The organism is Pseudoalteromonas aurantia 208 (genome assembly GCF_014858725.1).
Lineage (GTDB): Bacteria > Pseudomonadota > Gammaproteobacteria > Enterobacterales > Alteromonadaceae > Pseudoalteromonas > Pseudoalteromonas aurantia.
On the sequence record NZ_AQGV01000013.1, the window covers coordinates 346,029 to 459,170 of the forward strand.

The window sequence follows — 113,142 nt, forward strand, 5'->3', positions numbered from 1 at the left end:
TCACCTAAAATACAAAAAAGTAGAGTTGCACAAAATACCAGCAATACGTTTTAACAGTGAGAGTTTATGTATTCCTTTTCCAAGTATTGAATTTTTAACATACCCAGAAAAAGATGATGGTTGTATTACCAATTGCTATTGTGATTTATTTTATTATACAAAAGGTACTGTACAATATAGTCTATTCAAACATATAAGAGCATTGGAAATTGAAACACCTAACGAAAGGTCTTTCTCTACTCCTATTGAAAGTCAAATAAAGCCACCAATTATTCACTTACCATTCTTAATTTTGGATTCAGAGCAATCATTAAAGCACGTATGTAAACAACTAAAAAATGATTTTGATTCATTTATTAAAGAGAATGATGAAATGATTTCTGACGCAAAGACCAAAAATAAAACAATTAATCGTCACACATCTGAAAGACTTTTTTCAGAATGGGCTTATTGGGTTAATTATGGTGAGCGCGTTTAACAAATAAATATAAGTATCTAAATTCCAGGTGTTTACAGTTCTAATTCTTCTTTAAATATGACATTAGGGCAAAATGCTAAAATTAGTTTTTTATAAAAGTCTTTATCTTTAGCTCTACGGCCAAATATGACCTCTTTTATTTCTAATTCTACAAATTTTGAATATTGAACAAATACCCTGTGCTCCTCTTCATAATCCCATATTTCAAGCTTATGTGATAGAACCCTTTTGGCTGCTTCCGCAGGCTCATTTTCGAGCTTATTTGTTAAAGCGCTTAATCCGTCATACACTACCTTTTCTATTTCATATTTATTTGGGCAGACTTCAACTCCAATACAAATCCCAGTATGACCTCCAGCATAATGCGCCCACATTAAGTCATTATTAGCGATTTCTGAAAGAGAACAAATTCCATAACTTGACTTCTCCCCCTTCAGTGCTGACTTAAATTCTGGATTTAAACTGCCGGACCGATGAAAATAATGTCCTTCCATAGGATCGTTCATTTCTGTGTAATGAGCTGCATAAAGCCTCTGATTCATAAATATGTCTATTAAAAATCTCAAATTTTCCAAATTTCTATATTTGTATAAAATCACTCTAAATCCTTATAAATTTATGATGTAGCTTTACTATCAACACCTAATAACTCTTCGTATTTTTTAATCAGTCTTGATCTATATTCATGTGACCATTCTTCAGAATCATACATTCTTTCGTGGCTATGATTCTGGTTCATTGTCATCTCAGAAATAAATTGAATGTCCTCTTTGTCTATGTGATCTTCAAAGTGAGTGAGTTCTTCCGAATTTTGCACATCAATTGAACCACGTAAAATCTCGTTGAATACCTTGTCATTGCTGGCATATATACCTTCTTGTTGAGGTTCTCTTTCTGTCCACATTCTGAAATACCTATTTAGCGTATAAAGATCCCAAGTCATATTAAACAAGCTTTTCAATTTTCTTTCAGGTGAATCGTTTAGTTTAACCTTCATCATCCTTCTAAGCGGCTTATCACCAAAATATATAATCGCGAACACGATTACTACCAATGAAAGTCTAAACTCTTTTATCATCCATTCTATTAGTTTCTTCAGCTTGGATTTTTTATTAAGAGAATCTATTAAGGAAGTATTTGTGATGTAAAGAATCATTAAATACATCGAGTCCCATTCAATCAATCTACGATACTTAGTTAACACTTTCTGGACTTTCTCATGCTCAACATAGTGCCCCTCAGATGGGGTGAATTTTTCAATGAATCCCAGTGAATACTGAGCTAGAAGCTCATTATTAGTATTATTTATCCTTTGGAACAACTCTAGGTCGGTAGTTAATTCATCAAGGAGAACCTGGTCATTATTATAATTTAGCTTTTCATATACAGCATATGTTGGATCTAGCTCAATCTCTGCTATTTGGCAGAATGCAACTAGAGCTATAGCATCTTTAAACTCTTCTTTAGGTGAATTCTTTTTAATTGCATTTATAATAAACTGATAAATATTTACATCTAGGTAAACAGTGTAAGTTACATTGTTGACGAGCTTGTTTTGCCGATAGTTAGCGAAATTATATACATCAGTATTATCTACTTTTGGAAAGTTATGTACGAGCCAGTTTCTCTTTACTAGCCTTTCTACAAGTTCCTCCAGATACTTTGGGTAAGCAAATACCATATCCATATTTTCTTGCATTAAGTTGTCCTTGATTTAAAACAAAATTTTACAGGATTAATAAGAGAGTAACTTGTAAGAGTGGAAGAGTCTATTGAAGAGAGGGAGTTCTCTTGTATTAAAGTGTGAGGCTATTTATCTTATATGGATCACTACTTATAAGAGGGGACATTTTGAATTAATACAGATGCGATTTTAAAAATAAGCAAGGCCAATCTTAATATATCAACCGAAAGTAAAGCTTTTTAGCTCTATAGTGGCATGATCACACAATAAAGAAAAAGTACCACAGGTTATATTTATAACAGACTGATTGGTCGCATAGCCAGAATGATACTTTCACCTATCAAAATAGGGTTTTGTTTAACTTTATACTGCTATTTGTCTCTACATGATTCAAGGTTGTCTTCATTTAATTCGACTTGTCTTCATTTATAATCGAATAAAACACACTAACACACTTGCCCAGCGGCAAAACCACAGCTCCATGCGTATTGGAAATTATAGCCACCTAACCAACCCGTTACATCAGTCACTTCGCCAATAAAGTATAAGCCTTCGGCTTTTTTAGCTTCGAAGGTTTTTGACGAGAGCTCGTCGGTATCAACGCCGCCTAAGGTTACTTCAGCGGTACGATAGCCTTCGGTGCCATTGGGCTTGATTGTCCAGTTATGAATATAATTGGCCACTGCCTCAATTTCAGTATGGCTTAATTGATTAAGCGCTTTGTCTGGAATCGCTTGTTCGGTAATTAAAATTTCAATAAAACGTTTTGGTAATAGGGTGCTTAAGCTGTTTTTAAGCGACTTACTGCCCTGTTCTGCGCGCCATTGGTGTATGGTGTCTGACAAGTTAAGATCTGGCAATAAGTTAATCGTGACCGCTTGCCCTGCTCGCCAAAATGATGAGATCTGTAAAATCGCGGGGCCTGATAAGCCTCGATGGGTAAACAAGATATTCTCTTTAAATACTGTACCATCTTCACTGCTCACATCACACGCAATACTCACGCCTGACAGTCCTTCAAAGCGCGTTTTATCATGATCATGCAACGTAAATGGCACCAGTGCCGCCATCGTTGGTAACACGCTGAGCCCAAACTGTTCCGCAATTTTATATCCTATGGGTGTTGCACCAAGTTTCGGCATGGTTAATCCACCCGCAGCAACCACCAATGACGCACAGTTAAATTGCTGCTCTGAGGTTGTCACCACATAGCCACCTTCTGGCTGTGCCTCTACACTTAATACTTCACTACGTAAAAAATGTTCAACACCCGCCCATTCGCATTCCGTCATCAGAATATCAACAATATCTTGTGCACTGTTGTCGCAAAACAACTGGCCCAAAGTTTTATGGTGATAGGCCAAACCATGACGGTCAACCAATTCAATAAAGTCATGCTGTGTATATCGGCTTAAACACGATTTCACGAAGTGAGGGTTGCCACATAAATATTGACTTGGCGACGCCCCTTCATTGGTAAAATTGCAACGCCCCCCGCCACTTATCAATATTTTACGCCCTGGTTTTTTACCCATATCAACCACGGCGACTTTTCTACCACGGTAACCTGCCTGCGCGGCGCACATTAGTCCAGCAGCCCCAGCACCTATCACAACAACATCAAATTGCAGCACACTTTTACTCGTCAAAATAAATTTATGCACGCATTGTAACAAAACTGAACTCTGAGCAAAAATACTTGCTTAAACTCCAGTCAAAAAAGCATATTCTCACTAAAATGTGAATTTTATTCACTTTGTTTACATTCGTTTACAGACCTGTATCAGCAAATTTACGGAATAATTAATTTCAATAAAATGTAATAAAAACATAATACTAGAGTGTTTTTTGAGCGTTTTAGATGGCCGCTTATAACAAAAACAATAGTGCACATAACAAAACAACACTTTAAAAAAAATAACTTTAATTTTACCTTCATTAACCTTCTTGCAAATAAGAAGCATAAACAAAAACAAGTTAGGGGAAATTTATGACAACAAGAAATCTAAAATTAGGTGCACTTTCAATCGCTATGACAGCGGCTTTTACTGCTCAAACAGCTTTAGCAACAGAGATAAATAACAATATTAACTTTGCGCAAACAGCAGTAAAAATGCAAGATCAAGCGACTCTAGGCACACAGTTCATCATTAAGTATAAAGAAAACAACAGCCAAATGATGACAATGTCTGTGGAAGATATGTCTGACGCGAATGTTCAACAACGCGCAGAAAGCTTTGTACAGTCGTTCAAAAGTACAAAATCAGCAGTAGCAACTCAATATGTAAGACCCATGGCATTGGCGAATCACCATGTTATGCGTGTTAACAAAAAGCTTACAGCCATTGAAGCAAACGCGTTAATGCAAGAAATTGCAGCATCAGGCAATGTGGAATACATTGAAATTGACCAAATGCTAAAACCATTCGCAACGCCTAACGATCCTCGTTACTCAGATCAGTGGCACTATTTTGAAGCAAACGGTGGCTTAAACCTACCTACAGCATGGGATAGTGCAACCGGTGCGGGTGTAACCGTGGCTGTACTTGATACAGGTTACCGCCCGCATGCAGATTTAAATGCAAACATTTTACCTGGTTACGACATGATCTCTAACTTGCTCGTCGCAAATGATGGCGGTCTTCGTGACAACGATGCAAGCGATCCAGGCGATGCGGTTAAACGTGGTGAATGTGGTACTGACGCACAAGGTCAACCATCACCAAAAGCAGACAGTAACTCTAGCTGGCATGGTACACACGTAGCGGGTACTGTTGCTGCAGTGACCAACAACGGCGAAGGTGTTGCTGGGGTTGCCTATGATGCACGAGTTGTACCTGTTCGTGTACTTGGTAAATGTGGTGGCTTAACATCTGATATTGCAGATGGCATCATTTGGGCATCAGGCGGCTCAGTTACGGGTGTACCAGCGAATGCCAATGCGGCAGATGTTATCAACATGAGTTTAGGTGGCGGTGGCGCATGTAGCGCAACAACACAAAACGCCATCAACCAAGCACGTAATAACGGCACTGTGGTTGTTATTGCCGCAGGTAACGACAACGACAATGCAAATAACTATAACCCAGGTAACTGTAATGGGGTTGTAAACGTTGCATCTGTTGGTCGTAACGGTGGTCGAGCTTATTACTCAAACTTTGGTACATCAATTGATGTAGCAGCTCCAGGTGGCGCGCAAAGTTTTGCTAACGATTCTGAAGGTGTTTTATCAACACATAACTCAGGCAGCACAGGTCCGGTATCAGACAGCTACCATTACTCTCAAGGTACTTCAATGGCTGCACCGCATGTTGCAGGTGTTGCGGCACTCATCAAACAAGCTAAACCAAACGCCACTCCTGATGAAATTGAAACAATTTTAAGAAATACAACGCGTAGCTTCCCAGCAACATGTAACAACTGTGGTACTGGTATTGTAGATGCCGCAGCAGCCGTTGCTGAAGCAGCTGGTAATGGTAATAACGATAATGTGCTAACCGATGGCGTTGCTAAAACAGGCCTAAGTGCAGCAAAAAATAATGAAACTTTTTATACCCTTGAAGTACCAGCTGGCGCAACGAAGGTAAGCTTCACCACATCTGGTGGTTCAGGTGATGTTGATTTATATGTAAAAGCGGGTAGTAACCCAACAAAAACTGACAATGCATGTAAATCTGAACAGTCGTCTACTAGTGAAGTATGTGAAATCACTAACCCTGCAGCAGGTACCTATCACGTATTGCTAAGTGCATACTCTGCATACTCAGGTGTGAGCTTAAAAGGCGATGTAACATCAGGCGGAACTACACAGCCAGGCGGTGGTACTGAAACGAACCTAGGTGCAGCGAAAAACCAGTGGTTACATTATACACTTGACGTACCAGCAGGTATGAGCAGCTTTAAAGTAACAACATCTGGTGGTACTGGCGACGCTGATTTATATGTTAAAGCAGGCGCTCGCCCTACAGGTAGCAGCTACGATTGTCGTTCATGGAACAATGGTAACAGCGAAACCTGTACTTTCAGTTCTCCAGCAGCTGGCACTTATCACATCAGCATCAATGCTTACGCACGTTTCTCTGGCGTAACACTGAATGCTGAGTATAAGTAACCTAAACTAGAAACTCATCGTTTTCTAACACATTAAGTAATAATTCCCATTCCCTGGGGCAGGCCGACGCAGTAATGCTTCGGCCTTTTTATTTGGCCACGCTTGCGGATATGGGAATAGATTATGCCAGCCCTAAACTCGCTCTAATGCGCTGCATCTGTTCTTGTAACTGAGCTTGAATGTCACTCACCTGCTGCCCTGACCCATTCACTTGTTTTTTCATTTGTAACATAGCCACACTGAAGTTTTCTAACAAACCATTTTGCTGTTGTGCTAGTTCCATTGCGTGATCAGCCACTTGATTGGCACTTTGCGCACTCACTGCAACCCCTTCAGAATTACGCTTCAATTCCTGAGCATGAGAGGTTTGCAATTGTGCGTCTTCTGCCAATGCCGAGATTTGCGTCGACACCTTTTCAGAGTTGTCTCCCAAATCACTGAGCTGTTTATTAATATCCGACAGTGAGTCTTGCGTTTGCTGCGCTAACTTTCTCACTTCATCAGCTACCACAGCAAAACCACGGCCATGCTCCCCAGCCCGGGCTGACTCTATCGCGGCATTGAGTGCTAACAAGTTAGTTTGCTCAGCAATGGTGCGGATCATTTCAATCACTTTGCCCACATCCGATACGCCGTTAAGTAACTCATTTAAACTAGCAAGTCCTTGCTCAACACGGTGCTGAGTATCAGAGCTGGCACTTAACATCGCTTCAGCAAATTGCACACTTTGTGTCATGGCTTTATGTGTGTCACTGGCGTTATCAGATACCTGCGTGTTAATTTCATCCGCTTCAATCCCTAACGTTTTTATGGTCTCAAGCATGGCTTCGGTTTGCTCAACCTGATCATAGGTGGTGTCTGATTGCGTGCTGATCTGTGCGAGATTATTGCTCATTTGCTGCATAAAATCGTTGATGACCTCCAGCATGTGCGAGCGTGCTTGTGCTTCATCGCGCTGCCTATCAATCAATTGATTGAAATACGTGGCGATTTCACCGAGTTCAGTATTGTTATTGTTACTATGAATGTTCTTTAGTTCGTTACTTTCAATTAGATCGGCAAACGCATCTCGCAAGTGACGCAATGGTGCCAGTACGTGTTTAAACTGCATCACATACACACCTACAGCCAATAACACCAATAAGCCAATGGCAATACCAAATATCAACAGTACTTGCCCTTTGAGCTGCGCTTGCTCATCTTTTAATTGCTGCTCTGCACTGAGCATAATATCAGCGACCCGTTTAATATCATCACGCAATGCTTCAATGCCTTGTTGGCGTTGCTTAACGTGGCTCAATGTACTTTGTAAATCGCGGTCATAGCGTTTTGGCCAACTGACTAACTCCGCTTTTATTTCTTCGGCTAAATCTTCGGCCTCTGCGCCAAAAAACAACTCATCCTCATCCACTTCCGACATCACACCTAAATTATCAAGTCCTTCTAACCTGCGTGCAGTGGCATTCAAACTGGCTATGGTTTTTTGTAAACTCGCTTCTGTGCTTTTATCAAACCGCGCTGCTAACTGATACGTATAAATCCCTAAATTACTCACCTGCGCATAGTAATCTGACGCCAATTGATAGTATTGCGTACTGAGACCATTGGCATCGGCTTTTAATGTATAACTAATTAAGGAAGAAGCCGAACCCGACATTTGCCTTAGCGCATTATCTAACAATGCCATTTCATTACCCGACAACTTACCTAACGCTCGATACTTGCCATTTATATCAGTGTCTAATAGGTTTAACTGCTGTGTCATCAGCTCACTTAAGCTATTGGGTAACGCTGTCAAACTGCCTGACTTTATCGTGGTAATAATTTCAGAAGAGCGGCCTAAATATTGGCTATCACCCGCTTTTAGGTAATCTTCAATGCTGCCTTCTAAGTCAATTAAGATGGTATTTTTCAATTGGGTATATGCGGTATTTTGGGCATCTAAGGTGCTCAGAATATGCGATGCCCAAAACAGTACGCCCGCTAAAAATACACTCGCTAAAGCCAATAGTATTGCTAATAATCGAGTAAATGAAGATACACGCATGGTCACACCCTAATAATGAAAAGCGCGGGTAGACTATTAACCTTTTATGACAGTTTAATGTAACTTGCTTGTTTTATGAGCTTGCGTGAATAAAAGCATACTTTTGGCGTACCTTTTTTCGATTTTTTTTGGTACAAGCTATTTCATAGCCGACTTTACATAAACATCAAAACGGTTTTTCTTGGTGGTGATCTGCATGCTTGGCTTTTTATCGTTCAAAAAAGGTGCATAGTCCGGACGCTTCACAACCACGCGCTTACTTGCCAGCTCATAGGCAAAACCTAGCAATCCATCGGCATCATGATCGTCTCCAACCAATGTTTGAAACACTCGCATTTCTTTTTTAACTAACGCAGATTTTTCTCTATGGGGAAACATCGGGTCTAAATAAACCACATCAGGTTGGCATGCTGTTGAGGCTAACAAGTCATGACTCGAACCAAAAGCCATAGCCATATTACTTTGCATCCAAGTGCCAATATCATTATCTTGATAAGCTCGCTGTAAACCATCGTATAGTAAAGCAGCAACCACAGGGTGACGCTCATGTAACGTTACTTGGCAGCCCAAGGAAGCCAACACGAAAGCATCTCGACCTAACCCTGCAGTGGCGTCTAATACATGTGGGGTAGCGCCTTTGTTTAACCCAACCGCTTTAGCAATCGCTTGACCTTTTCCGCCACCGAACTTTCTTCGATGCGCACTGGCACCCGTTACAAAGTCAACATATATTGCACCCAACTTGGGCTCATCATTTTTAAAAAGCTGTAAACCGAGCTGATCATAAATCAGTTTAAATTCTTTGCCCTGCTGATGACTTTCCATCCATGCTGGCAATGCAAACTGTTGTTCGATTTGTTGTAAATACGGACGATTCTCTGGAAAAGGGGTGTGAATAACCAACTGCAAGCTCCTAAGTTCATAGCATACACAGTATATCTAATCGGTAATCTACACGACATAGAAAACTCACTTTAAATTGTAGCGCAATACCTAAAAACTCCTTTCATTACCTAATATTGACTAAAACAGTTCAATGTCAGTTTGCGCAGCAACCTCTTCCTCGCCCCAAGGTTTGGCTATTTTATTTAAACTTTCAATAAGCTGATGCCGCACTTCTGTAATTTCAGACAATTTAAACTTAATAATAGATAACTCATCATCAACAAATGAAAAGTGCTGGTGTAGCTTTTCTAATTCGCTCACTTGTTCAATCGTTAAGGCTTGCGCGTCTAACGCTTGAGCTTGCTTTACTAGCTCACCAAGCTCCGCCACTTTATTTGAGTGATGTCCACCGATTCCACCTAGCTGATCAGATAACTCTTCAAAGACCCTACCGATTTGATCCACTTTACTCAATGCATCTTCACTGACTTCCATATCTTTAATTTTGGCGTTTGTCGCCTCTAGAATATGCGGGAGTAAATCTTTATAGCGACCATACATAGCATTATCATCAACAGGCATATTTTTGATTAGCAACGACACCTTTGGGTAATTGATAATAGTACGACGGCCAAAATCAACAAACCGACTGCCATCACGGTGCTTACTTAATAACTCTTGCTCAATGGGCTGTAATGCCCCATTACCTGACAAAAAGACTTCACTATTGTGATACCAAAACGCCACCGCGACATCTAACTGAAGCGGCACAAAGAATTCAAAAAAGTATTCTGATAAAGTCGTCAAATCATGGGCATGATACGACTGCCCTACATAGCGCATAATTCGGCCCATATCGCCAGAATCGGTCATGGCTATCTCGGCGGTCATTTCTGCCCGGCGTATATCCTGAGTTAACTTACGCGACTGCTGACGATACGCATCAAGCACTTTAATGCGTGCAATTAATTCATCCCGATTGAATGGTTTAACAATATAATCAGAGGCGCCAGAGTTATAACCGCGCATACGCTCAGCCACATCGGCCTTTGATGACAAGAACATCACCGGAATATCAGCCAGTTTTTTAGACTTTTTGATTTTTTCACAGACTTCAAAGCCCGACATACCCGGCATTTCTACATCTAGTAAAATGATATCAGGATGGTATTTCAATGCCAGCCGTAAACCTTCATCACCATTTTTAGCATGTATTAACTTACAAAAGTGCGATATCGCCTCTTCTATAATATGGTGTACTAACTTGTCATCATCTATGGCCAACACCAATTTGGTCATTGTGCTTTCCCTATCAAATCATATCTTTAAAAAGCATAGACCGAGTTGGTAAATTTGCGAGCTAGTTTCAGATAAAATAAAAGCACCCGTAGGTGCTTTTATTTTATAACGCATGTTAAATTGGCGCTCGGTTATGCGCCAATAACCTCTATTCCACAATGACGTAGCAATGCATCTACTTGCGGTGCTCTACCACGAAAACGGGTAAACAATGTCATCGGTGACTCCGAACCACCTTTCTCTAATATATTTTCCATAAAGGCCTGACCGGTTTGTTTGTTAAATATGCCGTCTTCTTCAAATTTAGAAAATGCATCCGCTGAGAGCACTTCTGCCCACTTGTAAGAGTAGTAACCCGCACTGTAACCACCGGCGAAAATATGACTAAAGCCATGCTGGAAACGATTAAATTCAGGCGCTTTAACCACAGCTACCTTAGCCCTAACGGTATTGAGCACTTGCTGAATTTGGCATGATTCATCACGTTGGTAATCAGCATGAATATGAAAATCAAATAAACTAAACTCAATTTGACGCAACATTTGCATCGCAGACTGATAATTTTTAGCCGCCAATAACTTATCTAGGAGTACTTTAGGCAAAGCATCGTTGGTTTCATAATGCCCCGAAATAAAGCTCAGCGCTTCTTCATCGTAGCACCAGTTCTCTAAGAATTGGCTGGGCAACTCCACTGCATCCCATGCAACGCCATTAATGCCTGCCACAGGCGCAGCATCAACTTTGGTCAACATATGATGAATACCATGACCAAACTCATGAAATAAAGTGGTGACTTCATTGTGTGTAAACAACGCAGGCTTATCGCCCACCGCTTTGTTAAAATTACACACTAAATATGCAACAGGCGTTTGCAGTTCGCCATTGGCCCGCACTTTTCGACCCATGCAATCATCCATCCATGCACCACCACGCTTGTGCTCACGAGCATACAAATCCAAATAAAAATGACCACGCAACTGGCCTGATTTGTCATGTATCGCAAAAAAGCGCACATCTGAGTGGTACGTATCAAAGTCAGTAATTTCAGTGACTTTAATACCAAATAAGCGATTTACCGTTTCAAATAACCCTCCTAAAACCCTGTTAGCAGGAAAATATGGGCGTAATTGCTCATCAGAAATTGCATATTTCTCTTGCTTCAGTTTTTCGCCATAGTAACCATAATCCCACGCTTGCAATTCACTGACACCATGAGATTGTTTAGCAAACGCAAGCAATTCGGTTAATTCACCTTTGGCCTGAGATTGTGATTTTCCGGCTAAGTCATTTAAAAATTCAAATACTTGCTCTGGCGTGTCTGCCATTTTTGTCGCTAATGATTTATCTGCATAACTGTCAAAACCAAGTAACTGTGCTATTTCATGACGTAATGCTAAGGTTTCAGCCATAATCTCAGAGTTATCAAATTCATTGGCATTTGGCCCTTGATCTGATGCGCGCGTTGAAAATGCGCGATAGGCTTCTTCGCGTAACTCACGGTTATCGGCATAGGTCATAACCGGTAAATAGGAAGGAAAATCTAAGGTAAATACCCAGCCTTCTAATTCTTTACTCTGCGCTGTGTGCGCAGCCAGTGCCAAAGCTGACTCAGGTAATCCTGATAATAGGGCTTCGTCTGTAATGTGTTTCTGCCATGCTTGCGTAGCATCCATCACGTTATTACCAAACTTAGCCCCAAGCTCTGATAAACGCGCGCTAATTTCACCATAACGTGCTTGCTGCGCTTCATTCAAGGCGATGCCCGATAGTGCAAAGTCGCGCAACTGATTATCTATCGTCGTTTGTTGTGCAATGGTTAAAGTGGCAAAATCAGCAGAATCTTTCACTGCTTTGTACGCATTATAGAGCCCTTGATGTTGACCACAATACGTTGAATACTCAGATATCAATGGTAAACACTCGTCATACGCTTGGCGCAATGCATCTGAGTTAACCACTGAATGCATGTGAGAAACCGGTGACCACATACGTGATAATTTATCATCCGCTTCTTCCATTGGAATTACCAAGTTATCCCAATTGAAGTCTGAATTTTTCAATACATCATCTATCGTTTGACGACAGTGAGCAATCGCTTCTTTTAGGGCTGGTACTACATGTTCTGGCTGGATCTGCGAAAATGGAGGTAGGCCTTCTAGCCCAATTAATGGATTGCTCATGTCATCTCTCTATTATTTTTTCATATAGATGTTGAAATTGGGGCAAACATCGCTATTTCAAGAAGTAATAATGAATTGTAGCGCGCGCCCACAGCCCCTCTACACATATCAATCACAGCAAGGTGCAATTCAATCATTGCGTTTAAATCACTGCCATTACATAGAAATGTCAGATATTTGTGCAATTTGGTATTACACTGTTATTTTTTCATCAGCTTGATGGTCTTACTACTTTAAGCGTAGAACATATTATTTAATTTTAAGGGTAAATTATGGCTCAACATTTTGATTATATTGCTATTGGCGGAGGAAGTGGTGGTATCGCTTCTGCTAACCGTGCTGCAATGCGTGGCGCAAAAGTAGCCATCATTGAAGCCAAACATATGGGTGGAACCTGCGTCAATGTTGGCTGTGTGCCTAAAAAAGTAATGTGGCATGGTGCACAAGTGGCTGAAGCCATCAAGCTCTATGCACCAGATTATGGCTTTGATGTAGAACTGAAAAATTTCGACTGGGCGAAATTAGTTGAAAGTCGCCAAGCCTATATTGGCCGTATTCACCAAGGTTACAATGGTTACTTGGCAAAAAATGGCGTGACCGTGATCAATGGTTTTGCCAAATTTATCGATAATAAAACGGTAGAAGTGGATGGCGAGCAATATACCGCTGACCATATTTGTATTGCTGTAGGTGGTCGCCCTTCAGTACCAAATATCCCTGGTGCCGAGCACGGCATTGATTCTAATGGTTTCTTTGAACTCAACAAGCAGCCGCGCAGTGTCGCGGTGATTGGCGCAGGTTATATTGCCGTTGAGCTTGCCGGTGTACTGCACAGTTTAGGAACCGACACCCATTTATTTGTACGTAAGCATGCGCCGCTACGTAGTTTTGATCCGCTCATTGTTGAGACACTGACCGAAGTGATGGAGAAAGAAGGTCCAACACTCCACACCAATTCAACACCTAAAGAAATTACCAAAGAAGCAGATGGCTCAGTCACTTTACATTTAGAAAATGGTGAAAGTCACAATGTTGAGCAGCTTATTTGGGCCATCGGCCGAGAGCCTGTTACTGATTTGATTAATCTACAAGCAACCGATGTTGACACCAACCAACGTGGTTTTATCAAAGTTGATGAGTATCAAAACACATCTGTTTCTGGCATCTATGCCTTAGGCGACATTATGGAAGGGGGAATTGAACTCACCCCAGTTGCAGTTAAAGCAGGTCGTATGCTGGCCGAGCGTTTGTTTAACCCTGAGCTTCCAGACGCTAAAATGGATTACAGCCTAGTTCCTACTGTGGTATTCAGCCATCCGCCTATTGGCACTATTGGCTTAACTGAACCAGATGCAATTGCCCAATATGGTGAAGAGCAAGTCACCGTATATAGCTCCTCTTTTGCTGCTATGTACACAGCTGTGACAGCCCACCGCCAGCCATGCAAAATGAAATTAGTATGTGTCGGCCCTGAACAAAAAGTGGTTGGCTTACACGGTATTGGTTTTGCGGTAGACGAAATGATCCAAGGTTTCGCGGTAGCCATGAAGATGGGCGCAACGAAGGCTGATTTCGACGCGGTTGTTGCTATACACCCAACGGGTAGCGAAGAATTTGTCACCATGACAGGTTAGTGTAGAAAAAGCATCCTACACATGTAAGTAATTCTAGAAAACGGAACTCCCCTCATTAAAGAGCTTATTTTTTAATGAGGGGAGTTTGTAATGCGTACGTTTCCATTTCATCTTCAATTGGTGTTCCACATATACACCCTAAGCCTTCATTAAATAAACCTATTGAGTTGGATGGTTTCCCACAACACTTCTACAATGCAAACCATCAATACCTACTTCCAGTAAACCTATGGTTCAACGACCTAGTTAACCTCAGGTTTGGATAAGGGTTTTGGAATAGAAAATGTTTTGAAAACAAACTTAACTACAATCCAATGATGATATTTCGTTCAATATCAAGGAGCTTTTATGCAGTAATAGCGAGCTATGACAAATGAAAGCAACGCCGAGAGTGAAAAAATAGCTTTATTGGGCAAATTCGCTTATCCAGAGCTGAGGTTTATTAATTGGACTATCAGTACTAAACCTAATATTCGCCATTCAAAGTGACAACTATCGTCCGCTTTCCGCCTTGATTACGATGTTCGCAAAGATAAATTCCTTGCCAAGTTCCTAAATTGAGACTTCCATTTGATACAGGTATGGACTGACTTGTTCCGATGATAGTAGACTTAATATGTGCTGGCATATCATCGCTTCCTTCATAAGTATGCTGATAATATTGTGCGTTCTCTGGGACTATTACATTAAAGTGCGATTCTAAATCAGTACGAACAGTCGGGTCTGCATTTTCATTTATCGTCAGCGATGCTGATGTGTGTCTTATGAATAGGTGCAGTATTCCTACGTTAATTTTTCGCAGTTCTGGGATTTTCTGGATTAGCTCATCTGTAATTAAGTGGAAGCCGCGTGACTTCGATTGTAGGGTGATTTCTTTTTGAATCCACATGATAAAAACCTGCCTAAATGTCATGGCTTAAGTTAGCCATATTTATGACTTATTAATACTATGTTATTACAACCAGTTGTGTATTTACCTAGCTGAACAGAGAGATTATGTATCAAGTCGTCAGAGCATTACGACGTTGCAAGGTGACATAGACTAATACTGTAAAACCTGTCGTAACAAAGGGCTCATAGCTTATTCAATATATTCGTAACTGACTCTTGGTGTGATATTGCATAGCAGTTCATAAGGGATAGTATCGGCACATGCTGCAACTTCTTCAACTGGTAAGGCCCTTCCCCACATCTCAACGTCATCACCCACTTGGATCATGCCATCATTATCGCCAATATCGACCGTTATCATATCCATTGAAACGCTGCCTACTATGCCGTATCGTTCGCCCTTTATAACAACGGGTGTGCCGTGCTTCGCATGCCTTGGATAGCCATCACCATACCCCATAGCCACAATCGCAAGCTGGGTATTTTTCTCGCTTTGCCAACGACCACCATAACCGACGTATTCTCCAGATAAGATACTCCGAATTGCAATGACTTTAGTAGTGAGGCGCATCACCGCCTTCAAGCCATGATCTTTACCAATGCAGTGCAACATCGGAGATACGCCATAAATCATTAACCCGGGCCTTATCCAGTCACAGTGGCTATCACGCCAACCTAATATTCCCGCCGAATTTGCCAAACACAAGGGTTCATTATAATTTAGCGTCAGCTGCTTAAACTCACGGATCTGTTGTGCAGTACGATCATTTTTAACATCATCAGCACATGGGAAGTGGGTCATCAAATAGACAGCTGGTTTGGCATTTTCAGTTTTTTTCAAACGCTGATAAAATGCGCTGAGTTGCGCAGGCGCTATCCCTAAACGGTGCATTCCTGTGTCTACTTTTAGCCACGTTGCAATTGGGGCGTCTAACTGCGCTTGCTCTAGCATACCTAGCTGATTCTCATCATGGATGATAGTTTGAAAGTTATTAGCCAGTAAAATGGATACATCACTTTGGTTGAAAAACCCTTCTAGCAACACGATGGGTTTGGTAACCCCGCCAGCGCGCAATGCCAATGCCTCATCAATTCTCGCTACAGCAAACGCGTCCGCGTCATGTAAGTGCTGTGCAATAGTCACTAAACCATGGCCATAAGCATTGGCTTTCAGTACCGCCATAACTTTACTATTTGGCGCCAGTGCTTTGGTTCTCTTTAAATTATATGATAGCGCAGATAAATCTATTTCAGCAGTCGCTAATCTCATTACATCTCACTCAATAGCGCCGGGCCTACTTAATACTCATCATCAACAGCAGGACCTGTGTAGTTATCGAACCGAGAGTATTGCCCTTGGAATGTTAACCTAACCTTACCAATAGGCCCATTACGCTGCTTACCAATAATGATTTCAGCCACCCCTTTATCCATACTGTCCTCGTTATAAACTTCATCGCGATAAATGAACATGATTAAATCCGCATCCTGCTCTATGGACCCTGATTCACGTAAATCTGAGTTAATCGGTCGTTTATCTGCCCGTTGCTCTAGTGTACGGTTCAGCTGTGATAGCGCCACCACCGGACATTGTAGCTCTTTGGCTAACGCCTTTAAGGAGCGAGAGATTTCAGCAATTTCTAAAGTACGGTTATCTGATAGAGAAGGCACCCGCATCAGCTGTAAATAATCAACCATAATCATACTAATACCACCGTGGTCACGGGCAATACGTCGTGCTCGAGAACGTACGTCTGTCGGTGTCAAACCTGACGCATCATCCACATACATTTTGCCTTTCTCCATAAGTAACCCCATGGTAGACGATAATCTTGCCCAATCATCATCATCAAGCTGACCTGTACGTACTTTCGTTTGATTAATTCGTCCTAATGAAGCCAACATCCTCATCATGATCTGTTCTGACGGCATCTCGAGTGAATAAATCAACACAGGTTTATCTTGTGTCATTGCTGCATGTTCAGCCAAGTTCATGGCAAATGTCGTTTTACCCATAGATGGACGAGCTGCAACTATAATTAAATCTGATGGCTGCAGGCCGGTTGTCATTTTATCTAAATCGGTATAGCCGGAACTCACCCCTGTAATACCATCTTGCGGAGATTGGTAAAGCTCTTCAATTTTATCAACGGTTTTTTCAAGTATATTATGTAGGCTTTGTGGTCCTTCACTGCTTTTTGTTCTCTGCTCGGCTATTTTAAATACTTTGCTTTCAGCCAGGTCTAATAGTTCGTGACTATCTCGTCCTTCCGGATTAAAGCCCGCCTCAGCAATTTCATTTGCAACGCCAATCATCTCTCTAACTACCGCACGCTCACGAACAATATTGGCATACGCATCGATATTTGCAGCGCTGGGGGTATTTTTTGCAATCTCAGCCAAGTAAGCAAACCCGCCAACCATAGCTAGCTGATTATTTTTCTCTAAATTCTCAGAAATAGTAATTAAGTCAATGGGCTCACTTAATTCAACCAGCTTTTCCATCGCTTCAAAAATCAGCTTGTGTGTGCGGGTATAAAAGTCTTGTGCCACCACATGCTCAGCAACTCTATCAAATGCCTGATTATCGAGCATTAATCCCCCAAGCACAGACTGCTCAGCTTCAATAGAGTGAGGAGGAACTTTTAACGAATCGACTTGGAGATCTGGTTTGGCCATAGCACTACATCTTTTACAAATAAGAGGGCTATTTTATCTCTTAGCGTGATAACTGCAAAGGAATAATCACCAGATGTGATTAAGATTTAAGTGATGTGCCGCTATCCACCGCATAGCGGCACCATTGATCAGTTTTTCTTAAGTTCAATTCGCCCGCTAACAGTATCAACTTCTACGTCAGCACGACCACCATTAATTGAAAACTCGAGTTCTCTAGAGGGGCCATATTTGGCTCTCTTAACTTTGTCAGAACTTAATCCATTGACGATATGCCCACCTGAATGCGCATCTATGTCGAAACGTGCAGAAACATCTTGTGGGAAAAACAACCGAACATCTCCACTGACAGTGTCCATATTCATGCTGGCATTATCGCCCATTTTTGCAACACGAATATCTATTTCTCCATTGACGGTATTCAAACGTAATTCATTCAACTCTTTGATATTTAAATCAACTTCCCCATTCACATTTTCTAAGCGAATCTCTGTCGCGCTAGTGGTACTTTCGATGTCACCATTAACCGCATTAAAGCGTAGCTTGCCTTGCGAGTTTCTATCTTCAATTTCTCCGTTAACCGTTTCGTAGCGAATATTTCCAGATAGATCTGTCGCATCGACATCTCCATTGACGGTTTCCAAAGAAACTTTGCCCGTTAATTTATCCGCTTTGACACTGCCGTTAACTGTCTTTATTTGTGCACCTGCGATCAAATTGGATGCAGACACATCAACATTCACGCCTTCAAAGCTCAACTCACTGTTTTTTGGCATATAAATCTTTAAGTTAGAACCTTGTCCACTCCCGTGGTTCCAACCTCGGTTCAGCTTTGGCATTTTGACAATAAACTCAGTGACCGTACCCTGTGTTTCAAGTGAAAACCCAAGTGCCTTATCATCAAGTGTGCCCGTTACTTTAAATACATCTTGGTCCCATGAATTAATTGTCACATCACCTCGTTGATTTTCAATCAGTACCTTGCCGCCATTGGGTATATTAATTTGCTCATTAATTTTATCTCCAGCAAATACCGATAACGGCAACATTGCTAAACTTACTAATGTATATTTCATATTATTCTCCTAAATTTGTTGCCAACGTGGTGTATGCACCTTGTTTATTAAATCTAATTGCTGCTGATATACTTGAGCCAACATTTTTAATAATGCGGCATTTTGCGGGTCATTCTCCAAGGCTTGTTTAATCGCCAATTCCGCATTTTCTAACTCTTGTAACTGTATTTGCCAACCGGTTACCAATGCTGGTTGTTGCTCATATTGAACAAGCAAAGTTTGCTTTTGCTGATCAAAGAAGTGCGTCATTGATGCCATTGCATCATGTTTTGGTTGGACCATAACAGCCTGCCAAGTAACCAATGCCACAATAAAGCATGCCGCTACGCCGGATACTTTTGGCCAGATATTATGAGGTTTTTGATCTGTAATAGGTTTACCTATTGCATGCTCTATGCCTGGCCATAAATCTTTTTCAGGCTGAATCTCACTTGGTTGTGCGAGGGAGCGTTCAATAAAATGATCAAATTCTGGTTTACTCATTCTCATACCACTCCTGTAGTAATTTTCTCGCCCGATGATATTGTGATTTACTAGAACCTATCGCCATTCCTAACATGGTTGAAATCTCTTCATGTCGATATCCTTCAACTGCATGTAAAACAAATACCAGCCTTGCTCGCTCTGGCAGCCTTAGCACTAACTTATCAAGCCCATTGAGCCCCTTACACAGTGTGATACTAGTTTCATCCATACCTGATTTTTCAATACTCACTACTTTTTGTAGCCAGTGTTTGTGTTTTCTCAAATAGCTAATAGCAATGTTGCTGGTCACACTGTGCAACCAAGTTGTAAATTTTGACTGACCTTTAAATTGCGATATTTTATACCAAAGCTGCACAAATACTTCTTGCGTTACATCTTCGGCGTAATGTCGATCGGCTAATAACCGCAGACACAATGCATATACTCGTCGGTTGTGTTGGGCATACAGCTGAGCAAATGCAGCTTGATCACCTTGCTGCACTCGGCCTATTAACTCCTCGCAGGCACTTTCATCCGATGTTTTCGCAAATGCCTGATGGGCATCAATTAACATTCTCGTGTTCCTTTTTTATATTAAGCCTAGCTTGATATAAACCAATATAACTTTCAAGTTATAAAGTAAGACGCCAAATGGGTTAGAAAAGGTTTAAATGAAATGAATTTTTTTGAAAAAAACTGAATAAATAGAAATATAAAACGGTTAAAGCCTTCTAACTTTAAGGTTTGAGCTACTGATTTGGTAATGCTGCCGGGTGTCGATAAAACCAACCTTTAAACTCGAGTTTTCCTTCTCCTCCTGTTTGACCTGCGCCAATTTTAACGTGCTTTAATGCTTCATCAAAATGCACGCCACTGCCTCCTGATGAGTTGATCACGGCACCTCGTACCGAGCCATACAACTGACCACTACCAGATAACTTAATTGAAGTAAGAGGTGCATAAATAGACGCATACATATCTGAGGCGCCATTGACGATAATTCCATCAGCTCCGACAAATGAAGAGTACATACTAAACACCATATGCCCTGTCTTCGCCACGCCTTCTTGTTCCGTAATGACCTTTGCACTGGCGCCAAATTTTGCCTTACCCGTAACAAATACCGTTAAGGTTGTATCTTTTGCAATAGTGATGCTGGTATTCCCCGATAATGTAAAATCACCATCGACTAACCAAATTACATCACCTCCATTATTGCCCGCGTCGACAACAATTTTACCATTACTTCCAAGGCTAAAGTTTTTCATTCCAAAAACATATTCATTATCTACATCAGAATAACCATGACTTTGTTTCGTCATGTCAAAAATGTAAATATCATGCACTTTTGAACTCCAAAATCCTTTATCAGTTGCACTTTTAGTAAAATATCCACGCTGTGGTGTAAATGTATACTCTTCCTGTGGTCCCACTGAAAAATCTAAATACGTACTGGTATCACCCATTACATTGGGCATATTTAAAGGTAGGGCAAGTGGATCACATTCTTTATCAGGATTGTCAGGGTCATAATCTGGTGACGTTGGATCGTACACTTTAACCGGTTCAACAACGGTTTCTTGAGTTGGGTCAAATTGATAAATATCATCGGAGTAATGGACACTATTTTGCTCAAAAGCGCTGCCCGTTTGAAAGATGCCTGTGCCACCATAGCGAATATCAAGTTCTGTAGGCGTTATCGAGTTTAGAATATCACTTCCCCAGTTCATAGTGACATCACCATGTGCTCGAACATATCCGGATATACTGCCACCTCGATGCGTCACAAAGCCACGGGAAAGTACATTCCCCTCAACTCGCAGACCTCCACCAGATGAGATATCAACGCCAGTATTAGACTGAACATTCCCTATAACAGGTGAAGAACCTTTTAAATATACAATCCCTGAGGCTTTAACATCTCCTTTAATGGGAGAGTGACCATTAATAACAACATCAGAATCCCCTATAACCGTATTAACGTCACCATTATTTGTTTTTGTCTGCTCATAAGTGCCTTGTGATGAATCATAACTATCTACCGACCCACTACCAGATAGATTAACGCCTTTACACCCAGTCACTGCATTAGCAAATGGAGATTCATTTTCTGCGGGGATATAATCAAACTGTGCAACTAAATAACTGCTTGCGTCTTCATGATAGCGAAAGCCATGACTGCTAATTTCAACAATGCTGTCTTCAGGGTTAGTAATGAGTGCATTATATTGTGCATCACCCCCTTTGAGTCCACCGACTCCAGTTTGGGTGCCAAACTGAGTTAACAAATCTTCCATTGTCAGACTCGAGTCTTTTTTTATAGCCTCTTTAATCGCTGTCGCACTATCGAAAACGCCTTTCTCTGCAAGTAGCCGTGCATTTAAATCTTTTTGAAAGTTACCAGTGAGACGCTCTTGAACAATTGCTTCTTGTAAAGCGCCAAACACCACCACACTCGCCATGGTACTCAATAACATCACTTTGATGAGTGTAAACCCGTGCTGCTTATGATTTATGAAGCTCACTAAAAATCCGCCATTATCATGCGCGTCACCGCGATATCAATATCAATGCCATTAGCAAACTGTATTGGTACATTATCTGGTATTACAGTCACTTTGATTAATAACCCGCTATCTGAGCTCGTAAAATTGAGTGCTTGTACACCTCGTAACAAGTTAACCGGTACTGAAGCTGGGTTGCCAGTTAACGTTACCGAGCACACAAGATAACCCTCATTCAAGGTATATAGCTCAGTATACGCGCTAGCTGGAATAGTGCCTTGGCATGAGAGGATTTGCGCATCTTGATCTATGTGCAGCTCGGAACCATTATTTTCAATGCGAGGGAGAATATTTGTTTGCTTTATGCTTCTCGTAAACACTTGACTGGTATAACGGACGACCTCCTGTGCATGCGAAAGCTCTTGGGTCACTACGATGGTACTCTTAATAGCAGAGTATGACATACTTACCCCGGCTAATAAAAACATACCCGCAGCCATCGCGACCATTAATTCAAGTAAGGTATAGCCATGTACTTTCATCACAAAGGAGTACACCCTGGATCAAGGGTGATATAACTTGCATTGAGTGTGATCTGATCTTGTATATTATTATTTTCTTTAAACTCATTGTCAGTACGTTTATCTTGCCAACTCACTGTAACTTGCATTTCATTGGCATATGTATCAGGCAAAGTGATAGAGTAATGATAGGTCAATGAAGGATCTGGGCCCAACCAAGTTTGTAAATTTTCATCGCTTAATAACAAAGTGCCTAGCTGTAATCGACATGCCCTAACCCATAAACGTTCAATGGCATTTTGCCCTTGCACTAAAGACATGGTGTAATCAAAACTATTGTTTGCAAATTGCAAAGATTTAAGCTGTGTTGCAGCCAGTCCCAGCAAAGCAAGCCCAGCAACAAGCATGGACACCATAACTTCTAAAAGTGAAAAACCATTTTTTCTCATGCGCAATTATTAACAGCCTTACCAACCCAGCTTTGTCCACTTTGTAAAATACACAAACGAAAATCAGCCGTTGAGTCATCTTTGTCTGATACTAAGATATTACTCGCCAAATTAAGTTCCCCTGTAGAGCGCACAATACGATCTACTAAATCGATTTCAATGGTTGCATGCAGTGGATCAAAGCGCTTTAATGTGACCACCTGTCCATCTCGTGTCGCCTGTACCAGCCAGCTATTATCACTTCTAGATAAAGTGATTGTTTCGACGCTCTTAACCGCTTCACTTCGCGCAAACTTATAGACTACACTTAGCTGATTAACACTGTTAATCAACCTATCTTGCTTTACCTGTTTCGTAAAAGATGGCACAGCCAACACCGATAAAATTGCAATGATCCCAAGAGCAATAATGAGTTCAATCAATGTGAACCCTTTGTTTCCTCTCTTGTTACCAACAGTCATCTGATACTGCTCCTTTCATCCCTTGATGATTAAGTGTTAAAGTGCCACACCGATCTGTAATTTGCGGCCCTCCCACAATTGCGACTGCAGAAAGAGTAAATGCGCGGCTGCGAAAATTCCCTCCATCTTGCGGTTTATCCTGGTTAAGGTATTTAAAGTTGTAACCTTGCGTCGTCAAAGTAATGTTAAATTGTGATGAATCAGGGTACCCGCCATTTCTAGAGTATATACGCTCTAATAATGCAGCCACTTGCAACATCTTTTGTTGCGCTTCTGAGCGCCGACTTTCTTGCACATATTCAAAATAAGATGGCATAGCTAAACTACCAAGCACAGCCACTATCAATACTGAGATAAGTAACTCAGTTAAGGTAAACCCTTTTGATAAACGTAATTGCACAAAAACTCCAAAAACAAATGATAACGCTGTCATAAAACCAATTACAGGAACAGATAGTATAGACTGAGTTACAAATAGTTAATACTTATTTATTAACCAAATTATCACATACAGCGACTATTTAAAAATCAGATCTTGTTCAAATAGACATCAACATCGTGAACAAAAAATACGACTTTATGAACTTGGGTGGTTGGTTATGTACATCCTGTGTATTAATCTTATTGTTGTTATATCAACCGATTTTTACACTGAAAATATGAATTGTTTTTATTTTTCAGAGGGGTAGTCATTAAAAAGCCGTACACAGGCGTGCACGGCTTTGCTTAATAAGTATTAAGCTTCAGCAATAACGATTACTTTAATAGTAGCGGTTACGTCTGAGTGTACTGCGATTGCAACGTCAAATTCGCCAGTCTCACGGATAGTACCAAGAGGTAGACGAACTTCTGATTTAGCAACTTCAACACCAACAGCCGAAATCGCTTCAGCGATGTCGCGAGTACCGATAGAACCGAATAGCTTACCTTCGTCACCAGCTTTAGATACTAAAGTAACTTCTGCTAATGCTTCTAGTTTGTCAGCGCGTGCTTGAGCAGCCACTAACCCTTCAGCGATTTTCGCTTCTAATTCAGCACGACGTGCTTCGAAAGTTTCGATATTTGCTTTAGTCGCAGGAACTGCTCTACCTTTCGGGAATAAGAAGTTACGTGCGAAGCCAGATTTAACTGCAACCTGGTCACCTAGGCCACCTAGGTTAGCGATCTTGTCTAGTAGAATAACTTGCATGTCTCTACACCTTTTAAAAACTGTTAATCAGCTGCTTACTTATGTAAGTCAGTGTATGGAAGAAGGGCTAAGTAGCGAGCACGCTTGATAGCAGTTGCTAGCTGGCGCTGGTATTTAGCGCTTGTACCTGTAATACGGCTAGGTACGATTTTGCCACTTTCTGTTACATAGTTTCTAAGAGTAGCTAGATCTTTATAATCGATTTGTTGTACGCCTTCCGCTTTAAAACGGCAGAACTTACGACGTCTGAAATAACGTGCCATGAGTAATTCCTCAATTAATTCTTTCAATATGTTGTGCATGTAATACAAGTTGACTCAAACCGTTTCGGCTTTCGTGTCGGTTTAAAAAACCGCGTACCTGTATTGCTTGCCCAACGTATAAATGCTGAGTTTGATCCTGGAATGTTTCCCCACTTGCAACCACTTGAAGTCGAACATAACTATTACGGTTAAGCTCTGCTTCAACTTGCATTGATTTATGTTCAAGAACAAAAATGCAATGTGGAATACCAGCAGGACTTTGACTAAATTTGGGTGTTTTACAAATCATGCCCGAAAGCACATATTGATTTGTATACAGGTCAGCCTGTTGTTGCACCGCAAACCCTCAGTCAATATCCAGAGTCAATAACGATTAAGCAGTAGCTGCTTCTTTTTTCTCTTCTCTTACAAGAGGAGATGCTTCAGTTACAGCAGTTTTAGTACGCATAACTAAGTTACGAAGTACTGCATCGTTGTAGCGGAAAGAAGTTTCAAGCTCGCTGATTACTTCAGTTGTTGCTTCAACGTTCATAAGAACATAGTGTGCTTTATGAAGCTTTTCGATTGGGTATGCCAATTGACGACGGCCCCAGTCTTCAAGACGGTGAATAGTGCCACCAGCTTCAGTGATAGAACCAGTATAACGCTCGATCATACCAGGTACTTGCTCACTTTGATCTGGGTGAACCATGAATACGATTTCGTAATGACGCATGGATATTCCTTACGGTTAATATAGCCTTGTCCCGTTTCGGCCAGTCGGGGTAAGGCAAGGAACTAAATATGATAGCCGAAATGAGCGCGTATTCTACGCGTAGTTTGAAAAATACGCAATAGGGTTTTTTAGGGAATTAACAATTTAAAGAAAGATAATATAATACAAGGAAATTTGGAGCGGCACACGAGGCTCGAACTCGTGACCTCGACCTTGGCAAGGTCGCGCTCTACCAACTGAGCTAGTGCCGCATTGCAGATCTGAAAAAGTCAGATAAAATTTGAAATTGGAGCGGCACACGAGGCTCGAACTCGTGACCTCGACCTTGGCAAGGTCGCGCTCTACCAACTGAGCTAGTGCCGCATTGCAGATCTGAAAAAGTCAGATAAAATTTGAAATTGGAGCGGCACACGAGGCTCGAACTCGTGACCTCGACCTTGGCAAGGTCGCGCTCTACCAACTGAGCTAGTGCCGCATTGCAGATCTGAAAAAGTCAGATAAAATTTGAAATTGGAGCGGCACACGAGGCTCGAACTCGTGACCTCGACCTTGGCAAGGTCGCGCTCTACCAACTGAGCTAGTGCCGCATCACAATGAGTAAATTTTAATTTGGAGCGGCACACGAGGCTCGAACTCGTGACCTCGACCTTGGCAAGGTCGCGCTCTACCAACTGAGCTAGTGCCGCATTGCAGATCTGAAAAAGTCAGATAAAATTTGAAATTGGAGCGGCACACGAGGCTCGAACTCGTGACCTCGACCTTGGCAAGGTCGCGCTCTACCAACTGAGCTAGTGCCGCATTAAAACTTACAACTTAAGATTGGTAAGAAAAACCCCACTAGGCTTCTCGTCTTAAGCGGGGCAGGATTCTACAAGATAAAAAAAGCTTTGCAAGCGTTTTTTTACAGATTAAAGAATTTTTGCTGATACACCTTCAATTCCATAATAGAATCTTTGATGTCATCCAAAGCAAGATGTGAACTTTTTTTGGTCACATCTTTCAACAATTCAGGCTTCCAACGTCTTGCTAATTCTTTTACCGTACTCACATCCAAATTACGGTAATGGAAATAAGCCTCTAGTTCTGGCATATATTTATTCAAAAAACGACGATCTTGGCCTATGGAGTTCCCACACATAGGTGACTTCGCTGGTGGCACCCATGCTTTCAAAAAGTCTAATGTTTGTTTAATCGCATCTTCTTCAGAAAACTGACTCGCTTTACAACGCGCAGTTAACCCTGAACGGCCGTGCTGATTAGTACACCACTCATCCATACCATCAAGAAGTTCATCACTTTGATGAATGGCGATTACTGGCCCTTCGGCCAATATATTTAAATCACCATCAGTGATTACTGTGGCTATTTCTAGTATTTTATCTGTTTTTGGTTCTAACCCCGTCATTTCGAGATCAAGCCAAATCAAATTTGATTCATTCAAAGACATAAACTACCTTAGCGGTACTTTCCTTTAGATCCAGTGCAATAACATATATCATATTAGCTTCATCAGTTGACCTAAAGCTTTTTTTTAAAAAGCGGGGCATTTAATTGAGTTATAGACCAATTACATGCGGCTCACAAAACAAACAGTACATTAATAGGCAAATTTAAACAAATTTCCTTTTATTGAACGAAAGATCAAAGTGAACATGGCAAAACAAAAGAAACTCAGTAAAGGCCAATCCAGACGGATCAGTGCCAACCATCAAAAACGTTTGCACAAAGCTAAACAGCAAAAAGCAGACATAACAGAGACCGCATGGCAGGCCGACAACCTAGGCCCGACTGAAAATGCAGTGGTACTTAGCCGTTTTGGTCAACATGCCGATATTGAAACTATTAACGGGGAAGTATTGCGTTGTAATATTCGTCGTACAGTCTCGAACTTAGTGTGCGGCGACGAAGTGATATTCCGGCGCGCAAAAGTCAGTGAAGGTGATTTAGCTGGCGTGATTGAAGCAACAGAAGAACGCCGTAGCCAGCTCACTCGCCCCGACTTTTACGATGGGATCAAAGTTGTCGCAGCAAACATCGACCAAATACTCATGGTCTCTGCTGTCCTGCCTGAGTTTACACCACAAATTATCGATCGTTATTTGGTCGCCTGTGAAGATATGGGTATTGAACCAATTTTAGTGCTCAATAAAATTGACTTGCTAGATGACGAAGGGCTGCAACATATCGAAGAAGTACTCGATATTTATCGAGGTTTAGGATATAAAGTTTTGTTGGTAAGCAATAAGTCAAAGCAAGGTATTGATGAATTAAAACAGCAGCTTGTAGATAAAAACAGTATTTTTGTTGGCCAATCGGGTGTGGGTAAGTCGACTTTAGTGAACACGGTTTTACCCAATGCAGACATTCTGACGAAACAAGTCTCTGAAAATAGCGGGCTGGGCCAACACACCACGACCGTATCTCGACTTCACCACCTACCATCTGGCGGTAACCTCATTGATTCACCGGGTATTCGTGAATTTGGTTTATGGCACCTCGATGTTGAGCGTGTGACTTTTTGCTTTAAAGAGTTTAGAGAGTATATCGGCGGGTGCCGCTTTAGAGACTGTAAACATTTGAACGACCCAGGTTGCTTGTTAATTGAAGCGGTTGAGCAAGGAAAAATTAGCCAATTACGTTTTGATAGCTATCATCGCATACTTGAGTCCATGGCTGATGGCCGAGCAGGCGCGAGAGCACCGCGCGTCTAAGCGTAAACTAAAAGTATGTTAGACTAATTCAAATTTTTTAGGAATCGTAAAGTGAACTTGGATAAATTTAAAATTGCCATGCAATATGCCATGCCAAAGCATGCCATATCACGCCTTGTCGGTAAACTTGCAGCAGCACAAGCGGGCGCATTAACCACACAGTTAATTAAGCTTTTTATAAAACAATACAAAATTAATATGCGTGAAGCGTTATATGAAGATCCCGCTCATTATAAAACCTTCAATGAATTTTTTACTCGCCCATTAAAGCCGGGGATCCGTCCCCTTGCAGAAGATGAACATATCGTTGCTCATCCGGTTGATGGTGCCATTAGCCAATTAGGTGATGTCGTTGATGGACAAATTATTCAAGCCAAAGGACACGATTACAGCCTACAAACCTTGCTTGGTGGTAAAGAAGACGATGTCTCGCCTTTTTTAGGGGGTAAATTTGCTTGTATTTACCTTGCTCCAAAAGATTACCACCGCATTCACATGCCGGTTGATGGTGTACTTAAGCGCATGATTTATGTGCCAGGCGATCTGTTTTCAGTCAACCCACTCACCGCCCAAAATGTCCCAAATTTGTTTGCGCGCAATGAACGTGTTGTGGCCATTTTTGATACAGCCATGGGTCCACTGGCCATGGTGTTAGTTGGCGCAACAATAGTAGCCAGCATTGAAACCATTTGGGCGGGTACTGTCACACCACCAGCTGGTAAAGATGTATTTAGCTGGGATTACCCTGAAAGCGGCACCAATGCCGTTCATTTGAAAAAAGGCGAAGAAATGGGTCGCTTTAAATTAGGCTCAACGGTTATTTTAGCTTGGGGTGCAAATGAAGCTGACTTCTTAGAAGGTGAGTTACCTGAAACAACCACTCGTATGGGCACGCCATTTGCGCAAAAAGTGTAAATTCCGCGCGAAATTCGGCCTCAGCGAAAAGCCTGCATAACGCAGGCTTTTTTGTATTCTAGTATTATCGTTGATTATATATGCCTACAATGATGGCACTCAGGATCCGTATGCAGCTTAAACTCTCGTACAGAGAGGCTCATCCCATCCACTTGACGCATACTGCTACCTGAAACATGTCCCAACAACACATTCACGGCAGAAAGCGCTTGCATCGACCCTATCATACCCAGCAATGGCCCTAATACACCAAAATTATCACAATTAAGCGGTGCTTCCTCATCTCTTTGCGGAAATATACACGCGTAGCATGGCGATGGTTGCCTAAAATCAAAACACATGACTTGCCCATGCGTCCCAATTGCCGCCCCCGAGATTAATACGGCTTTTTGTGCTTGGCAAAAGTGATTCAACAAATAACGTGTTTGATAATTGTCACTACAATCAAGCACAATATCTGCTGAACTTAAATGTTGCATGATATTATGCCTATCAATGCGTACATGAACGGGCTGCAAATCAATTTGGTTATTCAAACTGGCCAACACTTTACTCGCGGCTGTTGCTTTTCTCTGCCCTAAGTGATTTATCTTGTATAAAATTTGCCGCTGTAAATTAGATAAATCCACTTCATCGTCATCAATAAAGGTTAATTTCCCAATCCCAGCTGCGGCCAAATACAATAGGGCTGGGCTACCTAACCCACCACAGCCGACAACACAGACATGTGCATTTTTTAATTTTAATTGCCCTTGCATCCCTACTTCACTGAGCAGTAAATGTCGGCTATAACGGATCTGCTCTTTCTCTGTTAATACCAGTGGTTCATCGCTCAAAGAAGAGGGAGCACCTTTGCTAGGTTCAACCATTGATCATAACTTGTAATTGCGAGATAGCCGTTTCATAGTCATCTGCTTCAGTAATGGCTCTTACCACAGCGACACTACCCACTCCAGTATCGGCAACTTGTGCAGCACGCGTTAAATCTATCCCCCCAATTGCAACCGTTGGATATGTAGCACGCATCAGTGGCACAAAGTGCTGTAACTTTTCTAAGCCTTGAATTTGGCCCGTCATATCTTTAGTCGTCGTCGGGTAAATAGCGCCAAACGCTAAATAGCTTGGCCTATAGTTATGCGCACGAACCATTTCATAAAAGCCGTGCGTTGATACACCTAAGCACAGCCCAGCGCCCTGAATGGCTGCTAAATTGGCTTTGCCTAAGTCCTCTTGACCTAAATGCACACCATATGCGCCGTGCTGAATAGCTAACTGCCAATGATCATTAATAAAGACACGCCCTTGATATTTTTTGCCTAAGGCAATCGCAGTTTCAATATCCTGTTCTAAGGTCGGCGACTGAGCGTCTTTAACGCGTAATTGCACTGTTGGTACACCCGCAGCCAGACACTTTTCAACCCAATCGAGCGTATCAACGACAGCATATAAGCCTAATTCTCCTCCGGTACTGGCAAACCCAGCTGAAAAGTTAAATTCAGAGGGTGTTTCCAACTCAAGTTCATCACCTAGCCAGCTTCCGGCTTCTATTACTTGCGGAAAGTACTGTAACTCTTCAGGAAAAGACGTATGAGCAACAGGCCCTATACCTTCACCATAGCGCCTACCAAAATGCAGCCCCTTGTTGATATAGGCTTTACCCAAAATAAACGCATCTTTAAGTGGGTAGCCTTTGGCTAAGCATGCTGCAAGAGAAGATGCAAGGCTACAACCAGTACCGTGAGTGTGTGGCGTCACAACTGCTTCATTACCTAGCCAATACTCTTCTTGTTCAGCTGACACAGCAAAATCGACACAGTACCCTTTAGGGAAGTCCCAATGCCCACCTTTAATAACAACCGATTTAACCCCAAAAGACTGTAACTTTTTTGCCGCTTCTTTTACCGCACTGGGGCCGATTAAGTACACGCCGGTAAGAAGCTGTGTTTCATGGGTATTCGGTGTGATCACATCAACCAAAGGCAATAAGTGGGTTTTCAGCGCATCAACCGTATCTTCTTCTGTTAATAAATCACCACTGGTGGCGATTGCTACCGGATCATAAACAACAATCGGCGGCTCTGACCATGTTTGCTTATAATGACTCAAATGCTCAGCAACCAATTGAATTTGTTGAACGTTTGCCAACATACCAATTTTAATCACTTTGGCTGGCATATCATGAATAAGTGCTTGTAGCTGGGATTCAATGACATCGGTTGACATGGCATTGAGCGCTTCAACCCCTAAACTATTTTGTGCCGTCAACGCCGTTATCACAGTACAAGCATGCACATTAAAACTTTGCATTGCCTTAATATCAGCTTGAATACCAGCGCCTCCGCCAGAATCAGATCCAGCTATACTCCATACAACATCAGCCACAAAGACTCCTTAAAATTATTCACATTCAGTATTTATAGTTACGAGTTTATACAATAACTACTGATGCCAAAATGGCATACCCATCGTGGGCGTAGAAGGCGCTGCCACTTCTTTTTCTGGCATCGCTTGTGCTAAATAAGCACTGCGTCCTGCACTAACGGCATGAGAAAAGGCCTTCGCCATCGATACCGGGCAACCAGCCCCAGCTATTGCTGAATTTAATAGCACAGCATCGTACCCCATTTCTAACGCTTGGCAAGCGTGAGAGGGCAGACCGAGTCCGGCATCCACAATCAAGGTCATATCTGGCAAGCGTTCGCGAATGGTTTTTAGGTTATAAGGATTTAACAACCCCTTGCCAGTCCCAATTGGCGCGCCCCACGGCATCAGCACCTCACAACCTAATGCTGCTAAACGTTGACACAGGACCAAATCATCGGTGCAATAAGGTAGTACTTTAAACCCATCGTTTAATAATATTTCAGTGGCCTCTAACAAAGCAATTGGATCAGGCTGTAGATTATATTCATCGCCAATCAATTCTAACTTTATCCAATCGGTTACAAACACTTCTCGACACATCTTCGCCAAGGTCACGACTTCTTTTACACTGTGGCACCCTGCGGTATTAGGCAACACAGTCAACCCTGTATCTTTGATCAACTGCCAAAAGTCCTCTCCAGCAGCAACCGAATTTTGTCGACGCAATGACACAGTCACTATTTCCGAACCAGCCGCGACAATTGACTCTTGCATAATTTTGGGTGATGGATACAGCGCAGAGCCTATCAGCAAACGATTAGAGAATGTTTCTCCATAAATAGTTAACGGGGTATTCTCACGCATAATCTACCCGCCTTGAATAGGGGACAGTAAATCAATGCTATCCCCTGCTTTAAGCACCATTTCAGCACAGTGGCTACGTGGCACAAATTCGCCATTAACCGCCACAGCAAAAGGTTCTTTCGCCCCTTTCCCCAAAATGAATTCACGTAAATTTGGCGTGTTCAACTGTGTCATTTCGCCATTAAAAACTACTTTCATAACAACCCTTTACTAAGTGCTTCAGACACCAAAGCCGGTGCAAGTAAATAACCATGGCGATACAACCCGTTAATACGTATCACATTACCACAGTGTTCAACACGCGGCCTATTATCACTAAACGCAGGCCTTAAACCAGCATTAATAGCTATCACTCGCGCTTCAGAAAAGCCACTGTGTACGGTATAGGCGGCTGACAACAACTCTAGCGTTGAACGTACAGTAATAGGGCCATTATCTTGCGATTCAATCTCGGTTGCCCCTATCACAAACTCATTATTTGGCTTAGGCGCAATATAAATTGGATAGCGGGGATGCATTAATCTCACCGGTCGATTGAGTTCAACCTCTGGTGCATGCACTCGTGCAACCTCCCCTCTAACACCGCGTAAATCTGCCGATTCATTTTGTGCACCAAGTCCTCGACAATCAATCACCCAATCAAACTGTTGCCCATCAATAAGCACGGGCTCACTTGGCGTTGTTAAAAGCTCAATCTGATGATTAAAATTAAATTGCACATCGCTTTTTTGCAAATAAGCAAAGCTCGACCGATAAAAAGCTAGGTTATCAAGTTGACCTTCACATGGTAAATACAATCCTTGATGAAACCGCCCTGCCAATTCAGGCTCAAGTTCATTAATATATGCGCTGTTTAATACTTGTGCTTCCTGACCTTTTAAGGGTTTTAAACGCTGGGAAAAGCTATTTAGATCGCCTTTATCTTGCGCATGAGCAACGATTAATGTGCCCATTTGCTGAAAAAATACCGGTTCAGGTAACTTCGCTAACAAACTTGGCCACATTGCCATTGATTTAAGACCTAGCTCTGCCAAATCAGTTTCACAAATGACTGACTCAGCCAATGGCGCCAACATCGCAGCAGCTAATGCACCAGCACTACTACTGGCATGTTCATCGCTGGCTTCGTAGACACTAACATGACACTTTTCATGTAACATTAGCGCAGCCACACGCCCTACCAGCCCAAACCCTAAAATCGCAACTTTTGGTTTGCCCATCATAACGCCCTATTCACACGTGACAGTGGTGTACCCAAGACAAGTTACATCACGTATTTCACACTATATAACTTGCCATTAGATAAAAGTGAGGAAAACGCCCTCAGATCAAGCGTGTTGCATTAGACAGCTTTGTGATAAATTTCAGAACCAGTGCTTTTAAATTCATCTGACTTTGCTTTCATTTCAGCTTCCACATCGACCATTTTTATTTCAATGGCATCACCTACATTATTCGGATCAATACCACGGGCTTCTAAGTCTTTTGCATAATCACGTACTTCTTGAGTGATTTTCATTGAGCAAAACTTAGGCCCACACATAGAACAGAAGTGTGCCACTTTTCCGGACTCTTGCGGCAAAGTTTCATCATGGTATTGGCGAGCTCGGTCAGGGTCTAACCCTAGGTTAAACTGATCGTGCCAGCGGAATTCAAAGCGCGCTTTTGACAGTGCATTATCACGTACCTGTGCGCCGGGGTGACCTTTGGCCAAATCAGCAGCATGTGCTGCAATTTTATAAGTGATCAAGCCTTCTTTTACGTCTTCTTTGTTCGGTAAGCCAAGGTGCTCTTTTGGCGTCACATAACACAACATCGCACAGCCATACCATGCGATTTGTGCAGCACCAATTCCTGAAGTAAAATGGTCATAGCCAGGGGCAATATCAGTCGTCAATGGACCTAAGGTATAAAAAGGGGCTTCATGGCAATGCTCTAACTGCTCCTTCATATTCTCTTCTATCATGTGCATTGGCACATGACCAGGCCCTTCAATGAACACCTGTACGTCATGTTTCCAAGCCAACTTAGTGAGCTCACCCAACGTACGTAGTTCAGAAAACTGTGCTTCATCATTAGCATCAGCAATAGAACCTGGACGCAAGCCATCACCTAAAGAGAAACACACATCGTACTGCTGCATAATTTCACAAATATCTTCAAAGTGCGTGTATAAGAAGTTTTCTTTATGGTGCGCTAAACACCACTTCGCCATGATTGAGCCACCACGCGATACAATTCCAGTCACACGCTTTGCCGTCATTGGCACATAACGTAACAATACACCCGCATGAATAGTGAAGTAATCTACGCCTTGCTCAGCTTGCTCTATTAAGGTATCGCGGAAAATTTCCCACGTCAGATCTTCAGCAACGCCATTCACTTTTTCCAACGCTTGGTAAATAGGTACAGTACCAATTGGTACTGGTGAGTTGCGTACCACCCATTCCCGAGTTTCATGAATGTAACGTCCAGTCGATAGATCCATAACGGTATCTGCCCCCCAGCGGGTAGACCAAACTAATTTCTCTACCTCTTCTTCAATTGATGAAGTCACCGAAGAATTACCTATGTTCGCATTAACTTTTACTAAAAAGTTACGGCCAACAATCATGGGTTCTGACTCAGGGTGATTGATGTTATTTGGCAAAATGGCACGGCCACGGGCAATTTCATCACGGACAAACTCTGGAGTAATAAATTCCGGAATAGAGGCACCAAAAGAGTTACCCTTATGCTGCTCAGCCAAAATCTCTTCTCGTAGTTTCGCACGGCCCATGTTTTCGCGTATTGCTACGTATTCCATTTCAGGTGTTACAATACCTTGGCGTGCATAATACATCTGCGTGACATTCTTACCCGGCTTTGCGCAACGGATTTTTGGTAAATGCTCAAAACGAAGGTGATCAAGTCCTTCATCAGCCATACGCTGTTGAGAAAACTGAGAAGTAACAGAGTCTAACCACTGTGTATCCTCACGCGCATCAATCCAAGTTTGCCTAAATTTAGGAAGACCTTCACGAACATTCAATTCAAAGTCAGGGTCGGTATACGGGCCCGATGTATCATAAACACGAATAGGTTCATTTTTCTCATAGATGGGATCTTCTTCTGTCCCTCCTACAAAGCTGTCTGATTGAATGATTTCACGCATACCAACACGTACACCAGCTGCGCTGCCATCAACATATACTTTATGAGAACTGGGGAAAGGTTGTCCGGTTAAGTTATAAATATACTCAGATGCTGCTGCTCGAGTTTCACGACGGGACGGTTTGCTACTATTATTTGACATGACTTGCCTCATTATTATTTAAGGTGTCTTGTCAGAACTCCAATAAAGGAGCGAGATGAGGTGGCCCTCAGAAGATCTAAATTATGTCACTTCAACAGTGTCATAATTTATGGCAGCCTACAAACTTTATGCTTGCAATACAGGCAGCTTGTTCCCTACGCAGGTGTTAGCCTGATCAGGTTCACGGATCCCGCACGAATGCGATCTCAGCCCAATGGGCACTCCGACAAGTAACGAATTAGAGACGAGTCTACTTAAGAACGGATTAACCTGCAACGATAGATTTAAATTTTAAGCGCGGCTGACCATTTAATATTAAATCTCCATTTTCTATTTTCGTCGGTACACCAATTTCAAGCATGTTCAGCAACATTTGTTCCGTTTCATTAATTGACCCTTCGCAAAACTTTCTAGTCATCCCTATATTACTTACAAACAATTGCTCACTTTCTATGCGACCAGCACCAAAAAATCGATTACACCCAGTAAAGCCGTTCACTTGCATTGCTTCTATAAACTGTAATGAAATAGCCGAGTCTGGGATCACTTCCTTACCTATATGAGTAAGTTGCCATTGTGTATATTTTAGTTGCTCATTGCTTACCTTCCCTGTTGACGAACAACCAACTAAAAAAGCGCCCAACGCGCATAAAAACATGCTGATTTTCATGGTAAACCAAATAAAACTGAATTAATGCTAGTATACACTGTTATTCATATTCAATTGTGAAAACCATACTTTTTATGGACAAAAAAACAAAAATCAACTGAAAACACATTCAATTTCCTTCTCTAGGTACGGCTTTCCTCGAGCATTGACTGATGTCCATGTAATCACCGCATCTAACATCACTTTGGCATCTGCCGTTCTCACTAGCCGCTGGATAAATTGCGATTTAAGTTTGCTTACTCTGACAGCCTCGACTTCGACAAAAAAAGCATCACCAGGTCTCAATGAACTTTTATAATCGACTTCAGATCGGATCACTACCAAGTTAATTTTCCGTTTTGCTAACTCGGCAAAGTCCAGCCCTTTAAACAATAAAAATTCATGCCTTGCATGCTCTAAATAGTTAAAATATACACTGTTGTTTACTATCCCTTGTAAGTCACATTCATAATCTCTTACTTTAAAATCTACTGAAAAAGGCACAAACACTTCCTGAAAACAAAAATTGGATGTTTTTATACCATATTTCTAGATGATAATGATTCTAAGTTGTCCTGCTTTTGCTAAAATGTTGCCAACTCAAATGGAACCATTCAAAAATATGATAAAGCTAAAACTCTCATGCCTTGCTGCTGCACTTTTACCCTTAATTTCACCTTCTGTTATCGCTGATGACAAGAACATTGAACAAATTGAAGTCATAGGAGACTTTCATAAAGAAAGTTTACTCACACTCAGTGCCAGTGCATCTGTATTTGACCAACAAGCGTATACAACCAGAGGCGCTTCATACTTAGATGAAATTTTAAACAGCGCTGCAAATGTTAATTTCACCGCAGGAGCATCTCGTGGCCGCTTTATCCAAATACGCGGCATCGGCTTACGCTCACAATTTGTTGACCCAATCCACCCAAGTGTAGGCATGCAAATTGATGGTATTAATTATTCAGGCTTAGGCGGTAGTGCCTTATTGTTTGATGTTGAACAAGTGGCGATTTACCGCGGACCACAAGGGACTCGATTTGGTGCTGATGCTATGGCTGGCATGATCGATATGCAGTCAACTGCCCCCACATCAAGTAATGCACTTAATTTAAAGCTTGGTATCAGTAATTATAGTGGTAAAGAAGCTGGTATCGCTGCTGGCACAGGCATTACCGAAGATACATCAGCCCGAGTGAGCTTTTTTAAAAAACGTTCTGATGGGTACGTAGATGGGCTCTATCTAAACAAACCAACCAATCAACAAGATGAACAAGTAGCACGATTAAAGCTACACACCGTGTGGAGCAATACACTAGAAACACACATTACTGCACATAACATAGATATTGATAATGGTTACGATGGTTTTACCTTAGACAACAGTCGCAATAGTGTTGCCGATGAACCAGGAAAAGATAACCAAAAAAGCAATGCCATCGCACTTAGTGCTAAATATAGCGGCAGCGAACTGTTTAATTTAGACATGACCACCACGCATTTAAACGCTGATACACTGTATAGCTATGACGAAGATTGGGTATGTAATGACTCGAAACAACCAGTATTATGCGCACCAGGCCTTCATCCATATAGCTATAAATCAAAAGACAGTTACGCTCGCGATCATCAACGCGGTACATTAGAATTCAGATTATCGGGTAAAGACAGTGATTGGGTAACTGGGTTGTTCGCACAGCGTCGTGACGTAGAGCTTACACGCGAGTACACCTATCATGACCCTGACTTCAATTCTAATAATAGTGTCAGCCAAATCGCGTTATACGGACAAAAAATAACACGCCTAGCAGAAAACCTTGATCTCATCACTGGTGTACGTGCTGAGCGATACAGCACGGACTACTTTGATAACAATCAGATCATAGATAAAACTGACGACACCATGTGGGGCACAAAACTCGCATTAGAGTATCAGGTTGTACCTCGCACAATGATTTACACCAGCCTATCTCGCAGTTACAAAATAGGCGGTATCAATGGCGAAGCTCTCGCTAAAGCAAATGACGAAGGCCTAAGTGTACCAACCGAAAATCATACGTTTGCACCTGAATACTTGTGGAATGCCGAGTTTGGCGTAAAAGGACAATCACAAGATCAACGTCACACGCTAAGTTTAAGTGCATTCTACATGCACCGAGAAGATATGCAGCTAAAAGTCTTCCAGGTACAAGATCAGCAGTTTGCGGGCTATATAGCTAACGCAAGTAAGGGCCGTAACTACGGCTTAGAATTAGAAGGCAACTTTCAATATACTGACCGATTGAGTTTTACCTATAGTGCCGGCTATCTTGATACAAAAATTGAAGACTTCATTACTCAAAGCGGCATAGACCAAGATGGTCGAGAGCAAGCACAAGCACCAAGGTATCAATATGCTATACGGGCCAACTACTTCCTAAGTGATAACTTAGAAGCACAAATTGGCATTGAAGGAAAAGATGATTATTACTATTCAAACAGCCATAACGCACAATCGGACAACCAAAACCTAATCAATGCAAGTATTAGTTACTATGGCGAAAACTGGACACTGACAGCATGGGGGCGTAATTTAGCAAACCGTGATGTGCCTGTGAGAGGGTTTAGGTTTGGTAATAATGCATTAAAAGATTATGACACTGAAACCTTTGTGCAGTATGGAGAACCACGAGTTGCCGGACTAACATTGAGCTATCAATTATAAATTAGACAGCTCATCTAACAAAAAAGCGCTCAATCATCGAGCGCTTTTTTGTATTACCCAGTAACCGTATTTACTCGACGTCAGGTAAATTACGCCCATAAAACACTTCTTGAATTTCACGATTCAAACGCGTGCGGATCTCTTCTTCCTCATCGCTACTCAAATCATCTGTCGTAATACCGAATAAGTACGTATTAAGGTCCGTTTCTTTTAGCATCATTTTCGTGTGAAATAAGTTCTCTTGATACACATTCACATCTAACATTTGATAGGCTTCTTTTGTATCTTCGCTCATGTAATTTTGAATCGAATGAATCGCATGATCAATGTAATGCTTTACCCCACTAATATCTCTCGTGAAGCCTCGTACACGGTAATCAATCGTAACCACATCAGACTCTAGCGAATGAATTAAGAAGTTAAGTGCTTTCAGTGGCGAAATTACACCACAGGTTGACACTTCAATATCCGCTCTAAAAGTACATATGCCGTCATTCGGGTGCGCTTCAGGATAAGTATGCACACAGATGTGGCTTTTATCTAAATGCGCCACCACAGATTCAGGCAATGGCCCTGGCGTTTCATTACTATCAAAAGTCTGCTGTTCAACAGGTTCTTCTGATACTAATATCGTCACACTTGCCCCTTGAGGATCGTAATCTTGACGCGCAATGTTCAATACATTAGCGCCAATAATATCCACTACGTCTTTTAAAATATCCGTTAGTCGATCAGCACTGTACTGCTCATCAATATATTCTAGATACTCTTTACGCTGTTGCTCTGTTTTAGCATAGCAAATATCGTAAATACTGAAGCTTAAACTCTTAGTTAAGTTGTTAAAGCCATGGAGTTTAATTTTATCAAAGGGCTTGTTCACGATAGACAACCTTTAAACTGTAAATCTGCGATGCAGAACGAAAAGTTCGCGGATTTTATACGAAAATTAGACTATGAAAAAGGGTTATTTTACACCACCAGCTACGACTTCATGACTATGCGTAATTTTTACTGATTTATCAAGCATTAACGCCACAGAACAATACTTTTCAGCTGACAATTGAACGGCTCTTGCTAAGTGCTTTTCTGACACATCAGTACCAGTCACAACAAAGTGTAGATTCATTTTGGTGAATACTCTAGGTGCTGACTTTGCGCGTTCGCTGGTAAGTTTTACTTCAACATTTTCAATTTGTTGTTTTGCTTTTTTTAAAATACTCACCACATCAACAGAAGAGCAGCAACCAGCAGACATCAGTACCATTTCCATCGGGCTTGGTGCTGTGCCATCTGCACCGGTATCAAATACTACTGCATGTCCTGACTCTGAACGACCAATAAACGTGTCGCCTTCTACCCATTTTACATTTGCTTGCATGCTACTACCTCTTTATAAACTATAACACCGCCTTAAGGCGGTGTTATAAAAATCATTGACTGCCTTTATCGCAGTGTCTACTTAGCTTAAACTGCTGAATCAAATAAGTTCTTAACCAAGCCAGCAAATTCTTCAATAAATGCGTTTTGCTCTACCGTGACATGTTGATCTGTCACACTTGAAAGCACTTCTTGTAAGTCATACACAATGCCATCGACCTCACGCACAATCAAGCTACGTTGTTCTGTTGTGAGCTCTGTATGTTGTTCGCAAATGCGAATGACATTTTCAGCTATCACATCTTCGATTAACTCCATCACTTTTGGCGCACCAGGCTTTATCTCACCTGGCTTTTCAAACAAGGTTAAATTTTGCGTTAAATACATGACTAACTCGTCATATCCTTGCTTATCTAACACCATACTTTGCCCACCTGATTGTATCAAAGATATCTCCTATTGATTTAAGCAGAAAGTAAACCCTATTGCTACTTTTGTAGCCTCGACAAATAGAAAAAAGCAGCCAGAGCTGCTTTTTATCATTCTAAAGACTTGGATAATACGGGAGTTTATCCCGAGAACCAAGCTTACCAGTACCTTTAATCGATATTTAGACCTGGACTTAATGCGCCTGGTAATGTCACTTTTTCAAGCTCCACTGAAGCGACTGGATACGCGCAGTAATCAGCGGCATAATAAGCACTTGCTCTATGATTACCCGATGCCCCAATCCCACCGAAAGGCGCAGCACTCGACGCGCCAGTAATTGGGCGGTTCCAATTCACAATACCAGCTCGTATACGGCGTAAGAAATAGTCATAATCGGCTTCGCTATCGCTCAATAGACCTGCTGATAAACCAAAGCTTGTATCGTTCGCTTTTTCAATTGCCGCATCGAAATCATCAAAACGGAACACTTTCAATAATGGACCAAAATGCTCATCATCAGGGAAATTAGCAACGTTTGAACACTCTAAAATACCCGGTGTTACAAAACCAGTTCCATCCGTATGCGTCAACTCAATCAAAGCCTCAGCACCCAAATCAAGGAGCTGTTGTTGTGCAGAAACCATACCCGCAGCAGCTTGTGAAGAGATCATTGATCCCATGAACGGCTGTTCGACATCATCAAAGTGACCCACTTTAATCGCTTTCGTTGCGCGAATAAGGTGTGCCAGAATTTCATCGCCTTGAGACCCCTTTGGTAAAAATAGCTTTCGCGCACAAGTACAGCGTTGGCCACTAGAGATAAATGCAGATTGAATAATGTCATGTACCACTGCTTTTGTATCAGTGGCACCTTTAACGATCAGTGGGTTATTCCCACCCATTTCCAACGCCAAAATCTTACCCGGCTGACCTGCGTACTGCTCATGTAAAATATGACCTGTACGTGAAGAGCCAGTAAAGAACAAACCATCAATCCCTTTATGAGACGCTAACGCTTTGCCGGTTTCAACTTCACCTTGTACTAGGTTAATCACACCTGCTGGCAAGCCTGCTTCTACCCAATACTTTAATGTTAGCTCTGCAACCTGTGGCGTTAATTCTGATGGTTTGAAGATAACCGTATTACCAGCCAATAGAGCTGGCACGATATGACCATTTGGTAAGTGACCTGGGAAGTTATAAGGACCAAATACAGCCACGACCCCATGTGCTTTATGACGAATCACCGCACGCCCTACCGGCATTGCATTTTCAACTGTCCCCGTTCTTTCTTGATACGCTTTTTCAGAAATTGCAATTTTCCCCACCATAGCACCCGCTTCAGTACGCGTCTCCCAAAGTGGTTTACCGGTTTCTTTTGCAATCGCAATGGCAAGCTCTTCACTATTGGCCTTTAGCACTTCAGCAAAACGTTTAACGATTGCTAAACGCTCAGAGAACTCCAAATCACTCCAGCTAAAGAATGCCTGACGAGCAGCGTTAACGGCTGAGTCTACTTGTTCAGCAGATGCCGCATTTGCACGCCAAATCACGTCATTATTCGCTGGATTAACTGAATTAAATTCAGTACCTTGGCCTATAGCCCATTCGCCATTTATCAATTGAGCAGGATGTGTTGTCATAATTAGTCCCTACAAATTAGAGTGTTGAGATGCTGACCGAGTCACCATCCACGATATTTAGTGCCGTCGCAATTTCACTGCCAATGATAACTTCATTGCTGTTGCTATCAAAATGAAGATCAGCAACTGTCGCGCGATACCCAACAAGTTTATCATTTGCAATCATCACAGGGAAACCACCGCTGTTATCACCAATTTTCACTGTTTTACTCTGTGCCCCGCGAACTGTACGAATATTGTCTACCTTCGCTTCTACAGTGGGTCCCGCGTCGAAAATATCGACATAGCCATTAAAAGTAAAACCTTCACTTTTCAACAACTCTATGGCAGGACGTGTATTATCGTGTACTTTTCCAATCACGTCTTGCGCTGCTTCTGTGAGCAAATTAACATAAATCGGGTACTTCGGCATTAACTCAGCAATAAAGACCTTTTGGCCAATACCTGTTAGGTAATCTGCCGTAGGAAAATCCATTGAAAAGAAATGCTCTTCTAGCCACTGCCAAAATGGACTCTGACCTGTGTCGTCTGATACACCACGCATTTCTGCAATAACGGTATCTGCAAAACGTTGCTGGTGTTGTTTAATAAACATAAAGCGTGATTTCGACAGTAATTTACCATTCAAGCCTTTGCGATAACCATCTTTGAGAAACAAAGTACACAGTTCAGTTGCACCTGTGTAGTCATTACATAGCGTAAGAATATCCACTGCTTTATAAACATCGAGTGTACGCGAAGAGTGTATCACTTTGCTCAAGTGATAATGATAAAATGCATCATCAAGACCAACCGCAGCTTCAATTGCGCTAGTCCCTACAACTTCACCCGTTTCACTGTCTTCAAGTACAAACAAATACCCTTCGTCAAACGGAACATCTGTTTCTTTTTTGAAAGACGCTTCTGAGCGTGCAATCTTGTTTTGTAAAAGCTCTTCGTTAATCGGTAACGAAGTAAAACCATGCCCAGATTCATGAGCAATGTTTAAAAGCGCTGGATAGTCGCTTTTTTGGATTGGGCGAAGGATCATCATGAGCCCGCTTACTCCTCAAATAAAAACACGTGATGGTAGATTAGGGCCAAGAAAGCTCGGCCCTAATAAGAATTAAGCGTTGTTAGCCACAACATTGGCTACCGCTTTTTCAAAGCGCGCCATACCTTCGCGAATATCCGCTTCAGGAATAACAAGTGATGGTGTGAAACGTACCACATCAGCACCGGCAACTAACGACATTACACCTTCTTGCGTTGCAGCGACTAAAAACTCTTTAGCACGACCTTTGTATTGCTCAGCAACAACACCACCTAACAATAGACCTTTACCACGGATTTCACTGAATACGCTATATTTATCATTAATTGCAGTTAGTAACTCACGGAACAACGCTTCTTTCGCCTTAACTCCGGTAAGTACCTCGTCAGTATTTACCGTGTCAAACGCGGCTTCTGCAACAGCACATGCTAGTGGGTTACCACCGTATGTTGAACCATGCGTACCAATCTTAAGGTGTTTTGCGATATCTGTTGTCGTGATCATTGCACCAATTGGAAAGCCACCGCCTAGCGCTTTAGCCGTTGTTAAAATATCAGGCGTAATATTTAACCCTTGATATGCGTACAAATCACCTGTACGGCCAACACCTGTTTGAACTTCATCGAAAATCAATAACGCATTGTGCTTAGTACATAACTCGCGTACGCCTTTCACAAAGTCAGCTTCAGGAGAAACAATACCACCTTCCCCCTGCAATGGCTCCATCATAACTGCACAAGTATTATCTGAAATAAGTGCTTCAAACGCAGCTAAATCATTGTAGTCACAATGGGCAATATCGCCTGGCTTCGGACCAAAACCATCTGAATATGCCGCTTGACCACCCACCGTAACAGTGAAGAATGTACGGCCATGGAAGCCTTTATTAAATGAGATAATTTGTGATTTTTGCTCGCCGTAGTTATCTAGCGCGAAACGGCGTGCTAACTTTAATGCCGCTTCATTTGCTTCTGCACCAGAGTTGGCAAAATATACTTTGTCTGCAAATGTGGCATCAACTAACTTTTTCGCTAAACGTAGTGACGGTTCATTTGTCATTACATTCGATAAGTGCCAAATCTTGTCGCCTTGTTCTTTAAGCGCACTAACCAAAGCGGGATGACAATGGCCTAAACAATTCACCGCAATACCGCCTGCGAAATCAATAAACTCTCGTCCATCTTGATCCCACACTCGAGAGCCTTCACCCTTCACTGGAATAATGGCTGAAGGTGCGTAGTTCGGTACCATTACTTGATCGAATAGTTCGCGATTAATAGTCATTTATTTTCCTCATTTGGTTGAGTACAGCACGTTATGATGTGGAATAAAAAGCAAGAACCTTTATAGACTCAGTGCACAAAAATTACCACATGGTGCAAAATTCATTCGGTTATTATTCCAGAAAAATAAGCAAAAGTCTCATATAAGACTTACTCACAGCCCTTACTAATCAAGGGATCGGGGTAAATTTTCATAGTGAGTGAATAACTATCTACAAGAAAGTAAGGAGATCCTATAAGCTATCAAGTCGCCATTCAAAATGAGTAAAAGCTCAACTTGAATGAATAGTCGTAAAAAAATTTATCTAATTTCTACTAAATTGTCAGCTGAAGGCTTTGGAACGCGCATTTTGCCAGTTTTTTTTGTTCGTCTTGCGACAATCCTAAATGCATAAACCACACCTGTGCTTCGTCTGGCTCGATCAGTTGACTGTCCTTTAATGATAAGTATTGCGAGTAACCATGTGCTTTCCTGACCACTTCAGTTAATGGCAAAGGGTCTGTGACATGTTGAGTCTCCGTCGGTAAATAGCCCGCGCTAAACTCTTCCATTACGGCATTAAAAGGCAAATACCGAAACGCCATTTTCTCTACTAAAGTACGAGACAAAGTTGCAGAACGCTCTAACAATAAATGTCTTAGAAAAAGTGGATCTGGCCCTAATTCTAACAATGCCGTGTGAAGATCTTTATGGCTCTTATCTCGAGCTATTTGAACTTTGTCTTGCCATACCTTTTCAAATGTATGTAAATACAAACGGGTCAACGCTATTTTTCCCACATCAACTAACATTCCAAGCGTAAAAGCATGCTGCTCTTTAACACCATATAATGGTGCCAACTCTTTAGCAGCAATCGCTGTCGACATACTCATATCCCTTAGTTTACGCTTTAGTAAGGAAAAAGGCTCTGTGGAATGTGGCATCCAATGCCGCATAGCAAATGTGGGGATCACCATTTGCAAATTTTCGAGCCCTAAATACCGTAAAGCCAAGGCGGGGGTATCCACCTTTATAGATGTCCCTTTTGTATTTTGTTTTCGATATTGCGGTAAGTTCACTAAAGAGACAAGATCACGACCCAACCAAGGTAAATCATTCACTAAGGGCTCTAAGCGACCAATTGATGCAGACTTAACCGCCAACAAGTCCAATATAGTGGGCACTGAGTCTTGAATACCTATTACTTCGTGATAAATGTTATCCAGATCTTCTAATTGAGTTTCTATTGAGGACTCTATTATTTGATGTAAGTGAATACTCGCTTTCGCAATATATTTATGGTGGCTGGTACTTGTTTGCTGTCGTTTGGCGGCTGCGGCTATTTCAACTTCCAGCATCGTACGTTGCGCAATTTTCTCACCATAGTTTATTTCAAGCGTATGAATGTACCCAATTTGTTGCTGAGCAAAATTGTGACTTATGAGTAAATCGTGAGCTCGTTCCGCCAAAGCTTGAGCTATCCTAATCTGCTTGGTGTTTTCAGTCATATCTAAATATTTTCGCCCTTTAGCATGATACAGTTATAGGTTAGAAGCGTCGGAGAAAGTTATCAAGTAATGCTAGACCTTGCTCGGTTAAAACCGCTTCAGGGTGAAATTGCACGCCTTCTAAAGCTAACTCATTGTGGCATAGCCCCATAATTTCATCTATTTGCTGGTGCTCATCGACAGTCCAAGCGGTAATATTCAATGCATCGGGAATTGAATGCTTGTCAACAACTAAAGAGTGGTACCTACATACGCTAAAACGCTCTGGCAGTCCTAAAAATGCCCCGCCATTATTGTGTCGAATAACGCTTGTTTTACCGTGCATAACCTGCCGCGCTCGAATTACTTTCGCCCCCAGTGCTTGTGCAATACTTTGATGGCCTAAGCATATCCCTAAAATAGGATAAATTCCTTGTAGCTGTTCAACTATTGATAATGAAATACCGGCTTCGTTAGGCGAACAGGGTCCAGGAGAAAGTACAATATGCTCTGGGTTTAATGCTCGGATCTGTGCGAGTGTTAGCTCATCATTTCTTTTAACTAGTACGTCTTGATTTAATCGCTGAAAATACTGTACTAAGTTGTAAGTAAATGAATCATAATTATCAATCATCAACAGCATTCAATCATCACTCTTTCATTTAAAATAATTTTTAACATACTCACTGATAGCAAAACGAAAAAGAAAACATGACTCATGATTAGTCCCTATCAAAGGTTTTCAATACCTTGTAAATAACAGACTACCTTTTTGTTAGTATCGTAATTCGAACTAACACCAGTTCACTGTATATTTATAAAACGTAACCATTGGAAAGTACTACTATTCACCCATCTGATATTCACCCATCTGAAATAACAGGCGTTTAAAGAGCCAGTATTTTAAAGCATTATTCTTGTGGATGTAACAACTTTTTATAAGCCTCTACCGATCTTCCATGCACATTCAAACACTGAGTACCTTTAATTTACAAGTTAAGGTGATACGTAAAAAGGCTTATAGCCCGTGCTCTGCAGCCCAGTACCAAGTAAAGAAACAGTTAAAATATACAATGAAATGTATATAAAATATCAATTTGGCCCAATTTTTGCTAAAACCATTTATTTCTAACAATCTATTTGATAAAGTGCGCGCGTCCTCATCCTGTAGGACATCCTGTTGATGATGTATCTCTCGTAAGAGGATACACCGTATTGATAGCTTCTCCCCAGATTGCTATAACGGCTCACTGCTTTAGTGGGCCGTGTTTTTCTTCCGAGCCTTTTTAATTACAACAAGCATAATGAGTACTTATTTTGTGGCGTTTCATACTCTCCCCACCTTCACATGATATTATGAGCCTTTACTGCTTAAAAAATAAGGCTCCATCGTGCTAAAACCTCTTATATTCGCTATAGCTTTCATGTCTACCAACGTATTCGCGGCATGGCAATTAGATAATCAAAATAGTGATTTAAGCTTTACATCTATCAAGAAAACACACATTGCTGAAAATCACCATTTTAAAAAACTACATGGACAAATTGATGCGCAAGGACAATTACAGCTTGAGATTGACTTGAGCAGTGTGGAGTCTATGATCCCCATTCGTAATCAACGTATGCAATCAATGTTGTTTAACGTTACCAATTTTCCAAGCGGAAAAATCTCAGCAAACGTATCAGAGCAACTTTCAAGCTTAAAAAACGGTACTCAAATAATAAAAGGTGTAAATGCTTCTCTAGAGCTGCATGGCCATAAGCAAAACATAAGAATGGATTTAGTCGTTAACAAGCACAATACCCAGCTACATATTGCCCCATTACGCGCCATTTTAATCAACTCAACCTCCTATGGTTTAACGTCTGGTATTGAAGCTTTAAGAAAAATAGCGGGTCTTGATACTATTGCGACCACGGTACCAGTTACATTCAGCCTTACATTCAATGAAAAGCCTTAATGAACTGATTGCGGTGTTAGTAACACCGCATGCCCCAACCCAACTATGGCGAACAGCCCCTTGTGGGTTAATTGATATGTCAATCGATAACCAAGGGCGCTGGTTCCATCAAGGCAGTGAAATTACTCGCCTAGAAATGATGAAGCTCTTTGCATCGGTATTAAATTACAGTCAAGGTATATATACACTCATTACCCCATCAGAAAAGTGTCAAATACAGGTCGCTGACGTACCTTTTTTAATCAAAACTTGGACCACTTATCAGCTAGGAACGCAATCGGTTATAGTATGTGAGGATAATCTCGGAAGACAATGGCCCATTTGTGAGCAGTTTCCATTAATCACAAAGTTATACTGTGGGCAAGTAGTCCCTTATCTCTGTCTGCCTAACGGACTGACCGCTCGCATACAGCGCTCTGTTTATTATCAATGGGCTGATATAGCTGAGCAAGATAGCAAAGGGGCTTATCTCAACTCAGCCAATAATCGCTATTATTTATGCTAATAACGATCTACTCTTGCGGCTCGGCTGTTTCTTCTTTTACAAACGGCCCCAAATACCAATCATCTAGTTTCCACCCTAACTCATTCAAACCTATCCCCTTCAAAGAAGAAAACGCATGAACAGTAATATCTGCATTCAATTCAGATAAAGTCCTACGTACTTGGAGCACTTCAGCTTTGCGTTTACCTTGTTTCAATTTATCTGCTTTAGTCAGCAAGGCCAAAATTGGAATTTTACTATCAACTGCCCAATTGATCAGATCCATGTCTAAATCTTTCAATGGGTGACGAATGTCCATTAGCACCACCAAGCCTTTCAAGCTCTTACGCTTTTGTAAATACTCACCTAATGAACGTTGCCATTTTTTCTTCATTTCAATAGGCACTTTAGCAAACCCATATCCTGGTAAATCTATGAGGCGCTTTTGTGCATCAAGTTCAAAAGTATTTATTAACTGCGTACGACCGGGCGTTTTACTTGTTCGCGCAAGTTTCTGGTCAGTTAATGCATTTAATGCACTGGATTTACCTGCATTCGAGCGGCCTGCAAACGCCACTTCGATCCCTTCGTCGGTGGGTAATTTAGAAATATCAGGGGCGCTGGTAATAAAACTAGCAGTGTTATACTTAATACGGGATTTGAGCACAAGCTCTCCTACAAAAAACTAATAGCAATGACCGCTATAGTTTATATCAGATACTCGCCGTGCAAAAGCAAACAATGACGATCAAATCTAGATAAAAAGGTGAATTTTGCACATTACAAACTTAATCTAAGTCAAAACCTCATAATTTATAGGTCTAATATGAGCAGAAAACGTGCCAGAGAATTCAATATCGTGTAGAATGTAAAAATTGCAATGTAAAGATAGAGTTTGTTCACTCAAGCAGCACGAAAAGTACCTTTTTCGCGTCGCCTGGGTTTTAGATTACAGGGTCGGAAACAGAGAATTTACCATGAAAAAAATAGCATTAACTTTAACAGTGTTGCTTGGTACGTTGTCAGCAAGCAACGCAACAGCATTTGATGGCGACGCCGAAGCGGGTAAAGCAAAGTCTGCAACGTGTGCAGCGTGTCACGGCCCAGATGGCAATGCGCCTGTTAATATTTATCCAAAAATTGCCGGACAGCATGCCGATTATATCTACAAGCAATTGAAGGAATTTAAGCTTGGTATGACATCAGGTGGTAGTGAAGGTCGTATGGATCCGGTCATGAGTGGTATGGCTATGCCATTATCAGATCAGGATATGAAAGACTTAGCAGCTTACTTCTCAACTTTAAATATGAATGCAGGAACTACGCCTGAAGATGTTGTAAACGTTGGGCAAAAATTATACCGCGCTGGTGACGCTGAACGAGGCATTCCGTCATGTGCCGCGTGTCATGGTCCTCGAGGTAATGGAACATCATTAGCAAAGTTCCCTAAAATATCATTCCAACATCCAGAATATATCAAAGCTCAACTTGAGAAATTCCGTGATGGTAGTCGTAACAATGACATGAATGGCATGATGGGTGATATTGCGAAAAAGCTAACTGACACAGACATTGAAGTATTATCCAAATATTTAAGTGGTTTACATTAATAGGTAACGACTAAAGTTGTATAGAAAATTATAAAGTACTGATAAAAAATTATCATACGTAAAAAAAAGGTAGCATCACGCTGCCTTTTTTTATATTCACTGATTGCGATATATCTCAAACCCACTGTAAGACATTGACCATATAACTTTGTGCGCTTTAACTTATTTTAATCTATAAAAAAACATTAAATACATGTAATAAAAGAACTTTAAATTTACTCACTCAACACTCCGTAAGAATTTTGTTATTAATTAGTTGTAACTAATTCAATAAAGCGTAGATTAATTGCTGTCGCCAAGGCAAAACAATAAAAGGGACAAGTCGATAGGGAAGCGTAGGTGACATGTTTGATATCGAATGGGTATCATCATAAAGGAAATAACAATAAAGAGTCAGAGAAGACCGATAATAATAAATGCATGGAAGTTTAATAATAAAAACAATATGGAAAGAAGCACGGAAGTAAAAATAAAAACAAAATGGATGACAACATAATAAAAATAACAAAGACTTAAAAAGTCGAAGGGAGAAGTGTCCGAATTGTGACGCTCAGATTAGCAGGCGGTAGAGAGTGATCTCTACCGTCTTTTTATTTATGCATTGTTTTATTGCTGTTATAATACCCGCCCTAATTTATTTCCTAAGAGTTTCTCGTGCAATCAGTCTCTCATTGCAACCTGTGTGGTTCTGCCGATATTAGCTTCTATCATAGCGATAAGCGCCGTGATTATTGGCAATGCCGACAGTGCGATTTAGTATTTGTTGGCAAACATCAACATCTCACCCCCACGCAAGAAAAGGCTATTTATGACAGTCATGAAAACTCACTTGAAGACTTAGGCTATAAACAATTTTTGTCGCGAGTGAGTGACCCTCTGCTTCTTAGGCTCAAAGTGCCTAGCAGTGGTCTGGACTTTGGCTGTGGCCCAGGCCCTCTGCTCGCTAAAGTGTTGTCAGATGCTGGACATAGCATGGCTATATATGACCTATACTATGCAAACGATATTACGGTACTTCGTGATAAATACGACTTTATTACATGTACAGAGGTTATTGAGCACCTTGCTCATCCCCAAACTGTACTAACGCAATTATTCAGCTTATTAAAGCCTGAGGCACCCCTTGTTATAATGACTAAACTGGTTATTAATGCTGAACGTTTCACTAACTGGCATTATAAAAATGATCAAACACATATTTCATTTTTTAGCCGTAACACATTTGAATATATCGCTTTGCAGTTTAACTGCAAACTCGAATTTATTGGCAATGACGTCATTATCCTTACCAAACCAATAACGCAACACGCGTTGAGTGAAGAACTATCATGACTAGAGAGAAAAAAAATCGAAAAGTAGCGCCTAGTAACGGCACACCACGATTAAGCAAAGATAAACTACGTGAGCTGCGTGCAATTAAAGAGCAGCGCACCAAAAAGCACAAAGGGGCTAAGCCTGGTTCGCGTAATGCCCAAGATGCAAAAATAGACACTCCCGTATCTGGCAACCAACAGAACAAAGATAAGCGCGTAGGAAGTAAAAAGCCGATTGCGTTGATCTCTGAACAAACAGTTCCAGTCGTAGAACCTAAACTGCAGCGTCATTTGTCGCCTCAAGTAGAGCTAAAGAAAGTAAAAGCAACCTTAACCCCAGAACAAGAGCTAAGCCAATTAGAAGATGACGAACGTTTAATGGCTTTATTAGACCGACATGAACGTGGTGAGCTGCTTACTGGTAAAGATGCAAAATATTTTAATCGTGCAATTGCTCGCCATCAAGAGCTATGCGAAATCTTAGGCATTGACGACGAATTCGAAGAGCAAGATGTCATAGCTGATGATCCTATGTCATCGTTCGTCAGTAATGATTTAGCTGATGAGTGGCTAGCTGATGATGAGGACAAGTAATGTCAATAACTTGGGTACTTCTAATCGCCCTTGGAGTAATTATTGTTGCGAGTTTATCATTTTACGCCGGTAAACTGCTTTGGCAATTGAAAGTCCAAAAAGCAAAAATTGCTTCAAAGCAAATAGAGCAGCAAGCCAAGCTACAAAAAGCTCGAGAAAAACGTAACGCAAATCTCGCGGATAGCATTAACCTTATTGCCCGTGCAATGAAAGAGAAACAATGTGAGTATTCCGAAGGCTGTTTGAGGATTTGGGTACTCATCTCTCAGTATAGTTTCGACAAAGAGATTGTATTGTCGGATATATATCCGGGAATATATCAAATGTATGAAGAAGTTAAGGATATGCCGACACACGAGAGTCGAAAAAAATACTCTAAAAAAGACATCTTCAAAATGGATAAACAAAGATGGCGCGCAGAAGAGCGTTTAGAAAGTGCCATTATCATAGATTGTGAAAAGCTTGCGACGGAATTCCAAGCGTTACCAAATAGTGAGAATGTTGTTTTCCAATAAGCGAAACAGGATATAACCTTATAAAAAACCCGATAAGTAACTTAGTTACTATCGGGTTTTTACATAACATGCTTGATTTAATGTGCTTGTTCCCAGTTTTCACCATAATCGGCTTCAACAATAAGTGGAACGTCTAACGATACCGCCTCAGACATCAAGGTGCAGATCACGGCACTAAACTCATCAACCTTATCTGTGGCAACTTCAAACACCAGTTCATCGTGTACTTGCATTAATAATTGAACATCATCTGTTGATTGTGTTTGTAGCCAATTATATACATCTAGCATTGCTTTTTTAATGATGTCTGCTGCAGTACCTTGCATGGGTGCATTTATCGCAGCACGCTCCGCGGCTTTTCGACGTGCTCCATTGCGCGCATTAATATCAGGCAAGTGCAAGCGGCGGCCAAATAGAGTTTCTACATACCCTTTATCTGCGGCTTCCTCACGTGTACGCTCCATATATTCAAGCACACCAGGGAATCGTTCAAAATACTTATCCATATAATGCTGTGCTTCATGGCGTGGAATATCAAGCTGGCGAGCCAAGCCAAATGCACTCATTCCATAAATTAAACCGAAATTCACTGCTTTAGCTTTACGGCGCATATCAGCTGTGACGTCTTCCAACTCAACTGAAAACACTTCTGATGCTGTGGCACTGTGCACATCTTTTCCTTGCTCAAAAGCGCTCAATAATCCCTTGTCTTGTGACAAGTGAGCCATAATTCGTAATTCAATTTGGCTGTAATCGGCTGCTAAAATAACCTTATTAGAGTCGGTAATAAATGCTTGCCTAATACGACGACCAGACTCGGTTCTAATAGGAATATTCTGCAAATTTGGATCACTTGAGCTGAGACGCCCCGTTGCAGTTACCGCTTGGTGATAAGAAGTATGAACACGGCCAGTATCCAGGTTCACCAATTTAGGCAATTTATCTGTATAAGTTGACTTTAACTTCGCTAGCCCTCTATGTTCAATAATTAACTTTGGAAGCGGGTAATCATGTGCTAATTCTTGCAATACTTCTTCAGCCGTCGAAGGTGCCCCTTTGGGAGTTTTCTTAATTATTGGTAACCCTTGCTTTTCAAAGAGAATTGCTTGCAGTTGCTTAGGAGAACTTAAATTGAACTCTTCACCTGCGAGTTCAAAAGCCGATTTTTCAATATCGGTTAATCGCTCTGCAATTTCAACACTCTGGCGTGCCAACATATCACTATTAATACTAACACCTGTGCGCTCAACCTCTGATAGTACCTTTAGCAAAGGTAACTCAATGTCATTAAACACAGATAGCAACGATACGTGTTCTTCCAGTAATGGCCATAAATGTAAGTGTAAGCGTAAAGTAATATCAGCATCTTCCGCAGCATAAGGTGCCGCTTTTTCCAACTCAATTTGGTTAAACGTGAGTTGTGATTTGCCTTTGCCCGCAATCTCTTCAAAACTAATATTTTTGTGGCCTAGATACTTTAATGCCAGAGAATCCATATCATGGCGCGTGCCAACACTATTAAGTACATAAGACTCAAGCATAGTATCAAATGCAATCCCATTTAATACTAAGCCAGCACGTGCTAGCACGCTTTTATCGTATTTGAGATTCTGACCTACTTTTTTGATTGAGTGATCAGCAAGAACTTTCCCCATTTTTTCAAACACGAGAGATTTGTCTAACTGCTCTGGAGCCCCCATATAATCATGCGCAATAGGCAAGTAAGCAGCTTCACCAGGTTCTACCGCAAAACTCATCCCAACTAAATCAGCTTGCATGTAATCTAAACTGGTTGTTTCTGTATCAAAAGCAATTAAATCAGCATTTTCTAACTTTTTTAACCACGTATCTAACTGCGCTTGGGTCAAAATAGTTTCATAGTTTGCTTCTACAGTCGGTACTGTCGGTTCTGATACTGCTTGATTTACTTTTGCCGCTTCATTGCCATCTAATAAATCAGCAAGCCAGCGTTTAAACTCACACTCCGCAAAGAGCTCAATAAGCCTATCTTTATTTGTTTCAGTAACAGCAAACGTATCTAAGTCTTGCTCGACTTCAACGTCTAACTTGATTGTAGCCAACTCATAAGACAACTCTAGTTGAGATTTGTGCTCTTCCAATTTTTTCGCCATTGTCTTCGAACCGCGAAAACCTAAGCCGGCAATCTTGTCTAAATTAGCGTATAAGTTGTCAATGGCCCCTAAGCCCTGCAACATGGCTAATGCCGTTTTTTCTCCAACACCAGGGACCCCAGGAATATTATCTACTTTATCTCCCATGAGCGCCAAATAATCGATAATGAGTTCAGGTGCAACACCAAACTTATCAACCACACCTTGAGGATCTAAGATCGTATCCGTCATGGTATTAATTAACGTGACATGTTTATCAACAAGTTGAGCCATATCTTTATCGCCAGTGCTAATTAGCACTGCACGCTCTTGCTCTGATGCAATCTTCGCAAATGTACCAATAACATCGTCAGCTTCAACACCACTAATACAAACGAGCGGCAAACCCATTGCCTTAATAATTTCGTGAATAGGCTCTATTTGTGTGCGTAAGTCATCGGGCATTGGTGGACGATTCGCTTTATATTCGCTGTACATTTCATTTCTAAATGTCGGCCCTTTCGCATCGAATACCACCACCATATGGCTTGGTTTGTATTGTTTCAATAAACTCTTAAGCATATTGATAACACCGTAAATAGCACCTGTGGCCTCCCCTTTTGAATTTGTTAAATGTGGAGGCGAATGATACGCACGGAAAAGATAAGAAGAACCATCAACCAAGATCAAAGGATTTTCTGGGATCTGAGACATAATAAGGGGGATCCTAAATGAGCTTCAATAAAAACATCGTAAGCATGCCATACGACTAACCATAAGACGAGGAGTATTACACAGGTAAATGTACTCTAATTAGGGGAACAATCTGTGGATAAGTTTGTAGATAAACACAGAAAATCGCAGCTGACATAAAGATAAATGCCCTCGGAATCTTTTAAATATCTGATATCAATAAAAAAATCTATGTTATTTTTTAATATATTAAAATTAAGAAATGTGGAAAAACATTTTTACGCTGCAAAAATATTAGAACACTCCGTTCAAAAATCAAGCTACTATTTTCGAGCGGGAGGGTATACTACCATAAACGATCTAAGATCACAGAAGATCCTTTATAATATTTTTGCTAGTCGCTACACTACTCCAAGTATATAGCCTTTAATACTTGACTAAACGAGAACATTTCATGAAAAAAATTGCGATCATCTTAAGTGGTTGTGGCGTCTTCGATGGTGCTGAAATCCACGAAACTGTACTGACAATGCTACATATAGAACAACTAGGCGCCCAGTATGAATGTTTTGCACCTAATTTAAACCAGCACCACGTCATCAATCACCTTAATGGGGAAACGCAACAGGACTCACGTAACATCCTAATTGAAGCAGCGCGCATAGCACGTGGTAATATTCATGATCTCGCGACATTAAATACCTCACACTTTGATGCGCTCGTAGTACCTGGAGGTTTTGGTGTTGCTAAAAATCTCAGTGACTTTGCTTTTTCGGGCGCGAACTCTACAATATTAGATATTTTTAAAGCAGCCTGCCAAGAGTTTAGTCAACAAAATAAGCCCATTGCCTATTTATGTATCGCCCCAGCACTAATTGGTCATATTCATCCACAAGGGACGCTCACAACCATCGGTAACGATCCTGACACAGCACTCGCAGCAGAGCAACTTGGAGCCAAGCACGTTGACTGTGCAGCCAACGATATTGTTATTGACCTACAACAAAAAGTCATATGCACACCCGCTTACATGTTGGCTAATTCAATCTCCGAAGCCTCAGAGGGAATTGTAAAAGCCATAACGCAACTTATTGATATGGCATAACGCATTGCGTAAATTCAATAGCATGAATCATCTGCTTCTTTGCGACAACGCAAGAAAATAACCTTTTTGTGATGATATAAGTAAGTTTACGTTTTATAAATGAGTGGGTGGCGTTATAATTGCTAAAAATTCCGTCATCTATCGTGATTGATCACGTCACAACCGAAGTGGGCAAGACAAATGAAAAAACTTTCAGCGGCTCTTTTATTGCTATCTACAGCGGCAATAGCGCAACCTTACGACAATGCTTTGACTGAAGAGGCAATTAAAAAACGTTTAGCACCTGTAGGCTCTGTTTATTTAGCTGGTGCGGCGCCTGCTGAAGTAATCTCTAGCGGCCCTCGCTCTGGTGAGCAAGTATATCAAGCATCATGCTTTGCTTGTCATGGCACTGGTGCACTAGGTGCGCCTAAAACGCCAGACGACTGGACTACCCGTTTAGCCAAAGGTCGTGAGGTATTAATTGATCATGCAATTAATGGCTTCAATGCTATGCCACCACGCGGGACTTGCATGGATTGCTCTGATGATGAAATTACAGCAGCGATCGACTTTATGACAGCAAAGTAACGCCCATTTGCCGAAGAACGTCAGATCTTCGGCAAAACTCTGAATAAGCGACCCCCTTTCGTATTTATCATAAAGATTGGCTTGACCCCTGTTGATAAAAATGAAAATATACGATTAATAATTGTTCAAATAATAATAATTTTGGGTTAAATCATTGGAAGATCCCGCAGCTCTACTGCGCAAGACCATTCGAAGAAATAAAAAACTCGAGGTCCTGTTAAAAAAACACAAACAAAACAACCACTTACAGCACGCTCTTATTTTATTATCTGAGCAAGCAAGTACGGTTGCAGAGCTGACATTGTTGTACCCCGCAATTCATGACATTTTAGTCCAACACCTTCCCTGTAAAAGTTTTTATGTTGTTTTACAAAATCAGTTTTCCCAAGAGCTTGAATTATCTTATTTCGTAGATGAAAAAGATGGCATCGCAGTCCCTCTCCATGAAGCACATCATTTTTCTGATGGGATCACAGGCCATGTTTTCCGTACAGGAAAAACCCTCTACCTGACGCAGTCTCAAATGACAGAGCAAGCTCGTGATGGGGTATTCAGAGCACTAGGCAGTCCAGCAGAACATTGGGTTGGTGTGCCAATTTATCGTGACAAGACAATTATCGGCGTCATGGTCTCGCAAAGTTATCAAAAAGACCAGCACTACACCGAACAACAAATTGAACTACTTGAAGTTATGTCTCTTTATTTAGCAACCGCTATTGAACGAGTGAAAAAGCGAGAGCTATTAGAGTCCGAAGTAAAAATTCGTACGCGTGCTTTAATGCAAAGTAATGACGCATTAAATAAAGAAATCGAGCAAAGAAAACGCGCTTTAGAACGCCAACAGATCCTCTTTAAAATATCTGAGCTTGCAACACAGTTTAATGATATAGACGACGTATATCAGCAAGTTCATGACATTATTCGTTCTATTACCTTTGCTGATAACTTATTCATCGCCCTTTATGACAAAAATACCGGATGGTTAAGCTTCCCATATTGTGTTGACGAAGTATCACATTACAAACCTCGACCATTTGCAAAAGGCTACAGTGAACTGGTAATAAGTACCGAGCAAAGCCAACTAATTGATATTGAAAGAGCCAAAACCTTAATTGATAGTAGTATTGTGGTTAGAACTCGTCATTATCACCAGCAAAGACTCGCTACCAGTTGGATGGGAGCCCCATTAAAAACAGCACATGGCGTGATTGGTTTAATTGCTTGTCAGGCATATGATCATAAGTATGAATTTAACCACGATGATATTGAACTTATTTCATTTGTTTCCAATCAAATTGCATCCGTACTACAAACTCATTTGGCTAATCAAGCGCTCAAAGCAAGTCACTTGCAATTAGAGCACCGTGTTGCAGAAAAAACCAAAGCCTTACAGCAAAGTAATTTACATTTACAAATGCAAATTGATGAGCGAAAAAAAATAGAACAACAGCTATACCACGACGCGCACCACGATGCATTAACCAGCTTACCCAATCGCAGTTTATTCTTAACACAACTAGAAAAAACCTTGCAAAAGTTCCAGCGTCACCCTGAGCATAATTTCGCTGTATTATTTATCGATCTTGATAAATTTAAATTGATCAATGACGAACTTGGTCACCAAGCCGGTGATCAGTTTTTGATTTGGGTCGCACAAGCATTTTTAGAGTGCATTCGAGAACACGACTTATTGGCAAGGTTAGCGGGTGATGAATTTGTTATTTTATTAGATCACTTAAGTGATCGCCAGCAAGCGGAAGACGTTGCAAAGCGTATCATTAAGGTTATGCAACAACCTTTCTGTATGAAAGGTGTATGTATGCAGAGTGGGGCAAGCATTGGTATTACATACAGTAATAAACATTACCAAAATACTGACGAAATTATTCGCGATGCTGACGCCGCTATGTACTATGCTAAAAATGCAGGTCGTGGTCGGTATGAATTTTATCATCCATTATTAACCGCTGCGACTGGCAACCATAAAACGGCAGAGTATCACCATTTGAGTGCATTACCGAGCCATTTTAGAGGGACTGATATAATTGACTTAAGTCTCTCAAATAATGATATTTCTATGCTTGAAGCTTTTGGTGAACACCCTGTATTAGGCAGTACCAGTTTTGATATATTAAAAAAGTTTGCAGCGGAAAAAGCAGAGCATGTGGATATTGAACTATTGCTGCTTACTCAAGCATTAGAGCTTGCTCGTGATACCAAACAAGATGTACTTTTTGCGTGCTCTACTATTTTATTGGATCAACAAGTCTTTGCTCAGCTATGCCAACGACTGGCACAACATACCCATTCTTTATGCCTCATATTTGATGAAACTGAAATTCGTTATGCCTCCAATCAGCAACAAGACAACCTCTGCGAGTTAACTCATTTAGGTTACATCATCGGGATCAATGATTTTGCCAAAGATCGGTGTGATCTCACTTTATTGAGCCAAATCAATTTCACCTATGTTTTACTTAGCTCGACCTTTAGTAAAAGGGTTCTCCAGCAAACCAGTTATGAAGCACAATTAAAGGGGATCCTTGCCGTGACACAATTGCAAAATATGCAGGTAATTGCAAAAGGACCCGCCATACTAAACTTCAGAAGTTTACTTGAAAGTCATGGTTTAACTCGCTTTTTTGGTAAGCAACATCATATTGAAAAAGCCGCTATTGATGTGCGACAAACACCACCAATACCGACTGAATCAGAGACACTAACGTTTTAGCATCGCACGTAAATTAGCAACCCTAGCTTGACCTTGTTCCATCCGCTCGTTTTGCGAAGCCACGGTTTTTTTCTTACCTTCATAGTGTAAATCATCTTGTGGCAGCTCGAGTACGAAGCGACTTAATTCCGGTGTTGAAACATCCCCAAATTGCCGACGATTCTTTGCATAAGTGAGCGTTAATGTTTCTTGCGCACGCGTGATCCCCACGTAGGCCAAACGTCTTTCTTCTTCAACATTTTCTTCATCGATACTGGTCTGATGCGGTAGAAACCCTTCTTCCATACCCACCATAAACACATGGGGGTATTCGAGACCCTTTGATGCGTGTAAAGTTAATAACTGCACAGCATCACTGTCATCTTCTTCTTCATTACGTTCCAACATATCTCGTAATGTCAATTTGCTCACAACTTCAGGTAAAGTCATAGGTGGATTATCAGCATCCCCTGTCAGCATGTCAGTGATCCATTTATAGAGTTCAGAGACATTTTTCATACGCATCTCGGCGGCTTTGGCACTCGGTGAAGACTCATACAAATAGGCTTCATAGTTGATCTCACGTACCATGTCTTTAACCGCCTCTAAGGTATCACCACGGACAGCCCTATCTGACAATTCCACAACCCAACGCGCAAACCCCATTAATGCATTGTATCCGCGTCCCGCCAAGCGATGTGTAAGCTCTTGTTCAAAACACGCTGCAAAGAGTCCAATATGGCGTTCATTCGCTAGACTGCCTAATTTCTCTAAGGTCACCGGCCCTATTTCTCTGCGTGGTGTATTGACCACACGTAAAAATGCATTATCGTCATCCTGATTAACCAATAACCTAAGATACGCCATAATATCTTTTATCTCACTACGTGAGAAAAATGACATACCACCACTTATTTTATAAGGGATCCTGTTACTCATCAGTGATTTTTCAAACACCCGCGCTTGATGATTTCCACGATACAATATTGCATAGTCACGATAACTTGTTCGCTTCATAAACTTATGAGAAATAATTTCAGCAACAACCCTTTCTGCTTCATGCTCCTCATCTCTGGTCGCAATCACACGAATGGGTTCTCCCATATCAAGTTCGCTGAATAATTTTTTATCAAACTCATGGGGGTTATTCGCAATCAAAATATTTGCTGCTTTTAAAACACGTTTCACACTACGGTAATTTTGCTCAAGCTTGATCAATCGTAATCCAGGATAGTCTTTCGATAACAACACTAGATTTTGGGGTTTAGCACCTCGCCATGAATAAATAGATTGATCATCATCGCCTACCACAGTAAACCGAGCTCGTTCACCTACTAACAACTTTACTAATTGATATTGACTAGTATTGGTATCTTGATATTCATCAACCAGTAAGTAGCGAAAACGACTCTGCCATCGCTCTCTTACCGTCGAGTTTTGCCCCAATAATAATGTTGGGATCATGATTAAATCATCGAAATCTAGCGCATTATAGGCACGTAATTGAATTTGATATCGCGCATATAGCTGAGCAAAGAGCGCTTTTTGCGGTTCCCGGGCTTCTTGTATTGCCCGTTGCGGTAAGATGAGTTCGTTCTTCCAATTACCAATCTGCATTTTAAGCAAATTCAATAAATCTTTATCTTTTTCTAACTCTTTCTCTGTTAGCTCACTCAATAGTTGGTTAGTGTCTTGATCATCCAATAATGAGAAGCCCGGCTTATAGCCTAACGTTTTAAGCTCTTTTTTTATCACTTCTAAGCCAAGTGTGTGGAACGTAGAGACCCATAATCCTTTTGATTCTTTTTTACCCAATGTTTGCAGTACCCGCTCACGCATTTCCTTAGCGGCTTTATTCGTAAATGTCACAGCGGCTATATTTTTTGCCTGATACTCACACTCTTGTACTAAATAGGCTATTTTATTCGTAATAACACGTGTTTTCCCAGAGCCTGCCCCCGCCAAGACCAAGCATGGTCCACTAATATACTTTACTGCTTCATCTTGTTTTGGGTTCAGTTTCATTACTGTGCTTATTTAAATACGATTAATAGTCATATTTTAACGTAAAGCGTCTCATGCGCCTAGCCACCAATTAATTCACGAAGGTGATGAAATGAGCTATGTGCCCTTTCTATAATTAACCTCAGGTTTGGATAAGGGTTTTGGAATAGAAAATGTTTTGAAAACAAATTTACGTACAATCCAATGATGATATTTTGCTCAATATCAAGGCGCTTTTATGCAGTAATAGCGGGCTATTACAAATGAAAGCAACGCCGAGAGTGCAAAAAATAGCTTTATTGGGCAAATTCGCTTAGCCTGAGCTGAGGTTAATTAAACCAATCAACAAAAGAGCCGCTTACTTAACGAGGCAAGCGATCTTATTCTTGGTGTTTCTTTTCTTTATCGTAAAGTACACCCAACACTTCTCTTTGCTATGTTGTTTTACGAACATTTGCTAATATGCGTACAAGCAACTTTTTATAGGCCAAAAAGATGATCAATCCAGCAAAAATTGAAGAAATTGCCAAACAAATATCGAGTAACATGCCTCAAGGCGTTAAAAATCTGGCAGATACGTTCGAGTCAAAAACGAAGCAAGCTATCCAAAATAAACTTGCTGAGATGGACTTTGTCAGTAGAGAGGAGTTTGATATTCAAAGTAAAGTACTCATCAGAACACGTGAAAAGCTCGCCGAATTAGAAGCTAAAGTCGCTGAAATAGAAGCACAACTAGACAGCGACAAACACGCAGAATAAATTAATTTGCGTAACGTTCCTTTACTTGTGTAACAGCCAGAGCATATTGGCTATTTATTTGCTCTGGTTGCCCAGCTCTGGCATTTAATTCATGCAATAATCCATCTGCTAGTCCATACACCCAACCATGAATCGTTAAACTTTGCCCTCTGCGCCAAGCATCTTGAACAATGTTGGTTTGACAAACATTACGAACTTGATCAATAACATTAAGCTCGCATAATGCGTCACACTGCTTATCTTGCGCAATATTATCAATAATATGTTGATGCTTTTCTTTTATATCTGAGACATGACGCAGCCAGTTATCAATAAGTCCAAAACGCGCTTCATCCAATACCGCTTGTACACCGCCACAGCCATAATGGCCGACTACCATAATGTGTTTTACTTTTAGTACTTCAACCGCATACTGCATGACCGACAAGCAATTGTGATCAGTATGTACCACCACATTTGCAACGTTACGGTGCACAAAGAGCTCACCTGGCATTAAATCAACAATTTCATTCGCCGGTACTCGAGAATCGGAACACCCGATCCATAGATATTCAGGTTCTTGTTGACCAAGTAGCTTTTTGAAAAAATCAGGATCTCGCGCTTGTTCGCGCTCTGCCCATTGTTGGTTATTATCTAATAAGTGTTCGAGCGTACACATCGCAGGAGTCCTCTATTTTCGGGTCGCGTGTATTAATATGTTCCTTGGTGTGAGCTGCTTTTCACAAAACTCACTAAGAGTGACATCATACCCAGCTGATTGTAAATATAAACCCCTATCGAGGACCAACCAGATCTCCAATGCCCGTCGAAAAACATGTCGTACCAGTTCAATTCTATCTGTTATACGTTTTCGTTTTTGGCCTTGAAGTAAATATTCATCATAATTAACTTCGGCTGGTAAGTTAATATTTTTTTGCATTGCAGCCCATTGGCAAAAATCGGAAAATTCCCCAGAGAATATGCTTTTATTTACCGAGGGAACACTTATATATACCTCTGAATCAGTACATTCTCGGCGTAATGCATCAAACCCCAAACGCCACGTCACTTCTTTACGTCTAACGACGGCTATCCGATCTGGTGCAGTGACCGTTTCTTGTAATGCTAATTTCATATCACTGTGGCTTAAAGTTAATTTACTGTGTTTTACTTCCTCACTCATTGGTTGATATGTTGGCTCAGTAAATAAATGGTAACAACACGGTGATAAGCTAATTTTTTGACAGTGCCCAGCTGCTGCACGACGTATGAAGGTCTGATGCAGTGCACCACATGCATGTAATGCTATTGCATGCTGCTGCGCTTTAAAATACGGCACCGTATTGTCGGTTAAGACATTTGCGCAGCTAAAGGTGACATTAAGTGCTTGTTGCTTGGCACTGTGAATACCTTGTTCACATAGCCCAGCTTGTAACTCAATAGCATGTACTTCGGGTGCACCTAAATGTGCCATGAGTCTTCCCAAGTGCCCTTTGCCCGCGCACCACTCCAATACAGGTAATTGCTGCTCAGGCACATGGCTCACGAAATCTTGTAACTGAATTAATTTACGACCTTTTATCCCATTGCTTAGCCAAAAAGGCACGCTTTCTCGGGGCCTTTCTGTGTACGGTAATGCTGTTAATGAAGCAAGCTCACTCAGGTGTGGAATATACTCAGAAAACACATCATATAAACGATTTTGATCAGCATCTAATACCGCCACTTCACTATCATCCAAGCTTAATAAAAAATGATTTAGCTCATCTGTAAATGGTAGTGTTAAATAATCAAATGCGACACGTTGCCAGTAATCTCGTGTGTTGGATAAGCACGTATCGAGTTGTTGAAATTGATTAAGCAAAGACATGAATACATACATTTCAAAATAAAACGCTATTCTAGCGTGTTTTTATCACGATAGGATAATTGTTGTATGCGATATTTTCGTTTATGAAATAACATCAAATAACCGTACATGGGTATTGATAGTAAGGTTAAGACACAAGCTAGCACTAACATCCAAGACCATGATGAGTCGGTAGTATCATGCTTATGTTGATATAAAAAAGTGGATTTAATCTTCCGCCATTGAGACAAGTCTAAGTTGTATAATTGTGCGATCCATTGCCAACGTGTTTCAGACATGCTGCCAATAGCGCCTCCAGAATGAGTAATATAAGTCGTAAGCTCATCCGCTTCAAAGCTCAGCTGCTCTTTGGTTTTATGCCGCGCATACTTCTCATGGATCACCTCTATGCTGTGCTGCATATTCAGTAATGCATAGCGCCACCCTTTTAAACTCGCCTGCTTAAACTTCTCAACCGTCTCGGGCTTATGGGCCAGCATATTTTCACTGGTAAAAAGAATATCGCCATACACATTCAGCCCATATTGCTTAGGACAAATTTGTCGTGTCTTAACGCCTTCCTGCAGCATTTTATACGGCTCGTTCGTAACGTAAACCTGAATTGCATCAAACATTCCCCGCTTGAAATCCTCTAATGGATTTAATCCTGCGTATAATGGCAAATCTGAAATGTTAATACCAACACGCTCGAGCATGACAGTAAGCTCTGCACTTTCCTCTTTTCCTAGGTGACTGACCTTTTTCCCTAAGAAGTCTTCCGGTTTATATATATTACTACTCTCTTTTACCATCCAGCAGTAAGGTGATGACTGAAATATAGCAGCTAACGCAACCAATGGTTTACCATCTATTTTGGCCTTTAACACGCCTGAATGAGTAACGCCAAACTGAGCCTGACCTGAAAGCACTTTAAAATGTGTATCTGGGTTACTAGGGTTGGCTGGTAAAATGGTCACTTTCAACCCCGCCTCTTTATAAAACCCCTGCTCCGCTGCCATATAATACCCAGCAAACTGAAATTGATGTGTCCACTTCAGCTGCAGAACAACAGGCTCAAGTCCGTTAGCACCTGATGTCCAAAAAAAAATAATAAACGACAAAGTAAACCAAACTTTCGCCATACATCTTTTACTCTTCCCAATAAACTCGAAGTTTAACTATAGAAAAGCAAAGCTTTTTTGCAAATTACCCGACCTTACGTGCTTCTTCCACCGAAGCTTGAAGATATTGGCTAAAACACGGGTTATTAGTCTCATCTTGATACAGGTAGCCAAGTTGAGAGAGGTGTTTATCAAACTGCTCATATGCATTCGGTGCAATATCAAAAGCAGCCAATACATTCCCCTCCGCGGCACCATGGTTTCTATAATGAAACAAGGTGATATTCCAGTTCGCTCCCAATGTATCTAAAAAACGAGCCAGTGCACCAGGGTACTCAGGAAATTCGAAACGCAATAAACGCTCTTGCAATAACACAGGCGGCTTGCCACCAACCATGTAACGTATATGCAGCTTAGCAAGTTCATTATCTGACAAATCTTCTAATGCATAACCTTTCTTTTCAAGCCGCCCTTTAAGGTCGTCTAATTCAATTTGTCCACCGCGTAATCCAACACCAACAAAAATTTGCGCTTCTCCTTCACCGGCATATCGATAGTTAAACTCAGTGATTGCACGACCCTCTAGATCATGACAAAACTGTTTGAAGCTGCCTTTTTCTTCTGCAATAGTCACCCCAAATAACGCTTCATTTTTAGCGCCTAATGCGGTTCTTTCTGCAATATATCGTAATCTGTCAAAATTCAAATTCGCGCCTGATAAAACCGCTGCTAAGGTTAGCCCTGCACGATTACTTTGCTCGCTCCATTTTTTTATGCCGGCGACGGACAATGCACCCGAAGGCTCAGCTATTGCGCGTGTGGCAATAAAGATATCTTGTACCGCGGCACAAATCTCATCAGCACTCACAGTGATAACTTCATCACAAAACTGTTGTGCCAATCGAAATGTTTCGGTGCCGATCAGTTTCACCGCCACACCATCGGCAAAACTCCCCACCTCCGATAAAGTCACTGGTTTACCTGCCTCCAAAGCAGCTTTTAAGCATGCGCTTTCCTGCGCTTCAACTCCAATGACTTTAATATCAGGGCGTAACGACTTGATGTATACCGCCATACCTGCCAACAGGCCTCCGCCGCCAACCGGAATAAATACCGCATCTAATTCATTTAATTGCTGCATTAACTCTCGCGCAACAGTGCCTTGTCCTACAATCACATCTTTATCATCAAAAGGGGGAACAAATACCGCTTGTTCTTGTTCTGTTAGCATGTGCGCATGCGTTTGAGCTTCATCAAAATTATGACCATGTAACACCACTTTCGCACCTAAATTACGTACTGCATTGACCTTAATCTCAGGAGTCGTCACTGGCATCACAATACACGCTTGATGTCCAAGGTGTGCGGCACTTAATGCAACACCTTGGGCATGATTCCCAGCAGATGCTGTAACCACCTGACTACCTAGAGGTAATTGCTGTAATTTGTGATATGCACCACGTAATTTAAAAGAGTAAACCGGTTGTTGGTCTTCACGCTTGAGCCAGATTTTTTGCCCCAAACGTTCTGAGAGTGCACTCATTTCACTTAATTCAGTCACCTTGACTAGTGGAGACATATCAGCTTGAATAATAGCGCGAAAATAATCTAGCTCTTGTGAAACCATCGTTAACTTAACTCCTCTAACTTCGCTAAATCACGTACAGCGCCTTTGTCTGCACTTGTTGCTAACAACGCATAGGCTTTTAATGCAGGACTCACAACTCGTTGACGATCCAATGGTTTATAGGCATCTTTTCCTCGTGCCAATTGCTTATCTCGTCGAGCCTGCATTTGCGTTTCGTCAAGTAACAAATGAATACCTCGATTATGGATATCAATATGGATCAAATCACCATTTTCAACCAGAGCTAACGCGCCGCCACTGGCCGCTTCAGGGGAAGCATGGCCAATAGATAAACCAGACGTGCCACCTGAAAAGCGACCATCAGTTAATAATGCACAGTCTCTATCTAAACCCATTGATTTTAAATAGCTTGTCGGATACAACATTTCTTGCATCCCAGGCCCCCCCTTAGGTCCTTCATAACGAATGACTATCACATCCCCTTTTTTAATCTCACCAGCCAAAATGCTATCAACCGCATCGTCTTGAGATTCAAATACAACGGCTGGACCTGTAAAATCAAGCATCTCGTCAACAACACCTGCACTTTTTACAATACAGCCATCAGGTGTTAAATTACCAGAAAGTACCGCTAAACCACCATCGAGTCGAAACGCATGTTCAATGCTACGAATACAACCATTTACACGGTCAGTGTCTAACGTATCCCAGCGATATGCTTGACTCATCCCCTTCGTGGTTCGAATACCGGCAGGGCCTGCTCGAAAAAATAGTTGTGCTTTTTCATTGTTACTATCCATTGCATCCCACCGCGTGATCACATCACCTAAAGTGCCACCCGCAACATGTCCTACCGTTAAATCTAAACGATCACCTTTGGCTAATTCATTTAACATACCCATCATGCCACCAGCACGGTGTACATCTTCAATATGATATTCTTGAGTTGCCGGCGCAACTTTACATAAAAATGGCGTTTTGCGAGAGAGCTCATCGATATGGCTCATATCAAAATCAACCCCACCTTCTTGCGCCGCTGCCAATAAATGTAATACCGTATTCGATGACCCTCCCATTGCTATATCTAAGGTCATCGCATTCATAAAGGCCGCTCTATTCGCGATGTTTCGAGGTAATACGGCTTCATTATCTTTTTGATAATAATCATTGCACAGAGCAACTATACGTTTACCTGCCGCTTCATATAATTGTTGACGATCTTTATGTGTCGCTAACGTTGTACCATTGCCCGGCAATGCCAGTCCAAGCGCTTCTAGTAAACAATTCATTGAATTTGCCGTAAACATGCCCGAACATGATCCACATGTTGGACACGCTGAGCGTTCAACTTGCTCTGAGTCTTCATCACTCACGGTTGGATCTGCGCCTTTAACCATGGCATCAACCAAATCCAATTTGATATCAATATCGGCCAAGCGGGTTTTTCCAGCTTCCATTGGGCCACCCGACACAAAAATCACAGGTATATTCAAACGCAGTGCAGCCAACAGCATTCCTGGTGTAATTTTGTCGCAATTTGAAATACACACCATGGCATCAGCACAGTGTGCATTCACCATATATTCTACTGAGTCAGCAATTAAATCGCGCGAAGGTAAAGAATACAGCATGCCACCATGGCCCATTGCGATACCATCATCAATTGCTATGGTATTAAACTCGCGAGGGACGCCCCCAGCATCACGGATGGTATCCGCCATCAATTCGCTGAGCTGATTGAGATGAACATGGCCCGGAACAAATTGCGTGTAAGAATTTACGACAGCAACAATTGGCTTCTCAAAATCACTGTCTGTCATGCCTGTTGCACGCCAAAGCGCCCTTGCGCCTGCGCGTTTTCTGCCTTCGGTGGTGGTTTTACTTCTTAACTTGGCCATGTTTAACCCTTTAATGTTGTGCGCCGTTACTATATGTACAACGACGACGTTTCCTCATTCCCAATGCAGCCACATTACTGTGGCTGAGCGCTATTCTCACTATTGATTGACGTACTCTAACCAACCATTTGTGTCGTCACTTTGTCCTTTTACTAAATCGAAATACGCTTTTTGCAGCTCTTCAGTAATTGGACCGCGTTTCCCATTACCAACCTGGATCTGGTCAACGCTGCGAACTGGCACAACTTCAGCAGCTGTGCCCGTCATAAAGAACTCATCAGCTAAATACAATGCTTCACGTGCTATAGACTCTTCACGTACTTCATAGCCCCTAGCTCGGGCTAGTTCCATGAGTGTGTCTCGCGTTAAGCCTGGTAAAATACACGCCGTTGTTGGTGGTGTGTAAAGTATCCCTTTTTTAATAACAAATAGATTCTCACCCGCGCCTTCACTTAAACAACCATTGACATCGAGGGCAATACCTTCAACATAGCCATTGCGCTTGGCTTCACCTGAAATCAATTGTGAAGACAAATAATTACCACCAGCCTTTGCCGCTGTCGGCATAGTATTTGGTGCTAAACGATTCCAAGATGAAATACACACATCAACGCCATCAGCTAAACTGTCATCACCTAAATATGCGCCCCACTGCATCGCTGCAACAGTGACATCAGCTAAATGCGATTTCGGATTTAACCCTAAACCAACATTCCCTAAAAAAGCAAAAGGTCGGATATAAGCATCTTTAAAACCATTCTCGCGTACTGCATCTTTACACGCCTGAATGATCTGCTCAGCAGTAAATGGAATTTCCATACGATAAATTTTTGCTGAATCATATAACCGTTGAATATGATCCGTTAAACGAAAAATCGCCGGGCCATTCGGCGTATCATAGGCACGTATTCCCTCAAACACCGAGCTACCATAATGTAATGCATGGCTAAGTACGTGAGTTGTTGCTTGCTCGTAAGGGATCATTTCGCCGTTATGCCAAATCAATTCCGAAGTTTTAGTCATTTGTAATACCTTGTTCTTTTCTTAATAATTAATTTTAAATTGCCTGTTGCTGTAATGAGTGCAAATCAACCGTATGCACTTCAACCAGCTTACTCAGTTGTGATGTTAATAGATAGATCGGCTTATCACTGTCGACTGTCATTTTGACGTGAAATAACTCGTCATGGCCCTCCATCTCTAACTGAGTCAAACGAAACCCTCTGTGACGTGCAACTCGAAGAAAACGCTCGACAGCAATGCCTTGATTTTTAACTGAGATTGTTAGTTGATGTTTCATTGCGCTTTCTCCGTCATCATTTCATCATTAGCAGCCCCTGGTGGTACCAAAGGCCAAACATTTTCTTTATCGTCTATACATGCATGTACAATATAGGGCCCTGTTGAATTAACTAACGCATCTATCGCACTATCCACTTCACCTGCATGAGTAATTGTTTGACCTGGAATACCAAATACAGCCGCTAATTGCACAAAATCAGGGTTATCAGATAAATTAGTCTCACTGTAACGCCCTTCAAAAAAGAGTTGCTGCCACTGACGTACCATTCCCAAACGTTGGTTATCTAAGATAACGATTTTCACTGGTAAATTATTGCGTCTTATGGTCGCAAGTTCCTGAATGTTCATCATGATAGAACCATCACCCGATACGGTCACAACCATATTCTGTGGACGCGCTATTTGTGCACCTATTGCCGCAGGTAAGCCAAAGCCCATAGTGCCAGCACCACCACTGCTAAGGTGATTACTTGGGTGACTGAACGTCATATGTTGTGCAACCCACATTTGATGCTGACCCACGTCACAACATACCACCCCATCAGTTGGCATTTTCTTACTGAGCTCTTTCAGTAAATACGGCGCAAACACTTTTTCACCAGGGTAATCATAACGCCAAGCATGTTGCTGTTTTAGCTGTATTATTGTCCTCAACCATGCTTCATCAGTGACAAAGCACCCAAGTGCCGGTATCGAGGTTTTAAGATCCGCTATCAAAGAAGCGGCTACCGGCTTACGTTTACCCACTTCCGCTGGGTCTATATCCAAGTGAATAACTTTTGCCTTAGCGGCAAATTTTGCTAGATTTCCGGTCACTCTATCGTCAAAGCGCGCGCCGATACATACAAGCAAATCACATTCTTGCACCGCAATATTAGCGGCTTGACCACCATGCATACCTAACATACCTAAATCGTATTCATATTCAGGCAAAACGCTTCCTAGTGCCTTTAATGTCGAGACTGCTGGCATCTGAGTTTTATTCAAAAACTGCATCAACTCAGCTTGCGCGCCAGCACTTTGCACACCCCCACCCACATAGGCGATAGGACGCTTAGCTTCAGACAGTAATAATTCCGCTTTTTGTACTTCACTATTGAGTAATTCTGGTAACTTCTCCTCCATTGCAAGCCAAGGCTGAAAGGGGGCCGAGGCAAGCTGGATATCTTTGGGAATATCCACCAGTACTGGGCCCGGACGACCAGACATGGCTAAGTGCATAGCCTCTTGTAGCACTTCGGCTAAATCTTCGGCTCGCTCAACCATATAACTATGCTTCGTGCATGATAAAGACATACCTAAAACATCAATCTCTTGAAAAGCATCAGAGCCAATAGCTGCGGTCGGCACTTGGCCTGTGATTGCAAGCAAAGGTACAGAATCCATCATTGCATCTGCCAATGCAGTGATCAAATTGGTGGCACCAGGCCCAGATGTTGCAAAACACACTCCCAGTTTCCCTGTACTACGTGCATAACCAACCGCCGCAAAACCTGCACCTTGCTCATGACGCGTCAAATAATGCTTCACAGGCGCACCATAAAGGGCGTCGTAGATGGGCATAATTGCCCCTCCGGGATAACCAAAGACTTCTTGAACGCCGTGTTTGGCAAGTAAGTCGATAAGTAATTGTGCGCCTGTCATTATTTTCCCCATTCCCAATCGTTCAAATTATTACTAAGAAATTTAGCCCTAAAACCAAGAAGCCCCCCGAACTTTTCAGTGCGGGGGGCTTCTCGTTGATGCTTTTTAAAGCACTAACTCGCCCCCGCGGTAATAATAATTACCACGTTTATAATCACGACTAGAGTTAGTACTTTTGTTAGCATACTGAATATCACCAAATTAAATTATTTACGTAACGACAAATCGCTGTTTCTCGACTTGCCTTGTTCTTTTTCTATTAGTAACCCGAAGCCCAACCCAAGTCAACCATAAAAACAATGCTTAATATCAATAAAAAACACTTTGCAAAGGTTTTTTAATCCACAAAAAGCAACCTTTCAAATAAAAAAACCTTAATTTTACAATTTCTTTTTGTTTTGACGTATTCATATTTTATTTACAACACATTTCATCCTGTAAAAAAATCATATGAAACTTTTATGATCTACTCAGTATTTTGATTATGATGATACATCACAATCTATTCTAGGGAATACCATGGCAACCTACACTGCTCGCCTTATCGTCATTTTCATCATCGGTTTTTTATTTCTATTTAGCCACAACGGGCATACAACACCTGCGTTATACAAAATCGAAAAGTCAGGGATCACATCCTATTTATTGGGCACTGTACATGTGGGTGATGAATCAATGAAGGGACTTAATCAAATGGTCACTACAGCGATTGATGCCAGCAGTGCTGTCATTGTTGAAGTCAATATTAACAACTTATCACCCCTTGAAATACAACGTCGCTCAGCACCATTTATGCTACTCACCCCACCTAACAACTTAAAGAATCAACTAAGTAAAAAAAATTATGCCCAATTAAAAACGTATCTAGCCGAAAAAGAAATCGATATTGCAGTATTTAATCAATATGCACCTTGGGCAGTTATGGTTACAGTATTACAAATGGAATACCAGAAATTAGGGTTCAAAGATGATTTTGGCATTGATAAGCAGGTGCTTAACTATGCAAATATGAAACAAAAACCCATCCTTGAATTAGAGACACTAGAACAGCAATTAGCCATGTTTAAGCGCTTAAGTGCACAAGGTGACAATATGTTAACCGAAACATTCAAACAAATGGGTGATATAGAGCACTACTTTTTAGATTTGATCCGAGCTTGGAAGCAAGGTGATATGGCCACACTCAGTAAATACTACAATTTAAGCTTTGACGACAGTACTTATGGCAGGTTTAGTGAGCAAGTCATGCTCATTGAACGTAATAATAATTGGGTAAATATGTTAACTAAGCAACTGACAAAACAATCTTTATTTATCGCAGTCGGTGCCCTACACCTGCCAGAAAAACACGGCCTAATAGCGCAATTACAACAACACGGTTTTACCATTACCAATATTTCAGTAAAATAAGACTCACGCTTTTATTATGCCAAATGTACTGAACGCTCCCACATTTGGCATAGTGAAGCGCCTGCCTCCAACTTTTGATTTAAACCTTTTCAGCTTATTTCACGTCACACCTTATAAATGCATGAATTGGGGTTTAGAACATGAAGGCGATTTTACTTTTAGTGCTTTTAGCAGCCATCAACACGGCAAGCGCCGCTGACAATCATATCATTAAACAGTCTTTTGCAATTGAAGACAGCCAAGTGCTGGAAATTGACGTACCAGCCGGTAACTTAGAAATGATCGCCTATGATGGTGAGCAGATTGAAGTATCAGTTGTTTTAAAATCGCAACAACACGGCAATTGGTACCCACACACCAACAACCTATCTGATATAAAATTAAAAAGCCAACGCAACCAGAATAAATTGTCACTGTCAATTGATGAGGAAAACTTGCAACAACATTGGCACGTAAAAGTACCAACTACCTTTCGCTTAGATATCGAAATAGGCGTAGGCAATGTTGATATTGCAGATCTTAGCAATTCCGCTGAGGTTGAGGTTGGCGTGGGCAAGGTACGCATTGATACCAACGTATCTGATTTTAACTCTGTATCTTTAGAGTCTGCTGTAGGCAACACCAGCTTAATTGGGTTAGTCAACAAAGCTCAACATCACAAAAAAGTGATTCACTCTGAGACCATATATCACGGTAAAGGCGCATATAACCTAGAGGTTGAAGTTGGGGTTGGAAATATTAAAGTACGTCATTGAATTAGTCCAACATGTTCAAGCGCTGTGCGTACTGACTCTTTCCTTAATGGTTTCAAAATGGTCACGTCAGCACCCAGCGCTTTTGCCCGATTTAATTCTACTGGTTCACTATTTGCGGTCACAACAATGATGGGTTCAGATAAGCCCAGTGTTTGTCGAATATATTCAATAGCCTGAAAGCCATCCATCACCGGCATATTTAAATCCATAAAAATCACATCATAATGATGAGTACTCAAATCATCGACAGCTGCCAATCCATGCTCAACATGCTTCACGGTAATTGAAAATGTCTCTAGTACTTTTTTAATTATCTTTGCATTTAATGGGTTATCTTCCACTAACAAACCAGTTAAAGGCCGTAGTTGACAATGTTGTTCTCGTCGGCTTTGCACGAGATAAATAGGGGTTTTTACCCGTACCACGGTACCGCTAGATAGCCCCTTTTCAAATTCTATGTCTCCGCCCATAGCATCTAACAACCATTTACACCTTACCAAGCCTAGTTGTAAACCTTGAAAGTGTGTCTCTGTCATATTGCTTGAAAGCGGCGAAACACCAGAGAAACCACATCCGGTATCTTTTACGGCGATCTGCAAGTAAGTCTGAGTTTCATCTAAATACACCTCGATTAATACACTGCCTTGCTCGGTGAATTTAATCGCATTATCAACTAATTGGCCAATGATCCACGCCAGGTGTTCATGATCACAGGCAATAACCAATGATGTAGAAAATGAAAACTCGGTCTCTAATGCTATCTTTTTCCGCTGTGCTTCATATTCATGGGGTGAAATCGCCTGCATTAGCGTTTGAGTAAGATCATCTGGCACCACCGACACCTGAATATCTCCTTGCTCCCAACGACTAAACTCTTGAATTGCATTCAATTGGTTAACTAATTGCTTCGCCGACACCTCTACTTGTGTCAGCTGTGATTGCGCCCCATCTTGGCGGTATAGGTTTAAAAAACCCAAAATAGCTTGTAAAGGCGTTCTTAACTCATGACTTGCACGAGCAAGAAAGTGCGTTTTCATGGTTAAGGCATGCTGCGTTTCTTGTTTTTGAAGTTCAAGAGAGTCGATTGTATCCCTTACCTTTTTCTCCATTGGTTTAAAGATAAATACCACTTCTAACCAAAGCACAACGATTGCACTAACCCAGAATACAAATTCAAACAAACGTGTTAATGCCACTTTACGATTAGCACCTTGTTCAAAAAGTTGCACAGCTTGTTGTTGATAAAATAGTAATACCTGTGCTTCATTGGCCATCTTAATAGCCACTTCTGCATTGAAGGTTTTAGAGTCATATAACGCTAAAAAGTCTAGGCTCCGTTTATTCAAATTAGCCGGCGCATCAAAATACAATGTCATTAACGCTTCAGACAAAAATACATATTCCCCCTCTTTTTCACCTAGGATCATCTGGTGATTGGCCGAAAATACGCGCACACTTTTATCCAACTCTGTAAAAAGTATCTGAGTGAGCTTTTGCTCTTTTTTATAAAAAACAATTTGATTGACGTGTAACGCTATTTTCTGTGCCAACATACGCTGCATACCTGCACGATTAATAAGCTCCGCATCTTCTTGTTTTTGCTGTAAAAGGTATTGCATCGCTGCAGCCGCCAATGTGACTAATACCCCCATTACCAACACTGCGATAAAATAACGGCTGCGCATAGACTTAATGATATTACGCATATTAACTTATCCATCCTATTTGCCATAAAGTGTAGTGTAAAAATTGAAAACTAACATAACCTCACTTGACACCTAGATGGCTAAAGTGTTTCAATGCGTGCTCACCCTATTTGAGGGTCAATGTAAACTCACCGAGTAATATGTTGGCCTAGGGCTGGAAGAGGTGCGTTATTCAGGTACTTGTGTTGAGGAGAGCAAACTCCCATGACACACAAGGAGGGGAATTAACGCCGAGAAATATATACTATTTGCTCAGTATACATTTCGGGCGACTGGGTTGAATCCCAGCGACTGTCACCAATTGCAGCGTTAATCATATTAACAACGCACATATGTTTGGTGGAGAGCTTCTGGTCTTAAAATAATAAGGCCACTCGCCTTGTCATTTTTAAGTCCATTGCTCTTCGAATTTTAACTGTTCGAAGTTTGGACTCACTCCAGACCCCGAACAAGATATAAGTTCGGTAGAGATGAAATCACGATACGATTTATCCAACTATCCGTTGTGGACAGCCTTAGTTACGCCTTTTGATGCGAATAACCAAGTTGACTATAACACTTTACATTCGCTTGTGAATGAACAAGCGCAAGCAAATAACGGTATTCTCCTGCTTGGCAGTACTGGTGAAGGGCTGGCCTTAAGCTCTGCTGAGCATAAGTGCATTGTCGAGACTGTTTGCAACATGCAATTAGACGTCCCTATTATGGTGGCTGTGGGCGGCATGAACTTGCAAGATCAATCTGAATGGGTGGCGTTTTGTAATACCCAGCCGATTCATGCACTGTTGCTTGGCTCTCCGTTATACACAAAACCTGGGGTAGTCGGCCAAACACAATGGTTTGACACCCTGCTGAGCGCCACTGACTTACCTTGTATGTTATACAACGTACCTGGACGCAGTGGGGTATCCATCACACCCCAAGTGCTCAAAAATCTAGCCCACCATAAAAATTTATGGGCACTCAAAGAGGCCAGCGGTGATATTGGAGTGTTTGAAGCTTTCAGAAAAGCCAATCCAACTCTCGCTATTTTTAGTGGCGATGACGGCCTCATGCCATATTTTGCTCAAGCCGGAGCTGCTGGACTCGTATCCGTGGCCGCAAATGCCTGGCCAAAGCAAACCGCTGAGTTTGTTCGTCGCTCGTTAGCGGGGACTTTTCCTAACTTGTTTACAACTTGGACTGATGCTGTTGATAGCCTATTTTCAGTGGCTAATCCCATTCCAGTCAAAGTATTAATGCATGTACAGGGCAAACTTAGTACCCCTAATTTACGTCCTCCATTAACGCACCTAGAGTTGCCGTGTACTCAGGCAATTGACCGTGCAAACACCACAATTTTATCTTGGAATTAAGGCAGTTATTATGAGCTGGTTAGAACTATTAAACAATTTAGAAAATGGCAGTGTACGTGCTGCGACACAAGACGAACAAGGCAACTGGCACGCTAATATCGAAGTAAAGCAAGGTATTTTAGAAGCTTTTAAAAATGGCAATAATATTGAATTCCCGGGTGGTTTTGTTGATAAACATAATTTAGCGCCACAAGGGTTTGCAGCTGAAGCAGGCGTTCGTATGGTCCCTGGTGGCAGTAGTGTTCGCCGTGGTGCGCATGTTGCATCGGGTACCATTATCATGCCACCTGCATATGTGAATATCGGTGCCTATATAGGTGAAGGTACTATGGTCGATAGCCACGCATTAGTAGGATCATGTGCTCAAGTAGGTAAAAATGTACATTTAAGTGCCGCAGTCCAACTTGGTGGTGTACTTGAGCCTATCGGTGCAAGCCCTGTCGTTATTGAAGACGACGCATTTATCGGTGCAGGCTGTGTGATTGTTGAAGGTGTTGTGGTAAAAAAAGGGGCCGTTTTGGCACCCGGCGTACGTTTATCAGCGACGATCCCTGTCTATGACTGCATCAACGAGCGTCAACTAGACAAAGGCGAAGCTATTCCAGAAAATGCCATTGTTATTCCAGGCTCTCGACCATCGTCAAGTAAGTGGGGCCGTGAGCAAGGCTTGAATATGTCGTGTGCACTTATCGTCAAATATCGTGATGAACAAAGCGATGCTTCTTTAGAATTAGAAGAGGTATTACGATAATGACTTTTTTGAGCACACCATTACGTCAAACTATTACTGAATTGACTAAACAAGAACATACTCCGTTTTTTGTTTATGACTTAGATGGCTTACTGTCACACCTAAAACCACTCACAGAGCAATCTGTTGTGAAGCTATGGTACGCAGTTAAAGCTAATCCTTTATCTAACGTGATCCAAACCTTAGATAAAGCGGGGTTTGATTTTGATGTGGCCAGTAACGGTGAACTTGACCAAGTTTTACGTCAAGGTATCGATGCCAGCCGAGTGCTCAATACTGGACCTGCCAAATCAAAAAGGCAGATCCAGCACTTTCTGTCACAAGGTGTACGTACCTTTGTGGCAGAAAGCCATAATCAAGTTAAGTGGCTTAATGATGCTGCTGAAGACTTAAATATTCAACTGCGTATTTTACTTAGAGTACAGTTGCGCTGGCCTGAAGGTGAGAAAAACCCACTTGGTGGTGATAGTCTAACGCCTTTTGGATTAGGCGTTGAACAATGGCACTCGTTGCAAATAAGTAAATACCAAGCCCTGAATTTTGTTGGTCTGCACATTTTCCAATGGGGCAACATGTTAAGTACAGAGAAGCTCGCGCAACTTTGGACGCAAATGGTGCCGCCACTAAAAGCTCTGGCCGATAACTTGGGCTTCAAATTAGACATATTAGACTTAGGCGGTGGCTTAGGGATCCCTTACTCTGAAAACGATGCTCAGTTAACTTGGCCAACTTTGATTGACGCACTCGCACAAATTAAGGCATCAGCTGGCGCAACAGAGCTGTGGATGGAGCTTGGCCGATACGCTGTGGGAGAGTTTGGTCATTATGCCAACCCTGTCGTCGAACAAAAACAAAACTATGATGAGCACCAACTTATTATGTCGGGTGGTATTAATCACCTGTTGCGTCCAGCAGTGACCAACCAAGCATTCCCTTGTGAACTACTACGTAATTCAAGCGCGGCATCTCGCAGCTATGTGCTCCATGGCCCGTTATGCACAGCCTTAGATAATTTAGGCTATCACACGTTACCTAAAGATATACACGAGCAAGACTGGTTGGTATTCAGCCAATGCGGCGCGTATGGCTTTACAGAAAGTATGCCCTACTTTTTATGTCATGAATTACCAGCTGAGTATGTGATTGAGCACGGCAAAATATGCCACGTCAGAGCTATGCAGCATGCCAGTGATTATTTAAGATAAGGAGCCAATATGACCCCAATTAAGCAAGAAAATATTCAAGTGGGTGAAATAGCAAACGGGTTACCATTAACGATTCCTGTGTATCGTTTAAAAGGCAATGGCACCGGCCCACGCGTCTATATTCAGGCCAATATGCATGGTGCAGAAGTGCAAGGCAATGCCGTTATTTATCAATTACTAGAACAGTTGCAACAACAGACATTGGCTGGTGATATTACGTTAGTCCCTTACGCCAACCCTATTGGATGTAACCAAAAGTCTGGGGAATTTACGCTAGGCCGCTTTGACCCAATTACAGGCACCAATTGGAATCGCATGTATCAAAGCCATCTACCATTAGTGGATACCTTTGTTGCTGAACATCTCGACAGCTCCTTAAGCGAAATTAAAAACCAGTTCTCAGCAGCTTTAGTACAAGCGACACAAGCTATGCTTGATGGGCCAGCATACAGTATAAATACCGGTAAACGCATAGCTTTAAACCTACAACGCTTAGCCCATGAAGCCGACATTGTACTGGACTTACACACTGGCCCTATTTCATCTAAACATCTATATTGCCCAGAATATGCCAAGGCGAGTGCCAGTTACTTTAATATTCCCCATGTGCTGCTCATTCCCAACGACTTTGATGGTGCACTTGATGAAGCCAGTTTTTGTCCGTGGTGGGCATTGAGTGAAGCCTATAAAAAACAGGGGCGAGATATACCTGTTTTAGTTGAAGCATTCACTGTTGAACTTGGCTCCCAAGAAAAAATTGACTTAACCGAAGCCAAAGCAGATGCAGCAAGTCTACTCAGCTACTTAAGCTATAAAGAGGTGTTGCTAAACTCGCCATTTAAACCACAAGCAATGGTCCGCTACGGTTGTATGCTGCAAGATTACCTAGCCTACTATGCACCAATGGGTGGCATGGTTGAATACACAGCGGTACTGGGCAGCCATATAAAAGCAGGTGACACAATCGCTCATATTTTGCGCATGGAGCGTTACCTGTCGGAGCAACCTTTGCACAGCATCACTTTAGATAAAGATGCCATTGCTATCCTGCATTTTGCGTCTGCAAGCGTCAACCAAGGAACTGAGTTGTATAAGTTCTTTACTAATTACTTTGAGCTATAACTCAATCACAATATTGCGTGAGAGTAAGCTGGTATCAACCTGCTTACTAAGGAATGGCGGCGATGCCGCCAACCTTTTTCCATTCAGATCCGCTAACTCGCATACTTGACCCCAAACCTAAACAGCAGTTATTCATCCTCATTTAATATAAAGCGGTGTATAATTGTCACTTCAATAATATTCTATGAAACAATACACTATGGAACTGCGTTCACTTGTTTTTGGTACTTTACTTTCAGGACTTTCATTTACAACTCTCGCTGAGACACCTGCAAACAACGATGAGATTGATCTAGTTAAGCAATGCATTCTGAATGAAATTATTGGTGGCGATAAAAAGCAAACAATTGAGCAACTGAGGATTCGATGCGCTAAGCTGGATGCCGCAAAACGGCTCAGTTCTTTAGATAAGCGCGTAGCGCGAGAGCGAGTCGGTGAAAAAAACCGTAATGTACTTACACCACATCACCGTAACTATATTTTGCCTGTATCCTACATAAGCAACCCTAATAATCGCCCTTTCGATGGTCTTAAGAATATTGATGCGGAAGCGGGTGAGCCGCTTGATAACTTTGAAGCGAAATATCAACTGTCTCTTAAAATACCACTTTATAGCGATTTTTCTGATAGTGATCAGGCCATTTATATGGGCTTCACTTTACAATCTTACTGGCAGCTTTATAACAAAGATATCTCTTCACCGTTTCGTGAAACCAATTATGAGCCAGAACTATTCTGGGTTAACTTCTTAGATGATGAAAATGTCCTTTGGGGTGATGAAATGGCGATAGTGTTAGGTATCTCTCACCAATCTAATGGCAGAAGTCAACCTAACTCACGTTCTTGGAACCGTATTTATGCAAATTTCATATGGGAAAATAATGGTTTTGTCTTCAGTTTCAAACCTTGGTATCGACTGCCAGAAGAGCGTAAAACTGATGTACTTACGGCCAAAGGAGACGACAATCCAGATATTCATAAATATATGGGTTACTTCGAGCTCAGTGGGGTGTATAGATATAAAGAGCATGAATTTGGCTTTACTGCGCGAAATAACCTTAACAGCGACAATCGGGGCGCTCTACAAATTGACTGGTCATTCCCTATCTGGGGAAAATTACGCGGCTACGCACAATACTTTAATGGCTACGGTGAAAGCTTGATTGACTATAACGCAGACATTCAACGATTTGGGGTGGGTATACTGCTTACCGATATTTTATAAATACCACGCTCTACCCTGAAAATAGACCCACGATATAAAAAAGCGCCCTGTTTATGGCGCTTCTTATTGTCATTACTCGTCTTCAGATAGGCTTTTTCTATCTCGCCTTTGATAAAATATTGCAGCAAGTAAATAACCAACACATACATACATGTTCAATATAGGAATACAGGATGAAATTATTGCAGGCTTTTTCCTGAAACCCTTTAACTTCGCAATCAATAAATTAAACGGCAACGCTATTATTATGGATACTATGCCGCCTAGTAGTATCGGCGGTAGTTCTCCTGTCTTGAATAGTTCTAAAAATTCCATGTGACACCTTATATATTATTCTGGGGAAATGGGCACTATGGTCACACTTCCTCCGCCACTACCACCCATCCAACCTTCGCTGTACACCACCGTAACTGCAATACCGTATTCAGCAGCCTTATCTAAAAAGCGCTCTAAAGCCGCACTACTGCTAAATGTATACTGGCCTTGAATCGATGCACCAGCATCGGGGATTCTATTGCCATTGGCATCGCGCGCGCTGTTAGCTTTATAATTCAATTTTAAAACAGCACTTCCCAATGTTGAAGCTGTCATTAACAAGATCGATCCATCTTCAAACTTAAACCTCAGTTCAAGACCGTTTAACGGACCAATAAACGAGCCCCCAACAATTGATGTTAATTGTGCTGACCAATACGTGAGTGGATAAGCAGATTGATACCAGCTATCTAACTTATCGTGGTTACTAAAATTTTGCGACAAACTCCATGCACTCCCTAACCCTGAAGAGGATGGGACTGGCACCGTAGTTGATGCCTCTATACTATTGAAATACGTATGCGCTTGATTCACTCTGTTCTGCAAATCTGAAGAAGTTGCGATATATCGACCGGTCACCACAGTGACTAATTCACCGCGACGATCTAACTCTGGTCTAGACGTCACTCTAAACGACTTAACTAAGCCATTTTTAATACTAATAACATGCACATTATACTCAGAGCTAACACTGTCATACTCAGTCATCTCTTTCACTTTACTCACCGCTTTGGTGTGCATTTGCACTGCCGAAGAGCACGGATTACAAGTCACATTAATCGCAGCTTTGCTATCGTGAGTAAATAAAAAAAGTAAAAAACAAAATGTATTAATAAGAAGTTTGCTATGTTTCATTTTCTATGTCCTTATAGGTAATTGCAGTTATCCATTAACTGACAATTTACAAGCTAGACCAAGAGCTGATATTAAGCAATTATTTAGTAGGTAATAACACGAAAAAAATAGTATTTAAGTTTTATTTTTAAATCGATGTGTTATTTAAGGATACGCGCTATCCTGTTCTTAACATGCAAATTATGAACAACGCGTGCTCCTGCTATGCTAAAGGCGATGAACTTTAGTGCATCACCTTTAAATTTATTGAGACCATCAAATATTATTTGAGTTGCTGAGTGAGCCAATACAAATCTGAGTGAATACCTGCGGCGGTGACTTCTTTACCTGCACCAGGCCCTTGGATAACAAGCGGGTTTTGTTCATACCACACGCTTTTGATCACAAAAATGTTGTCACCCGGTGTCAAATTCGCAATCGCCGAGCCTGCCTCAGCAAAAGCAATTCCAACTTTTGCAGTCACTGTACCACTATCGCTAATAATTAATTGCCCTGTGTAACGTAGCGATTTACCTTCATCATCTGCTTGTTGGTATTTCACAGCATAAAATGTGTCTAATTCATCACGTTTCGCTAAAAAATCATCCCAACTACCTTCAGCTAAATGCACCGGCATTAAAGGCTCTAATGCAATATCATCAACATCAAGTTCTAAGCCTAAATCACGCGCCAATATGAGCAACTTTCGCTGCATATCTCTACCTGATAAGTCTTCTCTAGGGTCTGGTTCGGTATACCCCATCTCTTGTGCAGCGAGCACCAAGTCAGAAAACTTTTGATCTGCAGTAAAACTGCTACATAACCAAGAAAGAGTACCTGAAAACACCCCTTCAATTGACGTGATCACATCACCGCTATTTTGTAAGTCAGCCAATGCAAAATTGATTGGTAAACCTGCACCAACACTGGTGTTATAACGCCAATGCAAATTACGCTCACGTTGCTGCTCTCGTAATGATTGATACCAACCTCTGTCGGCAGTACCTGCGTATTTATTGGCGCTTATCAAATGACAATCACTGGCCACAAAGTCTGGATACAGCAAACTAAATGCTTCACTTGCGGTGATATCAATCACCACTTTATGTTCATAATCTAACTCTGAAATGTGTTCAACAAGCGACTTACTGTTGTAACTCTGCGCTTCATTTTTCCATTGTGTCTGCCATGCCGATAACTCGATACCGCTCGGTGAAAACACCATCTCTTTTGAGCGCAGTAAACCAACAACCTTTAAATCAAACTGTGATTGCAAACGGGTAATTTGCTGCTCGCATTGTTGTAAAAATACATCTCCGACATTACCAATGCCGGCAATAATTACCGCAATCTCCCGACCTTTATTGATAAGCTTATCGTGCAATACAGCCAAAAGATCACTGTCTAATGCCTGATCGGTCAAGAACAAAGCGTAATCACTGTCTTGATGAGCAAAGCGAACGACCACTTCACGATCATGGAATAATTGCTCGGCTTGCTGCTTGAGCCCTGAGAGCTCTGAGGAAGACGCAACCAGTGCACACCCTTGCAAGTTGCTTTCTACAATATTAATGCGCCCAGCGAGCTGCTGTGCAACAATATGCGTGAATGTTGCAGGCAACAGTAAATACGCTTCACCATTAACAATAAAATGATGAATACTGTGCTGAATAAGCTGACTTAACGTACGTACTTCACCCTTCGCTAAGTTTTCTACGCGCACTAAATCAAGGTTCTCAAAGGTGGTAATAAAGCGTTTTGCTTTGCTATACCCTTCTTTTACTATTTCTGTAGGTGACGCTTCAGGCTCATAACTGCTGCGCACTTGTAGCTTGATGTTGCTTCCCTTTAAAGGAGAGAGTGTCTTAGCATGCAGCACTGGATTACCTAGTCTTGCCAATAAATTTGCTTGAGCACGGCACACCTTTGGGTATTTCAGCGCATTGCTCACTTTACGTGGATCGGTGCTATACACCCCCTGCGTATCGGTCCAGATTGAGACGGCACTGGCATCAATATAACTGGCGAGTAGCGTAGCACTATAGTCACTGCCATTACGACCTAATGTGACGGTATTTTTATCACAATCTTGTGCAATAAACCCGGTAACCACATAGACCACTGCATCTTGCAACTGGGCATAACATGTTGCTTTATTCTGTTGATGTAGCAATTGCGCATCATGCAACGTAAACAATTGGCGGGCATCAATGCTGCGTGCCGCTACTTTAAGCTCATTTAGATAATGCGCTAATAACCGAGCCGACCATAGCTCACCATGGGCTAGTAAGGGAGATTCTTGTAATTCTGATTGTTGCGCTAATTGAGTAATGGCAACTAACTCAGCGTCTAGCTGCGCTTTGAGTGCTCGGTGTACATCGCCAGAGAACAACTCGTCAACCAGCTCACTCTGGTGCTTTTCCAACTGAATCAATACGTCTGAAAACGCTTGTTGATCTTGCTGTTGATAACTTTGCCAAAGCTTCACTAACGTGTTTGTGGTTTTACCCGCCGCAGAAACCACCACACAATCACCACTTTTACAATGCCCAAGTATTATTTGAGCAACGGCTTGATAGCGTGACGCAGAGCTTAAGCTTGAGCCACCGAATTTATGTACTACTCTTGTCATTTTTCTACCACAAAACCGTATGAGCCGGTGTTAATTTAAAGGTTTTTGCCTCATCAGATCCTGTGCTTTGACCTGGTGTAGTGCGTTTAAACGCTTGCTCTAGATCAGCCACCAAGTCATCTAGTTCTTCAATACCCACAGAAATTCGGATCAGCGTATCTCCTACGCCCGCTTCAAGACGAGCTGTCGCATCCATACCCGCATGTGTCATGGTCGCAGGATGACAGATTAAGCTCTCTACGCCACCCAGTGATTCCGCCAATGAAAACTCTTTTAAAGAGGTCAAGAATGCAGCAGAGTCATTTAACCCGCCTTTTATGTCAAAGCTCACCATGCCACCGAAGCCAGCTTGCTGCTTTTTGGCCAATTCATGTTGTGGATGAGATTCTAAACCAGGGTAATACACTTGACTAACATAGTCCGATTGCTCTAAGTATTTGGCAATCGCCAAGGCATTTTCTTGATGCTGCTTTAAACGTACATTCAGCGTTCGTAAGCCACGAAGCGTTAAATAGCTATCAAAGGGCGCGCCCGTAATGCCAATGTTATTTGCCCACCATGCTAGCTCCTCACCCAGGTCCGTAGTACGTGCGATCACGGCACCACCGACCACGTCTGAATGACCATTAATATATTTAGTGGTTGAGTGAACCACAATGTCTACACCAAACTTAATGGGGTTTTGTAATGCCGGTGACAAAAAAGTGTTATCTGCAGCCACTAATGCACCTGCTTGCTTAGCGGTTTTCACCACAGCTTCTATGTCTGTCAGGCGAAGAATAGGGTTGCTCGGTGTCTCAATCCATACCACTTTTGGCTTTATATCTAAAATTTGCTGATAGCTTTCAGACTGTGTTAAATCAAGTACTACAAGGTTTAATAAGCCACGCTTTTGCAATGATGTGAATAAACGATAACTGCCGCCATAACAGTCATGGGGGATCACCAACGTATCATCGCTATTTAATAGTTGCGTCACTAAGTGAACAGCAGACATACCCGTTGCGGTAATAATGCCTCTTTCTCCGCCTTCTAACTGAGTTAATGTTTCAGCTAAAATATCTCGATTAGGGTTACCACTGCGACCATAATCATAATCTCGTTTGGTATCAAAATCTGCAAATGAGTACGTAGTTGATAGGTATAACGGCGGTACGACCGCACCATGGTGCTTGTCTGCTTCTATGCCATGGCGTACTGCGATGGTTGATTTATTACGTTCACTCATATCATCACCTAGATAGTTGGATGTTTAGACGTCTAAAAGGTTAGATTAATAAATACTAGAAGTCAAAACATTTATACTGCTAAATGGCTATTTACTTAGTATTTGACTATCTTATTTAAACCGATAAAATTTCGCCACTTCAAAAAAATGATCGCGAATACGATCGAACGAAGCACTTACTATGGCAAGTAAAGGGGCTTTTGCCTAGACCATCACAAACAATGTCATATAATGACAACCAGTAAGTACATAGTTCCGTCGGATAGGCACTACAAAATAAAGGCAACAACAACATTATGGCTAAATGGAATGGTGAATATGTTCACCCGTATGCAGAACACGGTAAAAAGTCTGAACAAGTAAAAAAGATCACTGTATCAATCCCGTTGAATGTATTGAAAGTGTTAACTGACGAGCGTACTCGCCGACAAGTTAATAATTTACGTCATGCAACCAATAGCGAGCTACTGTGTGAAGCATTTTTACATGCATTTACTGGGCAACCTTTGCCAAACGATGAAGATTTACGAAAAGATAATCCAGAAAAAGTACCTGAAGAAGTGCGTCAAATTATGGAGTCTATGGGGTTAGAAGTGCCTATCATTGATGAAGAATAGTCAATTAGAAGCTCCTTCGGGGGCTTCCTATTCTTGTTTAATTTCGAAAAAATGATTTCTTTCGATAACTTCGAACTTTCAAACCGCATTTTTGCAACTTTAATCATCATTCATATCTGACAACTTCCACAATCTAAAACGTTATGTGGGCAATACACTCCCAAGTGATAAATACCGAGATCGACATATAAGGGCTACGGCTGTACCCATATAAAACGGCTTTAGTATCTACTTCATTAAAATATCACTCACTCTCGCGAATGAGATCTCGCATTCATTGCGTCAAAAGATGATTCATGTCGAATAATTACATGCCGAAACTTTTGCTTCATTGCCACACCATCTATCGATCTAACATCTCACCATTTACTTAAAAATGAGGAGAAGGCACTTTGTACAAAGAGAAAAATGAGAGTATCCAAATGAAGATGATTAAGAAAATACATATTAGTAGGTATCGTTAGGGGTCAATATCAAGATAGATGGAATCGATATTCTGGATAAACAAAAGCCCCAACCAAAGGCCGGGGCTTTCAAAGACAAATCTTAAATTAGTTTAAAACTAAAATTAAGCTTGCTTAGGACGTGCAATAACGTCTACTAAAGTCCAAGATTTATTCTTAGAGATAGGTGCACATTCACGAATAGTAACTGTGTCGCCTGCTTTAGCTGTATTGCTCTCGTCATGTACGTGCAACTTAGTTGTACGCTTGATGTATTTACCGTAGATCGGGTGCTTAACCTGACGTTCGATACCTACAACAATAGACTTTTCCATCTTATCGCTGATCACACGACCTTGAAGAGTACGGATTTTATCAGTCATTATGCACCTGCCTTCTGGTTGATAACCGTTTTAACACGCGCAATACTGCGACGTACTTTTCTTAACTCGTGAGTCTGAGCTAGCTGACCAGTGCTTACTTGCATGCGCAGGTTGAACTGCTCACGTAGAAGCTCAAGAAGTTCAGCATTAAGCTCTTCAACGCTTTTGTCTTTAAGTTCGCTAGCTTTCATCACATTACCGTCCGAGTTACAAATGTTGTTTTGAAAGGTAATTTACGAGCTGCAAGGTTAAATGCTTCGCGAGCAAGCTCTTCCGGCACACCTTCCATCTCATAAAGTACTTTGCCTGGCTGGATTTCTGCAACCCAGTACTCAACAGAGCCTTTACCTTTACCCATACGAACTTCAAGCGGTTTGTTTGTGATTGGCTTATCTGGGAATACACGGATCCAGATTTTACCTTGACGCTTTACGTGACGTGTCATAGCACGACGAGCTGCTTCAATTTGACGCGCAGTCATTCGACCACGGCCTGTTGCTTTCAAACCGAAAGAACCGAAGCTTACTTTGTTTCCGCTTGTAGCAAGACCACGGTTGCGGCCTTTATGCATTTTACGGAATTTTGTACGTTTTGGCTGTAACATTAATCGCTACCCCTTACTTAGCACTTTTTTTGGCTTTCTTCGGTGCACGTTTAGCTGGCTTCTCTTGCTCTTGAACTAGTGGTAAACCACCAATTACTTCGCCTTTGAAGATCCAAACTTTAACACCGATGATGCCGTAAGTGGTTAAAGCTTCAGAAGTTGCGTAGTCGATATCAGCACGTAGAGTATGTAGAGGTACACGACCTTCACGATACCACTCAGAACGTGCGATTTCAGCGCCGCCTAGACGACCACTTACTTCAACTTTGATACCTTTAGCACCAATGCGCATTGCGTTTTGTACCGAGCGCTTCATAGCACGACGGAACATAACACGACGCTCTAACTGAGATGCAATACCGTCAGCAACTAATTGTGCGTCAAGTTCTGGCTTACGTACTTCAGAAATATTAATCTGAGCAGGAACACCAGCGATCTTAGTTACAGCTTGACGAAGTTTTTCAACATCTTCGCCTTTTTTACCGATAACAACACCAGGACGAGCTGTATGAATTGTTACACGGATAGATTTAGCTGGACGCTCAATAACGATTTTAGACACAGAAGCCGCTTTCAATTCCTTAGTAAGGAATGTACGTACTTTGTGATCGCCAAAAAGCTGTGCAGAGAAATCTTTTGTACTCGCGTACCAGGTAGAAACCCAAGGTTTAGAGATACCTAGGCGAATACCAGTAGGATGAACTTTTTGTCCCATTACTTATATCTCCTAGCTATCTGAAACCACAACAGTGATGTGGCTTGTACGCTTAAGGATGCGGTCTGCGCGTCCTTTAGCACGTGGCATAATACGCTTCATTGTAGGACCATCGTCCACAAAAACCGTAGCTACACGTAGCTCATCAATGTCAGCACCTTCGTTATGCTCTGCGTTAGCAATAGCAGACTCAAGTACTTTCTTAACCAATACAGCCGCTTTTTTAGGGCTGTATGCCAGGATTTCTAGTGCGCGATCTACCGGAAGTCCGCGGATCTGATCTGCAACTAGACGTGCTTTTTGCGCCGAACCAGAGGCGAATTTGTGTTTAGCTAATGCTTCCATCATATTCCCCTATTAACGCTTCTTCGCTTTCTTATCCGCAGCATGGCCGCGGTAAGTACGAGTAGGTGCAAACTCACCTAGTTTGTGACCGATCATTTCGTCTGTAACGAATACAGGTACGTGCTGACGACCATTATGGACAGCGATGGTCAATCCGATCATGTTAGGGATGATCATTGAACGACGGCTCCAAGTCTTTATAGGCTTCTTGTCACCGCTTTCCAACGCCTTCTCTACCTTCTTCAGCAAGTGTAGGTCTATAAATGGACCCTTCTTGAGAGAACGTGGCATGGCAATTCCTCAACTATTACTTAGTACGACGACGTACTATTAGTTTATCCGTACGCTTGTTCTTGCGCGTTTTAGCACCTTTAGTAGGCTTACCCCATGGAGACACAGGGTGACGACCACCAGAAGTACGACCTTCACCACCACCGTGTGGGTGATCAACCGGGTTCATGGCAACACCACGAACTGTCGGACGAATACCACGCCAGCGGTTAGCACCTGCTTTACCTAGTGAACGAAGCATATGCTCAGCATTGCCTACTTCACCTAAGGTAGCGCGACAGTCAGACTCAACTTTACGTACTTCGCCTGAACGAAGACGTAGAGTCACGTATTGACCTTCACGTGCTAGGATTTGAACGTATGCACCAGCAGAGCGTGCAATTTGCGCACCCTTACCAGGTTTTAACTCTACGTTGTGTACAGTCGAACCTACAGGCATGTTACGCATCGGTAATGTGTTACCAGCTTTGATAGGTGCATCAACACCTGACTGGATCTGATCACCGGCTTTAAGGCCTTTAGGTGCAATGATGTAACGACGCTCACCGTCTGCATATAATACAAGAGCGATGTTTGCGCTACGGTTAGGATCATACTCTAAACGCTCAACAGTGGCTGGAATGCCATCTTTAGTGCGTTTGAAGTCGATTAAACGATAGTGTTGCTTATGACCACCACCGATATGACGAACCGTGATACGACCGTTGTTGTTACGACCACCTGATTTAGAGTTTTTCTCTAAAAGCGGTGCGTATGGCTTACCCTTGTGTAGCTCAGAGTTAACCACTTTAACGACGTGACGACGACCCGCAGAAGTTGGTTTACACTTTTGAAGTGCCATAATTCTAACTCCCCTTATTACTCGGCGCCGCCGACAAAGTCTAGCTCGCTACCTTCTTTAAGAGTAACGTAGGCTTTTTTCCAGTCGCTACGACGACCGAAACGTTGACCTGTACGTTTTGTTTTACCCTTAACGTTTAGAGTGCGAACACCAGTTACTTCTACTTCAAAAAGCTTCTCAACTGCCGCTTTAACTTCAGCTTTAGTTGCATCGTTTACTACTTTGAAAACAATCGTGTTGTTTTCTTCAGCAGCGATCGTGCTTTTCTCAGAGATGTGTGGAGCAAGAATTACTTTTAAAAGACGTTCTTCACGGATCATGCTAGCGCCTCCTCAAGTTGCTTAATAGCACCTGCAGTAATAAGTACCTTATCGAATGCGATTAGGCTTACTGGGTCGATGCCAGCTACATCACGAGTGTCAACCTTATAAAGGTTACGTGAAGATAGGAATAGATTCTCATCTACTTCTTCAGTCACGATAAGCACGTCTTTAAGCTCAAGTTCTTTAAGCTTAGAAACTAATTCTTTTGTTTTTGGTGCTTCAAGACCAAAACTTTCAACAACGATTAAACGCTCTTGACGAACAAGCTCAGACAAAATGCTTTTGATTGCACCGCGATACATCTTACGGTTAACTTTTTGGCTGTGGTCTTGCGGCTTAGCTGCAAAACTTACACCACCGCTGCGCCAGATCGGGCTGCGGATTGTACCAGCACGTGCACGGCCAGTACCTTTTTGAGCGAATGGTTTTTTACCACCGCCTCTAACTTCAGAACGTGTCTTCTGAGCACGAGTACCTTGGCGAGCACCTGCTGCATATGCAACAACTACTTGGTGTACCAATGCTTCGTTAAACTCACGTCCAAAAGTAGCTTCGGAAACTTCAAGCGCGCCAGCGCCTTTAATTGCTAATTCCATCACTAAATCTCCAGGACTTATGCTTTAACAGCAGGTTTAACGATAACGTCGCCGCCAATAGCGCCAGGTACAGCACCTTTAACTAGAAGCAGATTACGTTCAGCGTCAACACGTACTAGTTCAAGATTCTGAGTCGTTACACGCTCAGCACCCATATGACCGGCCATTTTCTTACCTTTAAACACCTTACCAGGTGATTGGTTTTGACCGATTGAACCAGGAGCACGGTGAGACAAAGAGTTACCGTGTGTAGCGTCTTGCATGCTGAAGTTCCAGCGCTTAACACCACCTTGGAAACCTTTACCTTTCGAAGAACCGGTAACGTCTACTTTGTTGATATCAGTAAATAATTCAACAGTAAGTTCATTACCTACTTCAAAATCGCCTTCACCACCATTTAGGCGGAATTCCCACAGGCCACGACCCGCTTCAACACCAGCTTTTGCGAAATGACCCGCATCTGCTTTGTTTACACGGCTTGCTTTTTTCTCGCCTGCAGTAACTTGAAGCGCATTGTAACCGTCTGTTGCGTCAGATTTGATCTGAGTAACACGGTTAGGAGTTGCTTCAATAACTGTCACAGGGATAGATACACCATCTTCAGTGAAGATGCGTGTCATACCCACTTTACGACCGACTAGACCTAATGCCATTTTCCTAAAACCTCTCTAATCTTCCGATTAACCCAGGCTGATTTGAACATCAACACCAGCAGCAAGGTCTAGGCGCATTAGAGCGTCTACAGTCTTGTCAGTTGGTTCTACGATGTCGATCAGACGTTTATGGGTGCGGATCTCATATTGATCTCGCGCATCTTTGTTCACGTGCGGAGAAGTCAATATTGTAAAACGTTCAAAGCGAGTTGGAAGTGGGATTGGACCACGTACCTGAGCGCCAGTGCGTTTCGCTGTTTCCACGATTTCCGCCGTTGATTGGTCAATCAAACGGTGGTCAAAAGCTTTTAGGCGAATACGAATGCGTTGATTTGACATTCTTTAACAACCTCAATTAAAAGAGCATTTAAAAAGAGCATAAAAATACCACCAGAACAAAATAATAAATTATTTGCCGGTTGGGATCTTTATTTCTACCATTGAACTCCAAATCGGAGTTCCTGTTTTAGCTTGAAATCCAAGCTCTATTTGCTTTCTAACTGTCTGCAACAGTAGAAAGTCCGCACATTATAATGATATTGGCGATAAATGCAACAAGCAATACTAAGTTTTATTTCATGTTCTGTTTAATCATTCAGAGTAAGCTTAAACTAACTACACCTTTTATATGTGCACTTTTACACTAATCTAATATAGTGCATTATCTCCAATTCAAGCTGAAATGGTCAGTCCAGTGAAAGCTTGCTATGCTATCACAAATTTTTAAATGTGGTGTTTTATGAGACTTATCTCGCAAGGTTTAAATCAACTTTCACAGTGGGCTAACGCATCATTGGTGAGGACTAAACTACTTCCCGAAAACCCCGTAGCGCAATTTGAATTAAACCCTGAACTTCCAACATTTTATGTTGCTCGACTCAATGCTCGTTCTGACATTGCGGCACTCGATCGTGTCTGTAAAAAGCTAGCACTGCCTCGCCCAACACAAACACAGTCTATTGGTGAAAAGTCCATTCCTCGTTTTATTGGGCTACAAAATCCAACGCCACTGTTTTCTAAAAAAGCGAAACCCAGTAATGCGTTGGATATTGGTAAAGATATTTTTGAAGCTTTACAACTTACACCTGATTGTCAGGCCCAAATCATTCCAATCACAATACTGTGGGGCCGTAACCCAGGAAAAGAGAAACCGGGTATAGGCACGTTATTTTCACATTCTTTAACGCCTAGCTGGTTGCGAAAATGCTTTGTTTTACTATTTTCAGGCCGAGATAACTTAGTTCGCTTCAGTCAACCTATCGAGCTCAACCAACTTATCAACGACAAAGCCGATGTCGATGAATTACCACATAAACTTGTTCGTGTCGCACGAGTACACTTTCGCCGTCAAAAATTAGCAGCCACAGGTCCAAAACTTCCCTCTCGAGAACAGCTATTTAATTCTTTACTCGCGTCACCCAGTATCAAAAAGGCCATTGAAGAAGAAGCTAAAAGTAAAGGGTTAACCCATGATGAAGCGCGTTTAAACGCTCAAAACCTATTAGAAGAAATTGCAGCAAATTATTCAGATGCAATGGTCAAAGTTGGCGAACGGCTTCTCACCTGGTTATGGAATAAACTTTATAATGGAATTGAAATAAAATATGCAGAACGCGTCCATAACTTAGCCGATAAAGGCCATGAGATTATTTATGTACCTTGCCACCGCAGCCACATGGATTACCTATTACTCACATACGTGATCTATCATCAAGGACTCGTTCCTCCACATATTGCAGCAGGCGTTAACTTAAATTTCTTTCCAGCAGGCGGCATATTTAGACGTTGTGGGGCATTTTTTATACGCCGCTCATTTGCTGGTAACAAACTTTACTCTGCCGTATTCAAAGAATATTTAAGCCAGCTCTTCATTAAAGGTTATTCTGTTAAGTTTTATACTGAAGGAGGTCGCAGTCGCACTGGTCGCTTACTTCCGCCCAAAACAGGTATGTTAGCAATGACAATTCAATCCATGTTACGAGGAATAGACAGGCCGATTTCAATAGTTCCTGTTTATATTGGCTATGAGCATGTCATGGAGATTAATACCTACCTTAAAGAATTAGCAGGGAGTAACAAAAAGAACGAATCGGTATTTGCTGTCTTCAAAGCCATGAAAAACCTGAAAAACTATGGTCGTGGTTATTTAAATTTTGGTGAACCAATTAATGTAAATCAATATTTAAATGAGCATCAGCAAGGGTGGCATAACGCAATACACCCAACCAATGTGCAAAAGCCGACATGGTTAAATGCTCGTGTCGCCGGCTTGGCCGACAACATTATGACTAATATCAATAGCGCCGCTGCTTTAAATGCAGTTAATTTATTGGCCACCATTTTACTCAGCAACAGTCAATTTGCATTAAGTAAACGTAAGTTACTTTCTCAGCTAGAGTTTTATCTAAACTTACATCGAGATGCTAAGTACAACACACAAGTTACTTTACCTGAAGGCAATGCTGAGCAGCTGCTTCAACATGCCCTGCAACTCAACAAGTTTGACGTATTACAAGATGAGCTTGGGGACATTGTAACAATTAAAGAGCAGGAACGGACTCTTTTTAATTACTATCGCAATAACATTATTCATGTATTTGCCGTGCCCAGTATTATTGCTCAGCAATTAGTTAACTGCCGCACAGTCACTATACAAGAATGTGAGCAGCAATTAGCATTGCTATATCCATTTTTTGCGAAAGAGTGGTTTTTAACGCCATTGCGTGCAGGGTATATTGCTGAAATATTGAACGCCTTTGCTAACAGTGGACTCATTGAATTTGACGGTAACTCTGTCAAAGTCGCCTCTCAAAGTAATGCCGTAGCACAGTTAGAGATGCTGGGGAAAGTCATACATTTAACACTCGAGCGTTATGCAATCACAGTCAGTTTAATCGATTCCAATCAAGGGATCACACGTACGACTTTAGAATCTGAAAATGATGTACTTGCAAAACGCTTAGGGACGCTCCACGGCATTAAAAGCCCTGAGTTCTTTGATAAAAAAGTGCTGGTATCGTTTATTTCAAGCCTTAAAACTCAGGGCTATATTACTGTCTCTGAACAGCAATGTATTGAGGCTACTCAGCAACTCGCTGAGCTAAAATCTCATTTACGCGCATTGTTGCCAGCAAGTATTTGGCAATCAATTAACGACACCCTTTAGCCCTTATAACCAAAAGGGGGTTACTTCGTTACCGCATAGTAATCCTCTTTTGATATTAACCCCGCTGTCGCATAACACCTTCTTGCATCGTAGAAGCAATCAGCTCTCCATTGCGGTTAAAAAACTGACCTCTAACTAAACCTCGGCCGTTGCTGGCACTTGGGCTGTCCACACTATATAAAATCCAGTCATCTAACCTAAATGGTCGATGGAACCACATCGCATGATCAACTGTGGCAACCTGCATACTCGGGTGCATAAATGATAACCCATGAGGCTGAAGTGCCGTTGGTAAAAATTCAAAATCAGACGCGTATGCTAAAAGGTAATTATGGATCCGCCTATCATCTGGCATAGGTCCATTGGCTTTAAACCATACATGACGCTCTGGGGTTGTTTTTTGTGGCTTAAAAGGGTTTTGAAAATCTACGGGCCTCATTTCTAGAGGCATTTCGCGAGTAAATTTATGTCTTAACGGCTCCGGTATCAAATGCGCATTTTCTTGATAAAACTCTAATGACGATTTTAATGTTTCAGGTGCTGGCACCTTTGGCATATTACTTTGATGAGAAAGCCCAGGTTCATCTCCCTGAAATGAGGCTGTCATATAAAATATCGGTTTACCATATTGAATCGCACTTACACGACGAGTACTAAAGCTTTTACCATCCCGAATAGTTTCAACGTCATAGACAATAGGTTTCGCTGGGTCTCCAGGTCGCAAAAAATATGAATGCAGTGAGTTTACATATCGCGCTTCCGGCAAGGTATATTTTGCCGCTGACAAAGCCTGTCCCATAACTTGCCCACCAAAAACTTGTGGAAAGCCTAAATCTTGACTTTGACCTCGATAAATACCCAATTCAATTTCTTCTAATTTTAGTAATGACAATAAATTATCAAGTATCTGACTCATGGTACGTGCCCGCTTAGTTATCGTGATCTAATAATACTATAAATAACAACGATACCTACCCTAATTACTTATCAAAGCGCATTTAACGAACACCATATTGATTAATGATTGCATGACGACACATTTATCTACGACAATAAGACTTCACACACGAAAGAGATCCTCGCCATGGCATATTGGTTATTTAAAACTGAACCGGAGACATTCTCCATCGATGACTTAAAAAGTGCATCACAACAACGTACATTTTGGGAGGGCATCAGAAATTATCAAGCGCGCAATTTTTTACGAGATAGAGTGCAAATCGGAGATCAAGTGTTCATTTATCACTCTAGCTGTAAAATACCTGCCATTGTGGGCATTGCCGTCGTCGTCAAAGCTGCGGAAACCGACCCGCATCAATTTGACATGAATAGCGATTATTACGATGCGAAAGCCACCCACGAAGCGCCTCGGTGGGTAGGCGTAACCATCCAATATCAGCAACACTTAACCCCCATTACATTGGCCGAAATAAAAGCCAATAACGCCATTACTGAACTCGCACTCAAAAAGGCTAATCGACTATCAATCATGCCCGTCACTGACAGTGAGTGGCAATTATTAATAGCGTCGCGCTAAATTCCGGTACGTGTTGCGTTCCGCTCTCGCCCCCCAAATTGGGTGCAATCGAAAAATACAGTAATAAGACCAGCCAAGAAAAGAGCTATGAACCGATTAACCTTCCACTTTCTTCATAATTTAGAGTTCGCTGACGGGTTACTATCAAACCGAACGGTACTAGACAATCAAATATCTCCTACTCGTCACTGTCAAATGTCATTCCACTGTACCTCACTCACAAGCACTCTACTGGGGGCTATATAATGCAAAATATCACCCGCATTAATCCTATATTCCAATGGTGGATTTAAATCCAAATTTTGCCCGTTTCGGTCATGTGCTACGCCTAATAAAATTGCATTGTGATGTGTCTTAAAATAGGGAAATAGCGCGCCAAATTGATAGCTATTAACACCTTCTGGTAACTGTAAACTAAATTGTGTATCACCGTGTAGACTCGAAAGCAGCTCTTCCTGAACACGACTTGAGCCGGGGTCCTGCATGGCACGCACTAATATTTCAGCCGATTTAGCCGACGAACACTCCACGTTCTGACAGTGAGAACGTAATAAAGCAACTTTACTTTCATCCTGAAAATGCGCGCTAATATGAGCTTCAGGTTTGATAATAGGGCTTAATTTCAAAGAGGTAGTGAAAGTTTGGTCATCATCTTGTCCATCTATAATCACTTTATCTGCATCGCTGATAGCAATTCTGGCCAACTGTTCATTCTCTGTGAAACTAGTCAAACGCGCAAAATTAACTTCTGGATAGCCCAACAAAGGATGCTCTATATTGTCAGTAACAGCCAAAACGATACGTCGATTATCTCGTTTTGTGTCTGCAAGAATATAGTCAATGATTTTCTTTGTTCTGACTGGGTGCCAACCAAATATAATAATGTGATTGCGCAAATGGTAGTAATCTTTATCGCCTGTCATTGCTCGTTTTATCCAAAATGTTGCCATTTGCCCTGCTTTGCCAAGCAGAACACCAAATAAACCTAAACCAAACGGAATTTGCACTAACGCCACAACCCAACGGCCAAAATCAGTTGTGGCACTAAAATCGCCATATCCAACGGTTGAGGTTGTTACAATATAATAATAAAAAAATACATTTGCTGGCAGTAATGAGTGCTCATTTGCAAACAGTAACAACCCCCATACTAACCCCATATGCAGCGCAGTAATTAAACACAATAACCGCCAACTAGCTCGGTCAACATGAGCGCGTAATAATACTACTAAGCGTTTAAAAATAATCATAATTAGGCGTGTCGTGAAAATATATATCTACCCTACTTTATTTCAAGTTTCTTGAAAACCTTACCATGACTACACACAATAAAATAACAATAAATTCAGCTTTGGAAACTTACAGACAAACTCGTAATTTGTAATAACTTGGGTATACTAAAATATGAAATAACACGAGATAGTAGGTTGAAGAATGGCTGGTGTATTGGCTTCGGTGGATCAAAGAACACAATTAGTTGGCGAAAACCGGCTTGAGCTGTTGTTATTCCACTTACACAGTCGACATTTGTTTGCACTGAATGTATTTAAGGTGAAAGAGGTCGTGAAATTACCACACCTCAACATTATTCCCAATGCGCACCCTAAAGTATGTGGAGTGACAACAATACGTGGCGAATCAATCCCCGTCATAGATTTACGCTTAGCGATTTGCATGCCTGAGTGTGAGCGAGGCGCAGATTGTAATCTTGTTATCACCGAATATAACCGCTCTATACAAGCGTTTTTAGTTGGTAAAGTAGATCAAATTGTTAATACAACATGGTCTGATATTATGCCAACCCCCAGCTCTGTGGGTAAAAACCATTATTTAACCGCTTTAACAAAAGTAGTCCGAGAAGATATCGAGCATATTGTAGAGATCATTGACGTTGAAAAAGTATTGGCCGAAATCATAGAGTACGACATTGGTATTTCCGATAATGTGTTAGATCAGACGATTATTGAAGATTTTAAAGGCCGTAAAATACTCCATGCTGACGACTCCCCAACAGCCCGTAGGCAAGTCGCAGATACGCTTGCCCAGCTTGGTATAGAAATCATCCCTGCGACTGACGGTCAAGAGGCACTTAACTTGTTAACACAATGGGCTGATGACGGAGTAGATGTAAATGAAGAGCTCCTCGCTGTGATCACTGATGCTGAAATGCCTGTTATGGATGGGTATAGATTAACGTACGAGATTCGGAATGACTCACGCCTCAAAGATCTGTACGTAGTGCTTAACACATCTCTTAGCGGCAGCTTTAATCAAGCTATGGTTGAAAAAGTAGGATGTAATGCTTTTCTTTCAAAATTCCAGCCTGACTTACTTGTACAAGAAGTACAAAATCGCTTAAAAGCGATTCTGCCCACCAAGTAACTGGCTACTTATACAGTATTCATACTTTTATTTTCTTTTAAATTTCAAATTGTTAAATATTAAGACGCAAGGAACATCATCACAAAACTGGGAAAGCGAAGTACACAAAGGTATACTTTGCCTTCATTTTCTATAACAGGCGTGATGATGGACGTTTCTGAATTAATCGATGGTTTAAACGATAAACAGCGAGAAGCTGTTGCCGCACCACTACAGAATATGCTGGTGTTGGCGGGTGCGGGGTCTGGTAAGACTCGAGTACTTGTACATCGTATCGCTTGGTTAATGCAAGTCGAACATGCATCACCCTACAGTATATTTGCCGTAACATTTACTAATAAAGCGGCCAAAGAAATGCGCTCCCGTGTAGAGGAAACTATCAAGTCTTCTGTTGGCGGGATGTGGATTGGAACCTTTCACGGATTATCTCACCGCATCTTACGAGCGCATTACCGTGATGCTAATTTGCCCGAAGCATTCCAAATACTAGACACCGATGATCAAGTTCGTATGATCCGTCGACTGCTCAAAGCAATGAATATAGACGAAAAAAAGTGGCCTGCAAAGCAAATCGCATGGTATATCAGTGCTCGTAAAGATGAGGGCACTCGACCTAAAGATATTCAGGCTTACGATATTAATGAGCAGCTATTACTTAAAGTATATACTGCGTATCAAGAAGCATGTGATCGTGCTGGCTTAGTCGATTTTGCCGAAATTCTATTACGATGTTTTGAATTGCTACAACAGCATCCCACCCTCTTACGCCACTATCAGCAACGTTTTCGCTATATGCTAGTTGACGAATTCCAAGATACCAATAGCATCCAGTATCAATGGCTGAAATTACTTGCTGGGACTGAAAACACGATGATGATAGTGGGAGATGACGATCAAAGTATTTATGGCTGGCGAGGGGCTAAGATTGAGAATATTACCCGCTTTGTGGGTGACTTTAATGCCGAAACGATTCGCCTAGAGCAGAACTATCGCTCAACTGCCACTATTTTAAAAGCATCTAATGCACTTATTGAGAATAACGCTGAACGTATGGGTAAAAGTTTATGGACTGAGGGCTCAGAAGGTGAGCCTATTTCTGTCTATGCAGCTTTTAATGAACTCGATGAATCTCGCTTTGTCGCAAGCAAAATCCGCAGCTGGCTAAATGCAGGTAACAAACTCGATCACAGCGCCATTTTATATCGAAATAATGCCCAATCACGGGTACTTGAAGAAGCATTATTACAAGAAGGATTAAAATACCGAATTTATGGTGGCATGCGCTTTTTCGAACGACAAGAAATTAAAGATGCTCTTGCATATTTACGCTTGATCAGCAATCGACAGGATGATGCCGCATTTGAGCGGGTTATTAATACCCCAGCGCGAGGCATTGGCGATAAAACACTCAGTCACATCCGCGATTGTGCTCGAAATGAGTCAATGCCTTTGTGGTACGCGGCGAAAGCAATCGTAGAAGAAAAACACCTTTCTGGTAGAGCTGCAACAGCAATTAGTCGCTTTGTAGAAGTGGTTGAGAAGTTGGACGATAGTATTACTGAATTAGAGTTGGCTGAGCAGGCACAATTAACTATTGAACAATCAGGTTTACTGGCGATGTATCAAGCTGAAAAAGGCGAGAAAGGCCGCGCTCGTGTTGAAAATTTGGAAGAATTAATCAGTGCATGTGGTCAATATGATTTACCTATCGATGAAGACTTTAGTTCACCTTTGCAAGGCTTCTTAGCTTATACATCACTAGAGTCAGGAGAAGGACAAGCTGATGAACATGAAGATGCAGTGCAAATGATGACATTACACTCAGCCAAAGGTTTAGAATTCCCTCTGGTTTTTATGGTTGGGGTAGAAGAAGGCATGTTCCCGTCCCAGCAAAGTCATGAGGAATCAGGCAGATTAGAGGAAGAACGTCGGCTTTGTTATGTTGGTATGACACGGGCAATGGAGAAACTATACATTAGTCACGCTGAAAGCCGTAGATTGTATGGACAGGAAAAGCATCATAGTCCGTCTCGTTTTTTACGTGAATTACCCGATGATTGTGTCGAAGAAATTCGTATAAAAACTCAAGTTTCGCGTCCTGCGGCGAGTGGTCGTTTTAGCCCGTCAGTAACACATGCCGTTTTTGAAGACAGTGGTTATACGCTAGGTCAACGTGTTTTACACGCCAAGTTTGGTGCTGGAACAGTATTAAATTACGAAGGAAGTGGCGCTCAATCACGCATTCAGGTCAATTTTGATGATGTGGGCAGCAAATGGTTAGTGACGGCTTATGCACGTCTTCAAGCCATGTGATATAACCCCACTACTTACTCAACTGGCGTATAATAAGCATCGCCAGTTGTTACTGTTATGTGGGGATCACAATTGGGCCGTTGCCCAATACCAAGCCATGTTCACGCAGTTTTCTGGTAGCCAATTATTGCTTTCTAAGCACTCGGATTTACACTCAGCACGCTGGCCTGAGCATTTACACGAAATCTTAGGTCAAGAGTTTACAGTTGCCCTATATGATGGATATGCTGGCATCATTCCAAACAAATTAGCTGCTGTCAGTGGTACAGTTAAAGCTGGTGGAGTATTGGTATTACTTCTACCTGAATTAACGCAGCTAAATGCGTGGTCTGATCCAGCACAAAAAACATGGTCATCGTACGGTACTGACACAAGTAACAGTCTATTTTTACAGCGTTGGCAACAACTCATCCCCGCACTACCCATTAGCGTATTATCACAAACCAACGGCGCAACCTTAAATATACCTGCAGCGCAAACTCCCTCTGCACAAAATACATTACAACAAAGTCAGGTAGTGTCTGCTCTGCATCAACACTTACAACAAAAAAATACAATGCCTTATTTGATCAGTGCTGACAGAGGACGAGGGAAGTCTTCTGCATTGGGCTTATTGGTTGCCAACATGCCAGAACATCAGTTTGTCATTTGTGCTGTGCAATATCGTGCGGTAAAAAGCTGCTTTAAACATTTAGCCATTGCGCTGAAGATCGAATACTTTGGTCATGAAAAACAACTTGCAAACTTACATTATATGCCGCCAGATCAACTGCTCCAAAACATGCCTTTACATGACACCATCATACTGATTGATGAAGCTGCTACCTTACCTGTTCCTACTTTAATGAAGATAGAGCAACAGGCTGAAGGCTGTATTTTCGCAAGCACCTTAGCTGGCTATGAAGGCAATGGAAGAGGCTATACCCTCAAATTTGCACAATACCTCGCTAGCAAACACCCAAAATACCAACAACTTTCACTCACACAGCCCATTCGTTACAACTCAGGTGACCCTTTAGAACACTCAATTAATCGATTACTTGCTTTAGATAGTCAATATATAGAACCCCTGCATTTTTTTCACAATGCAGTGCAGTTTATTGAATTAAGCCCCCATCAGCTCAGTCATAATGAGCAATTATTAGCACAGACTTTCGCCCTTTTAGTCATCGCACATTATCAAACCAGTGTAAACGACTTTAGACAATTGCTAGATAGCCCTAGCCAACGTCTGTTTGCGATTGCACATGATGAACACATTGTTGGTGTATGCTTAGTTAATTTAGAAGGTGGTTTAGATGATACGATTCAACAGCAAATTAGCTGTGGTCACCGCCGTCCACAAGGGCATTTATTGGCTCAACAGTTATTTCACGTGCAGGGGCAGACACCTTTTTTAAGCGCTAAATGTGCTCGGATCGTACGTATCGCTATTGCCCCTCATTTACAGAATAAAAAATTAGGGAGTCAGCTTTTACAGTTTGTCGAACAAACTCTCGAGCATACCGTTGATTACTTTGGTAGCAGTTTTGGTTGTGATCAACCTTTGTTAAGGTTTTGGCAAAATAGGGGCTATACACTCGTCAAGCTAGGCTATAAAAAAGATAAAGCCAGTGGTCTGTATTCTGCGATGGTCATTAAGAGCCAAACACAGTTACGCCATGAACAAATTCGATTACAGGCCCACTTTCAGAATATGCTGTCTTACCAGCTTATGAATCACTACTGTGAGTTACCCTCACCGTTAGTGCTCAGTATAATTACACAATGGCCAAACAAACCCCTACCAACTGAACTTAAAGCGCAATTACATTTTATAGCGAATAAGAATTCAAACCTCGAACAATATACTGCCCTTATTTGGCAAGTGATCATATTACGCCCCTCTCTACTATCAGACATACCGCGCATTTCCCAACAGTTAGCGATTAGTCTATTATTACAAAATAATACTAAGGAATGGGTTCAGCATACTCTATCGCTGCGCTCAAAAAAGCAATTTAATATTGCATTGCAAGCTTTGGTGAAAGAACTTTATGCACGGATCTCTGTTAAAAATTAGTGTAATAATACTCTGCTACTTGTTATTACAGCCTCATGGTTTTGCAGCTCCGCCTAAAGATATAAAATTAGGCATGTCTACGGCACTCAGCGGTCCAGCTCAAGCTATTGGTAGTCAACTCAAGGTAGGCGCAAATATTTATTTTGAACAGCTAAATAAAAACGGAGGGATCAATGGTGCCAAAGTCGACTTACTTGTATTAGATGATGGCTATGAGCCCAGTCGCACCGTTAATAACACCCGCTATTTTATATATGAGAAAAAGGTTGATGCTTTGTTCAGCTTCATGGGCACACCGACGATTTCAGCGATCCGTCCACTACTAGAGCACAGCAAAATTTCTCTATTGATGCCTTTCTCTGGCGCTGACTTTTTACGCGACAACCGTACGCTTAAAATATTCAACTTACGACCTAGCTATTTTGATGAAGCCGAAGAGCAAATAAACTACTTAGTGAATGAAAGAAAGCACAAAAATATTGCTTTGTTTATTCAAGCTGATGAATTTGGTATTACATTAGAGAAAAGCCTCACAAAAGTACTCGCAGATAGAGGCTTAACCCCTTCCGTGATCACTCGCTTTCGCCGTAACTCTAGTAATGTAGATAAAGCACTCAGTAAAATTAAAGCATCTAGAGCAACCGCAGTAGCGCTGATAGGAACGTACAAGCCATTGGCAAAATTTATAAATAGGGCACAATTACGCGGTGTTAAAGCAGATTACACCAGTGTGTCGTTTGCTTCTAGTAAAGAGCTACTTAGCAGAATAAAGTCATCTCAACTGCTTATGATCACTGAAGTTGTGCCCAATCCATATAATTGTTCAGCACGATTATGTAACACATTCCGTACCCACGCAGCAGCATACCCTAACGTTAAGATTGATCATGTGCTTTTTGAAGGCTATTTAAATGCACTATTATTTAGTAAAGCTGCAACGCAATGCCCTCTTACGTTTAGCGACCAATGCATATTAGATAAGCTCTCCTTAATGCTTGAACATGATGCTGATTTACAAGAACTATTTAACCTAACATCTGCTGAAAAGAAATTACCGGTTTTCCGCTCATATTCATCATAATGTTCTATTCTTAAAACATAATTATAATTTTTTAGAGGCGAACATGGATTTAATAAACTTTCGAGTTGGACAAAAAACCATATCTCTTAAAATATTGGATATTTTGCTCACAGAACGTTATGAAGGGAACCTAACCTCTTTACCGAATGGAAACCCTAGCTTTTTAGGGGTAAAAGATTACATGGGGACTCCCACTCCTATTTTTGACTTGGGCCTGATCCTTAACAATCAATCTTCACAAGATATTAATCGTGCACTAATTGATTTACTTATACAGTATGAACAAGAACATAAATCTTGGTTTCAAGCACTTGAACACAGTATTATTAATGGGGCAGCTTTTGAAGGCGCACGCGATGCCAAGCACAGTGAGTTTGGTAAATGGTTTTATCACTTCCAAACAGATAACGATGATCTAAAAGCTATCTTATCGCGTTTTGAACAGCCACATTCACAACTATATTCACTTCCAGAGCAACTATTTTCGCTAGTAAATAACAGCCAACAGGAAGAAGCAAAACGACTACTATCAAAAGAAAAATCAACAACTTATACAAAACTCATACGCTTATTTGAGTCGGCCAGAGAGCAAATAACACTAGATCATAAACCTATCATTGTGTTTACCACCGAAGATGGCCAGAAACCTCACATAGGTCTATTAGTCGACCAAGTAGAGGATAATATTCATTGCAATGAAAATGAAATTAAATCATTGAGTGAACTAACGAATATTGGTTTTGAAATTGATGCACAGACGAAAAAAATGATGCGGGGACTGATTAAACGAGGAGAAACACACAGTGTTGTCATTGACCCAAGCGCAATATTCAGACCTGAACACCTCAAAGATTATGAACCAGAAGAAACGGAGACATATGGGTTATTCTAACCCATACAACCTTAGCTCCTGAATATCACCAATTACCAAGGTAAATGTAAATATTATTTTTTAGAAAATAATTTGCTACAAAAATGCCGCTCATAAGAGCGGCATTTTTTAAATCTCTATTCGATATTAGTCTTTAAGTTGACGACCAGCACGCTTACGCTCACTTTCAGTCAATAACTTTTTACGAATACGGATATTTTCAGGTGTAACTTCTACCAGCTCATCATCATCGATAAACTCAAGTGCCTGCTCAAGAGACATTCTGATAGGTGGTACAAGTGTTTGTGCTTCATCAGTACCTGATGCACGAACGTTCGTTAACTGCTTACCTTTAAGCGCGTTAACTGTCAGGTCGTTATCACGGCTATGAATACCGATAACCATACCTTCGTAGACTTCTACACCGTGTCCAATAAACAACTTACCACGTTCTTGAAGGTTGAATAATGCGTTAGTTAGCGCTTTACCTGTTGCATTCGCAATTAACACACCATTCTTACGCTTACCAATAGTACCGCCTTTGTATGGGCCATAGTGGTCAAACGTATGATACATTAAGCCTGAACCTGATGTCAGCGTCATAAAGTCAGTTTGGAAACCGATTAAACCACGTGAAGGCATCATGAAATCCATACGCACACGGCCTTTACCATCTGGAGCCATATCCGTCATTTCTGCTTTACGAAGACCAAGTTGTTCCATAATTGAACCTTGGTGCTCATCTTGAACATCAATTGTTACTGTTTCAAACGGTTCTTCTAACTGACCATCTACTTCACGAAGAATTACTTCTGGACGAGAAACAGCTAGCTCATAACCTTCACGACGCATGTTTTCAATCAAGATACCTAGGTGTAATTCACCACGACCAGAGACGCGGAAGCTATCAGGGTTTTCAGTCTCTTCAACACGTAGTGCTACGTTGTGAACTAATTCATTTTCAAGACGCTCAAGGATATTACGTGAAGTAACAAACTTACCTTCTTGTCCAGCAAACGGCGAAGTGTTTACAGAGAACGTCATTGTTACAGTCGGCTCATCAACTGACAATGCTGGTAACGCTTCTACAGCATTTACATCACAGATAGTATCTGAAATTTTCAGCTCACCAAGACCTGTGATTGCAATGATGTCGCCAGCTTGTGCTTCAGCAGCTTCATGGCGGTCAAGACCTAAGTAACTCATTACTTGGCCAACTTTACCATTACGCGTTGTACCATCAGCACCCACGATTGTTACTTGCTGATTAGGCTTCACTGAACCACGCTTAATACGACCTACACCGATAACACCAATATATGAATTGTAATCTAGCTGAGAGATCTGCATTTGGAAGTCACCTGCTGGATCAGCATCTGGCGCTTCAACTTGCTCTACAATCGCTTCAAACATCGGTTGCATGTTATCTGATTCATTATCAAGGTCTAATGTCGCCCAACCATTGATTGCTGATGCGTAAATAACTTGGAAATCTAACTGCTCGTCCGTTGCACCAAGGTTGTCGAATAAATCAAATACCTGATCCATAACCCAATCAGGGCGAGCTCCAGGCTTATCAATCTTGTTGATAACAACGATTGGTTTAAGACCTAATGCGAAGGCTTTTTGCGTTACGAAACGCGTTTGCGGCATTGGACCTTCTTGCGCGTCTACTAATAGAAGAACTGAATCTACCATTGAAAGTACACGTTCCACTTCACCACCAAAATCGGCGTGCCCTGGAGTATCTACGATATTGATGTGGTAATCATTCCACTCAATCGCAGTATTTTTTGCAAGGATGGTGATACCGCGCTCTTTTTCGATATCATTTGAATCCATTACACGCTCTTCGTTGCCGCCGCGTGTTTCTAGTGTGCCTGATTGCTCTAGCAACTTATCAACTAGGGTTGTTTTACCGTGGTCAACGTGTGCGATAATCGCAATATTTCTTAACTTTTCGATGCTCATATAATTACTCAGAGAAAGTTGAATCTCAGTGATCCTAGTCGATCTACGCGATTTCACTAAATGTTGGCGCGCCAGAGATGTCCCAATATAGGATTTAAACGGCGCACATTATCCCTTATTACGGCGATGGATGAAAGTTTATCCAACATAAATTTTATGACTTTATCAAGTCATTGCATTTTTTAGAGGGTTTTCAGGGCTATAAATTGCACTACTAATAAATAATACTACGCTTATTTTACTACGCACCATGCTAGCGCGTAACATACTGGCACGCACCATTACGAAACAATATCGCACCAAAGTGGTGCAAAAATACATGAAGCCTAGTTTAAATTTAATTTATATTAATATAAATCAACACATTAAATATTTGGCATGAAATACGCTTAAGGTAAGCCAAGTCGCATCAATATAATGCTACACAAAATAATAACCCATCGAGTCGGAGGACACATGTCACAATCGGTTTTAGATTTTATTAAAGAAAATGACGTTAAGTTTGTAGATTTACGCTTTACAGACACCAAAGGTAAAGAGCAACACGTTTCAATTCCTCATCACCAAGCCGATGAAGACTTCTTCGAAGATGGCAAAATGTTTGATGGCTCGTCTATTGCTGGCTGGAAAGGCATTAACGAATCTGACATGGTTTTAATGCCTGACGCAGCTTCAGTTAAACTAGATCCATTTGCTGAAGAAACAACAATGATTGTTCGTTGTGATGTTGTTGAGCCAGCGACGTTACAAGGATACGAACGTGATCCTCGCTCAGTTGCAAAACGAGCAGAAGAATATATGCGCTCAACTGGCATTGCAGATACGGTTTTATTTGGGCCTGAGCCTGAGTTCTTTGTTTTTGACGATGTGAAGTATAAAACTGATATGTCTGGCTCAATGTACAAAATTGATTCTAAACAAGCAGCTTGGAACTCAGATAAAGCATATGAAGATGGCAATACTGGTCACCGCCCAGGCGTTAAAGGGGGTTACTTCCCAGTTGCACCAGTTGATGATTTCCAAGATTGGCGTAGTGCGACATGTTTGGTACTGGAAGAAATGGGTCAAGTAGTAGAAGCCCATCACCATGAAGTAGCTACCGCTGGCCAAAATGAAATTGCGACGCGCTTTAATACCATGGTGTTAAAGGCTGATGAGATTCAAGAAATGAAGTATGTTATTCATAACATGGCTCATTTGTATGGCAAAACGGCAACATTCATGCCTAAGCCTGTTGTTGGTGATAATGGTTCAGGTATGCACTGTCACCAATCACTTGCTAAAGACGGCAAAAACTTGTTTGCTGGTGATAAGTATGGTGGTTTATCTGAAGATGCTCTTTATTATATTGGCGGCATCATCAAGCATGCTAAAGCAATTAATGCATTTGCCAATGCGTCAACTAACTCATACAAGCGTTTAGTACCTGGGTTTGAAGCACCGGTCATGCTTGCATATTCAGCACGTAACCGCTCAGCTTCGATTCGTATTCCAGTCGTCCCTTCAGAGCGCGCTCGACGCATAGAAGTTCGTTTCCCAGACCCAACAGCTAACCCATATCTTGCATTCTCAGCAATGCTAATGGCTGGCCTTGACGGGATTAAAAATAAAATCCACCCTGGCGATGCGATGGATAAAGATCTATACGACCTACCAGCTGAGGAAGCTGCTGAAATTCCAACCGTGGCAGCCTCATTTGATGAAGCGTTAGCGTGTCTTGATGCTGATCGTGAATTTTTAGTACAAGGTGGTGTATTCACTCATGACTTAATTGATGCTTATATTGCACTTAAGTCACAGGAAGTGGAAAAACTGAACATGACAACTCACCCTGTTGAGTTTGAAATGTACTACAGCGTGTAATTACGTATTCAGATCATATGTGTTCTCAAGCCCGCAAAGCGGGCTTTTTTATGGAAAAGTAATTCACAACAGTCTAGAGTATTAGAGTATATTTTTGATATCAGGCAAGATCTAAATGCGGCTTTTATTTTTAGGGTGTTTTGTATTGTTTAGTTCATCAGTTTTAGCGGACTCAAAGGTGTACCGTTGGAAAGATGAGCAGGGTAATTGGGTCTTTTCTGATGTACCACGACAAGGCGCACAAGAAATACAGTTAAATAAATCAATGACCATGCCCGCTGTTGATACAAGTATACTCAATACGCAAGCAAGTCAAAAAGCGATTGAATATACAGCAAGTATTACCTCACCAAACCACGAGCAAACACTCAGAGAAAATACTGGCACCATCTATGTTACAGGGCAAATTCAGCCTAGCTTCTCCAATGGTTTAAAAGTGCAATTAACATTAGATGGAAAAGCAACAGGACCTATGCAAACAAGCACAACATTTGTCTTACATAACGTACCTCGAGGGGAGCACTCTCTACTGTTAAGGCTCTACAATGAACAGGGAAAAGTACTCGCGCAAAGTGATCCAACCACGTTTTATCTGCACAGAAAAAGTATAAAATAATTAAAGTGTTACCTATTTAAGCGCCTTGAGTATTGCCTAGAAATAAAATCACTAATAATGCTATGCTACTATCGCACTACATTGGTGCAATATCTAATTAAGGTGAACCAATATGGAACAACTCCATGAGCAACTGCTCCCTGACTTGTGGCATAATTTAGCAACGTCCGTTATTTTACTCGATAAGAACTTTATCGTTCACTATGCCAATACAAGCAGTAGTGAACTATTCGGATTAGGTATTAAAAGGCTAATAGGTCAATCACTCCACGCGACCTTCAGCCATCACCACATAGATATAACCAGAATCAATCAATATGTACTAAAAGACGGTGTCGATTGCCAGCAGCATAGAGTTGACGTGGTGTTTATCGACAATAGAGCCGCGACTTTAAATCTTCATGCTCGCCGAGTACACCTATTAAATACCACTTATATTTTAATGGAATTCCGACGTATTGATGATGAAGTGCGATTTGATCAAGCATCAAACCAAATGCATCAATATCACGCTGCGCGCACATTAATAAGAGGGTTAGCACATGAAATTAAAAACCCGCTCGGTGGAATTCGTGGAGCGGCGCAATTATTGCAGTATGAAGGTTGTCAGAGTGAGCGGGATCAATGTGCCGAATTAATTATCGAGCAAACAGACCGTTTAACCGATTTAGTCGACCGTTTACTCGGACCTAATCAATTACTGCATAAAGCGCCGTGTAATATTCACCAAACTTTAGAATCAGTGATTAAACTCAGCACATTAGATAACGAGCATAATATAAAGTTAATTAAAGATTATGATCCAAGTATTCCTGACATAAACATCGATCAAGCAAAAATTCAGCAGGTTGTGCTGAATATTGTACGTAACGCATTACAAGCACTAACTCAAGGTGGAAACATAACGCTAACGACACGGATTAAGCATCGATTACGACGTGGCGAAAAGCTAATTAAAAAAGCTCTTTTGATTAAAATCATGGATAACGGCCCTGGCATTGCGCCTGAACTAAAAGATACATTATTTTTCCCCATGACCACAAATAAAGATGGAGGTTCTGGACTGGGATTATCCATCGCGCAAACTTTGATAGAGCAGCACAATGGCATGATTGATTATGACAGCTGGACTGGACACACAGAATTTAATATTTATCTACCGTTCTGACGCCAACGGTATACGGAGCAAGAAATGAAAACAGTATGGTTAGTTGATGATGATGCATCCATTCGATTTGTACTCGATAAAGCATTATCACGAGCAGGGTTTACGACTGAATGCTTTTCCAATGGCCAAGATGTTCTAACCGCTTTATCATATAGCCAACCTGCTGTTTTAATCTCAGATGTTCGTATGCCCGGCCTCGATGGTATGGCTTTGCTAGAAGAGATAAGCTTAAGTCATCCTAATTTACCTGTCATTATTATGACAGCCCACTCCGACTTAGACTCAGCTGTCAATGCATTTCAAAAAGGGGCTTTTGAATATTTAGCCAAACCTTTTGATTTAAATGAAGCCGCAGATCTTGTTGAACGGGCTTATCAAGCGAATTCACAAGCAAAAAAAACCAAACGTACGCCAACTGAGAAAGATAGCCCCGATATTATTGGCGAAGCCCCCGCCATGCAAGAAGTCTTCAGAGCCATTGGTAAGCTTTCTATGTCAAGTATGAGTGTATTAATAAATGGTGAATCTGGTACAGGGAAAGAGCTTGTCGCAGGCGCGTTACATAACCATAGCCCGCGCAAAGATAATACCTTCATAGCTCTGAATATGGCAGCTATCCCAAAAGATCTTGTTGAGTCCGAGCTATTCGGGCATGAAAAGGGAGCATTCACAGGTGCTGACAGCATGCGTCGAGGCCGATTTGAACAAGCTAACAAAGGAACTCTTTTTTTAGATGAAATTGGTGATATGCCATTAGATGTGCAAACTCGGTTACTGCGAGTATTGGCCGATGGGGAGTTTTATCGGGTTGGCGGACACCAAAGTGTCAGTGTAGATGTTCGAATTATTGCCGCAACTCACCAAAACTTAGAAGAATTAGTAAAACAAGGTCAGTTTCGTGAAGATTTATTCCATCGCCTTAATGTAGTTCGACTGCGACTACCTGCACTCAAAGAAAGGCCTGAAGATATTGAAGCCCTAGCACATCACTTTTTATCTGCCAGCGCTGAAGAGTTACAAGTTGAAACAAAGACACTAACAGCAGACTCAATAAAAGCTATGCAACTTTACCATTGGCCAGGAAACGTTCGTCAATTACAAAATACTTGCCGTTGGCTAACCGTTATGGCACCCAGTCAAACGGTTAATCCTCAAGAATTGCCCGACGAACTATCCCACACTTCAGCACATAGTGAATCAGGTGGAGACTGGCTAGATGCGTTTCAAAGCTGGTTAAATCAGGAGCTTACCCAAGGAAAAGAAAATATCTGGCCAAATGTGCAAGCACAACTAGAAACCCGTTTGATCAAAACAGCCTTAGCTGTGTGTAACGGGCACAAGCAAGATGCAGCTTTAAAAATTGGCTGGGGTCGAAATACTCTCACTAGAAAGTTGAAAGAACGTAATATTCAGGACTGACGCCACAGTCATAAAAACTTGCTGACTTCTGCTGTAATTATAAAGCCGTTATGCCTTTAATGGATCCTGACCTACGTCAGGAAGACAACGAGGTGGGCGTCATCAAAACCCCACCTCTAAATAGAAACCTCCGTCTCCCTGAACTGGTTTCAGGGTCCATAAGGTTTTTATTCTAGGCTTTCTCTAAAGCTCTTCCCTAAATTGTTTTCCCAAACAGCAAAAAACCCGCTGCATCTCTGCAACGGGTTTCTCTAATTTAATGCCTGGCA

General features: G+C 41.5%; 104 protein-coding genes, 6 tRNA genes and 2 riboswitches (1 of these 112 cut by a window edge). Of the genes, 35 read left to right on the forward strand and 75 right to left on the reverse strand.

Annotated features, from left to right (window positions below; genetic code table 11):
• Nucleotides 1-478: the final stretch of an ATP-binding protein gene (locus tag PAUR_RS16700; protein ID WP_192508878.1), read on the forward strand. It extends 680 nt beyond the left edge of the window; the window shows 478 of its 1,158 coding nt (coding positions 681-1,158); the start codon falls outside the window, past its left edge; its stop codon occupies nucleotides 476-478.
• 32 nt (nucleotides 479-510) lie between these two features.
• On the opposite strand, the gene PAUR_RS23915 is transcribed toward PAUR_RS16700, so the two are convergent.
• The 3 genes from PAUR_RS23915 to PAUR_RS16715 form a co-directional block, all read right to left on the reverse strand.
• Complete coding sequence (locus PAUR_RS23915; protein ID WP_318782625.1) at nucleotides 511-1,077, reverse strand: DUF2971 domain-containing protein; 567 nt, start codon at nucleotides 1,075-1,077, stop codon at nucleotides 511-513.
• Between the two features lie 17 nt (nucleotides 1,078-1,094).
• On the reverse strand, nucleotides 1,095-2,177 hold the full coding sequence (locus tag PAUR_RS16710) for a hypothetical protein (RefSeq protein WP_192508879.1): 1,083 nt from the start codon (nucleotides 2,175-2,177) through the stop codon (nucleotides 1,095-1,097).
• A gap of 431 nt (nucleotides 2,178-2,608) precedes the next feature.
• Nucleotides 2,609-3,796: a BaiN/RdsA family NAD(P)/FAD-dependent oxidoreductase gene (locus PAUR_RS16715; protein WP_192508975.1), complete on the reverse strand. Its 1,188-nt coding sequence runs from the start codon at nucleotides 3,794-3,796 to the stop codon at nucleotides 2,609-2,611.
• Nucleotides 3,797-4,152: 356 nt separating this feature from the next.
• Here PAUR_RS16715 and PAUR_RS16720 point away from each other — a divergent pair, with 356 nt between their 5' ends.
• Nucleotides 4,153-6,273 carry a S8 family peptidase gene (locus PAUR_RS16720; protein WP_192508880.1) on the forward strand — a complete coding sequence of 707 codons (2,121 nt, stop codon included), beginning with the start codon at nucleotides 4,153-4,155 and terminating at the stop codon, nucleotides 6,271-6,273.
• 121 nt (nucleotides 6,274-6,394) lie between these two features.
• Here PAUR_RS16720 and PAUR_RS16725 read toward each other — a convergent pair whose 3' ends face one another.
• The 4 genes from PAUR_RS16725 to prlC form a co-directional block, all read right to left on the reverse strand.
• On the reverse strand, nucleotides 6,395-8,320 hold the full coding sequence (locus PAUR_RS16725; RefSeq protein WP_192508881.1) for a methyl-accepting chemotaxis protein: 1,926 nt from the start codon (nucleotides 8,318-8,320) through the stop codon (nucleotides 6,395-6,397).
• Between the two features lie 138 nt (nucleotides 8,321-8,458).
• Entirely contained in the window at nucleotides 8,459-9,223 is a 765-nt protein-coding gene (locus PAUR_RS16730) for a class I SAM-dependent methyltransferase (protein ID WP_192508882.1), read from the reverse strand.
• Between the two features lie 120 nt (nucleotides 9,224-9,343).
• Nucleotides 9,344-10,504 carry a response regulator gene (locus tag PAUR_RS16735; protein WP_192508883.1) on the reverse strand — a complete coding sequence of 387 codons (1,161 nt, stop codon included), beginning with the start codon at nucleotides 10,502-10,504 and terminating at the stop codon, nucleotides 9,344-9,346.
• Between the two features lie 131 nt (nucleotides 10,505-10,635).
• Complete coding sequence (prlC, locus tag PAUR_RS16740) at nucleotides 10,636-12,684, reverse strand: oligopeptidase A (protein ID WP_192508884.1); 2,049 nt, start codon at nucleotides 12,682-12,684, stop codon at nucleotides 10,636-10,638.
• A 272-nt stretch (nucleotides 12,685-12,956) separates the two neighbouring features.
• On the opposite strand from prlC, the gene gorA reads away from it, so the two are divergent.
• Nucleotides 12,957-14,318, forward strand: a complete 1,362-nt coding sequence (gorA, locus tag PAUR_RS16745; RefSeq protein ID WP_192508885.1) for a glutathione-disulfide reductase — start codon at nucleotides 12,957-12,959, stop codon at nucleotides 14,316-14,318.
• A 466-nt stretch (nucleotides 14,319-14,784) separates the two neighbouring features.
• Here gorA and PAUR_RS16750 read toward each other — a convergent pair whose 3' ends face one another.
• The 22 genes from PAUR_RS16750 to orn all read right to left on the reverse strand — a co-directional run bounded on the left by PAUR_RS16750 (nucleotide 14,785) and on the right by orn (nucleotide 26,975).
• Entirely contained in the window at nucleotides 14,785-15,207 is a 423-nt protein-coding gene (locus PAUR_RS16750; RefSeq protein ID WP_192508886.1) for a secondary thiamine-phosphate synthase enzyme YjbQ, read from the reverse strand.
• 192 nt (nucleotides 15,208-15,399) lie between these two features.
• Nucleotides 15,400-16,479, reverse strand: a complete 1,080-nt coding sequence (alr, locus tag PAUR_RS16755; RefSeq protein WP_192508887.1) for an alanine racemase — start codon at nucleotides 16,477-16,479, stop codon at nucleotides 15,400-15,402.
• Between the two features lie 29 nt (nucleotides 16,480-16,508).
• Nucleotides 16,509-17,888 carry a replicative DNA helicase gene (dnaB, locus tag PAUR_RS16760; RefSeq protein WP_010365611.1) on the reverse strand — a complete coding sequence of 460 codons (1,380 nt, stop codon included), beginning with the start codon at nucleotides 17,886-17,888 and terminating at the stop codon, nucleotides 16,509-16,511.
• Between the two features lie 128 nt (nucleotides 17,889-18,016).
• Nucleotides 18,017-18,961 carry a DUF4097 family beta strand repeat-containing protein gene (locus PAUR_RS16765; protein ID WP_192508888.1) on the reverse strand — a complete coding sequence of 315 codons (945 nt, stop codon included), beginning with the start codon at nucleotides 18,959-18,961 and terminating at the stop codon, nucleotides 18,017-18,019.
• A 9-nt stretch (nucleotides 18,962-18,970) separates the two neighbouring features.
• The gene (locus tag PAUR_RS16770; protein ID WP_192508889.1) at nucleotides 18,971-19,444 is read right to left on the reverse strand and encodes a hypothetical protein; all 474 of its coding nucleotides are present in this window, start codon (nucleotides 19,442-19,444) and stop codon (nucleotides 18,971-18,973) included.
• Nucleotides 19,437-20,000 (reverse strand): RNA polymerase sigma factor, encoded by a 564-nt coding sequence (locus tag PAUR_RS16775; RefSeq protein WP_192508890.1) that lies wholly within the window; start codon nucleotides 19,998-20,000, stop codon nucleotides 19,437-19,439. The genes PAUR_RS16770 and PAUR_RS16775 overlap by 8 nt, the downstream gene beginning before the upstream one ends.
• A 175-nt stretch (nucleotides 20,001-20,175) precedes the next feature.
• Nucleotides 20,176-21,951, reverse strand: a complete 1,776-nt coding sequence (locus PAUR_RS16780; protein ID WP_318782626.1) for a polymer-forming cytoskeletal protein — start codon at nucleotides 21,949-21,951, stop codon at nucleotides 20,176-20,178.
• Nucleotides 21,951-22,472 (reverse strand): PilW family protein, encoded by a 522-nt coding sequence (locus PAUR_RS16785; RefSeq protein WP_192508977.1) that lies wholly within the window; start codon nucleotides 22,470-22,472, stop codon nucleotides 21,951-21,953. The genes PAUR_RS16780 and PAUR_RS16785 overlap by 1 nt, the downstream gene beginning before the upstream one ends.
• Complete coding sequence (locus PAUR_RS16790) at nucleotides 22,472-22,900, reverse strand: type IV pilus modification PilV family protein (protein ID WP_247670930.1); 429 nt, start codon at nucleotides 22,898-22,900, stop codon at nucleotides 22,472-22,474. Before PAUR_RS16790 ends, PAUR_RS16785 begins: the two co-directional genes overlap by 1 nt.
• Nucleotides 22,897-23,361: a GspH/FimT family pseudopilin gene (locus tag PAUR_RS16795; RefSeq protein WP_192508892.1), complete on the reverse strand. Its 465-nt coding sequence runs from the start codon at nucleotides 23,359-23,361 to the stop codon at nucleotides 22,897-22,899. The genes PAUR_RS16790 and PAUR_RS16795 overlap by 4 nt, the downstream gene beginning before the upstream one ends.
• A complete protein-coding gene (locus PAUR_RS16800; protein ID WP_318782627.1) occupies nucleotides 23,348-23,761 on the reverse strand; it encodes a type IV pilin protein in 414 nt (137 codons plus the stop codon). Before PAUR_RS16800 ends, PAUR_RS16795 begins: the two co-directional genes overlap by 14 nt.
• Before the next feature lie 336 nt (nucleotides 23,762-24,097).
• The gene (gene rplI / locus PAUR_RS16805; RefSeq protein WP_192508894.1) at nucleotides 24,098-24,550 is read right to left on the reverse strand and encodes a 50S ribosomal protein L9; all 453 of its coding nucleotides are present in this window, start codon (nucleotides 24,548-24,550) and stop codon (nucleotides 24,098-24,100) included.
• Between the two features lie 35 nt (nucleotides 24,551-24,585).
• A complete protein-coding gene (gene rpsR / locus PAUR_RS16810; RefSeq protein WP_002962753.1) occupies nucleotides 24,586-24,813 on the reverse strand; it encodes a 30S ribosomal protein S18 in 228 nt (75 codons plus the stop codon).
• A gap of 10 nt (nucleotides 24,814-24,823) precedes the next feature.
• Nucleotides 24,824-25,150: a primosomal replication protein N gene (priB, locus tag PAUR_RS16815; protein WP_192508895.1), complete on the reverse strand. Its 327-nt coding sequence runs from the start codon at nucleotides 25,148-25,150 to the stop codon at nucleotides 24,824-24,826.
• 36 nt (nucleotides 25,151-25,186) lie between these two features.
• Nucleotides 25,187-25,528: a 30S ribosomal protein S6 gene (gene rpsF, locus PAUR_RS16820; protein WP_138591187.1), complete on the reverse strand. Its 342-nt coding sequence runs from the start codon at nucleotides 25,526-25,528 to the stop codon at nucleotides 25,187-25,189.
• A 175-nt stretch (nucleotides 25,529-25,703) separates the two neighbouring features.
• Nucleotides 25,704-25,779 (reverse strand) — tRNA-Gly (locus PAUR_RS16825).
• A gap of 36 nt (nucleotides 25,780-25,815) precedes the next feature.
• Nucleotides 25,816-25,891: transfer RNA gene (locus tag PAUR_RS16830), tRNA-Gly, on the reverse strand.
• A 36-nt stretch (nucleotides 25,892-25,927) separates the two neighbouring features.
• Nucleotides 25,928-26,003 (reverse strand) — tRNA-Gly (locus PAUR_RS16835).
• A gap of 36 nt (nucleotides 26,004-26,039) precedes the next feature.
• A tRNA-Gly gene (locus PAUR_RS16840) sits at nucleotides 26,040-26,115 on the reverse strand.
• Nucleotides 26,116-26,138: 23 nt separating this feature from the next.
• A tRNA-Gly gene (locus PAUR_RS16845) sits at nucleotides 26,139-26,214 on the reverse strand.
• Nucleotides 26,215-26,250: 36 nt separating this feature from the next.
• Nucleotides 26,251-26,326 (reverse strand) — tRNA-Gly (locus PAUR_RS16850).
• Nucleotides 26,327-26,429: 103 nt separating this feature from the next.
• On the reverse strand, nucleotides 26,430-26,975 hold the full coding sequence (gene orn, locus PAUR_RS16855) for an oligoribonuclease (protein ID WP_192508896.1): 546 nt from the start codon (nucleotides 26,973-26,975) through the stop codon (nucleotides 26,430-26,432).
• 205 nt (nucleotides 26,976-27,180) lie between these two features.
• Between orn and rsgA the strand changes: the two genes are divergently transcribed.
• Nucleotides 27,181-28,239 (forward strand): small ribosomal subunit biogenesis GTPase RsgA, encoded by a 1,059-nt coding sequence (gene rsgA / locus PAUR_RS16860; RefSeq protein WP_192508897.1) that lies wholly within the window; start codon nucleotides 27,181-27,183, stop codon nucleotides 28,237-28,239.
• A 51-nt stretch (nucleotides 28,240-28,290) separates the two neighbouring features.
• A complete protein-coding gene (gene asd, locus PAUR_RS16865) occupies nucleotides 28,291-29,154 on the forward strand; it encodes an archaetidylserine decarboxylase (RefSeq protein ID WP_192508898.1) in 864 nt (287 codons plus the stop codon).
• Nucleotides 29,155-29,228: 74 nt separating this feature from the next.
• On the opposite strand, the gene PAUR_RS16870 is transcribed toward asd, so the two are convergent.
• The 8 genes from PAUR_RS16870 to PAUR_RS16905 form a co-directional block, all read right to left on the reverse strand.
• A complete protein-coding gene (locus PAUR_RS16870) occupies nucleotides 29,229-30,023 on the reverse strand; it encodes a HesA/MoeB/ThiF family protein (RefSeq protein ID WP_192508899.1) in 795 nt (264 codons plus the stop codon).
• Nucleotides 30,016-31,536 (reverse strand): thiamine phosphate synthase, encoded by a 1,521-nt coding sequence (gene thiE, locus PAUR_RS16875; protein WP_192508900.1) that lies wholly within the window; start codon nucleotides 31,534-31,536, stop codon nucleotides 30,016-30,018. The genes PAUR_RS16870 and thiE overlap by 8 nt, the downstream gene beginning before the upstream one ends.
• A gap of 57 nt (nucleotides 31,537-31,593) precedes the next feature.
• The gene (locus PAUR_RS16880) at nucleotides 31,594-32,382 is read right to left on the reverse strand and encodes a thiazole synthase (RefSeq protein WP_192508901.1); all 789 of its coding nucleotides are present in this window, start codon (nucleotides 32,380-32,382) and stop codon (nucleotides 31,594-31,596) included.
• Nucleotides 32,383-32,385: 3 nt separating this feature from the next.
• Nucleotides 32,386-32,580 (reverse strand): sulfur carrier protein ThiS, encoded by a 195-nt coding sequence (gene thiS / locus PAUR_RS16885; protein ID WP_192508902.1) that lies wholly within the window; start codon nucleotides 32,578-32,580, stop codon nucleotides 32,386-32,388.
• Nucleotides 32,577-33,605 (reverse strand): FAD-dependent oxidoreductase, encoded by a 1,029-nt coding sequence (locus PAUR_RS16890; RefSeq protein ID WP_192508903.1) that lies wholly within the window; start codon nucleotides 33,603-33,605, stop codon nucleotides 32,577-32,579. Before PAUR_RS16890 ends, thiS begins: the two co-directional genes overlap by 4 nt.
• A gap of 119 nt (nucleotides 33,606-33,724) precedes the next feature.
• The gene (thiC, locus tag PAUR_RS16895) at nucleotides 33,725-35,677 is read right to left on the reverse strand and encodes a phosphomethylpyrimidine synthase ThiC (RefSeq protein WP_225738463.1); all 1,953 of its coding nucleotides are present in this window, start codon (nucleotides 35,675-35,677) and stop codon (nucleotides 33,725-33,727) included.
• 135 nt (nucleotides 35,678-35,812) lie between these two features.
• A riboswitch (TPP riboswitch) is annotated at nucleotides 35,813-35,913 on the reverse strand.
• Nucleotides 35,914-35,942: 29 nt separating this feature from the next.
• Nucleotides 35,943-36,347, reverse strand: coding sequence for an META domain-containing protein (locus PAUR_RS16900; RefSeq protein WP_192508904.1), 405 nt, complete (start codon nucleotides 36,345-36,347; stop codon nucleotides 35,943-35,945).
• A gap of 93 nt (nucleotides 36,348-36,440) precedes the next feature.
• Nucleotides 36,441-36,830, reverse strand: a complete 390-nt coding sequence (locus PAUR_RS16905) for an acyl-CoA thioesterase (RefSeq protein WP_192508905.1) — start codon at nucleotides 36,828-36,830, stop codon at nucleotides 36,441-36,443.
• 121 nt (nucleotides 36,831-36,951) lie between these two features.
• Here PAUR_RS16905 and PAUR_RS16910 point away from each other — a divergent pair, with 121 nt between their 5' ends.
• Nucleotides 36,952-39,033, forward strand: coding sequence for a TonB-dependent receptor (locus PAUR_RS16910; RefSeq protein ID WP_404821702.1), 2,082 nt, complete (start codon nucleotides 36,952-36,954; stop codon nucleotides 39,031-39,033).
• Between the two features lie 70 nt (nucleotides 39,034-39,103).
• Here the strand turns inward: PAUR_RS16910 and speD are convergent, their stop codons facing one another.
• The 8 genes from speD to PAUR_RS16950 form a co-directional block, all read right to left on the reverse strand.
• A complete protein-coding gene (speD, locus tag PAUR_RS16915) occupies nucleotides 39,104-39,913 on the reverse strand; it encodes an adenosylmethionine decarboxylase (RefSeq protein WP_192508907.1) in 810 nt (269 codons plus the stop codon).
• Between the two features lie 84 nt (nucleotides 39,914-39,997).
• On the reverse strand, nucleotides 39,998-40,411 hold the full coding sequence (locus PAUR_RS16920; protein ID WP_192508908.1) for an OsmC family protein: 414 nt from the start codon (nucleotides 40,409-40,411) through the stop codon (nucleotides 39,998-40,000).
• A gap of 86 nt (nucleotides 40,412-40,497) precedes the next feature.
• Nucleotides 40,498-40,833, reverse strand: a complete 336-nt coding sequence (locus tag PAUR_RS16925; protein ID WP_192508979.1) for a DUF3802 family protein — start codon at nucleotides 40,831-40,833, stop codon at nucleotides 40,498-40,500.
• Between the two features lie 176 nt (nucleotides 40,834-41,009).
• The gene (gene astD / locus PAUR_RS16930) at nucleotides 41,010-42,482 is read right to left on the reverse strand and encodes a succinylglutamate-semialdehyde dehydrogenase (protein WP_192508909.1); all 1,473 of its coding nucleotides are present in this window, start codon (nucleotides 42,480-42,482) and stop codon (nucleotides 41,010-41,012) included.
• Nucleotides 42,483-42,498: 16 nt separating this feature from the next.
• Complete coding sequence (gene astA, locus PAUR_RS16935; RefSeq protein ID WP_192508910.1) at nucleotides 42,499-43,515, reverse strand: arginine N-succinyltransferase; 1,017 nt, start codon at nucleotides 43,513-43,515, stop codon at nucleotides 42,499-42,501.
• Nucleotides 43,516-43,587: 72 nt separating this feature from the next.
• The gene (locus tag PAUR_RS16940) at nucleotides 43,588-44,799 is read right to left on the reverse strand and encodes an aspartate aminotransferase family protein (protein WP_192508911.1); all 1,212 of its coding nucleotides are present in this window, start codon (nucleotides 44,797-44,799) and stop codon (nucleotides 43,588-43,590) included.
• A 314-nt stretch (nucleotides 44,800-45,113) separates the two neighbouring features.
• The gene (locus PAUR_RS16945) at nucleotides 45,114-46,286 is read right to left on the reverse strand and encodes an HDOD domain-containing protein (RefSeq protein ID WP_192508912.1); all 1,173 of its coding nucleotides are present in this window, start codon (nucleotides 46,284-46,286) and stop codon (nucleotides 45,114-45,116) included.
• Between the two features lie 40 nt (nucleotides 46,287-46,326).
• A complete protein-coding gene (locus tag PAUR_RS16950) occupies nucleotides 46,327-46,908 on the reverse strand; it encodes an anthranilate synthase component II (RefSeq protein WP_192508913.1) in 582 nt (193 codons plus the stop codon).
• 781 nt (nucleotides 46,909-47,689) lie between these two features.
• Between PAUR_RS16950 and PAUR_RS16955 the strand changes: the two genes are divergently transcribed.
• On the forward strand, nucleotides 47,690-48,226 hold the full coding sequence (locus PAUR_RS16955) for a YceI family protein (RefSeq protein WP_225738464.1): 537 nt from the start codon (nucleotides 47,690-47,692) through the stop codon (nucleotides 48,224-48,226).
• Nucleotides 48,213-48,731 (forward strand): DUF1285 domain-containing protein, encoded by a 519-nt coding sequence (locus PAUR_RS16960; protein ID WP_192508915.1) that lies wholly within the window; start codon nucleotides 48,213-48,215, stop codon nucleotides 48,729-48,731. The genes PAUR_RS16955 and PAUR_RS16960 overlap by 14 nt, the downstream gene beginning before the upstream one ends.
• 7 nt (nucleotides 48,732-48,738) lie before the next feature.
• On the opposite strand, the gene yihA is transcribed toward PAUR_RS16960, so the two are convergent.
• A complete protein-coding gene (gene yihA / locus PAUR_RS16965) occupies nucleotides 48,739-49,377 on the reverse strand; it encodes a ribosome biogenesis GTP-binding protein YihA/YsxC (RefSeq protein ID WP_192508916.1) in 639 nt (212 codons plus the stop codon).
• 310 nt (nucleotides 49,378-49,687) lie between these two features.
• Here yihA and PAUR_RS16970 point away from each other — a divergent pair, with 310 nt between their 5' ends.
• The 4 genes from PAUR_RS16970 (at nucleotide 49,688) to PAUR_RS16985 (ending at nucleotide 52,742) form a co-directional block, all read left to right on the forward strand.
• Nucleotides 49,688-50,320 carry a c-type cytochrome gene (locus PAUR_RS16970; protein ID WP_192508917.1) on the forward strand — a complete coding sequence of 211 codons (633 nt, stop codon included), beginning with the start codon at nucleotides 49,688-49,690 and terminating at the stop codon, nucleotides 50,318-50,320.
• Between the two features lie 654 nt (nucleotides 50,321-50,974).
• On the forward strand, nucleotides 50,975-51,652 hold the full coding sequence (locus PAUR_RS16975; protein WP_192508918.1) for a class I SAM-dependent methyltransferase: 678 nt from the start codon (nucleotides 50,975-50,977) through the stop codon (nucleotides 51,650-51,652).
• Entirely contained in the window at nucleotides 51,649-52,227 is a 579-nt protein-coding gene (yihI, locus tag PAUR_RS16980; protein WP_192508919.1) for a Der GTPase-activating protein YihI, read from the forward strand. The genes PAUR_RS16975 and yihI overlap by 4 nt, the downstream gene beginning before the upstream one ends.
• Nucleotides 52,227-52,742 (forward strand): DUF2489 domain-containing protein, encoded by a 516-nt coding sequence (locus tag PAUR_RS16985; protein ID WP_192508920.1) that lies wholly within the window; start codon nucleotides 52,227-52,229, stop codon nucleotides 52,740-52,742. Before yihI ends, PAUR_RS16985 begins: the two co-directional genes overlap by 1 nt.
• Nucleotides 52,743-52,819: 77 nt before the next feature.
• Here the strand turns inward: PAUR_RS16985 and polA are convergent, their stop codons facing one another.
• Nucleotides 52,820-55,567 (reverse strand): DNA polymerase I, encoded by a 2,748-nt coding sequence (gene polA / locus PAUR_RS16990; protein ID WP_192508921.1) that lies wholly within the window; start codon nucleotides 55,565-55,567, stop codon nucleotides 52,820-52,822.
• 433 nt (nucleotides 55,568-56,000) lie between these two features.
• On the opposite strand from polA, the gene elbB reads away from it, so the two are divergent.
• The 3 genes from elbB (at nucleotide 56,001) to PAUR_RS17005 (ending at nucleotide 59,952) form a co-directional block, all read left to right on the forward strand.
• Nucleotides 56,001-56,651: an isoprenoid biosynthesis glyoxalase ElbB gene (elbB, locus tag PAUR_RS16995; RefSeq protein ID WP_192508922.1), complete on the forward strand. Its 651-nt coding sequence runs from the start codon at nucleotides 56,001-56,003 to the stop codon at nucleotides 56,649-56,651.
• Nucleotides 56,652-56,831: 180 nt separating this feature from the next.
• A complete protein-coding gene (locus PAUR_RS17000) occupies nucleotides 56,832-57,221 on the forward strand; it encodes a c-type cytochrome (RefSeq protein WP_192508923.1) in 390 nt (129 codons plus the stop codon).
• 154 nt (nucleotides 57,222-57,375) lie between these two features.
• Nucleotides 57,376-59,952, forward strand: coding sequence for a bifunctional diguanylate cyclase/phosphodiesterase (locus PAUR_RS17005; RefSeq protein ID WP_192508924.1), 2,577 nt, complete (start codon nucleotides 57,376-57,378; stop codon nucleotides 59,950-59,952).
• Here the strand turns inward: PAUR_RS17005 and rep are convergent.
• Nucleotides 59,941-61,956, reverse strand: coding sequence for a DNA helicase Rep (gene rep, locus PAUR_RS17010; RefSeq protein ID WP_192508925.1), 2,016 nt, complete (start codon nucleotides 61,954-61,956; stop codon nucleotides 59,941-59,943). The genes PAUR_RS17005 and rep overlap by 12 nt on opposite strands.
• Nucleotides 61,957-62,430: 474 nt before the next feature.
• On the opposite strand from rep, the gene ubiK reads away from it, so the two are divergent.
• Nucleotides 62,431-62,694, forward strand: a complete 264-nt coding sequence (gene ubiK / locus PAUR_RS17015) for a ubiquinone biosynthesis accessory factor UbiK (RefSeq protein ID WP_192508926.1) — start codon at nucleotides 62,431-62,433, stop codon at nucleotides 62,692-62,694.
• 1 nt (nucleotide 62,695) lies between these two features.
• On the opposite strand, the gene can is transcribed toward ubiK, so the two are convergent.
• The 8 genes from can to ilvG all read right to left on the reverse strand — a co-directional run bounded on the left by can (nucleotide 62,696) and on the right by ilvG (nucleotide 72,075).
• The gene (gene can, locus PAUR_RS17020; RefSeq protein ID WP_192508927.1) at nucleotides 62,696-63,352 is read right to left on the reverse strand and encodes a carbonate dehydratase; all 657 of its coding nucleotides are present in this window, start codon (nucleotides 63,350-63,352) and stop codon (nucleotides 62,696-62,698) included.
• A gap of 12 nt (nucleotides 63,353-63,364) precedes the next feature.
• On the reverse strand, nucleotides 63,365-64,543 hold the full coding sequence (locus PAUR_RS17025; RefSeq protein WP_192508928.1) for a methyltransferase: 1,179 nt from the start codon (nucleotides 64,541-64,543) through the stop codon (nucleotides 63,365-63,367).
• A 26-nt stretch (nucleotides 64,544-64,569) separates the two neighbouring features.
• Complete coding sequence (locus PAUR_RS17030; RefSeq protein ID WP_192508929.1) at nucleotides 64,570-65,664, reverse strand: ABC transporter substrate-binding protein; 1,095 nt, start codon at nucleotides 65,662-65,664, stop codon at nucleotides 64,570-64,572.
• 64 nt (nucleotides 65,665-65,728) lie between these two features.
• The gene (ilvA, locus tag PAUR_RS17035; protein WP_192508930.1) at nucleotides 65,729-67,270 is read right to left on the reverse strand and encodes a threonine ammonia-lyase, biosynthetic; all 1,542 of its coding nucleotides are present in this window, start codon (nucleotides 67,268-67,270) and stop codon (nucleotides 65,729-65,731) included.
• Between the two features lie 2 nt (nucleotides 67,271-67,272).
• On the reverse strand, nucleotides 67,273-69,129 hold the full coding sequence (gene ilvD / locus PAUR_RS17040; RefSeq protein ID WP_192508931.1) for a dihydroxy-acid dehydratase: 1,857 nt from the start codon (nucleotides 69,127-69,129) through the stop codon (nucleotides 67,273-67,275).
• Nucleotides 69,130-69,228: 99 nt separating this feature from the next.
• Nucleotides 69,229-70,152, reverse strand: a complete 924-nt coding sequence (locus PAUR_RS17045; protein ID WP_192508932.1) for a branched-chain amino acid transaminase — start codon at nucleotides 70,150-70,152, stop codon at nucleotides 69,229-69,231.
• 34 nt (nucleotides 70,153-70,186) lie between these two features.
• Nucleotides 70,187-70,429, reverse strand: a complete 243-nt coding sequence (ilvM, locus tag PAUR_RS17050) for an acetolactate synthase 2 small subunit (protein WP_192508933.1) — start codon at nucleotides 70,427-70,429, stop codon at nucleotides 70,187-70,189.
• Nucleotides 70,426-72,075 carry an acetolactate synthase 2 catalytic subunit gene (ilvG, locus tag PAUR_RS17055; RefSeq protein ID WP_192508934.1) on the reverse strand — a complete coding sequence of 550 codons (1,650 nt, stop codon included), beginning with the start codon at nucleotides 72,073-72,075 and terminating at the stop codon, nucleotides 70,426-70,428. Before ilvG ends, ilvM begins: the two co-directional genes overlap by 4 nt.
• A gap of 519 nt (nucleotides 72,076-72,594) precedes the next feature.
• Between ilvG and PAUR_RS17060 the strand changes: the two genes are divergently transcribed.
• Both PAUR_RS17060 and PAUR_RS17065 read left to right on the forward strand, forming a co-directional pair.
• Nucleotides 72,595-73,485 carry a TraB/GumN family protein gene (locus PAUR_RS17060; protein ID WP_192508935.1) on the forward strand — a complete coding sequence of 297 codons (891 nt, stop codon included), beginning with the start codon at nucleotides 72,595-72,597 and terminating at the stop codon, nucleotides 73,483-73,485.
• Between the two features lie 140 nt (nucleotides 73,486-73,625).
• Complete coding sequence (locus PAUR_RS17065; RefSeq protein WP_192508936.1) at nucleotides 73,626-74,240, forward strand: hypothetical protein; 615 nt, start codon at nucleotides 73,626-73,628, stop codon at nucleotides 74,238-74,240.
• Here PAUR_RS17065 and PAUR_RS17070 read toward each other — a convergent pair.
• The gene (locus PAUR_RS17070) at nucleotides 74,234-75,946 is read right to left on the reverse strand and encodes a response regulator (RefSeq protein WP_192508937.1); all 1,713 of its coding nucleotides are present in this window, start codon (nucleotides 75,944-75,946) and stop codon (nucleotides 74,234-74,236) included. The genes PAUR_RS17065 and PAUR_RS17070 overlap by 7 nt on opposite strands.
• Before the next feature lie 150 nt (nucleotides 75,947-76,096).
• Nucleotides 76,097-76,304: riboswitch (Lysine riboswitch) on the forward strand.
• A gap of 112 nt (nucleotides 76,305-76,416) precedes the next feature.
• Here PAUR_RS17070 and dapA point away from each other — a divergent pair.
• The 5 genes from dapA (at nucleotide 76,417) to PAUR_RS17095 (ending at nucleotide 81,604) form a co-directional block, all read left to right on the forward strand.
• Entirely contained in the window at nucleotides 76,417-77,301 is an 885-nt protein-coding gene (gene dapA / locus PAUR_RS17075) for a 4-hydroxy-tetrahydrodipicolinate synthase (RefSeq protein WP_192508938.1), read from the forward strand.
• 10 nt (nucleotides 77,302-77,311) lie between these two features.
• Nucleotides 77,312-78,052, forward strand: a complete 741-nt coding sequence (locus tag PAUR_RS17080) for a 2,3,4,5-tetrahydropyridine-2,6-dicarboxylate N-succinyltransferase (protein WP_192508939.1) — start codon at nucleotides 77,312-77,314, stop codon at nucleotides 78,050-78,052.
• Nucleotides 78,052-79,257, forward strand: a complete 1,206-nt coding sequence (locus PAUR_RS17085; RefSeq protein ID WP_192508940.1) for a PLP-dependent decarboxylase — start codon at nucleotides 78,052-78,054, stop codon at nucleotides 79,255-79,257. Before PAUR_RS17080 ends, PAUR_RS17085 begins: the two co-directional genes overlap by 1 nt.
• 9 nt (nucleotides 79,258-79,266) lie before the next feature.
• On the forward strand, nucleotides 79,267-80,379 hold the full coding sequence (locus PAUR_RS17090; protein ID WP_192508941.1) for a succinylglutamate desuccinylase/aspartoacylase family protein: 1,113 nt from the start codon (nucleotides 79,267-79,269) through the stop codon (nucleotides 80,377-80,379).
• A 199-nt stretch (nucleotides 80,380-80,578) separates the two neighbouring features.
• Entirely contained in the window at nucleotides 80,579-81,604 is a 1,026-nt protein-coding gene (locus PAUR_RS17095; RefSeq protein ID WP_192508980.1) for a phospholipase A, read from the forward strand.
• Between the two features lie 72 nt (nucleotides 81,605-81,676).
• Here the strand turns inward: PAUR_RS17095 and PAUR_RS17100 are convergent, their stop codons facing one another.
• From PAUR_RS17100 to metB, 4 genes are all read right to left on the reverse strand, one after another.
• On the reverse strand, nucleotides 81,677-81,919 hold the full coding sequence (locus tag PAUR_RS17100) for a hypothetical protein (protein ID WP_192508942.1): 243 nt from the start codon (nucleotides 81,917-81,919) through the stop codon (nucleotides 81,677-81,679).
• Nucleotides 81,920-81,934: 15 nt separating this feature from the next.
• Nucleotides 81,935-82,774 (reverse strand): hypothetical protein, encoded by an 840-nt coding sequence (locus PAUR_RS17105; RefSeq protein WP_192508943.1) that lies wholly within the window; start codon nucleotides 82,772-82,774, stop codon nucleotides 81,935-81,937.
• A 262-nt stretch (nucleotides 82,775-83,036) separates the two neighbouring features.
• The gene (gene metL, locus PAUR_RS17110; RefSeq protein ID WP_192508944.1) at nucleotides 83,037-85,385 is read right to left on the reverse strand and encodes a bifunctional aspartate kinase/homoserine dehydrogenase II; all 2,349 of its coding nucleotides are present in this window, start codon (nucleotides 85,383-85,385) and stop codon (nucleotides 83,037-83,039) included.
• Nucleotides 85,386-85,389: 4 nt separating this feature from the next.
• Entirely contained in the window at nucleotides 85,390-86,613 is a 1,224-nt protein-coding gene (gene metB, locus PAUR_RS17115; RefSeq protein ID WP_192508945.1) for a cystathionine gamma-synthase, read from the reverse strand.
• A 296-nt stretch (nucleotides 86,614-86,909) separates the two neighbouring features.
• On the opposite strand from metB, the gene metJ reads away from it, so the two are divergent.
• Entirely contained in the window at nucleotides 86,910-87,230 is a 321-nt protein-coding gene (gene metJ, locus PAUR_RS17120) for a met regulon transcriptional regulator MetJ (RefSeq protein WP_192508946.1), read from the forward strand.
• Nucleotides 87,231-87,798: 568 nt separating this feature from the next.
• On the opposite strand, the gene rpsQ is transcribed toward metJ, so the two are convergent.
• From rpsQ to rpsJ, 11 genes are read right to left on the reverse strand one after another with little or no spacing between them, the layout of a single operon-like run.
• Entirely contained in the window at nucleotides 87,799-88,056 is a 258-nt protein-coding gene (gene rpsQ, locus PAUR_RS17125) for a 30S ribosomal protein S17 (protein ID WP_010367075.1), read from the reverse strand.
• On the reverse strand, nucleotides 88,056-88,247 hold the full coding sequence (rpmC, locus tag PAUR_RS17130; protein WP_192508947.1) for a 50S ribosomal protein L29: 192 nt from the start codon (nucleotides 88,245-88,247) through the stop codon (nucleotides 88,056-88,058). Before rpmC ends, rpsQ begins: the two co-directional genes overlap by 1 nt.
• Complete coding sequence (rplP, locus tag PAUR_RS17135; protein ID WP_010367077.1) at nucleotides 88,247-88,660, reverse strand: 50S ribosomal protein L16; 414 nt, start codon at nucleotides 88,658-88,660, stop codon at nucleotides 88,247-88,249. Before rplP ends, rpmC begins: the two co-directional genes overlap by 1 nt.
• A 13-nt stretch (nucleotides 88,661-88,673) precedes the next feature.
• The gene (gene rpsC, locus PAUR_RS17140; RefSeq protein ID WP_192508948.1) at nucleotides 88,674-89,375 is read right to left on the reverse strand and encodes a 30S ribosomal protein S3; all 702 of its coding nucleotides are present in this window, start codon (nucleotides 89,373-89,375) and stop codon (nucleotides 88,674-88,676) included.
• Nucleotides 89,376-89,387: 12 nt separating this feature from the next.
• On the reverse strand, nucleotides 89,388-89,720 hold the full coding sequence (gene rplV / locus PAUR_RS17145) for a 50S ribosomal protein L22 (RefSeq protein ID WP_192508981.1): 333 nt from the start codon (nucleotides 89,718-89,720) through the stop codon (nucleotides 89,388-89,390).
• Between the two features lie 12 nt (nucleotides 89,721-89,732).
• On the reverse strand, nucleotides 89,733-90,011 hold the full coding sequence (gene rpsS / locus PAUR_RS17150; protein WP_010367084.1) for a 30S ribosomal protein S19: 279 nt from the start codon (nucleotides 90,009-90,011) through the stop codon (nucleotides 89,733-89,735).
• Nucleotides 90,012-90,027: 16 nt separating this feature from the next.
• Nucleotides 90,028-90,852: a 50S ribosomal protein L2 gene (gene rplB, locus PAUR_RS17155; protein ID WP_010367086.1), complete on the reverse strand. Its 825-nt coding sequence runs from the start codon at nucleotides 90,850-90,852 to the stop codon at nucleotides 90,028-90,030.
• Nucleotides 90,853-90,869: 17 nt separating this feature from the next.
• Nucleotides 90,870-91,172: a 50S ribosomal protein L23 gene (gene rplW / locus PAUR_RS17160; RefSeq protein WP_010367088.1), complete on the reverse strand. Its 303-nt coding sequence runs from the start codon at nucleotides 91,170-91,172 to the stop codon at nucleotides 90,870-90,872.
• Nucleotides 91,169-91,771 carry a 50S ribosomal protein L4 gene (gene rplD / locus PAUR_RS17165; protein WP_010367090.1) on the reverse strand — a complete coding sequence of 201 codons (603 nt, stop codon included), beginning with the start codon at nucleotides 91,769-91,771 and terminating at the stop codon, nucleotides 91,169-91,171. Before rplD ends, rplW begins: the two co-directional genes overlap by 4 nt.
• Before the next feature lie 17 nt (nucleotides 91,772-91,788).
• Nucleotides 91,789-92,424, reverse strand: coding sequence for a 50S ribosomal protein L3 (gene rplC / locus PAUR_RS17170; protein WP_010367093.1), 636 nt, complete (start codon nucleotides 92,422-92,424; stop codon nucleotides 91,789-91,791).
• A 27-nt stretch (nucleotides 92,425-92,451) separates the two neighbouring features.
• Entirely contained in the window at nucleotides 92,452-92,763 is a 312-nt protein-coding gene (rpsJ, locus tag PAUR_RS17175) for a 30S ribosomal protein S10 (protein WP_010367096.1), read from the reverse strand.
• A 400-nt stretch (nucleotides 92,764-93,163) separates the two neighbouring features.
• On the opposite strand from rpsJ, the gene plsB reads away from it, so the two are divergent.
• Nucleotides 93,164-95,590 (forward strand): glycerol-3-phosphate 1-O-acyltransferase PlsB, encoded by a 2,427-nt coding sequence (gene plsB, locus PAUR_RS17180; protein ID WP_192508949.1) that lies wholly within the window; start codon nucleotides 93,164-93,166, stop codon nucleotides 95,588-95,590.
• A gap of 55 nt (nucleotides 95,591-95,645) precedes the next feature.
• Here the strand turns inward: plsB and tesB are convergent, their stop codons facing one another.
• Entirely contained in the window at nucleotides 95,646-96,506 is an 861-nt protein-coding gene (gene tesB / locus PAUR_RS17185) for an acyl-CoA thioesterase II (RefSeq protein WP_192508950.1), read from the reverse strand.
• A gap of 168 nt (nucleotides 96,507-96,674) precedes the next feature.
• On the opposite strand from tesB, the gene PAUR_RS17190 reads away from it, so the two are divergent.
• Nucleotides 96,675-97,127, forward strand: coding sequence for an EVE domain-containing protein (locus tag PAUR_RS17190; RefSeq protein ID WP_192508951.1), 453 nt, complete (start codon nucleotides 96,675-96,677; stop codon nucleotides 97,125-97,127).
• Nucleotides 97,128-97,318: 191 nt separating this feature from the next.
• On the opposite strand, the gene PAUR_RS17195 is transcribed toward PAUR_RS17190, so the two are convergent.
• The gene (locus PAUR_RS17195) at nucleotides 97,319-98,380 is read right to left on the reverse strand and encodes a potassium channel family protein (protein WP_192508982.1); all 1,062 of its coding nucleotides are present in this window, start codon (nucleotides 98,378-98,380) and stop codon (nucleotides 97,319-97,321) included.
• A 181-nt stretch (nucleotides 98,381-98,561) separates the two neighbouring features.
• On the opposite strand from PAUR_RS17195, the gene PAUR_RS17200 reads away from it, so the two are divergent.
• The 5 genes from PAUR_RS17200 to PAUR_RS17220 all read left to right on the forward strand — a co-directional run bounded on the left by PAUR_RS17200 (nucleotide 98,562) and on the right by PAUR_RS17220 (nucleotide 105,857).
• Entirely contained in the window at nucleotides 98,562-99,509 is a 948-nt protein-coding gene (locus tag PAUR_RS17200) for a chemotaxis protein CheV (RefSeq protein ID WP_192508952.1), read from the forward strand.
• A 147-nt stretch (nucleotides 99,510-99,656) separates the two neighbouring features.
• Nucleotides 99,657-101,822: a DNA helicase II gene (uvrD, locus tag PAUR_RS17205; RefSeq protein ID WP_192508983.1), complete on the forward strand. Its 2,166-nt coding sequence runs from the start codon at nucleotides 99,657-99,659 to the stop codon at nucleotides 101,820-101,822.
• Nucleotides 101,800-103,884 (forward strand): GNAT family N-acetyltransferase, encoded by a 2,085-nt coding sequence (locus tag PAUR_RS17210; RefSeq protein ID WP_192508953.1) that lies wholly within the window; start codon nucleotides 101,800-101,802, stop codon nucleotides 103,882-103,884. The genes uvrD and PAUR_RS17210 overlap by 23 nt, the downstream gene beginning before the upstream one ends.
• On the forward strand, nucleotides 103,859-104,965 hold the full coding sequence (locus tag PAUR_RS17215) for an ABC transporter substrate-binding protein (RefSeq protein ID WP_192508954.1): 1,107 nt from the start codon (nucleotides 103,859-103,861) through the stop codon (nucleotides 104,963-104,965). Before PAUR_RS17210 ends, PAUR_RS17215 begins: the two co-directional genes overlap by 26 nt.
• Before the next feature lie 43 nt (nucleotides 104,966-105,008).
• Nucleotides 105,009-105,857: a CZB domain-containing protein gene (locus tag PAUR_RS17220; RefSeq protein ID WP_192508955.1), complete on the forward strand. Its 849-nt coding sequence runs from the start codon at nucleotides 105,009-105,011 to the stop codon at nucleotides 105,855-105,857.
• Nucleotides 105,858-105,983: 126 nt separating this feature from the next.
• Here PAUR_RS17220 and typA read toward each other — a convergent pair whose 3' ends face one another.
• Entirely contained in the window at nucleotides 105,984-107,807 is a 1,824-nt protein-coding gene (typA, locus tag PAUR_RS17225; RefSeq protein WP_138597468.1) for a translational GTPase TypA, read from the reverse strand.
• Nucleotides 107,808-108,263: 456 nt separating this feature from the next.
• On the opposite strand from typA, the gene glnA reads away from it, so the two are divergent.
• From glnA to glnG, 4 genes are all read left to right on the forward strand, one after another.
• Nucleotides 108,264-109,670, forward strand: coding sequence for a glutamate--ammonia ligase (gene glnA / locus PAUR_RS17230; RefSeq protein WP_192508956.1), 1,407 nt, complete (start codon nucleotides 108,264-108,266; stop codon nucleotides 109,668-109,670).
• Between the two features lie 115 nt (nucleotides 109,671-109,785).
• On the forward strand, nucleotides 109,786-110,286 hold the full coding sequence (locus tag PAUR_RS17235; RefSeq protein ID WP_192508957.1) for a DUF4124 domain-containing protein: 501 nt from the start codon (nucleotides 109,786-109,788) through the stop codon (nucleotides 110,284-110,286).
• 112 nt (nucleotides 110,287-110,398) lie between these two features.
• Nucleotides 110,399-111,454 (forward strand): nitrogen regulation protein NR(II), encoded by a 1,056-nt coding sequence (gene glnL, locus PAUR_RS17240; protein ID WP_192508958.1) that lies wholly within the window; start codon nucleotides 110,399-110,401, stop codon nucleotides 111,452-111,454.
• A 24-nt stretch (nucleotides 111,455-111,478) separates the two neighbouring features.
• Complete coding sequence (gene glnG, locus PAUR_RS17245; protein ID WP_192508959.1) at nucleotides 111,479-112,873, forward strand: nitrogen regulation protein NR(I); 1,395 nt, start codon at nucleotides 111,479-111,481, stop codon at nucleotides 112,871-112,873.
• Nucleotides 112,874-113,142 lie beyond the last annotated feature (269 nt).

What these genes read in the sequence shown, in the direction of transcription:
- rplD (WP_010367090.1), bottom strand. Translation starts at nt 91,771, where the DNA reads ATGGAATTAGCAATTAAAGGCGCTGGCGCGCTTGAAGTTTCCGAAGCT.
- PAUR_RS16940 (WP_192508911.1), bottom strand. Translation starts at nt 44,799, where the DNA reads ATGACTATTAATCGCGAACTATTCGATCAAGTAATGGTACCGAACTAC.
- rplB (WP_010367086.1), bottom strand. Translation starts at nt 90,852, where the DNA reads ATGGCACTTCAAAAGTGTAAACCAACTTCTGCGGGTCGTCGTCACGTC.
- PAUR_RS16960 (WP_192508915.1), top strand. Translation starts at nt 48,213, where the DNA reads ATGAAAAGCCTTAATGAACTGATTGCGGTGTTAGTAACACCGCATGCC.
- prlC (WP_192508884.1), bottom strand. Translation starts at nt 12,684, where the DNA reads ATGAGCAATCCATTAATTGGGCTAGAAGGCCTACCTCCATTTTCGCAG.
- rpsS (WP_010367084.1), bottom strand. Translation starts at nt 90,011, where the DNA reads ATGCCACGTTCTCTCAAGAAGGGTCCATTTATAGACCTACACTTGCTG.
- orn (WP_192508896.1), bottom strand. Translation starts at nt 26,975, where the DNA reads ATGTCTTTGAATGAATCAAATTTGATTTGGCTTGATCTCGAAATGACG.
- PAUR_RS16880 (WP_192508901.1), bottom strand. Translation starts at nt 32,382, where the DNA reads ATGCGTGAGAATACCCCGTTAACTATTTATGGAGAAACATTCTCTAAT.
- PAUR_RS17210 (WP_192508953.1), top strand. Translation starts at nt 101,800, where the DNA reads ATGCACGTCTTCAAGCCATGTGATATAACCCCACTACTTACTCAACTG.
- PAUR_RS17190 (WP_192508951.1), top strand. Translation starts at nt 96,675, where the DNA reads ATGGCATATTGGTTATTTAAAACTGAACCGGAGACATTCTCCATCGAT.
- rplP (WP_010367077.1), bottom strand. Translation starts at nt 88,660, where the DNA reads ATGTTACAGCCAAAACGTACAAAATTCCGTAAAATGCATAAAGGCCGC.
- PAUR_RS17235 (WP_192508957.1), top strand. Translation starts at nt 109,786, where the DNA reads ATGCGGCTTTTATTTTTAGGGTGTTTTGTATTGTTTAGTTCATCAGTT.
- PAUR_RS16770 (WP_192508889.1), bottom strand. Translation starts at nt 19,444, where the DNA reads ATGAGTAAACCAGAATTTGATCATTTTATTGAACGCTCCCTCGCACAA.
- rpsR (WP_002962753.1), bottom strand. Translation starts at nt 24,813, where the DNA reads ATGGCACGTTATTTCAGACGTCGTAAGTTCTGCCGTTTTAAAGCGGAA.
- rpsC (WP_192508948.1), bottom strand. Translation starts at nt 89,375, where the DNA reads ATGGGACAAAAAGTTCATCCTACTGGTATTCGCCTAGGTATCTCTAAA.
- PAUR_RS17095 (WP_192508980.1), top strand. Translation starts at nt 80,579, where the DNA reads ATGGAACTGCGTTCACTTGTTTTTGGTACTTTACTTTCAGGACTTTCA.
- PAUR_RS17080 (WP_192508939.1), top strand. Translation starts at nt 77,312, where the DNA reads ATGAGCTGGTTAGAACTATTAAACAATTTAGAAAATGGCAGTGTACGT.
- plsB (WP_192508949.1), top strand. Translation starts at nt 93,164, where the DNA reads ATGAGACTTATCTCGCAAGGTTTAAATCAACTTTCACAGTGGGCTAAC.
- rplC (WP_010367093.1), bottom strand. Translation starts at nt 92,424, where the DNA reads ATGGCATTAGGTCTAGTCGGTCGTAAAGTGGGTATGACACGCATCTTC.
- dnaB (WP_010365611.1), bottom strand. Translation starts at nt 17,888, where the DNA reads ATGGCCAAACCAGATCTCCAAGTCGATTCGTTAAAAGTTCCTCCTCAC.
- metJ (WP_192508946.1), top strand. Translation starts at nt 86,910, where the DNA reads ATGGCTAAATGGAATGGTGAATATGTTCACCCGTATGCAGAACACGGT.
- PAUR_RS16925 (WP_192508979.1), bottom strand. Translation starts at nt 40,833, where the DNA reads ATGGTGTTAGATAAGCAAGGATATGACGAGTTAGTCATGTATTTAACG.
- PAUR_RS16870 (WP_192508899.1), bottom strand. Translation starts at nt 30,023, where the DNA reads ATGGTTGAACCTAGCAAAGGTGCTCCCTCTTCTTTGAGCGATGAACCA.
- dapA (WP_192508938.1), top strand. Translation starts at nt 76,417, where the DNA reads ATGAAATCACGATACGATTTATCCAACTATCCGTTGTGGACAGCCTTA.
- gorA (WP_192508885.1), top strand. Translation starts at nt 12,957, where the DNA reads ATGGCTCAACATTTTGATTATATTGCTATTGGCGGAGGAAGTGGTGGT.
- ilvD (WP_192508931.1), bottom strand. Translation starts at nt 69,129, where the DNA reads ATGGCCAAGTTAAGAAGTAAAACCACCACCGAAGGCAGAAAACGCGCA.
- rsgA (WP_192508897.1), top strand. Translation starts at nt 27,181, where the DNA reads ATGGCAAAACAAAAGAAACTCAGTAAAGGCCAATCCAGACGGATCAGT.
- astA (WP_192508910.1), bottom strand. Translation starts at nt 43,515, where the DNA reads ATGATGATCCTTCGCCCAATCCAAAAAAGCGACTATCCAGCGCTTTTA.
- glnA (WP_192508956.1), top strand. Translation starts at nt 108,264, where the DNA reads ATGTCACAATCGGTTTTAGATTTTATTAAAGAAAATGACGTTAAGTTT.
- PAUR_RS17090 (WP_192508941.1), top strand. Translation starts at nt 79,267, where the DNA reads ATGACCCCAATTAAGCAAGAAAATATTCAAGTGGGTGAAATAGCAAAC.
- glnG (WP_192508959.1), top strand. Translation starts at nt 111,479, where the DNA reads ATGAAAACAGTATGGTTAGTTGATGATGATGCATCCATTCGATTTGTA.
- polA (WP_192508921.1), bottom strand. Translation starts at nt 55,567, where the DNA reads ATGTCTCAGATCCCAGAAAATCCTTTGATCTTGGTTGATGGTTCTTCT.
- PAUR_RS16725 (WP_192508881.1), bottom strand. Translation starts at nt 8,320, where the DNA reads ATGCGTGTATCTTCATTTACTCGATTATTAGCAATACTATTGGCTTTA.
- PAUR_RS17070 (WP_192508937.1), bottom strand. Translation starts at nt 75,946, where the DNA reads ATGCGTAATATCATTAAGTCTATGCGCAGCCGTTATTTTATCGCAGTG.
- glnL (WP_192508958.1), top strand. Translation starts at nt 110,399, where the DNA reads ATGGAACAACTCCATGAGCAACTGCTCCCTGACTTGTGGCATAATTTA.
- PAUR_RS16790 (WP_247670930.1), bottom strand. Translation starts at nt 22,900, where the DNA reads ATGAGAAAAAATGGTTTTTCACTTTTAGAAGTTATGGTGTCCATGCTT.
- rplV (WP_192508981.1), bottom strand. Translation starts at nt 89,720, where the DNA reads ATGGAAGCATTAGCTAAACACAAATTCGCCTCTGGTTCGGCGCAAAAA.
- rplW (WP_010367088.1), bottom strand. Translation starts at nt 91,172, where the DNA reads ATGATCCGTGAAGAACGTCTTTTAAAAGTAATTCTTGCTCCACACATC.
- metB (WP_192508945.1), bottom strand. Translation starts at nt 86,613, where the DNA reads ATGAGTGAACGTAATAAATCAACCATCGCAGTACGCCATGGCATAGAA.
- PAUR_RS16920 (WP_192508908.1), bottom strand. Translation starts at nt 40,411, where the DNA reads ATGCAAGCAAATGTAAAATGGGTAGAAGGCGACACGTTTATTGGTCGT.
- uvrD (WP_192508983.1), top strand. Translation starts at nt 99,657, where the DNA reads ATGGACGTTTCTGAATTAATCGATGGTTTAAACGATAAACAGCGAGAA.
- rplI (WP_192508894.1), bottom strand. Translation starts at nt 24,550, where the DNA reads ATGCAAGTTATTCTACTAGACAAGATCGCTAACCTAGGTGGCCTAGGT.
- PAUR_RS16765 (WP_192508888.1), bottom strand. Translation starts at nt 18,961, where the DNA reads ATGAAATATACATTAGTAAGTTTAGCAATGTTGCCGTTATCGGTATTT.
- PAUR_RS16970 (WP_192508917.1), top strand. Translation starts at nt 49,688, where the DNA reads ATGAAAAAAATAGCATTAACTTTAACAGTGTTGCTTGGTACGTTGTCA.
- metL (WP_192508944.1), bottom strand. Translation starts at nt 85,385, where the DNA reads ATGACAAGAGTAGTACATAAATTCGGTGGCTCAAGCTTAAGCTCTGCG.
- rpsF (WP_138591187.1), bottom strand. Translation starts at nt 25,528, where the DNA reads ATGCGTCATTACGAAATCGTATTCATGGTTCACCCAGATCAAAGTGAG.
- PAUR_RS16785 (WP_192508977.1), bottom strand. Translation starts at nt 22,472, where the DNA reads ATGAAAGTACATGGCTATACCTTACTTGAATTAATGGTCGCGATGGCT.
- alr (WP_192508887.1), bottom strand. Translation starts at nt 16,479, where the DNA reads ATGAGATTAGCGACTGCTGAAATAGATTTATCTGCGCTATCATATAAT.
- PAUR_RS16775 (WP_192508890.1), bottom strand. Translation starts at nt 20,000, where the DNA reads ATGTTAATTGATGCCCATCAGGCATTTGCGAAAACATCGGATGAAAGT.
- ilvG (WP_192508934.1), bottom strand. Translation starts at nt 72,075, where the DNA reads ATGACAGGCGCACAATTACTTATCGACTTACTTGCCAAACACGGCGTT.
- typA (WP_138597468.1), bottom strand. Translation starts at nt 107,807, where the DNA reads ATGAGCATCGAAAAGTTAAGAAATATTGCGATTATCGCACACGTTGAC.
- can (WP_192508927.1), bottom strand. Translation starts at nt 63,352, where the DNA reads ATGTGTACGCTCGAACACTTATTAGATAATAACCAACAATGGGCAGAG.
- PAUR_RS17030 (WP_192508929.1), bottom strand. Translation starts at nt 65,664, where the DNA reads ATGGCGAAAGTTTGGTTTACTTTGTCGTTTATTATTTTTTTTTGGACA.
- astD (WP_192508909.1), bottom strand. Translation starts at nt 42,482, where the DNA reads ATGACAACACATCCTGCTCAATTGATAAATGGCGAATGGGCTATAGGC.
- PAUR_RS17065 (WP_192508936.1), top strand. Translation starts at nt 73,626, where the DNA reads ATGAAGGCGATTTTACTTTTAGTGCTTTTAGCAGCCATCAACACGGCA.
- PAUR_RS17045 (WP_192508932.1), bottom strand. Translation starts at nt 70,152, where the DNA reads ATGACTAAAACTTCGGAATTGATTTGGCATAACGGCGAAATGATCCCT.
- rpmC (WP_192508947.1), bottom strand. Translation starts at nt 88,247, where the DNA reads ATGAAAGCTAGCGAACTTAAAGACAAAAGCGTTGAAGAGCTTAATGCT.
- ilvA (WP_192508930.1), bottom strand. Translation starts at nt 67,270, where the DNA reads ATGGTTTCACAAGAGCTAGATTATTTTCGCGCTATTATTCAAGCTGAT.
- PAUR_RS16795 (WP_192508892.1), bottom strand. Translation starts at nt 23,361, where the DNA reads ATGACTGTTGGTAACAAGAGAGGAAACAAAGGGTTCACATTGATTGAA.
- PAUR_RS17085 (WP_192508940.1), top strand. Translation starts at nt 78,052, where the DNA reads ATGACTTTTTTGAGCACACCATTACGTCAAACTATTACTGAATTGACT.
- thiC (WP_225738463.1), bottom strand. Translation starts at nt 35,677, where the DNA reads ATGTCAAATAATAGTAGCAAACCGTCCCGTCGTGAAACTCGAGCAGCA.
- PAUR_RS16720 (WP_192508880.1), top strand. Translation starts at nt 4,153, where the DNA reads ATGACAACAAGAAATCTAAAATTAGGTGCACTTTCAATCGCTATGACA.
- PAUR_RS17060 (WP_192508935.1), top strand. Translation starts at nt 72,595, where the DNA reads ATGGCAACCTACACTGCTCGCCTTATCGTCATTTTCATCATCGGTTTT.
- thiS (WP_192508902.1), bottom strand. Translation starts at nt 32,580, where the DNA reads ATGAAAGTAGTTTTTAATGGCGAAATGACACAGTTGAACACGCCAAAT.
- ilvM (WP_192508933.1), bottom strand. Translation starts at nt 70,429, where the DNA reads ATGAAACATCAACTAACAATCTCAGTTAAAAATCAAGGCATTGCTGTC.
- PAUR_RS16950 (WP_192508913.1), bottom strand. Translation starts at nt 46,908, where the DNA reads ATGCTGTTGATGATTGATAATTATGATTCATTTACTTACAACTTAGTA.
- PAUR_RS17220 (WP_192508955.1), top strand. Translation starts at nt 105,009, where the DNA reads ATGGATTTAATAAACTTTCGAGTTGGACAAAAAACCATATCTCTTAAA.
- PAUR_RS16985 (WP_192508920.1), top strand. Translation starts at nt 52,227, where the DNA reads ATGTCAATAACTTGGGTACTTCTAATCGCCCTTGGAGTAATTATTGTT.
- PAUR_RS17200 (WP_192508952.1), top strand. Translation starts at nt 98,562, where the DNA reads ATGGCTGGTGTATTGGCTTCGGTGGATCAAAGAACACAATTAGTTGGC.
- PAUR_RS17100 (WP_192508942.1), bottom strand. Translation starts at nt 81,919, where the DNA reads ATGGAATTTTTAGAACTATTCAAGACAGGAGAACTACCGCCGATACTA.
- rpsJ (WP_010367096.1), bottom strand. Translation starts at nt 92,763, where the DNA reads ATGTCAAATCAACGCATTCGTATTCGCCTAAAAGCTTTTGACCACCGT.
- PAUR_RS16900 (WP_192508904.1), bottom strand. Translation starts at nt 36,347, where the DNA reads ATGAAAATCAGCATGTTTTTATGCGCGTTGGGCGCTTTTTTAGTTGGT.
- PAUR_RS17105 (WP_192508943.1), bottom strand. Translation starts at nt 82,774, where the DNA reads ATGAAACATAGCAAACTTCTTATTAATACATTTTGTTTTTTACTTTTT.
- PAUR_RS16955 (WP_225738464.1), top strand. Translation starts at nt 47,690, where the DNA reads ATGTCTACCAACGTATTCGCGGCATGGCAATTAGATAATCAAAATAGT.
- ubiK (WP_192508926.1), top strand. Translation starts at nt 62,431, where the DNA reads ATGATCAATCCAGCAAAAATTGAAGAAATTGCCAAACAAATATCGAGT.
- PAUR_RS17000 (WP_192508923.1), top strand. Translation starts at nt 56,832, where the DNA reads ATGAAAAAACTTTCAGCGGCTCTTTTATTGCTATCTACAGCGGCAATA.
- rpsQ (WP_010367075.1), bottom strand. Translation starts at nt 88,056, where the DNA reads ATGACTGATAAAATCCGTACTCTTCAAGGTCGTGTGATCAGCGATAAG.
- tesB (WP_192508950.1), bottom strand. Translation starts at nt 96,506, where the DNA reads ATGAGTCAGATACTTGATAATTTATTGTCATTACTAAAATTAGAAGAA.
- PAUR_RS17215 (WP_192508954.1), top strand. Translation starts at nt 103,859, where the DNA reads ATGCACGGATCTCTGTTAAAAATTAGTGTAATAATACTCTGCTACTTG.
- PAUR_RS16890 (WP_192508903.1), bottom strand. Translation starts at nt 33,605, where the DNA reads ATGATGGGCAAACCAAAAGTTGCGATTTTAGGGTTTGGGCTGGTAGGG.
- PAUR_RS16750 (WP_192508886.1), bottom strand. Translation starts at nt 15,207, where the DNA reads ATGTGGATTCAAAAAGAAATCACCCTACAATCGAAGTCACGCGGCTTC.
- PAUR_RS16735 (WP_192508883.1), bottom strand. Translation starts at nt 10,504, where the DNA reads ATGACCAAATTGGTGTTGGCCATAGATGATGACAAGTTAGTACACCAT.
- PAUR_RS17025 (WP_192508928.1), bottom strand. Translation starts at nt 64,543, where the DNA reads ATGTCTTTGCTTAATCAATTTCAACAACTCGATACGTGCTTATCCAAC.
- yihI (WP_192508919.1), top strand. Translation starts at nt 51,649, where the DNA reads ATGACTAGAGAGAAAAAAAATCGAAAAGTAGCGCCTAGTAACGGCACA.
- PAUR_RS16710 (WP_192508879.1), bottom strand. Translation starts at nt 2,177, where the DNA reads ATGCAAGAAAATATGGATATGGTATTTGCTTACCCAAAGTATCTGGAG.
- rep (WP_192508925.1), bottom strand. Translation starts at nt 61,956, where the DNA reads ATGAAACTGAACCCAAAACAAGATGAAGCAGTAAAGTATATTAGTGGA.
- PAUR_RS16945 (WP_192508912.1), bottom strand. Translation starts at nt 46,286, where the DNA reads ATGACTGAAAACACCAAGCAGATTAGGATAGCTCAAGCTTTGGCGGAA.
- elbB (WP_192508922.1), top strand. Translation starts at nt 56,001, where the DNA reads ATGAAAAAAATTGCGATCATCTTAAGTGGTTGTGGCGTCTTCGATGGT.